This window comes from Pseudomonas sp. St290, from assembly GCF_018325805.1.
GTDB lineage: Bacteria > Pseudomonadota > Gammaproteobacteria > Pseudomonadales > Pseudomonadaceae > Aquipseudomonas > Aquipseudomonas bijieensis.
In genome coordinates, this window is record NZ_AP014703.1 from 4,421,545 (window position 1) to 4,536,887 (window position 115,343).

Annotated in this window: 87 protein-coding genes, 1 tRNA gene and 6 pseudogenes (1 of these 94 running past the window's edge); 34 read left to right on the forward strand and 60 right to left on the reverse strand. The window is 58.3% G+C overall.

What is annotated here, in order from left to right; genetic code table 11:
* The 5 genes from PBDP_RS19185 (at position 1) to PBDP_RS19205 (ending at position 5,994) form a co-directional block, all read left to right on the forward strand.
* Positions 1-822 (forward strand): IclR family transcriptional regulator, encoded by an 822-nt coding sequence (locus tag PBDP_RS19185; RefSeq protein ID WP_116832892.1) that lies wholly within the window; start codon positions 1-3, stop codon positions 820-822.
* A gap of 21 nt (positions 823-843) precedes the next feature.
* Positions 844-2,490, forward strand: coding sequence for a bifunctional 3-(3-hydroxy-phenyl)propionate/3-hydroxycinnamic acid hydroxylase (locus PBDP_RS19190; RefSeq protein WP_163857871.1), 1,647 nt, complete (start codon positions 844-846; stop codon positions 2,488-2,490).
* A 22-nt stretch (positions 2,491-2,512) separates the two neighbouring features.
* On the forward strand, positions 2,513-3,361 hold the full coding sequence (locus tag PBDP_RS19195) for a VOC family protein (RefSeq protein ID WP_212801166.1): 849 nt from the start codon (positions 2,513-2,515) through the stop codon (positions 3,359-3,361).
* Between the two features lie 68 nt (positions 3,362-3,429).
* Positions 3,430-4,908, forward strand: coding sequence for an aldehyde dehydrogenase family protein (locus PBDP_RS19200; protein WP_116832894.1), 1,479 nt, complete (start codon positions 3,430-3,432; stop codon positions 4,906-4,908).
* A gap of 87 nt (positions 4,909-4,995) precedes the next feature.
* A complete protein-coding gene (locus PBDP_RS19205) occupies positions 4,996-5,994 on the forward strand; it encodes a helix-turn-helix domain-containing protein (protein WP_109755626.1) in 999 nt (332 codons plus the stop codon).
* A gap of 277 nt (positions 5,995-6,271) precedes the next feature.
* On the opposite strand, the gene PBDP_RS19210 is transcribed toward PBDP_RS19205, so the two are convergent.
* The 3 genes from PBDP_RS19210 to PBDP_RS19220 are packed head-to-tail and all read right to left on the reverse strand — an operon-like array spanning position 6,272 to position 12,008.
* Positions 6,272-7,675, reverse strand: coding sequence for an efflux transporter outer membrane subunit (locus PBDP_RS19210; RefSeq protein ID WP_109755628.1), 1,404 nt, complete (start codon positions 7,673-7,675; stop codon positions 6,272-6,274).
* On the reverse strand, positions 7,672-10,812 hold the full coding sequence (locus PBDP_RS19215) for an efflux RND transporter permease subunit (RefSeq protein ID WP_212801167.1): 3,141 nt from the start codon (positions 10,810-10,812) through the stop codon (positions 7,672-7,674). The genes PBDP_RS19210 and PBDP_RS19215 overlap by 4 nt, the downstream gene beginning before the upstream one ends.
* Positions 10,813-10,814: 2 nt before the next feature.
* A complete protein-coding gene (locus PBDP_RS19220) occupies positions 10,815-12,008 on the reverse strand; it encodes an efflux RND transporter periplasmic adaptor subunit (RefSeq protein ID WP_109755630.1) in 1,194 nt (397 codons plus the stop codon).
* Between the two features lie 112 nt (positions 12,009-12,120).
* Between PBDP_RS19220 and baeS the strand changes: the two genes are divergently transcribed.
* Together baeS and PBDP_RS19230 are read left to right on the forward strand one after the other, a co-directional pair.
* Positions 12,121-13,539, forward strand: coding sequence for a sensor histidine kinase efflux regulator BaeS (gene baeS / locus PBDP_RS19225; protein ID WP_109755631.1), 1,419 nt, complete (start codon positions 12,121-12,123; stop codon positions 13,537-13,539).
* 3 nt (positions 13,540-13,542) lie between these two features.
* Positions 13,543-14,226 carry a response regulator gene (locus tag PBDP_RS19230; RefSeq protein ID WP_116832898.1) on the forward strand — a complete coding sequence of 228 codons (684 nt, stop codon included), beginning with the start codon at positions 13,543-13,545 and terminating at the stop codon, positions 14,224-14,226.
* 131 nt (positions 14,227-14,357) lie between these two features.
* Here the strand turns inward: PBDP_RS19230 and PBDP_RS19235 are convergent, their stop codons facing one another.
* From PBDP_RS19235 to PBDP_RS19245, 3 genes are all read right to left on the reverse strand, one after another.
* Entirely contained in the window at positions 14,358-14,807 is a 450-nt protein-coding gene (locus PBDP_RS19235) for a hypothetical protein (RefSeq protein WP_109755633.1), read from the reverse strand.
* Positions 14,808-14,914: 107 nt separating this feature from the next.
* The gene (locus PBDP_RS19240) at positions 14,915-16,177 is read right to left on the reverse strand and encodes a HAMP domain-containing sensor histidine kinase (RefSeq protein ID WP_109755634.1); all 1,263 of its coding nucleotides are present in this window, start codon (positions 16,175-16,177) and stop codon (positions 14,915-14,917) included.
* Complete coding sequence (locus PBDP_RS19245; protein WP_109755635.1) at positions 16,174-16,857, reverse strand: response regulator transcription factor; 684 nt, start codon at positions 16,855-16,857, stop codon at positions 16,174-16,176. Before PBDP_RS19245 ends, PBDP_RS19240 begins: the two co-directional genes overlap by 4 nt.
* Positions 16,858-17,082: 225 nt before the next feature.
* Here PBDP_RS19245 and bamA point away from each other — a divergent pair, with 225 nt between their 5' ends.
* The 3 genes from bamA to PBDP_RS19260 all read left to right on the forward strand — a co-directional run bounded on the left by bamA (position 17,083) and on the right by PBDP_RS19260 (position 21,366).
* Positions 17,083-19,449 (forward strand): outer membrane protein assembly factor BamA, encoded by a 2,367-nt coding sequence (gene bamA / locus PBDP_RS19250; protein ID WP_163857865.1) that lies wholly within the window; start codon positions 17,083-17,085, stop codon positions 19,447-19,449.
* A 116-nt stretch (positions 19,450-19,565) separates the two neighbouring features.
* On the forward strand, positions 19,566-20,498 hold the full coding sequence (locus PBDP_RS19255; protein WP_249411869.1) for a glycosyltransferase family 2 protein: 933 nt from the start codon (positions 19,566-19,568) through the stop codon (positions 20,496-20,498).
* 139 nt (positions 20,499-20,637) lie between these two features.
* Positions 20,638-21,366: an NAD-dependent epimerase/dehydratase family protein gene (locus tag PBDP_RS19260; protein WP_212801168.1), complete on the forward strand. Its 729-nt coding sequence runs from the start codon at positions 20,638-20,640 to the stop codon at positions 21,364-21,366.
* A 161-nt stretch (positions 21,367-21,527) separates the two neighbouring features.
* Here the strand turns inward: PBDP_RS19260 and PBDP_RS19265 are convergent, their stop codons facing one another.
* The 4 genes and pseudogenes from PBDP_RS19265 to PBDP_RS29980 all read right to left on the reverse strand — a co-directional run.
* Positions 21,528-23,693, reverse strand: a complete 2,166-nt coding sequence (locus PBDP_RS19265; RefSeq protein ID WP_212801169.1) for a glycosyltransferase — start codon at positions 23,691-23,693, stop codon at positions 21,528-21,530.
* A complete protein-coding gene (locus PBDP_RS19270; RefSeq protein WP_212801170.1) occupies positions 23,686-24,372 on the reverse strand; it encodes a 2OG-Fe(II) oxygenase in 687 nt (228 codons plus the stop codon). Before PBDP_RS19270 ends, PBDP_RS19265 begins: the two co-directional genes overlap by 8 nt.
* A complete protein-coding gene (locus PBDP_RS29975; protein ID WP_249411870.1) occupies positions 24,366-25,886 on the reverse strand; it encodes a polysaccharide pyruvyl transferase family protein in 1,521 nt (506 codons plus the stop codon). The genes PBDP_RS19270 and PBDP_RS29975 overlap by 7 nt, the downstream gene beginning before the upstream one ends.
* A pseudogene (locus PBDP_RS29980) lies at positions 25,866-27,089 on the reverse strand (ABC transporter ATP-binding protein); the annotation flags it as partial. The pseudogene PBDP_RS29980 and the gene PBDP_RS29975, both read right to left, overlap by 21 nt.
* 183 nt (positions 27,090-27,272) lie before the next feature.
* Here PBDP_RS29980 and PBDP_RS19280 point away from each other — a divergent pair.
* From PBDP_RS19280 to PBDP_RS30395, 12 genes are all read left to right on the forward strand, one after another.
* Complete coding sequence (locus tag PBDP_RS19280; RefSeq protein WP_212801172.1) at positions 27,273-28,091, forward strand: ABC transporter permease; 819 nt, start codon at positions 27,273-27,275, stop codon at positions 28,089-28,091.
* 142 nt (positions 28,092-28,233) lie between these two features.
* Positions 28,234-30,684 (forward strand): glycosyltransferase, encoded by a 2,451-nt coding sequence (locus PBDP_RS19285; protein WP_212801173.1) that lies wholly within the window; start codon positions 28,234-28,236, stop codon positions 30,682-30,684.
* A gap of 48 nt (positions 30,685-30,732) precedes the next feature.
* Positions 30,733-33,141 (forward strand): phospholipid carrier-dependent glycosyltransferase, encoded by a 2,409-nt coding sequence (locus PBDP_RS19290; RefSeq protein ID WP_249411808.1) that lies wholly within the window; start codon positions 30,733-30,735, stop codon positions 33,139-33,141.
* Positions 33,142-33,153: 12 nt separating this feature from the next.
* Complete coding sequence (locus PBDP_RS19295; protein ID WP_116832909.1) at positions 33,154-34,176, forward strand: glycosyltransferase family 2 protein; 1,023 nt, start codon at positions 33,154-33,156, stop codon at positions 34,174-34,176.
* 92 nt (positions 34,177-34,268) lie between these two features.
* Complete coding sequence (locus PBDP_RS19300; protein WP_249411809.1) at positions 34,269-34,955, forward strand: class I SAM-dependent methyltransferase; 687 nt, start codon at positions 34,269-34,271, stop codon at positions 34,953-34,955.
* Positions 34,952-35,359 carry a GtrA family protein gene (locus PBDP_RS19305; RefSeq protein WP_109754721.1) on the forward strand — a complete coding sequence of 136 codons (408 nt, stop codon included), beginning with the start codon at positions 34,952-34,954 and terminating at the stop codon, positions 35,357-35,359. Before PBDP_RS19300 ends, PBDP_RS19305 begins: the two co-directional genes overlap by 4 nt.
* Positions 35,360-35,361: 2 nt before the next feature.
* Positions 35,362-36,645 (forward strand): NAD-dependent epimerase/dehydratase family protein, encoded by a 1,284-nt coding sequence (locus PBDP_RS19310; RefSeq protein WP_212801176.1) that lies wholly within the window; start codon positions 35,362-35,364, stop codon positions 36,643-36,645.
* Positions 36,635-38,221, forward strand: a complete 1,587-nt coding sequence (locus tag PBDP_RS19315) for an FAD-dependent oxidoreductase (protein WP_212801177.1) — start codon at positions 36,635-36,637, stop codon at positions 38,219-38,221. Before PBDP_RS19310 ends, PBDP_RS19315 begins: the two co-directional genes overlap by 11 nt.
* Positions 38,218-39,327, forward strand: a complete 1,110-nt coding sequence (gene wecB, locus PBDP_RS19320) for a non-hydrolyzing UDP-N-acetylglucosamine 2-epimerase (RefSeq protein ID WP_212801178.1) — start codon at positions 38,218-38,220, stop codon at positions 39,325-39,327. Before PBDP_RS19315 ends, wecB begins: the two co-directional genes overlap by 4 nt.
* The gene (locus PBDP_RS19325) at positions 39,318-40,424 is read left to right on the forward strand and encodes a glycosyltransferase family protein (protein ID WP_212801179.1); all 1,107 of its coding nucleotides are present in this window, start codon (positions 39,318-39,320) and stop codon (positions 40,422-40,424) included. Before wecB ends, PBDP_RS19325 begins: the two co-directional genes overlap by 10 nt.
* 60 nt (positions 40,425-40,484) lie before the next feature.
* Entirely contained in the window at positions 40,485-40,748 is a 264-nt protein-coding gene (locus PBDP_RS19330; protein ID WP_134925000.1) for a hypothetical protein, read from the forward strand.
* An 81-nt stretch (positions 40,749-40,829) separates the two neighbouring features.
* Entirely contained in the window at positions 40,830-40,916 is an 87-nt protein-coding gene (locus PBDP_RS30395) for a small membrane protein YohP (RefSeq protein WP_442087941.1), read from the forward strand.
* A 106-nt stretch (positions 40,917-41,022) separates the two neighbouring features.
* Here the strand turns inward: PBDP_RS30395 and PBDP_RS19335 are convergent, their stop codons facing one another.
* Positions 41,023-41,340 carry a type II toxin-antitoxin system RelE/ParE family toxin gene (locus PBDP_RS19335; protein ID WP_212801180.1) on the reverse strand — a complete coding sequence of 106 codons (318 nt, stop codon included), beginning with the start codon at positions 41,338-41,340 and terminating at the stop codon, positions 41,023-41,025.
* A gap of 2 nt (positions 41,341-41,342) precedes the next feature.
* Positions 41,343-41,573, reverse strand: a complete 231-nt coding sequence (locus tag PBDP_RS19340; protein ID WP_212801181.1) for a type II toxin-antitoxin system ParD family antitoxin — start codon at positions 41,571-41,573, stop codon at positions 41,343-41,345.
* A gap of 125 nt (positions 41,574-41,698) precedes the next feature.
* Here PBDP_RS19340 and PBDP_RS19345 point away from each other — a divergent pair, with 125 nt between their 5' ends.
* Positions 41,699-43,717: a DKNYY domain-containing protein gene (locus PBDP_RS19345; RefSeq protein ID WP_212801182.1), complete on the forward strand. Its 2,019-nt coding sequence runs from the start codon at positions 41,699-41,701 to the stop codon at positions 43,715-43,717.
* A gap of 32 nt (positions 43,718-43,749) precedes the next feature.
* Here PBDP_RS19345 and PBDP_RS19350 read toward each other — a convergent pair whose 3' ends face one another.
* The 10 genes from PBDP_RS19350 to proA form a co-directional block, all read right to left on the reverse strand.
* A complete protein-coding gene (locus tag PBDP_RS19350) occupies positions 43,750-43,989 on the reverse strand; it encodes a YceK/YidQ family lipoprotein (protein WP_109754712.1) in 240 nt (79 codons plus the stop codon).
* A gap of 569 nt (positions 43,990-44,558) precedes the next feature.
* Positions 44,559-46,139, reverse strand: coding sequence for an ATP-binding protein (locus tag PBDP_RS19355; RefSeq protein WP_249411810.1), 1,581 nt, complete (start codon positions 46,137-46,139; stop codon positions 44,559-44,561).
* Positions 46,136-46,507: a hypothetical protein gene (locus PBDP_RS29985; RefSeq protein ID WP_249411811.1), complete on the reverse strand. Its 372-nt coding sequence runs from the start codon at positions 46,505-46,507 to the stop codon at positions 46,136-46,138. The genes PBDP_RS19355 and PBDP_RS29985 overlap by 4 nt, the downstream gene beginning before the upstream one ends.
* A 506-nt stretch (positions 46,508-47,013) precedes the next feature.
* On the reverse strand, positions 47,014-48,063 hold the full coding sequence (locus PBDP_RS19360; RefSeq protein ID WP_212801183.1) for an AAA family ATPase: 1,050 nt from the start codon (positions 48,061-48,063) through the stop codon (positions 47,014-47,016).
* On the reverse strand, positions 48,063-49,595 hold the full coding sequence (locus tag PBDP_RS19365; RefSeq protein ID WP_212801184.1) for a coiled-coil domain-containing protein: 1,533 nt from the start codon (positions 49,593-49,595) through the stop codon (positions 48,063-48,065). Before PBDP_RS19365 ends, PBDP_RS19360 begins: the two co-directional genes overlap by 1 nt.
* On the reverse strand, positions 49,596-50,408 hold the full coding sequence (locus PBDP_RS19370) for a hypothetical protein (RefSeq protein ID WP_212801185.1): 813 nt from the start codon (positions 50,406-50,408) through the stop codon (positions 49,596-49,598). It abuts the gene before it with no gap.
* Between the two features lie 9 nt (positions 50,409-50,417).
* Complete coding sequence (locus tag PBDP_RS19375; protein WP_212801186.1) at positions 50,418-51,857, reverse strand: hypothetical protein; 1,440 nt, start codon at positions 51,855-51,857, stop codon at positions 50,418-50,420.
* Between the two features lie 761 nt (positions 51,858-52,618).
* Entirely contained in the window at positions 52,619-53,008 is a 390-nt protein-coding gene (locus PBDP_RS19380) for a hypothetical protein (protein ID WP_212801187.1), read from the reverse strand.
* 29 nt (positions 53,009-53,037) lie between these two features.
* Complete coding sequence (locus PBDP_RS19385) at positions 53,038-53,931, reverse strand: hypothetical protein (protein WP_249411812.1); 894 nt, start codon at positions 53,929-53,931, stop codon at positions 53,038-53,040.
* A 314-nt stretch (positions 53,932-54,245) separates the two neighbouring features.
* Positions 54,246-60,875, reverse strand: a complete 6,630-nt coding sequence (gene proA, locus PBDP_RS19390; RefSeq protein WP_212801189.1) for an anti-phage protein ProA — start codon at positions 60,873-60,875, stop codon at positions 54,246-54,248.
* Positions 60,876-61,407: 532 nt separating this feature from the next.
* Here proA and PBDP_RS19395 point away from each other — a divergent pair.
* Positions 61,408-62,539 (forward strand): annotated as a pseudogene (locus PBDP_RS19395) (site-specific integrase).
* A gap of 78 nt (positions 62,540-62,617) precedes the next feature.
* Here PBDP_RS19395 and PBDP_RS19400 read toward each other — a convergent pair.
* The 6 genes and pseudogenes from PBDP_RS19400 to PBDP_RS19425 all read right to left on the reverse strand — a co-directional run.
* A pseudogene (locus PBDP_RS19400) lies at positions 62,618-62,890 on the reverse strand (LexA family protein); the annotation flags it as partial.
* A 448-nt stretch (positions 62,891-63,338) separates the two neighbouring features.
* Complete coding sequence (locus PBDP_RS19405) at positions 63,339-69,920, reverse strand: calcium-binding protein (RefSeq protein WP_212801191.1); 6,582 nt, start codon at positions 69,918-69,920, stop codon at positions 63,339-63,341.
* Between the two features lie 133 nt (positions 69,921-70,053).
* The gene (locus PBDP_RS19410; RefSeq protein WP_212801192.1) at positions 70,054-70,278 is read right to left on the reverse strand and encodes a hypothetical protein; all 225 of its coding nucleotides are present in this window, start codon (positions 70,276-70,278) and stop codon (positions 70,054-70,056) included.
* Between the two features lie 197 nt (positions 70,279-70,475).
* On the reverse strand, positions 70,476-71,897 hold the full coding sequence (locus PBDP_RS19415) for an HlyD family type I secretion periplasmic adaptor subunit (protein WP_212801193.1): 1,422 nt from the start codon (positions 71,895-71,897) through the stop codon (positions 70,476-70,478).
* Entirely contained in the window at positions 71,890-74,052 is a 2,163-nt protein-coding gene (locus PBDP_RS19420; RefSeq protein WP_212801194.1) for a type I secretion system permease/ATPase, read from the reverse strand. The genes PBDP_RS19415 and PBDP_RS19420 overlap by 8 nt, the downstream gene beginning before the upstream one ends.
* 130 nt (positions 74,053-74,182) lie before the next feature.
* A complete protein-coding gene (locus PBDP_RS19425) occupies positions 74,183-75,553 on the reverse strand; it encodes a TolC family outer membrane protein (RefSeq protein ID WP_212802524.1) in 1,371 nt (456 codons plus the stop codon).
* Positions 75,554-76,419: 866 nt separating this feature from the next.
* Here PBDP_RS19425 and PBDP_RS29990 point away from each other — a divergent pair.
* Positions 76,420-76,512: pseudogene (locus PBDP_RS29990) on the forward strand (hypothetical protein); the annotation flags it as partial.
* Here the strand turns inward: PBDP_RS29990 and istA are convergent.
* The 11 genes and pseudogenes from istA to thrS form a co-directional block, all read right to left on the reverse strand.
* Positions 76,507-77,413: pseudogene (istA, locus tag PBDP_RS19430) on the reverse strand (IS21 family transposase); the annotation flags it as partial. The pseudogenes PBDP_RS29990 and istA overlap by 6 nt on opposite strands.
* Before the next feature lie 181 nt (positions 77,414-77,594).
* Positions 77,595-78,120 (reverse strand): annotated as a pseudogene (locus PBDP_RS19435) (IS21 family transposase); the annotation flags it as partial.
* 342 nt (positions 78,121-78,462) lie between these two features.
* Positions 78,463-78,539 (reverse strand) — tRNA-Pro (locus PBDP_RS19440).
* Positions 78,540-78,628: 89 nt separating this feature from the next.
* The gene (locus tag PBDP_RS19445) at positions 78,629-78,985 is read right to left on the reverse strand and encodes a MerR family transcriptional regulator (protein WP_003179985.1); all 357 of its coding nucleotides are present in this window, start codon (positions 78,983-78,985) and stop codon (positions 78,629-78,631) included.
* On the reverse strand, positions 78,966-79,268 hold the full coding sequence (gene ihfA, locus PBDP_RS19450) for an integration host factor subunit alpha (RefSeq protein ID WP_002553164.1): 303 nt from the start codon (positions 79,266-79,268) through the stop codon (positions 78,966-78,968). Before ihfA ends, PBDP_RS19445 begins: the two co-directional genes overlap by 20 nt.
* Before the next feature lie 3 nt (positions 79,269-79,271).
* Positions 79,272-81,650 (reverse strand): phenylalanine--tRNA ligase subunit beta, encoded by a 2,379-nt coding sequence (pheT, locus tag PBDP_RS19455; RefSeq protein WP_212801195.1) that lies wholly within the window; start codon positions 81,648-81,650, stop codon positions 79,272-79,274.
* Between the two features lie 35 nt (positions 81,651-81,685).
* Positions 81,686-82,702, reverse strand: coding sequence for a phenylalanine--tRNA ligase subunit alpha (pheS, locus tag PBDP_RS19460; RefSeq protein WP_025212923.1), 1,017 nt, complete (start codon positions 82,700-82,702; stop codon positions 81,686-81,688).
* 109 nt (positions 82,703-82,811) lie between these two features.
* The gene (gene rplT / locus PBDP_RS19465) at positions 82,812-83,168 is read right to left on the reverse strand and encodes a 50S ribosomal protein L20 (RefSeq protein WP_002553161.1); all 357 of its coding nucleotides are present in this window, start codon (positions 83,166-83,168) and stop codon (positions 82,812-82,814) included.
* A 30-nt stretch (positions 83,169-83,198) separates the two neighbouring features.
* Positions 83,199-83,393, reverse strand: a complete 195-nt coding sequence (gene rpmI, locus PBDP_RS19470; RefSeq protein ID WP_002553160.1) for a 50S ribosomal protein L35 — start codon at positions 83,391-83,393, stop codon at positions 83,199-83,201.
* A 60-nt stretch (positions 83,394-83,453) separates the two neighbouring features.
* Positions 83,454-84,005: a translation initiation factor IF-3 gene (infC, locus tag PBDP_RS19475; RefSeq protein ID WP_169432615.1), complete on the reverse strand. Its 552-nt coding sequence runs from the start codon at positions 84,003-84,005 to the stop codon at positions 83,454-83,456.
* On the reverse strand, positions 84,005-85,927 hold the full coding sequence (gene thrS / locus PBDP_RS19480) for a threonine--tRNA ligase (protein WP_109754696.1): 1,923 nt from the start codon (positions 85,925-85,927) through the stop codon (positions 84,005-84,007). Before thrS ends, infC begins: the two co-directional genes overlap by 1 nt.
* Before the next feature lie 367 nt (positions 85,928-86,294).
* Between thrS and PBDP_RS19485 the strand changes: the two genes are divergently transcribed.
* Together PBDP_RS19485 and PBDP_RS19490 are read left to right on the forward strand one after the other, a co-directional pair.
* Positions 86,295-86,597 (forward strand): hypothetical protein, encoded by a 303-nt coding sequence (locus tag PBDP_RS19485; protein WP_109754695.1) that lies wholly within the window; start codon positions 86,295-86,297, stop codon positions 86,595-86,597.
* Between the two features lie 289 nt (positions 86,598-86,886).
* Positions 86,887-87,099 carry a cold-shock protein gene (locus tag PBDP_RS19490; RefSeq protein WP_003179963.1) on the forward strand — a complete coding sequence of 71 codons (213 nt, stop codon included), beginning with the start codon at positions 86,887-86,889 and terminating at the stop codon, positions 87,097-87,099.
* 68 nt (positions 87,100-87,167) lie between these two features.
* Here PBDP_RS19490 and PBDP_RS19495 read toward each other — a convergent pair whose 3' ends face one another.
* Complete coding sequence (locus PBDP_RS19495; protein WP_176689429.1) at positions 87,168-87,482, reverse strand: I78 family peptidase inhibitor; 315 nt, start codon at positions 87,480-87,482, stop codon at positions 87,168-87,170.
* Positions 87,483-87,645: 163 nt separating this feature from the next.
* Positions 87,646-87,951: a hypothetical protein gene (locus tag PBDP_RS19500; protein ID WP_109754693.1), complete on the reverse strand. Its 306-nt coding sequence runs from the start codon at positions 87,949-87,951 to the stop codon at positions 87,646-87,648.
* A gap of 129 nt (positions 87,952-88,080) precedes the next feature.
* On the opposite strand from PBDP_RS19500, the gene PBDP_RS19505 reads away from it, so the two are divergent.
* Positions 88,081-88,278, forward strand: a complete 198-nt coding sequence (locus PBDP_RS19505) for a hypothetical protein (protein ID WP_109754692.1) — start codon at positions 88,081-88,083, stop codon at positions 88,276-88,278.
* Between the two features lie 48 nt (positions 88,279-88,326).
* Here the strand turns inward: PBDP_RS19505 and PBDP_RS19510 are convergent, their stop codons facing one another.
* From PBDP_RS19510 to PBDP_RS19545, 8 genes are all read right to left on the reverse strand, one after another.
* Entirely contained in the window at positions 88,327-89,355 is a 1,029-nt protein-coding gene (locus PBDP_RS19510; RefSeq protein WP_116832926.1) for a nucleoside hydrolase, read from the reverse strand.
* A gap of 28 nt (positions 89,356-89,383) precedes the next feature.
* Positions 89,384-89,788: a D-ribose pyranase gene (gene rbsD, locus PBDP_RS19515; protein ID WP_116832927.1), complete on the reverse strand. Its 405-nt coding sequence runs from the start codon at positions 89,786-89,788 to the stop codon at positions 89,384-89,386.
* Positions 89,785-90,699, reverse strand: a complete 915-nt coding sequence (rbsK, locus tag PBDP_RS19520) for a ribokinase (protein WP_163857832.1) — start codon at positions 90,697-90,699, stop codon at positions 89,785-89,787. The genes rbsD and rbsK overlap by 4 nt, the downstream gene beginning before the upstream one ends.
* A 23-nt stretch (positions 90,700-90,722) precedes the next feature.
* Positions 90,723-91,742 (reverse strand): LacI family DNA-binding transcriptional regulator, encoded by a 1,020-nt coding sequence (locus tag PBDP_RS19525; RefSeq protein ID WP_109754688.1) that lies wholly within the window; start codon positions 91,740-91,742, stop codon positions 90,723-90,725.
* 3 nt (positions 91,743-91,745) lie between these two features.
* A complete protein-coding gene (locus tag PBDP_RS19530; RefSeq protein ID WP_013693780.1) occupies positions 91,746-92,723 on the reverse strand; it encodes an ABC transporter permease in 978 nt (325 codons plus the stop codon).
* On the reverse strand, positions 92,720-94,273 hold the full coding sequence (locus PBDP_RS19535; protein ID WP_116832929.1) for a sugar ABC transporter ATP-binding protein: 1,554 nt from the start codon (positions 94,271-94,273) through the stop codon (positions 92,720-92,722). Before PBDP_RS19535 ends, PBDP_RS19530 begins: the two co-directional genes overlap by 4 nt.
* Before the next feature lie 58 nt (positions 94,274-94,331).
* Positions 94,332-95,288, reverse strand: coding sequence for a sugar ABC transporter substrate-binding protein (locus PBDP_RS19540; RefSeq protein ID WP_116832930.1), 957 nt, complete (start codon positions 95,286-95,288; stop codon positions 94,332-94,334).
* 134 nt (positions 95,289-95,422) lie between these two features.
* Complete coding sequence (locus PBDP_RS19545) at positions 95,423-95,875, reverse strand: hypothetical protein (RefSeq protein WP_109754685.1); 453 nt, start codon at positions 95,873-95,875, stop codon at positions 95,423-95,425.
* A gap of 198 nt (positions 95,876-96,073) precedes the next feature.
* Between PBDP_RS19545 and PBDP_RS19550 the strand changes: the two genes are divergently transcribed.
* Together PBDP_RS19550 and PBDP_RS19555 are read left to right on the forward strand one after the other, a co-directional pair.
* Complete coding sequence (locus tag PBDP_RS19550) at positions 96,074-96,373, forward strand: DUF1654 domain-containing protein (protein ID WP_176689649.1); 300 nt, start codon at positions 96,074-96,076, stop codon at positions 96,371-96,373.
* A gap of 5 nt (positions 96,374-96,378) precedes the next feature.
* Positions 96,379-97,068: an endonuclease gene (locus PBDP_RS19555; RefSeq protein ID WP_109754683.1), complete on the forward strand. Its 690-nt coding sequence runs from the start codon at positions 96,379-96,381 to the stop codon at positions 97,066-97,068.
* A 135-nt stretch (positions 97,069-97,203) separates the two neighbouring features.
* Here the strand turns inward: PBDP_RS19555 and PBDP_RS19560 are convergent, their stop codons facing one another.
* A complete protein-coding gene (locus PBDP_RS19560) occupies positions 97,204-97,569 on the reverse strand; it encodes an SPOR domain-containing protein (RefSeq protein ID WP_212801196.1) in 366 nt (121 codons plus the stop codon).
* A gap of 247 nt (positions 97,570-97,816) precedes the next feature.
* Here PBDP_RS19560 and csrA point away from each other — a divergent pair, with 247 nt between their 5' ends.
* Entirely contained in the window at positions 97,817-98,011 is a 195-nt protein-coding gene (gene csrA, locus PBDP_RS19565; RefSeq protein ID WP_003179932.1) for a carbon storage regulator CsrA, read from the forward strand.
* A 191-nt stretch (positions 98,012-98,202) separates the two neighbouring features.
* Here the strand turns inward: csrA and PBDP_RS19570 are convergent, their stop codons facing one another.
* The 3 genes from PBDP_RS19570 to PBDP_RS19580 all read right to left on the reverse strand — a co-directional run bounded on the left by PBDP_RS19570 (position 98,203) and on the right by PBDP_RS19580 (position 102,088).
* Positions 98,203-98,658, reverse strand: coding sequence for a DUF2214 family protein (locus PBDP_RS19570; RefSeq protein WP_212801197.1), 456 nt, complete (start codon positions 98,656-98,658; stop codon positions 98,203-98,205).
* Positions 98,659-98,986: 328 nt separating this feature from the next.
* Positions 98,987-100,369, reverse strand: a complete 1,383-nt coding sequence (cysS, locus tag PBDP_RS19575) for a cysteine--tRNA ligase (RefSeq protein ID WP_109754679.1) — start codon at positions 100,367-100,369, stop codon at positions 98,987-98,989.
* Between the two features lie 21 nt (positions 100,370-100,390).
* Positions 100,391-102,088, reverse strand: coding sequence for a glutamine--tRNA ligase/YqeY domain fusion protein (locus PBDP_RS19580; protein ID WP_134925033.1), 1,698 nt, complete (start codon positions 102,086-102,088; stop codon positions 100,391-100,393).
* A 249-nt stretch (positions 102,089-102,337) separates the two neighbouring features.
* Between PBDP_RS19580 and PBDP_RS19585 the strand changes: the two genes are divergently transcribed.
* Together PBDP_RS19585 and PBDP_RS19590 are read left to right on the forward strand one after the other, a co-directional pair.
* Positions 102,338-102,841 (forward strand): peptidylprolyl isomerase, encoded by a 504-nt coding sequence (locus tag PBDP_RS19585; RefSeq protein ID WP_212801198.1) that lies wholly within the window; start codon positions 102,338-102,340, stop codon positions 102,839-102,841.
* Positions 102,838-103,587, forward strand: coding sequence for a UDP-2,3-diacylglucosamine diphosphatase (locus PBDP_RS19590; RefSeq protein WP_176689423.1), 750 nt, complete (start codon positions 102,838-102,840; stop codon positions 103,585-103,587). Before PBDP_RS19585 ends, PBDP_RS19590 begins: the two co-directional genes overlap by 4 nt.
* Positions 103,588-103,745: 158 nt before the next feature.
* Here PBDP_RS19590 and PBDP_RS19595 read toward each other — a convergent pair whose 3' ends face one another.
* The 7 genes from PBDP_RS19595 to PBDP_RS19625 form a co-directional block, all read right to left on the reverse strand.
* Positions 103,746-105,275, reverse strand: a complete 1,530-nt coding sequence (locus tag PBDP_RS19595; RefSeq protein WP_116832940.1) for a DHA2 family efflux MFS transporter permease subunit — start codon at positions 105,273-105,275, stop codon at positions 103,746-103,748.
* Between the two features lie 192 nt (positions 105,276-105,467).
* Positions 105,468-106,664, reverse strand: coding sequence for an HlyD family secretion protein (locus tag PBDP_RS19600; protein ID WP_109754673.1), 1,197 nt, complete (start codon positions 106,662-106,664; stop codon positions 105,468-105,470).
* A gap of 15 nt (positions 106,665-106,679) precedes the next feature.
* Complete coding sequence (locus PBDP_RS19605; RefSeq protein WP_176689422.1) at positions 106,680-108,149, reverse strand: efflux transporter outer membrane subunit; 1,470 nt, start codon at positions 108,147-108,149, stop codon at positions 106,680-106,682.
* Complete coding sequence (locus PBDP_RS19610) at positions 108,146-108,619, reverse strand: MarR family winged helix-turn-helix transcriptional regulator (RefSeq protein ID WP_109754671.1); 474 nt, start codon at positions 108,617-108,619, stop codon at positions 108,146-108,148. The genes PBDP_RS19605 and PBDP_RS19610 overlap by 4 nt, the downstream gene beginning before the upstream one ends.
* Before the next feature lie 233 nt (positions 108,620-108,852).
* Positions 108,853-112,527, reverse strand: a complete 3,675-nt coding sequence (locus PBDP_RS19615; protein WP_212801199.1) for a translocation/assembly module TamB domain-containing protein — start codon at positions 112,525-112,527, stop codon at positions 108,853-108,855.
* The gene (locus PBDP_RS19620; RefSeq protein WP_205419926.1) at positions 112,524-114,251 is read right to left on the reverse strand and encodes an autotransporter assembly complex protein TamA; all 1,728 of its coding nucleotides are present in this window, start codon (positions 114,249-114,251) and stop codon (positions 112,524-112,526) included. The genes PBDP_RS19615 and PBDP_RS19620 overlap by 4 nt, the downstream gene beginning before the upstream one ends.
* A gap of 65 nt (positions 114,252-114,316) precedes the next feature.
* On the reverse strand, positions 114,317-114,961 hold the full coding sequence (locus PBDP_RS19625) for a GNAT family N-acetyltransferase (RefSeq protein WP_109754668.1): 645 nt from the start codon (positions 114,959-114,961) through the stop codon (positions 114,317-114,319).
* A 177-nt stretch (positions 114,962-115,138) separates the two neighbouring features.
* On the opposite strand from PBDP_RS19625, the gene xthA reads away from it, so the two are divergent.
* A protein-coding gene (gene xthA / locus PBDP_RS19630) for an exodeoxyribonuclease III (protein ID WP_109754667.1) crosses the window boundary here: on the forward strand, positions 115,139-115,343 show its 5' end (the start). Its footprint extends 608 nt past the window's final position; the window shows 205 of its 813 coding nt (coding positions 1-205); the start codon lies at positions 115,139-115,141; the stop codon falls past the right edge of the window.

Genomic DNA, 115,343 nt, shown 5'->3' on the forward strand with positions numbered 1-115,343 from the left:
ATGGAAAACCTACACACTCCTGAACACCTGCCCGAGCAGGATGGCGACAGCAAAGGCTCGAGCCTGGAGCGCATGTTGCGGGTACTCGACCTGTTCACCGAACAGCACCCGATCTGGGCAGTGGATGACATGGGCGGCGCCTTGAGCTTCACCCGCTCGACGATCTACCGCTACGTGCGCGAATTGGCCGAGGCCAACCTGTTGTTCCAGGTCGAAGCCGGCCGTTATGCGCTGGGCGCACGAATCATTACCTGGGACCGCCAGTTGCGCCTGAGCGACCCTCTCGTGCGCGCCGCCCAATCGCTTGAGCCCAGCTTCCCGCAGTGGAGCGAACAACAGGTCTGGCTGATCTGCCGACTGTTCAAGGATCAGGTCGTGTGCATTCACCAGCACGGCAACCTGTTCAGTGAGGTCAGCTACTCCCGCGGTTCGCCCAGGCCCCTGTTCCTGGGAGCGACGTCCAAGGCGATCCTCGCCAACATGACCTCGCGCCAACACAGCCAGCTGTTTCTCGACCATCCCGATGAGGTTCGCGCCAGCCAACTTGGCCAGACCTGGGAGGCGTTTCGTCGCGCACTGCAGCAACTGCGTCGCCAGGGCTATGTAGCCAGCGCAGGCGAAGTCGACGCGGGCGTCTATGGCCTGGCCGCGCCGATCTTCGACGGCGATGGCAAAGTCGTCGGCAGCATCAGTTGCGTGCGCCCGGTGCAAGAACGCGACAGTGCCCAGGAAGAGACGCAAGGGCAACAGATCCTTGCCCTGGCGCAGGAACTGTCGCAACGCATGGCTGCGCTCGCCAATCGCCCCAAGCCACTGGGCTGAGCCATTCGCAAGGGAATAACAATGACAACCCTGAAACGCATCAACACTCAGGTCCTGGTCATCGGCGCCGGTCCTACCGGACTGACCCTGGCCAACCTGCTCGGCCAAGCTGACGTGGACACCCTGATCATCGATCGCAAGCCGGGCACCGTGACCGAACCACGGGCGGTTTCAATCGACGACGAATCCTTGCGCACCATGCAGGCCATCGGGCTGGATGCCGCCGTGCTGCGTGATGTCGTGCCTGGCTACGGCGTGCATTACTACACCCGGCCCGGAGGGCGCTGCTTCGGCAAGGTCGAACCGACCGGCAAGCTGTATGGGTTCCCCAAGCGCAACGCGTTTCGCCAACCGCTGTTTGAAAACACCCTGAGGATGGGCCTCGAACGGTTTGCCAGCCTGACGGCACGGTTCAGCCACGAGCTGGTGGAGTTCAGTCAGGACCAACACGGCGTGTGTGCGCGGATTCGTGACGCCGAGGGGCAGATGATCGAAGTCCACGCGGCTTACCTGGTGGCCTGCGACGGCGGTCGTAGCCCGGTGCGCAAGCAGCTCGGGATCGAAATGGTCGGCTCGAGCTTCTCCTCACGCTGGCTGGTGGTCGATACCGACCAGGACGACGACCCATTCTGGCAGACCCGCGTATATTGCGATGCCAGGCGTCCGGTGGTCGAAGTGCCCGGACCCCACCGTACACGCCGATTCGAGTTCCTGCTCAAGCCCGATGAAACGGACGAACAGGCGCTCGACGAAACCCACCTGCAAACCTTGCTGCGCCCCTTCAAGGGTGACGCGCCGGTTTCCCTCGTGCGCAAGACGGTCTACACCTTCCACGCCCGGGTCGCCGAGAAGTGGCAGGTGCAGCGGGTGTTCCTCGCCGGCGACGCCGCACACCTGACCCCGCCCTATGCCGGGCAAGGCATGAACAGCGGCGTTCGCGATGCCCACAACCTGGGCTGGAAACTGATCGGCGTGCTGAAGGGCAAAATGGCGCAAAGCGCACTGCTGTCCTACGAAAGCGAACGTCGCGATCATGCGTGGGCCTTGATCAAGTTGGCCTTGAACCTCGGCGTGGTCATGGCGCCGGCCACCGTCCTGCGCGCTCGCCTGATCAGTGGGGCATTCGCCTTGATCGGCCTGTTGCCGCCGCTGCGCGATTACTTCCTGCAAATGCGCTTCAAGCCCAAACCTCGTTTCACCCGAGGCCTGGTGCTGGCCGAGGGGCAGGCAGGCACATTGTCCTGCGGACAGATGTTCCCGCAACCGATGCTCACCGATGCCCACGGCCACGAACACCTGCTCGATGACGCCATCGGTGCCGGCTTCGCCTTGATTCAATACGGCGACCCGACCCGCCAGCGTGTCGATGAGCTCAAGCATGGCCTCTGGAGCCACCTTGAAGCCAGACGCATCCTGATCCTGCCCGAGTCTGTCCAGGCCATGCCGGCGATCCCAGGCTGCACGGTGCTCCAGGACCGTGAAGGCCTGCTCAAGCCCTTGCTGGGCGAGTCCCACCCGTTTGTGCTGCTGCGCCCGGATCGCTACATCGCGGCGATTTTCGACAAAGCCACTGAAACCCAGGCCGCCGAATCGTTGCAGTCGCTGTTCGGCATCGCCCTGGCCCACAGCAGCGAAATCGAGCCAAGCGTCGCGCCCGTCTTTCATTGAACCTTCACGCACAGAGGTGGTTATGCAAACACTCCAGACTTCCACACCTGCACGCCTGTGCTACCTGCACCTGGCGAGCAAGGACGCGCAGCGACAAATCGACTTCTATCGGCGGATGCTGGACATGGATAGCCAGGCGCAAGCCGATGGCAGTTGGGTGCTCAGCGGTCCGCAACGCGCCATGCTCTTGTCGCCCGCCGACCACAGCGGCCTGCTCGCGGCGGCGTTCGACCTGGGCAATCAGCCTCGCCTGCAAGCACTGCGGGTTCGCCTGCTCGGCAATGGCGGCATCATCGAAGAGGTCGACTCGCCGCTGCTCGAGCCGGGAGCCTTCCTGATCCGTGATCCCCAGGGCCGGCAAACGATATTCGGCGTCGCCCGCCCCGCTCGCCAGACCTCTCGCCCAGGCATGCCGGGGCGCTTGCAGCACGTGGTATTCCAGACCACAGAGCTGGAAGCCATGATCGATTTCTACGTCAACACGGTGGGCTTCACTGTTTCGGACAACGTCGTGGATGAGCAGACCGGCCAACTCATGACGTGCTTCCTGCGCTCGGACGACGAGCACCACACCTTGGCGTTTTTCCGCGGTTCGAAAAACGAATGGGACCACCACTGTTACGAAACCAACGAATGGAATGACATCCGCGACTGGGGGGATCGCTTCGCCAAGGAGCGCATCACCATTTTCTTCGGCCCCGGCCGACATGGGCCGGGCAACAATCTGTTCTTCATGGTGGTCGATGCCGATCGCAACCGCCTGGAGTTCTCGGCCGAACTCGAAGTCACCGGTGCCAGCCGTCAGCCCGGTGTCTGGGCACAGGAGGAATACACACTCAACTCCTGGGGCCGCGCCTGGATCAGAAGCTGAGCAGTTTTCATCGACGCCTGCACCTTTGTCTGAACGACGCGACCACCTGCCTCCAAGGGTAAAAGATTATGACGACTCAACCGCTCGCCCCCTACGCCATCAACGGCGACCAATACATCAACGGCACTTGGCGTACCGGGCGCTCCACGCGCCGCCTGGACGACCGCAACCCCTTCAATGGCGAACCGCTGCTGGAGATGCCCCTGGCCTCGGTTGCCGATCTCGACGACGCCTATCAGGCCGCGCACCAGGCGCAGGCGGCTTGGGCACAACTGCACCCCACCCAGCGCGGTGCACAACTTGAAAAGCTCGCCCAGGTCATCCAGAACCGCCGCGAAGAAATCATCGACTGGCTGATCCGCGAGTCCGGCAGTACCCGGATCAAGGCAAGCATGGAATGGCAATTCACACTGAACCTGGTGCGTGAATGCACGACGATGCCGATGCAGGTCGAAGGTCGGATCCTGACCAGCTACAAGCCCGGCGAACAGAGTTTTGTCTTTCGCGAGCCCTTGGGTGTGGTGGGCGTGATCAGCCCATGGAATTTCCCGCTGTACCTGAGCATGCGCTCGGTGGTGCCGGCACTCGCCCTGGGCAACACGATTGTGCTCAAGCCCGCCAGCGACACCGCGGTGACCGGCGGATTGCTGATTGCCCATCTGTTTGAAGAAGCAGGCTTTGCGCAGGGGACGCTCAACGTCGTGGTCGGCGCGGGCTCGGAAATCGGCGATGCCTTCGTCGAGCACCCGGTGCCGAGCCTGATTTCCTTCACCGGCTCGACGGATGTGGGGCGCAATGTCGGCCGGATTGCCACTGGCGGCAAACACATCAAGCGCGTGGCCCTGGAGCTGGGTGGCAACGCGCCGCTGGTGGTCCTGGATGACGCCGACATTGAAGTTGCCGCGCACGCCGCGGTGGTCGGGCGTTTCCTGCACCAGGGCCAGATCTGCATGAGCGTCAACCGGGTGATCGTCGACCGCTCGCTGTATGCCGACTTCGCGGCGCTGGTGGTCGAGCGCGTGCGCAATCTCAAGACCGGCGATCCCGCCCTGGCGGATACGGTGATCGGGCCGGTGGTCAATCAGAACCAGCTCGACGGCCTGCTGCATAAAATCGACAGGGCCCGCAGCGCCGGCCTCAAGCGCCTTTGTGGCGGCCCGGCATCCGGGCTGGTGTTGCCCGCCCATGTCTTCGGTGAAGTAGACGCCGATCAGGAACTGGCCCGCGATGAAACCTTCGGCCCCCTGCTGCCGTTGCTGGTCGCCGAAAACGAACCCCATGCATTGGCATTGGCCAACGCCAGCGAGTATGGACTGTCCAGCGCCGTGTTCACCCGGGACATGGCCCGTGGCTTGAACTTCGCCCGTGGCATCGTGGCGGGCATGACCCACATCAACGACATCACCGTCGATGACCAACCCAATGCCCCGTTCGGTGGCGAAAAGAACTCCGGCCTCGGTCGCTTCAACGGTCACTATGCCCTGGATGAGTTTACCCGTGCCCATTGGGTAACCTGGCAGCCCGGAGGCCATCACTACCCGTTCTGAGCCTGTGGCACCCTTGGTCAGACCCGGATCGGGCCAATCGACCCTTGGCCCGGTCCGCCAGAAAACAATAAAAAACAGAGGCGAAAAATGAACCATCTAGCCTGCGTGTCCACCGATCAGGTTGTTCGCTCCGACCGCCTGATGAAGTGGAAAGAGTTCATGAGCGATCACCTGGGGCGCACGCCGGACTATATAAAACGGCTGGAATCGACCTTCATTGATCCGTTGCATGACAGCAACTTCCAGGGACGGCTGGAGTACGGAGACCTGGGCCAATTGCGCTTCTGTCGAATGACTGCCAGCGCCCATCGCTATTCACGCCACCTGAGCAAAGCGGTCGACGCCCTCGACACGCCGCGCATGTTGATCATGCAGGTGGCTGGCGTCAGTCATTTCGATCAGGGCCAACAAAGCAGCGTGCTGGCCCCTGACGAAATGCTCCTGGTCGACTGCGGCAAACCTTTCAACGTGACCAGCACGCAAGGCTGCGAACATTTCATCCTGCTGTTCCAAGGCGCACCCGGGCAACTCGCGCAAACCGGCGACATGCACCTTAACGGTCGCAATGGACTGGGGCGGATGCTGATGCACCTGATCAGCGATGCCTACAACCAATACCCCTTGCTGAACAACCATTCGGCCGGGCTGATCGGCGACAGCATCACCGGGCTGCTGGATAACGCGCTGAAGAACAAACAGGAAGAAAAGCAACTCGAACACGACTTTCGCTTCTTCAAGCAGAACCGTCTCAAGGCGTACATCGAGCGCCACCTGGCTGACCGCGACCTGACCATCGAACGCATCGCCAACGCCGAACAGTGTTCGGTACGCAGCCTGCACCGCGCCTTCCAGGATGAACTGGGGTGCAGTGTCAGCGAATACATCTGGCAGCGGCGCCTGTCGCGTTGTGCCGAAGACCTGCGCAACCGGGAACATGCCCATCGTTCGCTCACCGATATCGCCTACGCCTGGGGCTATGGCAGCAGCTCCCACTTCAGCCGGCATTTCAAATCGACCTTCGGCATGTCCCCTCGACTGTTTCGCGACACCGCGAGCGACAGCCGGGAGAAATCGACAGCGGCTTGAGGCTGTTGCCCATTCAGCCCTGTGGGAACCGAGCCTGCTCGCGATGGCGGTGGGTCAGCTTGCAATGCGGTTGAATGGGCCGGCGCTATCGCGAGCAGGCTCGCTCCCACAATTTTTTCCGCGTGGTTCTCAGGTACAGCATCCACCCAAAATCCCCTGTGGGAGCAAGCTTGCTCGCGATGGCAGTGGATCAGCTTGCAATGCTGTTGAATGGGTCGGCGCTATCGCGAGCAGGCTCGCTCCCACAGGTCCGGGTCATTGGCTTTACGCCCCCGCCCTACCCTTGATTCCAGCCTCCGCCCATCACCTTGTACAACGTCACGCGGTTGCTCTGCTCGGTCAGGCGCAAGGTGATCAGGTCCTGTTGCGCACTGTACAGGGAGCGCTGGGCATCCAGCGCTTCGAGATAGCTTTGCGAACCGCCGCGGTATAAAGCGTCGGAGAGCTCGAAGCTCTTGCGGCTGGCGTCGGTCAATGCCTGCTGGGCCTCGATGCGACGATCCAACGTGCTGCGCTCCGCCAGGGCATCGGCCACTTCCTTGAAGGCGTTCTGCAGTGTTTGCTGGTAGGTCTGCACCTGGATCTCGCGCTCGGTCTTGGCCGAGTCCAGTGTCGCGCGGTTACTGCCGGCATCGAAGATCGGCAGGCTGATGCTTGGGGCAAACGTCCAGGCACCACTGCCGGACTTGAACAGACCGGACAAGGCCGAGCTTGAGGAACCGGCATTGGCCGTCAGGCTGATGCTGGGGAAGAACGCCGCACGGGCCGCGCCGATGTCGATATTGGCGGATTTGAGCGAGTGCTCGGCGGCCAGCACATCCGGGCGGCGTTGCAACAGACTGGAGGGCAGTTCTGCCGGCACCTGCACCAGCGCCGCGGCCGACTCCAGGTTCGCGCCCGGCAGCAGCTCTTCGGGAATGTCGCTGCCTACCAGCAGGCGCAGGGCGTTGCGATCCTGCAGGATCTGGCTTTCATACGCCGCCGCGTCGACCCGGGCCGACTCCACGGTGGTTTGCGCCTGGGCCACGGACAGACCGGAGGAGCCGCCCAGGGCGTGGCTGCGCTGGGTCAGTTCGTAGGTCGCCTGCTGACTGCGCAAGGTCTCCTGGGCCAGGTGCAGACGCTCGTTGTCGGCCGCCAGGGTCAGCCAGGCGGTCGCCACCTCGGCCACCAGGCTGATCTGCGTGCTGCGCCGGGTTTCGGTCAAGGCCAGGTAGTCTTCCAGCGCTTCGTCCTGAAGGTTCTGCACCCGGCCGAACAGGTCGACTTCATAACTGCTCAACCCCAGTTGCGCACTGTAGTCATGGGTGGTGGCCGCCGAGCCCGTGTTGGACAACGAACCGGGCGTGCGACTGTGGGTACCACTGACGCTGGCATCGATCGAAGGCAGCGACTCGGCTCGCTGGATGCGGTATTGCGCCTGGGCCTTTTCAACGTTCAGGACGGCCAGGCGCAGGTCGCGGTTATTGCTCAGCGCCAGGGCCTGCAAGCGCGCCAGGCGACTGTCGGTGAAGAAGTGCTGCCACTCGATGTCGGCACTCACCTCCCCCTTGGGCGTACTGGTGGTTGGCAACCACTGCTCGGAGACCGGTGCCTCTGGGCGTTCATACTGCGGCGCCAGGTTCATGCAGCCACCGAGCAGCGTGAGAATGGCCAGCAAGGGCCAGCGGAACTTGATCATGCGTCACCTGATTGAGCGGATGGAACAGAGGTCGAAACCGGGGAAACGCGCTCGAAACGCCGACGGATCTGCACGAAGAACAGAGGTACGAAAAAGATCCCCAGCACCGTGGCGCAAAACATCCCTCCCAGCACACCGGTCCCAATGGCCTGGCGTCCGGCGGAACCTGCACCGGTACTCAGGGCCAGGGGCAAGACGCCGAACATGAACGCCAGGGACGTCATGAGAATGGGCCGCAAGCGTTGCCGCGCGGCAATCAGCGTCGCCTCGCGCAAGCTGTTGCCCTGTTCTTGCAGGTGCTTGGCGAATTCCACGATCAGAATCGCGTTCTTGGCCGCCAACCCCACGGTGGTCAACAGCCCGACCTGAAAGTACACGTCGTTGCTCAAGCCACTGAAACGGGTCGCCAGCACCGCCCCCACCACTCCCAGCGGTACCACCAGCAACACCGAGAAAGGCACCGACCAACTCTCGTAGAGCGCGGCCAGGCAGAGGAATACGAACAGCACCGAGATCCCGTACAGCAACGGCGCTTGCGAACCGGATAGACGCAATTGATAGGACTGCCCAGTCCATTCGTAACCGATGCCTTCGGGCAACTGTTTGAAGATGGCTTCCACCGCATCCATGGCGTCCCCGGAACTGACCCCGGGCGCCGGGTCGCCAACCACCTCCAGCGAAGCGTTGCCGTTATAGCGCTCCAGCAACGGCGAGCCATAGCTCCACGAACTGCTGGCAAACGAGGAAAACGGCACCATCTCGTCATTGCTGTTGCGCACGAACCAGTGCTCCAGGTCGGCCGCCTGCATCCGCGACGAGGCCTCACCCTGGACGTAGACTTTCTTCACCCGGCCCTGGTTGAGGAAGTCATTGACGTAGGTGCCGCCCAGCGCCGTGGACAAAGTGGTGTTGATGTCGCTGGTGCTCAGGCCCAAGGCGCCGGCCTTGCGATCATCGATACTGACCTTGAGCTGCGGTGCGTCGTCCAGGCCATTGCTGCGTACCCCCAGCAGGCGCGGGTCTTTGTTGGCCAGATCGATGAGTTTCTCCCGCGCCGCCACCAGCGCATCATGTCCCAGGCCACCGAGGTCCTTGAGTTGCAGATCGAAGCCGGACGTCTGCCCCAGGCCCCGTATCGCCGGTGGCTGCATGACGAACACATTGGCATCGGCGATGCTCGACAGTGCCAGGGTCGCCCGTTGGGCGATGGCGGCCGCATCCTGCCCCGCCCCCGTGCGTTCACTCCAGTCCTTGAGCCGGATAAAGGCGCGGGCCGCGTTCTGGCTGTTGCCGTTCATGCCCAGACCGGAAATGCTGATCAGCGCCTCGACTTCCGGTTGCTCGAGAAGGTAGCTTTCGAACTGCTCGACGACCGCCTGGGTGCGACTGTCCGTAGCCCCCACCGGTAACTGCACCTGGGCCATGAGGATGCCCTGGTCTTCATCGGGCAGAAACGAGGTCGGCAGGCTGGCATACCCCAGCGCCATTGCCAGCACCAACAGTCCATACACCAGCCAACTGCGGCGCCCACGTTGCAAAATAGCGCCTACCTGGCCTTTATAGGCCTCGGCACCACGTTCGAAGGTACGGTTGAACCAGCCGAAGAAACCGCCCTGGGCACCATGACCGTCGGACGGCTTGAGCAGCGTCGCGCACAAGGCCGGCGTCAGCGTCATGGCCACCAACACCGAAAGCACCATGGCCGAGACGATCGTGACCGAAAACTGCCGGTAGATGATGCCCGTGGAACCGCCGAAAAACGCCATGGGAATAAACACCGCACTCAGGACCAAGGCGATGCCCACCAGGGCGCTGGTGATTTCATCCATCGACTGGCGCGTGGCGTCCAGGGCCGACAACCGTCGCTCGCCCATTACCCGCTCGACGTTTTCCACCACCACGATCGCATCGTCCACCAGCAGGCCGATGGCCAGGACCATGGCGAACATGGTCAGGGTATTGATCGAATAGCCGAACAGCGCCAGTACGCCGAACGTGCCCAGCAGCACCACCGGTACGGTGATCGCCGGGATCAGCGTGGCCCGCAGGTTCTGCAGGAAAAGGAACATGATCAGCACCACCAGGACAATGGCCTCGCCCAGTGACTTGACCACTTCTTCGATGGACAGGCTGACAAAGGGCGTGGTGTCGTAGGCAATCACGTTCTTGAGTTGCATCTGCGCCGGATAGAACGGCTCCAGTTCCTTGAGCTTGGCCTTCACCGCTTCCCCCACGCTCAGGGCGTTGGCCCCGGCGGCGAGCTGGACGCCCATGGCGGCAGCAGGCTTGCCGTTGAGGGCAGAGCTGACGTCGTAGCTTTCACTGCCCAACTCGACCCGCGCCACATCCCCAAGCAGCACCACGGCCCCGTCGCTGGAGGACTTGACCACCACATTGCGAAACTCTTCGACGGTTTGCAGCTTGCTGCGGGCGCTGATCGTGGCATTCAACTGCTGCCCCTTCACCGCCGGCATGGCCCCCAGTTGACCGGCGGAAACCTCGGTGTTCTGCGCCTCCAGGGCACTGCTGATATCCGAGGGCATCAGCGCATATTTTTCCAGCAAGGCCGGGTCCAGCCAGATACGCATGGCATAGCCGGAGCCCAATGTCTGCACATCGCCGACACCGTCGAGGCGGCTGATGGAATCGAGCAAGGTGCTGGAGATGTAATCGCCGATCTGGGTACCGGTGACGCTCGGGTTGTCGGACACCAGGGCGGCAATCATCAGGAAATCCGAGCCGCCCTTGGTCACGGTCAGGCCCTCGCTTTGCACCGACTGCGGCAGTCTCGACTCGGCCTGTTGCAGCTTGTTCTGCACTTGCATCTGGGCCACGTCCGGGTTGGTGCCGGCGGTGAAGGTCAGGCTGATACTGGCACTGCCGTCCGAACTGCTGGAGGCCGACATGTAGGTCAGGTTATCCAGGCCCTTCATTTGCTGCTCGATGACCTGGGTCACCGAGTCTTCCACGGTCTTGGCCGAGGCGCCGGTGTAGGTCGCGGAAATGCGCACCGTCGGCGGCGCGATGTCCGGGTACTGTTCCAGGGGCAACTGGCTGATCGACAGCGCGCCGGCAAGCATGATGACGATGGCGATGACCCAGGCGAAAATCGGCCGGTCGATGAAGAAACGTGCCATGTTCAGCCCTCCTGCGCGATGGCGACAGGGGTCGCTTTCTGCGTACGGCTGCGGGTGCCGGCGTTCTGCGCCACCACGGCGTCACCGACCCGGACTTTTTGCCCGCCCTCGACAATCACCTGGTCTCCCGCGTTAAGCCCAGCCGTGACCCACCACTGGTTATCCACGGCGCGATCGATACTCAGCACGCGCTGCTCGACCTTGCCATTGACCACCACCAGTACCGAAGTCGCGCCGCTGGCGCTGCGGGTCACCGCCTTCTGTGGGATCAGGATGGCCTTGTCATCCCGCGCCTGCTCCAGCACCGCCCGCACATACATGCCCGGCAGCAACAGCCGGTCCGGGTTGGCGATTTGCGCGCGCAAGGTCACTGTGCCGGTGCCCTCGTTGACGCTGACCCCACTGAACTTCAAGCGCCCTTCATGGGCGTAGAGACTGCCGTCATCGAGCTTGAGGCTGATCCGCGCCTCGCCTTCACCGTTGCTTTGCAGCACGCCGCTGGCCAAGTCGCGCTTGAGGCGCAGCAGCTCGGTGGTCGACTGGGTGACGTCTACATACATCGGGTCCAACTGCTGCACCGTGGTCAGTGCGCTGTCCTGGTTGGCGACTACCAGTGCCCCCGGAGTGACCGTCGAGGTTTCGATGCGCCCGCTGACAGGCGAACTGATGCGGGTATACGCCAGGTTGATGCGTGCGGTGTCGACATCGGCCTGGGCCACTTGCAGCTCCGCTTCGGCGGTCAGCAGGCTGGCCTGGGCATCCTCGTTGTCCTGCTGGCTGATGGCATCGATTTTCGCCAATTGCGCGTCACGCCTGGCCGTGGCCTGGGCCGACTTCAGAGTGGCGCGGGCCTTGGCCAGGCTCGCCTGGGCTTGCGCCAAGGCGGCTTTGTAGGACGCCGCGTCCAATTGATACAGCGCCTGCCCGGCCTTGACCTCTGCCCCTTCGACAAACAGCCGCTGCTGGACAATACCGCCGACCTGCGGGCGTATCTCGGCGACCATGAACGCCTGGGTACGTCCGGCCAACTCAGTGGTCAGCGCCTGGCTTTGCGGTTGCACGGTGATCACCGAGACCTTGGGCGGTTCGGGTGTAGGCGCGGATTCGCCGGAGCAACCGCCCAACATGAACAACACGATCAAGCACACCAGGAAGGCGGCGGTCACCAGGGATTTGGCGAATAATTTGGTCGACATAAATGCCTCTGCAAGACGGATGGTTCAAGCCAGGCGCCATACTGCGAGGCAAATGTGCAGGAAAATTGAAGATTGCCCGCCGCCCTTGAATCTTCGTGGCGCCAGGGCCTAAATGGACGGGCCACTCACCGACCTGCCCGAGCCCATGAAACTGAGCATCTCCACCAAGCTGTTTATTGCCGTACTGGCCAGCGTGCTGTTCGTCATCCTGAGCATGGGCGTGGCCAACGGCTGGAGCTTTGGCAAAGGCTTTCTCGACTACCTCAACGAACAAGCCCTGTTGCGCATGACGCCGGTATTGCCGCGCCTGGCCAGCGCCTATGAGCGCGAAGGCAACTGGGAATTCCTGCGCAACCAGCCCGATCGCTGGTTCGAACTGCTGCGTCCGGAGCCGGGCGAAAACACCACCCACCCAGAACGGCCGCCCATGCCGATGTCCGATCTGACCGGCGCGGTGTTTCGTATCGCCCTGCTGGATCAGCAGAAACAGTTGGTAATGGGCTACTCGGCGATTGCCAACGACGCCTTGATGCGCCCGGTGCAAGTCGCAGGGAAGACCGTCGGCTGGCTGGCGGTGACGCCGTTCCAGAACGTGACCGAAGCTGGCGGCGAACGCTTTCGTCAGTACCTGGTGCGCACCAGCCTGGCGGTGGGCGTACTCTCGTTACTGTTGGCAATGCTGATTGCCTGGTGGATCGCCCGCACCCTGCTTGACCCGGTCAAGCGCGTGGCCGCCGCCACCCACCGGTTGGCCGCCGGTGAATACAGTAACCGAGTGTCGGTGGCGTCCAATGACGAAGTCGGTCAGTTGGCCCGGGATTTCAACCAGTTGGCGTATACGCTGGAACGCAACGAAAAAATGCGTCGGGAATTCATGGCCGATGTGTCCCACGAACTGCGCACCCCGTTGTCGGTGCTGCGCGGTGAACTGGAAGCCATCGAAGACGGCGTACGCACCCTCGACCCGTCCTCGATGAAGTCACTGCAAGGCGAAGTCAGCATGCTCAGCAAACTGGTGGATGATCTCTACGAACTGTCCCTGGCCGATGTCGGCGCGCTGACCTACCGCAAGAGCGAATGCGATCTCAACGAGCTGTTGGAAAGTTGCGTGGCGATGTTCCAGGAGCGTTGCAATGCCCGACACCTGAGCCTGGAGCTGGAACTGCCAGCCCCGTCGCTACGCTTGGAGGCCGACCCCAAGCGCTTGCAGCAGCTGTTCAGTAACCTGTTGGAAAATGCCGTGCGTTATACCGACGAGGGCGGTGTGCTGCGTATTCGAGCCGCCGACGAGGGCGACACCGTGCGCGTCGACTTCCTGGACTCCGGTCCCGGGGTCGATGCCACCCAGTTATCACGGTTGTTCGAGCGTTTTTACCGCGGCGAAACCTCACGCAATCGCGCCAGTGGTGGCGCTGGCCTGGGGCTGGCCATCTGTCACAGCATCGCCCTGGCCCATGGCGGCAGCCTCAGCGCCGATCACTCGCCGCTGGGCGGCCTTTGGCTGACCCTGCGCCTGCCACGGAGCGCCTGAAGCATGGTCAATGACAGCCCGATCCTCATCGTCGAAGACGAACCCAAGCTGGCCGCACTGATGCGTGATTACCTGGTCGCCGCCGACTATGCGGTTCAATGCCTGGACAACGGGCTACAGGTGGTGCCGGCAGTCCGGGCCCACGAACCGCGGCTGATTCTGCTCGACCTGATGCTGCCAGGGCGCGACGGCCTGCAAGTGTGCCAGGAGCTACGCAGCTTCAGTGCCGTGCCGATCATCATGATCACCGCCCGCGTGGAGGAAGTGGATCGCCTGCTCGGGCTGGACCTGGGGGCCGACGACTACATCTGCAAACCCTTCAGCCCTCGGGAAGTGGTGGCCAGGGTCAAGGCGATCCTGCGCCGCAGCCCGCAACTGGTGGCCAACCAACCCGCGCGCCTGCTGATTGACGAAGACCGCTACCAAGCGTCACTCGATGGCATCGCCCTGGACCTGACGCCCTTGGAACTGCGCCTGCTCAGCACGCTGGCACAGTCCCCGGGGCGGGTGTTTTCCCGGGATCAGTTGCTCGACAGGATCTATTCCGATCACCGGGTGGTCACTGATCGCACCGTCGACAGCCATATCCGCAATCTGCGGCGCAAGCTCGAACAGGCCTGCCCGGCGGAAAACCCCATCGAATCGTTGTATGGCGTGGGTTATCGGTTTCAGCTTGCCGACGTCTGAAGCCTGCCAAAGCAGGCTGCCTTGACGAGCGCCCTTTCGTCGTGTGCGGATGCTGTGAACACCCACAATCCTCTGTGGGAGCGAGCCTGCTCGCGATAGCGGAGGGTCAGCGACACAGATGCTGAGGGTCTCTATTGATCCGCCGAATAGATAATGGTTTGCGCACTGCCCCCCGCAGCAGGCCGACGAGTGAAGTAGGTGTCGCCTTCGTCTGTCTGAATCTCGTAGTCGGCCTTGCTGGTCACACGACTCGATGCATCGGTGTGCTTGATGATTTTCAGCACCCGTTGGAACTTCACGCCTTGAGTACCGTTCTGGGCGGGGCCGGTGAGCACATTGACCTTCTGGAACCAGCCTTGCTGCTTTTTGTTCGACACCAGCGTGCCGGTCAACGCTTCAAAACGTTCAAGACGGGTAAACCCCCAGAGTGTCTGTTCCTCGACCACTTTGCCCGGCGTGGCGGAGCCAGTGAAGACAAACAGGTTGAGGCCCGGATTGTCTTCGCAGAAGAAGTCGTAGGGCACCAGACCGTCGACCATTTTCTTGCCGGGGACGAAGCCCTTCTTATGAACCAGAAACATGACCACCTCCACGCTGAAACGTCAGCAAACGCTGCTTGAGTTTGAACGCAAAGTCTACTGAGGCGGGGCGTACAGAGCCGTCAAGCCAATGTAATATCGTGTAAAGATCATGCCCAACGGGGCAAGCTGATTTCCACGGTCAACCCGCCGGACGGCTCATTGCGCGCGTGGATGGTGCCGCCGTGTATCTCCACGGCCCGCGAGGCAATGGCCAGGCCCAGGCCAAAGCCGGCACTGGCTTCGTTCAAGCCACGCTCGAACGGATTGAAGATGCTCTGTAGCCGCGAGTGTTCAACCCCCGGGCCCTGATCGCTGATCTGCACCGTCAGGCCGTCTACGCCGCCATTGACCTGGGCCACGACCATCACCGTGGTGTTTGGCCGGGTATGGCGCACCGCGTTTCGAATGACGTTCTCGAAACACCGATACAACAGCTCGCCGCTGACCCGACTGACAAACCCCGGGCACGCCTGCAGACTGACCTGGCACCCTTTCATCTGCGCTTCGAATCGAGCGTCCTCGACGATTAGCGACAGCAACTCAACGATATCGACTGGCTCGCGCTCGATACTCTCTGGTCGGCCCTGCAGACGCGCCAGGGTCAACAAGGCCTCGATCAGCGTGTCCATGCGCACCGACTCACGGTCGATGCGCTCCACCATTTCCTGGCGAGCCGGATCTTGCCGCAGCAGCCCGATGGCCGCCTGCATGCGGGTCAACGGTGAGCGCAGTTCGTGGGAAATGTCGTGCAACAAGTGTTGTTGGGCTTCTACCAACAGCTTCAACTGGTTGGCCATTCGGTCGCAGTCTTCGGCCAAATCGACGATTTCATCACGTCGCGCGCCCATGATCGGCTTGACCCGGGTTTCGAAGCGTCCTTGGGCCACGTCACTCATGGCGCGCCGAAGATAGGCCAGCGGCCATGCCAGGTAGAACGCCATGAAACCGCTGAACAGCGCGCTCATGACCGTGCCGATGATCAACGGCGTCCAGGGGCTTGGCCCTTTGTCGCGCTCTTGAGCCAGGGGATGGGTCGACTTGAGCAACAGTGCGGCGCCGTCCTTGCCGATGACCGATCGCGTGTAAGCCGGTTGCGCAACCGGTGCCCCGGCCAGCAATTGACCGGTACTGTCATACACGCCAACGGCCTGGTCAGCAGGGTGCTCCCAAACCGCCAGCAGTTGCCGGCCCGACTCCACGCCAAACTGGCGCAGGAGCTGTCCTTCAGCGGCCAGGATGGTTTCCAGATGAGGATCCCCTGGCCTGGAACTGCCCATCATCAGCAGGCCCAACCCGACCAGGAAGGTCAGGCTGGTGGCGAGCCAGAACGCCAGGAACAGTTTCCAGAACAGTCGGCTGGGCTTCATCATTCGGCAATCAACAGGTAACCGAGGCCACGCACGCTCTGGATCCAGGCCTTGGCGTCGGGACGCGGCCCCAACTTGTGGCGAATGCTGCTGATGTGCACATCGATGCGTCGGTCATAACGCGTCAAGGGACAGCCCAAGGCATTGAGCGACAGATTCTGTTTACTCACCACTTGCCCGGCACAGCGGGCCAGCTCCTCGAGCAAACTGAACTCGGTACTGGTCACCCCCAGCTCGCGCCCTTGCCAGAGCGCCTGGCGCTTGCCGGGCCACAGGACCAACGGCCCGGTCCTGATCACTTCGCTGGTTGACCGATCCGCCGGCTGCACCCGACGCATGATCGCCCGCAAACGCGCCACCAATTCCCCCGGTGAGCTGGGCTTGGGTACATAGTCATCGGCCCCCAGTTCCAAGCCGGTGATCTTGTCGATGTTGTCGCCACGGGCCGTCAGCAACACCACCGGCACCTGGCTCACGGCCCGAATGCGCCTGAGCACCTCGATACCCGACAGCCGCGGCAGCATCACGTCCAGCACCACGATGCTGTAGCGACCGGACAGCGCTTGAACCTCGCCCTCTTCCCCCGTATGCACCGCAGTCGCCTCGAAGCCTTCGCGCTCCAGGTATTGGCTGAGCATTCCCGTCAGTTCCTGGTCATCGTCGACTAGCAATACAGAGATCATGGGCCGCTCTTGAGTAGGTGTCGGCCCATTATCGCCCGTGTGCCACGCATCGTCATCGCCGCGGGCCAACCTTTACCTAACTTGACATTGGGTTAACCGCACCAAACGCGGCGAACTTTTATGCTTGCTCGCCACCAGCCCGCTCGCTCCCGCGGTGACTCGTCTTGCGGTGAGATATCCGCCTCCACCTACACCACTTGTCGATGTGTCCTGGATAAGATCTTGATGAATTTTTCGCGCCTGCTCTGCTCGGCTGCACTGCTGCTCAATGTCACACTGGCTCACGCCCAAGGGTTCAAGATTTCCGATATTCGCATCAACGGCCTCCAGCGCGTTTCCGCAGGCAGTGTGTTCGGGGCCTTGCCGTTGAACGTCGGTGATAACGCCGATGAGCGGCGCCTGGTGGAGTCCACGCGCGCGCTGTTCAAGACCGGCTTTTTCCAGGATATCCAACTGGGACACGACGGTGACGTATTGATCATCACCGTTGTCGAGCGACCGTCCATTGCCAGTATCGAGATCGAAGGCAACAAGGCGATCTCCACTGAAGACCTGATGAAGGGCCTCAAGCAGTCCGGCCTGGCCGAAGGCGAGATCTTCCAGCGCGCCACCCTCGAAGGTGTGCGTAACGAGCTGCAACGCCAGTACGTTGCCCAGGGCCGCTACTCGGCCACTGTCGACACCGAAGTGGTGCCGCAGCCGCGCAACCGCGTCGGCCTGAAGGTCAACATCAACGAAGGCACCGTGGCGGCTATCCAGCACATCAACGTGGTGGGCAACACGGTTTTCCCGGATGAAGACCTGATCGACCTGTTCGAACTCAAGACCACCAACTGGCTGTCGTTCTTCAAGAACGACGACAAGTACGCCCGTGAAAAACTCTCCGGTGACTTGGAGCGCCTGCGTTCCTACTACCTGGACCGTGGCTACATCAACATGGACATCGCTTCGACCCAGGTGTCCATCACCCCGGACAAGAAGCACGTCTACATCACCGTCAACGTCAACGAAGGCGAGAAATACACCGTTCGTGACGTCAAACTCAGCGGTGACCTGAAGGTCCCCGAAGACCAGGTCAAGTCGCTGTTGCTGGTGCAGAAGGGCCAGGTGTTCTCGCGCAAGCTGATGACCACCACGTCCGAGCTGATCACCCGCCGCCTGGGCAACGAGGGCTACACCTTCGCCAACGTCAACGGCGTGCCACAGCCCCACGATGAAGACCATACCGTCGACATCACCTTCGCCGTGGACCCGGGCAAGCGTGCCTACGTCAACCGCATCAACTTCCGTGGCAACACCAAGTCCGAGGACGAAGTGCTGCGCCGTGAAATGCGCCAGATGGAAGGTGGCTGGGCTTCGACCTACCTGATCGACCAGTCCAAGACCCGCCTCGAGCGCCTGGGCTTCTTCAAGGAAGTCAACGTCGAGACCCCGGCCGTACCGGGCGTCGATGACCAGGTCGATGTGAACTACAGCGTCGAAGAGCAGGCTTCCGGCTCGATCAGCGCCAGTGTCGGCTTCTCGCAAAGTGCCGGCCTGATCCTCGGTGGCTCGATCACCCAGAACAATTTTCTCGGCACCGGCAACTACGCCAGCCTGGGCTTGACCCGCTCCTCCTACCAAAGCAAGTACAACATCGGTTTTACCGACCCCTACTTCACGCCGGACGGAGTGAGCCTGGGCTACAACGTGTTCTACAACGCCACCGACTACAACGAATACTACGATGACGACTATTCGTACTATTCCATCAATAGCTACGGCGCCGGCACCACCCTCGGCTATCCGATCAATGAAACCTCACGGCTGAATTTCGGCTTGACGGTGCAACATGACAGCATCGAACCAGGCACCTACAGCGCCGATGAGATCTACGACTTCATCGAGCGTGAAGGCAAGGACTTCACCAACTTCAAGGCCAACCTCGGCTGGTCGGAGTCGACACTGAACAAAGGCGTGCTGGCCACCCGCGGACATTCGCAAAACCTGAACCTGATGGTGACCGTGCCCGGCAGCGACCTGAGCTTCTACAAGATCGACTACACCGGGCAGGCCTTCCTGCCGGTCAGCGACGCTACTTCGCTGCGCTTGCACACCAAACTCGGCTACGGCAACAGCTACGGCTCGACAGACGGCCTGCCGTTCTATGAAAACTACACCGCCGGTGGCGAAGGCTCGGTGCGCGGCTTTGAGAGCGGCACCCTCGGCCCGCGCAACACTCCGGCCACCGGCACCTATGCCAGCGCCGGCCAAGCGTACTACTCCGACCGGGACACCGAGTCGCTGGGCGGCAACATACTCATCACCGGCGGCGTGGAATACCTGTTCCCGCTGCCTTTTATCAAAGACAACAAATCCCTGCGCACCTCAGTGTTCTGGGACGTCGGCAGCGTCTACTCCGACAAGTGCTACCTGAGCACCACCCAGGGATGCGACGGGCTCGACCTCAGCCAGATGGCCAGTTCGGTAGGCGTCGGGGTGACCTGGTATAGCCCGCTGGGTCCATTGAGTGCCAACGTGGCCTTTCCGGTCCGAACCCCGGATAACGCCGATACGCAGGTGTTTCAATTTTCCTTGGGGCAGACATTCTGACCATGCTGGTCGGAACTGGTCGAAGGCCGTGGACCTGCTATCTTGAATACCAACCTGAGTAGTTGCGATCCCATGCGTATCCAGGTTTGAGCAATGGAGTGATTAAGTTGGAAGCAATGGAACTGCCCGCTATTGATGAATGGAGCACATCATCTCTACGTGGCGAGTGTGATGTGATCATTGTCAATTACAACGCTGGTGAGCTTTTGGTGGCGTGTGTAGGGTCGGTGTTTACCGCCGGCGCTTCCCGGGTGATCGTGGTGGATAACGACTCTCACGACGATAGCCTGATGCTGTTGGAACGAACCCACGCTGCCGGCGACTCGCTTCAAATCGTACGCAACACCGCCAACCTCGGCTTCGCCGTGGCGTGCAACCAAGGTGCCCGCCTGTCCACGGCCGCCAATTTATTTTTCTTGAACCCGGACAGCGTGCTGGCCGTCGATGCCATGGACCGCTTGCTGCTGGCGCTACGCAGTTCACCAGAGATCGGCATGGTCGGAGGGTTCCTGTGCAATCCGGACGGTAGCGAGCAAGCCGGGGGACGCCGGGTGTTTCCGACGCCCAGACGCGCCTTCATGCGGGCTTTCGGACTTTCACGGCTCTCAGTATTTTTTCCATCGGTGTTTTCCGACTTTTTACTGCACAAGGAACCGCTCCCCAGCGCCCCCATTGTCGTTGAAGCCATCTCCGGGGCTTGCACGCTGGTCAAGCGCGAAGCGATCGAGAGCGTCGGGTTGTGGGACGAAGACTATTTCCTTCATTGCGAGGACCTGGACTGGTGCATGCGCTTCCATCAGGCCGGCTGGAGCGTTCTGTTCGTGCCGGATGCCCAGGTGACGCATGTATTCGGTGGCTGCAGCCGTCATCGTCCCTATTTCGTCGAATGGCACAAACACTTGGGGATCCTGCGTTTCTATCGCAAGTTTTTCCGCCGCAAATACCCTGCGGCCCTATGGGTCAGCGTGGTGATCGCGGTCTGGTTTCGGTTCAGTCTGATGATCCTTCGCCACGCGACTACCCGGCTTAAAAATGCATGGAACCCCTGATAAGAGGCCTCAGTTGCGAATAGGAATATTGGGCGGCTCCAGCCTCCTGGGCGAGCGCGCCCTGCCATTGCTGGCACAAACCGGTCACCCAACGAGTGCTTTCACTCGAAGTCTGCCGCCCAAGGTGTCCTGCCCCGATGTGACGTGGAGAAACGCTGACAACTGGCACGGACTGACGCTGGATACCTTCCTGTCATTTGCCCCCATCTGGGTATTACCCGATTATCTGGAGCGCCTTGCCAGCGCCCACGTCAAACGCGTTGTCGCGCTGTCCTCCACAAGCCGCTTTGCCAAACAAGCATCGCCCGACGCTCGGGAAAGGGCGTTGGCGCAACGCTTGGTACGCGCAGAAGAACAGCTCGAGCAGTGGGCGATCGAACGGCAAATCGAATGGGTGATCCTGCGACCGACCATGATCTATGGCTTTGGCCGCGACAAGAACATCTCGCAAATTGCCCGTTTCATCCAACGCTTCGGTTTTTTTCCGCTCATCGACGGCGCAACCGGACTGCGCCAGCCGGTGCATGCTGACGACGTGATCCAGGCGTGCCTGTCGGCCCTGAGTACTCCTGGCCTGCCCAGTGGCGGCTATAACCTCTCGGGAGGGGAAGTGTTGCCTTATCACACCATGGTGAGACGAATATTCCAGGCCCTGGGATGCCCCGAACGAACACTGCCCCTCCCCGCCAAGGCGTTAACCCAGGTCGTTTCGATCATGCGCTGCCTGCCACGCTACCGACATCTTTCTGGCGCGTTGGTGGCGCGCATGAACCAGGACCTGGTATTCGACCATTCCGACGCCAGTGACCGGCTTGGCTTTGCGCCCAGGGCGTTTCACCTGATGGGCGAAGACTTGCCCGGGCGCTGAAATAGCCTCAGGCGAATTTTGGGTCTACTGAAGATTGAGTGTGGGAGCTTGCTCGCGATAGCGGTGGTTCAGTTTGCGGTGATGTTGCCTGTGCCGACGTCATCGCGAGCAAGCTCGCTCCCACTCATGTCGACTGTAAACAGCCTCACGACCAACGCGACCTAGCCCTTCTCCTGCGTCTCGATACCAGGCTCGGCGCGATGAACATGGGCTTGCCAAGCCCCCCATTTGCTTTCGAAGTACGCCTGGTTCTTGTCCCAGAGGGCCTGGTACTCACCGCTGGCGATCAGCTTCCTGAACGATGCCTGCCCGTAGTGATGGATAAACGCATCTTCGGCACAGACCGTCCGGTAACCGGCCGCCTGCACGCGACGGCTGTAGTCGTCGTCTTCGAACATCCCGATACCGAATGCTTCATCCAGATACCCCACCTCTTCGAGGATCCCACGGCGGAAGGCGATGCAAAACATGGCGAGCATCGAGATATCGAACGACCGTCCCTTGTGGGCTTCGGTGTAACGGTCTGCAAAATCTTGTATCTGTTGAATGTCGGTGTAGGAAACTTCGACTTTCGCTTCGTTTCCTACCGCATTCGTGACCGGTCCGACCAGGCCGACACTCGGGTCCCTCAAATGCCTGACCAGCGGTTCCAGCCAGCCGTCAGGCACTACCGTGTCGTTATTGAGCAACAGCAGGATGTCACCGTCGGCTTCTCGCAAGCCCTGATTATTGGCCGCAGCGAAGCCTCGGTTGTCCGGGTTGAGAATGACCTTCGCGGTCGGTACCTCTTGGCGCAGGCGCTCAAGATAATCACCCGTACCATCCTGCGAACCATTGTCGACGACAATGAGCTGGTAATTGGGCCAGGCGGTATTGCGCAGAATGCTGTTTACACATTGAACGGTCAGATTGAGATTGTTGTACGTCACAAGCACGATGGAGACTTTTTCGTACAGCCCGACGATCGCCAGTTGCATGCTATTGAATCGATCTTTCCAGTCATTGGCCCGGGCCAGTTCTACGCGTCGTTTGTACAGGGCCAGGTCGCTCTCGGCCAAGGCACGCTCGATCTGCTCGATGAACTCATCGACCCCGGTTGCGAAGTACAGCAAGTCTTTATAGATGCTCATCTCCGTCAGTGGGGTGGAGATCACCGGCTTGCCTGCACTGATGTACTCGTAGAACTTCACCGGATCGACCGCATGAGTCACGTTGTAGAGCCTGAAGGGAATCAGGCAGGCATCGAAATGCTCCAGGTAAAGCGGCATTTGCGAATAAGGCTTCCTGCCCAGCAACTGCACATTGGGCTTGTGCTCAAGGCCCGCCAGATCGTCGACGAAAATATCCCCCACCAGGATGAAGTTCCACTCTGGCCGCCTGTCCGCCAGCGCTGCCAGTAACGGATAGTCGAGCCATTGCGCCAGGGCACCGTAGTAACCAATCACCGGGCCGACAAGCCCGCTGAGCACATCATTGGTGAAACAGTGCTGCCGGAAAAAGGCGAAATCCACTGCGTTTCGGACCAGTACACAGCACGGGTTGTGGGCGCTCCACTTCTGGTAAAGCAACGCGGCGGAAACGGTTACCAGATCCGCCTGGGCAATCAGGCTCTGTTCCTCGCTCAGCAGTTGCTCACCGATGTTCGGAAAACCATCCCAGTCATCCATGCAGTCATACTGAATGCGCCAGCCATGCATGGCTCGCAGGCTGCGGGCCACGGGGCTCCAATAGGCGATATGTACCACCGAGAGGGCGGTTCTTATCTGCATATCGGCGACCAGCGCAGTCATGGCGAGCAGCAAAGCCTGATGGTTCTCAGGCGTCACTGTTTTTTCGTAATACGCCTCTTGCACATCACGTTGCAGCGCCACTTCAAAAATGTTGGGCGCCACCGACGTCAATCGATAGGGCTGTCCCTGCTCCGGCACACTGGAGGGGACGATGTAAAACACCCGATAACCATTGCTCGCGAACTGGCTCATCAACTGCTGCGGTCGCTGGAATCGTGCAGCCCACTCAATGTTGGCAAAGCAGAGGATATCCAGGTGCCCTTTGGTGGTGAAGTCCGGTTCCACCTCAGGGTTCGGCAACGGCTCCGGTGCGGTCGGGTAGACGATCGCAGCGGCTGTCTCGGGAAATTCCTGCGTTGCGCTAAAACCATAACGCATCCACCGAAAAAGCGAGCGCAAGGGTCGGGTAAAACGCCACGAACGGGTATTTTGCAGGAAGTCGACTTTTGCCAAGGCGATATCGCGCTCATGGATGGCTGCGTCTCTTTGAGCCAGGGCGGCGTCGCGGTCGATCAAGGTGCTGTCGAGCTTAAGCACGTGGGTATCCATGCAGTGGGGTGCGGTCGCCCGGCGGCCACATGGAACTCTGGGAGCCCGGTCGGTAGAACGTTGCCGTCAGGCTGCGGCGGGAAGAATGGCAGCCACTCACCACCGGGGTGACGGCATGCCAGGAATGATCCGAGCGCACCAGGATCGCCGAGTTGCCCACCAGGGGCTCGATCTCGGCCGCCACGGCCTTGGGGTCATTGCTGTGCAGGATATTCAGGCACCCGCCGTCATTGCGGTCCCAGGACTCATTGAAATACAGGATATGGGTGACCAGTTTATCGGGCAGGTCCGGATGGGCCCCCAGGCTGGCGCCGGGACCGTAATGAAAGACGTTGACCTCCATCGGTACGGCACGCAGGTCGATCCCGGTCAGCTCCGACATGGCCTCTCGATAGCCCGCCGAGCCAAGATCCCGGGCCAGCCTCAACCACGCCTCGCTCAGTTCTTCAGGGAAAGCGATGGTGTTGGAGCCCATGCCCACCAGGGCACGGGCCTCATAGTCATAGTTCTTCTCACCGCCATAACCACTCACCGTCTTGAAGTGGTCATGAGGAAAGGAGGCCGCCAACGCGGCGGCGTCCTCGACCGAATACAGGCTGCCGATTTCAGCCCATGAGAACGGGTGAGCCCTTAGAGCCGCTGGCGTAAGACGAGAGAGATCTAGCATTGTCTGTTCTTGTTCGCTGTCAGGTTTCTGATACCACGGGCAATGGAGCGCAGTGGTGCGGTCATTCGGAAGGAATTGGAGTTCTGCAACTCAAGCATCTTGGCGTCACTGAGCGCCAGTTGCTGACTGAGCTGAACGATCTGTTGCTGCTGGGCAAGCGCTTGTACTGCCGGGTCGTGCAGCGGCTCGATGAGCTCAGGCTCGGGCACGACAGGGCTTGCCGGACATTCAGCCGGCAAGGGGGCGCGGCCCTCGGCGGCGGCTTCGAGCAGGTTGGGCAGATGCTGTAGAAAGGCCCCCAACACCGGCTGGGCAGACGTTTTACCCTGGCGAATAATCGCCGCGACCCGATCCCAATGCTCGACCAACCGATCCGCCGCCGCACGCGCCGCGGGCGATGGGTGGGTCTTGCCGACACGGGCGATAAACCATTGCGGATCGACCGTGGCCACGTCCGGCAACGCGTGGAGTGAGTCGAACTTCGCCAGTGCCGTGTACTTGCCCGTCGTCAGATCCGCCGAGCAAAACACCGGGACACCAAACGCCAGGGCGGTGATTGCCAGGTGGTAGCTGTGGCCGATCACCGCTTGGGCCTGGCTGATAATTTCCGCCATCAGCAACGGTTCCGGCCAGAACGACAAGGTGATGGCCTGGGGCAGGCGCGCCGCAATGGCCGACGGATCGTCCCCCAGGACGGGGCCAATCGGCACCACCAAAAACTGATAGCCCTGGAACGCCTCGGCGTGGTCTTCGAACAGTTTTACAAAGGACTCCACCACGTGAATGGCATGGATCACGATGTAGGGCCCGATCAACCCGGCGCGCTCGCGCAGGCGAATGAACTCGGCGCAGGGCTGCTGCTCGTCGATCAGGTGGGGCAAGCCAAATGCGGTATCGGGCAACACTTCGATCTCGGCCTGTTGGGTGAGCGCGCCGAGAGTATCGCGTGACAGTGCATCGCGTACTCCCACGTACTGGCTTTGCTCAAGAGCCATCGTCAATAACGGCCTGGCCCAGTCGGGGATACTGTTGCAATGCATCCCGGGGGCATTCCACATGACCGGGACCCCGTGCTGCTGCGCGATGAGCGCAGGGGTCAGCCAATAACCGGTAGGGTGATGGATACTGGCGGTCGTCGGACCATAGCCGTGGGCAACGACTTTATCGAAGCGGATCAGGAAGCCACCGCCGATCAAAACACCATCCAGGCTGGACGCCACATGAGGCAGCTCGGTCAGCGACGTCACCGCATAGGGCCATTGCGGTGTTTTTTTGGCGTGATAGGAAAATCGATGCAGGTTGACTGAACCCAAGCGCCGGGCCAACTCCGCCTCGGCAATGAGCGGAAACAGCAGATCGCCGTAGTTTTCTACGTCAAAGGTACCGAATATAGCGACCTGCCAAGTGCGCTCGTCCAAGTGTTCCGTCAAAACCTTCTCTCCTTGGGTCCCACAGGCCTTGGCAAGCGACTCGGCTGGACGAGGGTCGATCCTCTGCAACCCCAGGTCGACCATGCCCAGGAAACGCTTGTGGTTCGGCAGCATGTCGAACGCCAATGGCGCGACCTGCTTCTCGATCAGTTGTGAGGTGTCTTCCGTCGCACCGTGCAACAGTTTGAGCGTGACATGATAGCGGCCCTCGGCGAGGTTGGCCGGGAAGCGCACTGTAATCGCCGTACGCCGCCAACCGTTTTCGACGGGCCCCGGTTGCAGTGCGAAGTTACCGCCACCAATCACCAGCAGCCTGGCTTCCTGAATGGTGAAGCTGATGTTGGGTTGAGTGATCGACTCATGCAGCATGGCCTCGACGCGAATCTCGATGTCGTCGCCATACAGGTAACTGGAGCAAAGCTGCTGGGTGTTGGTAAAGCAGGCGGCACTGATATGCCCCTCTTCGGTCCCAAAGGCCATCCCCTCCTGCTCGCCCATGAATGGCTTGCGCGTTACCGGCATGACCCCGCCACTGGCCCAGCGACGTTGCTCGTCACGCATGTCGAGCAAGTGCAGTTCGGCCATTTCGTCGGGTGAGCCACTGGCAACGACCCGGCCCGCGCGCAAGTAGATGACCCGGTGGCAAAAGCGCTTGACCATGCTCATGTCATGGGAGACGAACAGCAGCGTCGTGCCCTTGGCCGCCAGTTCCTCCAGCCGATTCAGGCATTTGAACTGAAAGGATGCATCGCCGACGGAGAGGGCCTCGTCGACGATCAGGATCTCGGGCTCGACACAGACCGAAACGGCGAAGGCCAGCCGTACCAGCATGCCGCTGGAATAGATTTTGGTGGGCTGATCGATAAAATCGCCGATATTGGCAAAGGCGACGATGTCATCGAAGCGAGCGTCGATTTCCAAGCGACTCAAGCCCAGCACCGCCGCATTCACATAGACGTTTTCCCGGCCGGTGAATTCCGGATTGAAACCTGACCCCAGCTCCAGCAACGCTGCAATCCGGCCATGCCCCTGGACGCTGCCCCGGGTCGGCATCAACGTTCCGCAGATCAGCTGCAACAGGGTGGATTTGCCACTGCCATTACGGCCGATGATACCGACGGTCTCCCCCCTTGCGATGGTCAGGGAAACATCGTCCAGGGCCCAGAACTCGCGATAGAAACGCTTCCTGCCGCGCACCAGCATCTGCAACAGGCGGTCCTTGGGCGCATCATAAATCTGATAACACTTGCTCAGGTTTTCGGCGCTGATGGCCACTTCAAACGACATCGGTAAAACCCTTCCATGAATCGCGGCCATTATTGCGGCGTTACTGGATCAGTCCTTCGTTGGGCACTGCGGATGAGTTAAGCACAGATGGGATAAAAAACTGCGAATGAATCTACACTTGGCCTACCCTCATGAGGATGCCACTCAAGAAGCATCCGATATTGTCTTAAGGATCAAGCACCGATGCAGTCGTTCAGCATGTCCCCTGTCGCCATGATCAAGAGTGTCCTGGTCAATCGAATCTTGATCTACGTGTTGATCCGCAGGGAAGTCATCGGTCGCTATAAAGGCTCCATGCTCGGCATTTTATGGTCGTTCTTCACCCCGGCCCTCATGCTGGTGGTCTACACGTTCGTGTTCAGTGTCGTCTTCAAGGCCCGCTGGTCTGGCGGCGGTGAGTCCAAGAGCGAATTCGCCCTGGTGCTGTTCGCTGGCCTGCTGGTATTCAACCTGTTTTCCGAATGCATCAACCGTGCGCCTGGCCTGGTGCTGGCTAACACCAACTACGTCAAGAAGATTGTATTCCCATTGGAAACCCTGCCCCTGGTGTCCCTCGGCGCAGCGCTGTTCCACATGGCTGTCAGCCTCCTGGCCTGGCTGGTCTTCTACATCGTCCTGTTCGGTACCCCACCGGTCACCGCTCTTCTGCTGCCACTGGTGCTGTTACCGTTGGTGTTGCTGACGCTGGGTATTTCCTGGTTTCTCGCCTCGATAAGTGTGTACCTGCGCGATATCGGCCAGTTCATCGGCATTATCATCACCGCGATGCTGTTCCTTTCTCCGATTTTCTATCCCCTCTCGACGCTTCCACAGAGCTATCAGGCCGTCTTGCAGGCAAACCCGCTGACGCTGCCGGTGGAAATGGTTCGCGATGTAATGTTCTGGGGCAGGCCGCCGCAATGGGAGCACCTGGCGGTTTACTCGGCAATCGCCGTGCTGATTGCCTGTTGCGGGTTTGCCTGGTTCCAGAGGACACGCAAGGGCTTCGCCGACGTCATATGACGTTTGTCGCGTGGCACCCCGTCCAGCAACCGCTATGCTGATTCATTGCACGGCTGGAGGCCTGGCTGGTGATTGAAGCCAGTCATCGATCCTGAAAGACCGAGTGTGCGTTGCCGTATTGACCAAAGGACCAGAAAACCGCATGGACCAGATCAACCGTCTTGTTGATTGCATTGACCAACTGAATCGCTCAACACAATCCAGATCCATTGAGGCCTTACAGCTGGTCAAGGAAATCGAGAATCGAGATCGGCTTATCAAACAATTGAACCTGGGTTCACAAGCGCTTCGCACTCGCCTGTCACTTCAAGAAGGCAAGGCCGGGCGGCTGCGCGAGCAACTGCGGTTGGCCGAACAGCGCCTGAAAGACGCCGAGACATTGCTCCAGACAAAAGAAAGCGAGGCGGTCGCGCTTTCCGATTGGGCGGTGGATTTGCGCGCCCAACTGGCGGCGAAGCAGGCTGAGCTGTTCAAGCTTTCGGACTGGGGCAACGCCATTGAACGCGCACCGCTGCGTTATTCGATACGCAAGCAGCTGTATAAGTTGTCGCGCCGGGTCTACGCCTGGCTGCCCCTCTCCGCACACCGTAAAAGCAAACTGGCGAGTCGGCTTCGAAGCTGGTTGAAATCCGGCAAGGCAACGCCAGGCGAATCAGCGGCACCCGCTGGCCTCATCCCGCTGCAACCTCTGCCACCGCCCGTAAACCTTGCCGTGCCGTCTAGTCACGGGCGGCCCATGATCCTGATGTTCGGCGTGATTGACTGGCACTTCCGCATCCAGCGCCCACAGAACCTGGCCAAGGAGTTGGCCCGGGCCGGACAAACGACCTTTTATGTCTCGAACCACTTTATCGACGATGATGCCCCCGGTTTCGAAGCAGAGCTTTTGGAAGGCTCCAAACGGCTGTTTCAGATCCGTTTCAAGGTACGTGGCGCACCGGCCATTTATCATGCCCCGCCGTCAGCGGCCGCGATCCGCCAGTTATGCCAAGGGCTGGCCATGCTCCTGCAATCGGCGAACGTCGGTGCCGTGGATTGCATCGTCCAGCACGCCTATTGGTTCCCGTTGGCGAGGCGTGTCCCCAACGCCACGCTAGTCTATGACTGCATGGACCATCACGAAGGCTTCGGCAACGTTGCCCAGGAAATGCTCGACCTTGAGATCGCCCTGATGCGCAGGGCGGATCTGTTGGTGGCCACCTCCGACTGGATCGAACGGCACGGCAAGCGGGAAAACCGCAACGTAGAGGTGATCCGCAACGCCTGCGAGTTCAGTTTCTTTAGCCAACGTCCCGACAAGGTCTACCGGGATCCTTCCAACAGAAAGATCATCGGCTACTACGGCGTCATTGCCGAATGGTTCGATCTGGACCTGGTCAAGCGTGTCGCCCAGTCCTTCCCGCAGCACCTGATCCTGTTGATCGGCAGCGATACCGTCCAGGCAAAAAAATACTTCAAGGCCTGCCCGAATGTGGTCCTGGAAGGCGAAGTCCCCTATGCCTCCCTGCCCTACTACCTCCACGCCATGGACGTTTGCCTCCTTCCGTTCAAGGTCATGCCGCTGACCCTCGCCACCAATCCGGTCAAAGTCTATGAATACCTGAGCGCGGGAAAACCGGTGGTGTCGGTGAAACTGCCGGAATTGAGCCAGTTCGGCGAACTGGTCTGGGCGATTGAACAGCCGACTGAGTTCATCTCGACCCTGCGCGATGTATTGGAGGCACTCCCAGAGACCAGCGCCACGCTAAAGGCGCGGCAATCGTTCGCCCGGAGCCAGACCTGGCGGCATCGGGCCGCCAGCCTGCGCGAGGCCATCGCGACGTTACCCCTGCCTAAAGTCAGCGTCGTGGTGTTGACCTATAACAACCTCGAACTGACCAAGGCCTGCCTCGATAGCCTGTTGACCCAAAGCCAATACCCGAACCTTGAAATCATCGTCGTCGATAACCATTCCAGCGACCAGACCCCGGCCTACCTCACCGCCTGGGCCAAGGGACATCCAGACCGGATCGTCATCCTCAACCCGGACAACAAGGGCTTCGCCGCCGGCAACAACCTGGGCCTCGCAGCGGCCAGTGGCGACTATCTGGTTATCCTGAACAACGACACGGTCGTCACCGCCGGCTGGATCAAAGGCCTGATCCGCCACCTGCAGGACAACACGGAAATCGGCATCATCGGTCCGATCACCAACAACATCGGCAATGAGGCCAAAGTCAGCACCCGCTATGACCGGCTAGAAGACATGCCCGCCGAAGCCGCACAAATGACCCGCGCCCGCATGGGCGAGTGGTTCGAAATCAACACCCTGGCGTTTTTCTGCGTGATGTTGCCGCGCTCGACCTACGAGCAAGTCGGTGGCCTGTGCGAAGAGTACGGCCTGGGGTTCTTCGAGGACGACGATTACTGCCGCCGCGTGCAGCGTCGTGGCATGCGCGCAGCCTGCGCCGAAGATGTTTTCGTCCACCACCATCTGTCCGCCTCGTTCAATACTTTGGGTGCCAGGAAAAAACAGGCACTTTTCGAAAAGAACCGGGCGATCTACGAGAGCAAATGGGGTTCCTGGGTCCCGCACACGTACCGAGACGTATAAGCACCCCCTTTGCATGGCACTGAGGTGCTGAACAGCCGAGACGATATTTTGCCCAGATACAGCCTGAAATACGCAGTGGTGTTGGTGGTTTTACTGGCGAGTGCGGTGGTCGGCGTGTACGGTTTTTCGACGCTCGAACTGGCGTCCATGAACAGCGCCACCCGGACGATACTGCTGTCAGTGGCAGGCATGGCCGCCCTCACCGTCTTCACTGGTAAACCACCGATCATCCTTTGCCTGGGTTTACTGGCATGCCTGTCCGTTGCCTGCGCCCAGATCTGGCCGGTCATTGTCGTCGCGCTGTTCGCGCTGTCTTGCATCGTGCTCGGCAGGTGGATGCTCAGGCAAGAAGCCTCGATCGACTGGAGCGTCCACCTGCTGGTGGGAGCGGGCACGTTCGGCACGCTGACAGGCCTGGCGGCCTACTTGCCGATCAACTACCCCTGGCTGTATGGCGCGCTGCTGTTAACGCCGCTCATATTGGGCCACCGGCATGTCACGTCGATAGGGGGTGAACTGCTGAGGCAGATCCAGGCCAGTCGTTCAGTGCAAACACCCCTCCAGACGGGTCTCGACGTACTGATCTGCAGCTTCGCCTGCCTTTACGTGCTGGTCGCCTTCATGCCGGAGGTCGGGCATGACGCGTTGGCCATGCACCTTTTCGTCCCGTCACACCTGGCTCAGCGGCATCAATGGTCGTTCGACGCAGGCACTTATGTATGGGCGGTCATGCCCATGCTGGCCGACTGGATCTATAGCATTGTCTATATGCTGGCCGGCGAAACGGCCTCGCGCCTGAGCAACAGCGCATTCACTTTGCTGCTGGCTTGGCAAATCCGCAACATGACCCTCTGGGCCGGCGGCTCTGCCACCAGCGCCCGCTGGGCAAGCCTGATCTTTCTGTCGACACCCCTCGCCTTCGCTGAGAGCAGCAGCCTGCATATAGAGTCGGCCTGGACCGCCTTCATGATGGCCGGGACGCTCGCGATCCTGAAAGTCTCAAGCTTCACGCCCGATCCCAGGGAGCGCTTGTCGCAACTGCTCCTGGCCGGCCTCCTGCTGGGTTTCGCCCTGGCGACCAAAGCCGTGACCCTGAGCGTCCTGCCGGTCCTGCTGGTGATCCTCTTGCTGCACTGCAAGGCCTGGGCCGTCCAAGGGATCGTCAAGACGCTCCTGCTGGGCAGTGTCGGCCTGATACTGGCGGGCGCGCCCCCTTACCTCTCAGCCGGGTACTTGACCGGCAACCCCGTGTTCCCGTTTTTCAATGCCATTTTCCATTCGCCGCTCTGGCCGAACATCAACTTCGAACCACCGGCCACTTTCGGTACCGGGGTGACCTGGGACACCCTCTATCGGATGGTCTTCAAGTCGCCTCAGTTCATCGAGGGGCGAGTTGGCGCGGCCGGCTTTCAATGGCTGCTGCTACCCACCGCTGCCGTCGCCGTGCTGTTGAGCGGCAACAAAAAAGCCTTGTGCATTCTCCTGGTCGGCGCCGGCGCGATGTTCATGACGTTCCAGTCAACCGCCTACCTGCGTTATGTATTCCCCTCCTTCGCGCTGTTCTCAGTCATCCTGGCCCTGCCCTTTTCCGACGCGAAGATTTTCCCGCGCAGCCTCGCCATCCTGGCCGGTGCCATGTTGATCCTGACCAATACCCGCTTCATCCAGGCCGCGACTTATTATGGCGAAATCAACCCCTCCGCACTGTTGAGCAAGACCGGTCGGGATGCCTATCTATTGGAACGGCTGCCCATCCGAAACATGGTCGACACTGTCAACGCCTTGAATACCGGGCATCAGCCCGTGGCGGTCTTTGCGTCACCCTTGATGGCGGGTTTGCATGGCGATGCCCTTTACGCGTCGTGGTACAACCTGAAGTGGAAAAACGAATTCGATGCGGCGGCCTCGCCATCGGAGCTTGCCCAGCGCTTGCGCCAGCGCCAGGTGAACTGGCTGGTGATCGACCTCAAGTCTCTTCCCCAGGCGCGCCTGGACCTGCTGCTCAATGTGTCCACGTCGTATGCCAGGCTGGGTGACGTGGAACTGCGCAAGCTCAATGACACACACTACGAACACCTGCTCAATCCAGAGCTGTCCAGCCTCGAGGGCTGGAGCCTGACATCACCCTCGACCTATGACCCGTCGCGCAAGATCCTGACCGTCAACGTCCAGACACCGGCGATACAGCGTGTCGAAGTGACGCCAGGGCTGACGTACATCAACAGCGTGTCCGCCCGCTGCGCAACGACAGCCACTGCCGGAAGAATCCAGGCCAATTGGATGGATGAGCAAGGCAACTTCATTACCACCAGCATCGAGACGTTTGACTGCACCACGCAATGGGAGACCCATGAAATGAACGTGGTTGCCCCTGCGAACGCGACGTCCGTGATCATTTATGCGTCCGGCCATACCGACACTCCCCTGGAGTTCAAGTCCCTTTCATTCAGGCAATAGTGGGCGATATCGATGAACTCAAAAACAGCGCTTTTCACGGACGAACAACGCGTCGCCGTCGTCATCCCCAGCTATCGGGTCACCGCTCATATAGTGGACGTCATAGAGGCCATAGGGCCGGAGGTCTGGCGCATCTATGTCATTGACGACGCCTGTCCGGACGGCTCGGGCGGGCATGTCCTGGCGTCCTGTAACGACCCCCGGGTCAAAGTATTGCCCCATGACGTCAACAAAGGCGTCGGCGGCGCGGTCATGACCGGCTATCGAGCAGCCCTCGCCGAGGGGGCGAGCATCATCGTCAAAGTCGACGGGGACGGTCAGATGGACCCAACCCTGATCCCGCTGTTCATCGAACCGATCCTGGCGGGAGAAGCCGACTACACCAAGGGCAATCGGTTTTTCGATCTGGAGGAAGTCCAATCGATGCCGCGTATTCGCCTGTTCGGCAACGCTGTGCTGTCGCTGATGGCCAAATTGTCGACGGGTTACTGGGACCTGTTCGACCCCACCAACGGCTACACGGCGATTCACCGTGACGTCGCCCGGCTGCTGCCCCTGGACAAAGTCAGCCAACGCTACTTTTTCGAGACCGACATTCTGTTTCGCCTGAACACCGTGCGTGCCGTGGTGGTGGATATTCCGATGGAAGCCCGATACGGCGACGAAGTCAGTCATCTCAAGATCTCGAAAATCGTGGGTGAATTCCTGTTCAAACACTTGCGAAACTTCACCAAGCGCGTGCTCTACAACTATTATCTGCGCGACATGTCCCTGGCTTCGATCGAACTGCCGATCGGGATTCTCATGTTCTTGTTCGGCATCCTCTTCGGCAGTTACCACTGGTTCGAATCGGCGCAAAATGGCATCGCGACACCAGCCGGAACCGTGATGCTCAGCGCGCTGCCCATGCTCATGGGCTTGCAGTTGATCATGGCGTTCCTCGGTTATGACATCGCCTCCGTACCCAGCCGACCACGGCAATCCAGGCGTGGTAAAGCAACGTCATTGCGGGAAGAAAACTCATTAAAGCGCTGAGAGATTTTTTATCGGACCCCTCGCTCAAGACGTTGGACGTCGATGGCAGCGAACGCCTCGAGCTTCACGGCAAAGTGCTTGAGCGCAAGCGAATGCTTCGAGAAGTCTTCGTGGAGTTCCACCACACGTTTCATCGCCTGGCAGACCGCTACTTCAAGGTCGAGGGTCTTGAGGTGGAGTTGGGGGCGGGCATCGCGCCCATGCGTAATTCGTACCCTGAAGTACTGGCTACGGACATTGTCGCTACCGAGCGACTGGACATGGCGCTCAATGCCGAGGCAATGAGCCTGGACGATCACTCGGTCCGGGCCTTTTATGGCCAGAACTGTTTTCACCACTTTCCTCATCCCGATCGGTTCTTCACAGAGCTGGAAAGAACACTCAAGACCGGCGGCGGCGCCATTCTGATCGAGCCCTTCCACGGCCCTTTTGCCGCCTTTCTCTATAAGCGCCTGTTCAAGTCCGAAGGCTTCGACATGCACTTCCCGTCTTGGGAAACCCCGTCGACCGGGCCCATGAACGGTGCCAACCAGGCCCTCAGCTACATCATCTTCGTTCGCGACAGGCAGGCGTTCGAGCGCAAGCACCCAGGCTTGGAAATCGTTCACCAGGAGATCTGCAGCAATTATCTGCGCTACCTGATTTCCGGCGGCTTGAACTTTCGCCAGTTGTTGCCTGACGCGCTGATTCCTGTGCTCAAGGTCGTTGAAAAGCTGCTGTATCCGTTGAAACGAGTCTTGGCGCTGCATCACATCGTGGTCATCAGGAGGAAGCCTTGACCTTTATCAGGTACGGCGCCATCCAGCTCATGGCCTATGGGTTGGACATGGGGACTTTTTTGCTGTTGATGGCGCTGTTCAAGGATCAACCCGTCCTGGCCAACATCGCCGGCAAAGGCGTCGCGGGTGTGTTCGCGTTCTTCTTGCATCGGCACTTCACATTTCAATCGAGCCACGCCAGCAGCAAGGCTCAAGCGGTGCGCTACTTCTCATTGCTTGCAATCAATATTCCTCTCGCTTCGGCGCTGTTCAGCGTGGGGCTGTATTTCGTCAACAGCCCTGCCGCGGTGAAGTTTGTCTGCGATGTGGCCTGCGTGGTGCTGACTTACTGGATCAGCAAACTGTTCGTGTTTCATGCCGATACGCGCCCGCCTGTTTCCGCTGACCGCACCGAAGGCGCATGACGATGAAGCTACTGATTACCGGGGCGACAGGCTATATCGGACAACGTTTGTCAGCCCTCGCGGCGGCAAGCGGACACGAGGTCATTTGCGCCACGCGCCAACCGTGCCCGGCCCCCTATACCTGGCTTCCTTACGACCTGCGAGGCCCGGCCCCCGAGTGCCCGGCCGGCACTCAGGCGCTGATCCATCTGGCTGCCGATACCTCGACAGGTGTTCACTCCGACGCAGACGGCGAAGTCCAGGCGGCCCAGGCGCTGATCCGTTGCGCCAAACAAGGCTCGGCCAGGTTTGTCTTCATCTCCAGCCAAACCGCCGAAGCCACGGCCCCTGGCGTTTACGGCCGGACAAAATGGCGTATCGAGCAAGAAGTACTGGCCGCCGGGGGCATCGTGATCCGTCCCGGCCAAGTGTATGGCGGCCCCGAACGCGGGCTCTTTGGTGTGCTATCAGGGCTGGTTCGCCGAAGCCCGTTTGTGCCGATCCTCATGCCGGCGCCTTGCGTACAACCCATTCATGTCGACGACCTCGCGGCTTCGATACTAGCGGTCCTGGCGCGCGACGACATCCGCGCCGAGATCCTCAACCTGGGCGCCGTGCAGCCGATTGCCTTTGATCGCTTCCTGATGTCGATTGCGACGCACCGGGTGCGTGCCGCTCGCCTGCCAGTCCCTCTGCCGGTGGCCTTGCTCAGGCTACTGCGCCTGTCACTCGGGCAATCCTTGGGCGCGAAACTGGGGCTGGAACGGATTTTTTCCCTCATCCACCTGCCGCCCATGGACAGCGAGCGTTCCCTGCGAAAACTCGGCATCCAATTGCGCCCCCTTGCCCAGGGCATGCATCGCTCCGGCCATGGGCAACGCCGAAAACTTCTGCAAGAAGCCGCGGTCCTCTTGAACTACCTGCTCAAACACCCGCCGCAAAGAAGCCTGGTCAGTCGCTACACCCGGGCATTGGAGCGTGCGGGTAAAACCCATCCCATCCTCCATTCACGCTTGATGATGCGCTGGCCGATACTCCTGACACTCCTGGACGATGCGGGTGTCCTGCTCCAGCCCGAGGGCCGGGAACTGTCCTGGCGCCTTCATGTTGCACTCGGTATCGCCGAAGCCAGCACCCAGGGCGCGCAGGTATTTCTCGGTGCCCAGCAACCGCGCAGCCTTGTCGCCACGCTGGTTGCGCTGGGACTCACCTCGGTCAAGGCGCTGGCGGGGAAGACAGCGGCGCTGTTAGGCCGCCCCTTTGCCCGCCGGCTGTTGCTTGGAAGTGAAGCCCACCGTGAAACCTGAATTTGATGTGATCATTGTCGGCAGTGGCCCGGCCGGGACTTCGGCGGCCTATCCGCTGGTCAAGGCGGGCCTGAAAGTCCTCATGGTCGATGCCCAGGCCAATACAGGCTCGGCGACGCCGCCGACGCGTCCATTTCTCAGCGCCAGGGCAAACGACGAGCACCAGTGGAAATGGATGATCGGTGAAAACTTCCACGCCCTGAACCAACTGGACGCGGTATCGCCCAAGTTGAAGACGCCGACCCATGCCCATGTCTTCGAGGGGTTCAGCGCCCGCAATCGCATCGAGACCGACAACTTTATCGGCATAGGCTCTCTGGCAACCGGCGGCCTCTCCAATGCCTGGGGTTGCGGCGTGGCGACGCTGGGCGCCAGTGACTTTGCCGGGCTGCCCATCGATTATTCCGAAATGCTGGCGTCCTACGAAACGGTCGCTCGCCGGATCGGTATCAGTGGCGGGATCGACGACGACCTTTCCAGCTACTTCGGCCTCGACGAATGGTCGCAACCGCCCTTGCCACTGGACACGCTGCATCAGCGCCTGCTCGATCAGTACACCCGGCGCCGCCCGGGGTTTCCCGACCTGGGGTTTCGCCTTGGCCGCTCCAGGGTCGCCGTCTTGAGCCAGCCCCTGGACGAGCGCAAGGCCTGCGATCTGTCCGGGAACTGCTTGTGGGGCTGTCAGAACCAGGCGTTGTATAGCGCGTCGCAAGAGCTGCAGAAACTCAAGCAATACCCAGGGTTCCAGCACGTCCAGGACTTTTTGGTGGACGATCTGCAGCAACAGGACGGTGCCTGGGCGATTACCGATCATCGCTGCGCCCGACGCTTGCGTGCCACGCGCCTGCTGCTGGCGGCGGGCACCCTGGCCTCCACCAGGCTCGCCCTCAACTGCCTGAACCACCGGGCCCCGGTGCCACTGCTGTCATCGCCGACGGCAGCCTTCCTGTTATGGCTGCCGAAAATGCTCGGGACTCCAAGGGTGCCGACATTTGGCCTTGGCCAGCTATCGTTCGCCCTGGCGTTGTCGTCCAACGCAACGGCTTTCGGTTCGACGTTCAGCACCACAGGCTTGCCGATGACCGAGTTCGTCAGCCGGATCCCCATGGGCAAACGCTACAGCATCGAACTGCTGAAAAACCTGCTCAGCGCTTGTCTCGTGGGAAATATCTTCCTTCCCGGGCACCTGTCCAACAACACAGCGGTCTTGCGCCCCGACGGATCGTTGCGCATCAGCGGCCACGTGCATCCCGAGCTTCCCGAGCTCATGAAGGCTGCCGAGGCAAAGCTGCGCCGGATCTATTGGAAAATGGGCGCACTGCTGATGCCCATGAGCTTCACCGTCGGCAGGCCGGGGGCGGATATCCATTACGCGGCCACCCTGCCCATGCACTCGACGCCCAGGATCGGCCAGACCGACCGCCTTGGCGAAGTCGCCGGCCTTTGCGGCGTGCATATTGTCGACGGTGCCTGCCTGCCCAGCCTTACCGAAAAATCCCATACGCTGACCCTCATGGCCAACGCGGACCGGATAGCACGCTCACTCGTCACAATGATAGGAAATCACAAGGCATGACCCGCAAGGTACTCTGCATCGTCGGTACGCGTCCGGAGGCCATCAAGATGGCGCCCGTGATCAAGGCACTCCAGGCCGAGGAACATATCGTTTGTCGGGTGCTCGCCACCGCCCAGCACCGAGGCCTGCTGGACCAGGTGCTTGAGGGTTTCGCAATCACCGCCGACCTGGACCTGGACATCATGCGCCCCCACCAGTCCTTGACGGCGCTGACCTCACGCTTGCTGGTTGAACTCGAGGGTGTGCTGCAAGCCGAGCAACCGGATGTCGTACTGGCTCAAGGCGACACGACCACGGTCATGAGTGCTGCTCTGGCGTGTTTCTACCTGCAGATTCCCTTTGGCCATGTCGAAGCGGGCCTGCGTACCGGGGACCTCTGCAATCCGTTCCCCGAAGAAGCCAACCGGGTGATCGCCGGCAAACTGACCCGCTGGCATTTCGCGCCCACCCAGCACGCCGTGGACAACCTGCTGCGCGAAGGTGTCGCCGCCAGCGATATCACCCTGACCGGCAATACCGTGATCGATGCCTTGCTGATGACTGCCGCACAAGATTCTGCCTTGGGCATCCAGCTGGACCCTGGCAAACGCCTGGTGCTGGTGACCTCCCATCGCCGGGAAAACTTCGGCGAACCGTTCCAGCATATCTGCCAGGCACTCAAGCGCCTGGCCGAGTGCAACCCGGACATCCAGATCCTCTATCCTGTCCATCCCAATCCGAACGTCAAGGATGTCGCGTACCAGTTGCTCGGCCTGACCCCGAACATCATCCTTTGCGCGCCGCTGGATTACGCACCGTTCATTACGGCAATGAAGCGCTCGTACCTGATCATCAGTGACTCCGGGGGCATACAGGAAGAAGCCCCGGCCCTGGGCAAACCGGTGCTGGTACTGCGGGAGGAAACCGAACGCCCGGAGGCGGTCGACCTCGGCGTGGTCAAGCTGGTCGGCGCCAACCCAGACACCATTGTCGAACAGGCACAGCGTCTGCTCGATGACCCGCAGGCTTATCAGGGCATGGCACGTGGGGTTTCCCCCTATGGCGACGGCAAGGCGGCAGCGCGCATCGTCGACGTTTTACGGCAGTACTTCCAGCCATGCGCATGATCTACCTGTCCCCGGTGCCATGGGCCAGCTTCAGCCAGCGTCCTCATCACTTCGTCAGCTGGTATCACAACCAGACCGGGGCGCCGGTACTCTGGATCGATCCGTACCCGACGCGCTTACCGACGCTGAACGATTTCAGGCGCAATCCGCCTGTGGCCGACCCGCAAAGCGTCAGCGTTCCCCCCTGGTTGCAGGTCTGTAAACCCAGGAGCCTACCCATCGAGCCCATTCCAGGCTCGGCAATGCTCCTCAAGCGGCTGTGGCACAACCTGTTCAAAGAAGCCGTGGCATTTTCCGCCGACGGCCCGTGCATGATGTGCATCGGCAAACCTTCCGAACTGGCCTTGCAGTTGCTGGCGCTGGTCCCGGCAAGCCATGCCGTCTACGATGCCATGGACGATTTCCCGGCGTTTTATCAGGGCCTGTCACGCGCCTCCATGGAACGTCGACAGGCGCAGCTCATTCGCCGGGTCTCCTCAGTACTGGCGTCCTCCAGCGCCCTTCGCGACAGACTGCTGGGCATGACCGACCAGGTAGAACTGGCCCTCAATGCCTGTGACATGCACGGACTGGCGCCGATCGAGAACCTGGACCTGGGTGCCAAACAACAGGTGCTGGGTTATGTCGGCACGCTGGGACGTTGGTTCGATTGGGACCTGGTCGTCGCACTGGCGCAGGCCAATCCCGGAAACCGGATCCGGCTGATCGGCCCCCTCTTCACACCGCCGCCTTGCGTATTGCCTGCCAACATCGAGCTGCTCCCCGAGTGTCCCCACGCCAGTGCAGTCGAGGCCATGGCAACGTTTTCGGTGGGTTTGATCCCGTTCAAGCTCAACCGCCTGACCGCCTCGGTGGACCCGATCAAGTACTACGAGTACCGCGCCTTAGGCCTTCCCCTGATTTCCACCCGCTTCGGTGAAATGGCCCTGCGCGACCAGGAACCGGGCGTCTGGATCGTGGATGAAGGCGCCGATTTGCGCAAAACCGCCGTTCAAGCGCTCGCCAGTCGAAGTGATTGCGCGACTGTGCATCGATTTCGGGAGACGCACCTTTGGGCGCAGCGTTTTTCTGCGTTAAATCTCAAAAACATCAAGTAACGGCCGATACCCAGGATAAGACCCCGCGACTGGGGCGCAGGACAGAACGGTAGGTCAGTCATGACAGAGATTTATTTGCTGATAGCGCACGGCACGGACCAGGGCGAAGCTTACGTTCTGGGTTGGTTCGATGACCGGAGCAAAGCCAGGGAAGTGGCCGAGCAAAAAGAATGGGAGGCGTACCGCGCCAGCCTGAAGGCGAAGCACCCATGGTCGGGCCACAAACCGCTGGCACCGGACCAGACGGACTATCGCCGCTACTGGATCAAGACCATTTCAAAATTCGAGCATGTGCCGGTGCCAAGGTCCTTTGCGGTTCATTGATCACCACGAATGAATATTCGACGAAACGAGCGTTATCGGTAGCGGTCTAGACGATTAAGCCCATCCGATGAGAGCGTTCTTATGTTGAAATTCCTTGGCGGTACCGTAGGTATCATTTTCCTGATTGGCCTGATCGTGGTGATCGCGCTGTTCAAGTTCATTTTCTGAGCGCGGCAGCGGCGATCGTTGGCTTGGTGATCCATATTTTCAGGCGTGAAAAAGCCCAATCTTTGCAGATTGGGCTACGTCGTTGTAGCCAACTGGTTTGCTTGATTCATGATGACATCCATTCAGGGATGTCCCGCATGGCGTGTAAAACGCGCCATACGTCAATGTGTTCATTGCACCCTACGTAGAACACCAAATAGGGATAACGTTTCAGCGGCCAGCAGAGTAATCCGGGGAGATCCAGCTCATGGGCGTACCTGGACATACCCGATGCCGGATGGCGGCTGATATGCGTATAGGCGTTTTCCAAGGCGTCGATGAAATTGAGTGCCGCCTGCTCGGCCTGCTCACCTAGGTAATAGTTGATGGCGTCCTCTACATCCTGGCTGGCAAGAGCTCGCGGAATGACGGGTTTCGCCTTCATCCTCACCCCTTGCGCACCTTGGCCTTTAGGGATTCGAAGTAGTCGCCATTCACAGGAACAGTGGGAGCAGACTCCGCCCCGGCCAGTACCAGGCTACGCAGCTGCTGCCGATCCTGATCCTTGCGAATCAGCTCCCGCACATATTCGCTACTGGTGCTGTAGCCTCTCTGGCTAACCTGATCATCTATGAAAGATTTGAGAGCGTCCGGCAGGGAGATGTTCATGGTACTCATGACTTTGCCTGTTTTTTGACAAAATTTGCCAAAGTATACACCCTTGGGCCAGCCTCGCCAGGGGTCGAAGTCGTGGTAAAACGTGTAGTCCTTGGCCAACCATCAAACGTTCAGGTCGCAATGACATGACAGACATAGACACGGCTATTGCTGACTGGGAACCACTGCAGCTTGAATGGCATCAAGGCTTCGCGTTCATGGAAGGTATTCTGCTGGGCGACGGGCAAGTGCCTGATGTGTACATCATGCTCAACCCCGAAGGCGTACGACCCGGCGAGTTAGCTCAAGCTGCCAGCGCTGGGCATTATCCTCCCTCGCCCTTGCTGGCCGGCCAGCCGGTGTGGCGGCATCGACGCAATCCGTGGATCTTGCGCGATGCGCTGCGCGACTACTACCTGCTTCCGGCCTACCGGGAGCGCCACGGCTACTACGCGCTTCAGGCCCTGCCGTTTCGATTCGACAAAGGCCTGGAAAGCCTCGGCCACCAGTATTGGCGCGACGCAATCGGCGCCTATTGGTTCGGCGAGTACGCGATCACCCAAATTTCCGAAGCACGACCTGACAGCCTGGCCCTGTTGGCAGCGTCGCCAACCTCGGTGACTTCAGCCTCCGCCCTGTTCTGTGATGGGGTGAATATCTTTTTGCAGGGGCAATTGCTCGCCAGCGCCACGGCGCGGGTGCGCTATTGCAACCACCCGGCCTATCGAGTGATCGACGATCAGGTCTATAAGGGCTTCAGGCCCCTGCACCAGAAGGACGGCACGCCGCTGCCGGTCGCAAACCCGGACGACTTCCAGATGCTCGCCCAACGCTGGGGAACCGATGGGCAGTCGATCATCGTGCAAGCGCAGCAAGGCTCGAGCATTTCCTACGAGTACTTCTACTGCATCGACAATGCCGACCTGGCAACCTTCACCGTGCTGAACGAACGCTACGCCAAGGACAAGCAACGGGCCTATTACCTGACTGGCAAGACCATCCGCTACGTGGGCGATTTCCAGCTACTCAAGTGCTGGCAGCCAGCGTTCGACGCGTGCGGTCGCGTGGTCAGTGGCAGCGAGTATGAGGATGATTATTTTGCCGTGGACGACACGTCCGTCTATGTCGCTGGAACCCGTTTGCGTGACGCCCATGGCCCGAGTTTTCGTCACTTGGGTTTTGACTATTACCGTGATCACCGGCACGTCTACAGGCGCCAGAAACGCCTCGATGTCGAGGTGGAAAGCTTCGTCGTGATCCAACTCTGTCGCAATGACAAGGATTACGCGCCCGTGCTGGCAGGCGACAAGCACGGCCCACTGGGCTCTGGCGGTATCATCGATGCGGCCATGCAAGAGGCGTGGGCTCCTTACTTCGAAGCCCATCCGCAGTTGGAAGGTTATTGGTGGCACCGTTTTCAGGCACAGCCTGAAGTCACGCAAACGCACTCGGAAACGCAGCCGCTACAGGCCATCGGTCTCGGTTTCGAACTAGGCGACCAAGTGTATTTCCATGGACGCGTGGTCCATGGACTGGACGCAGCAAGTTTCAAATTGCTCGACACGCACCTGTGCGGCGATGCCCAAGGCTTGTATCTGATCCCGTTTCATAACGCGCAAACACAAGTGCCCGAACGGTTTTCCCTGGAACCCGCAGAGCACTTCCGCTCACTCGGTTCTCCCTACCTGACGGACGGTAAAACGGTGTTCTGTCACCGGGTTTTCTATCATCCCCCCGAACCGATTCGTAAGGCACACGCGGCTACTTTTGAGTCCTGTGGGCATGGTTGGGCCAAGGACCGGGACGCGGTGTTTTACTACGGCGCAGCGAAAAAACGGCTACACCCTTCCGATACTCGCATTCTCGGCACCTATGCCGTCAGCCCCACCTTGATCCTCTCGGAAGGCAAGCCGCTGGACGTGGCATTCGATCCTGATGAAGTCCGCGTGCCGCATCCCGATTTCCTGCAACTGGGCACGCGCAAGTTGTTCTGCCACCGACGGCCATTGAGCGCCAAGCGGATCGATCTGAGCACGTTGGAATTCCTGACGGACCGCTATGCCCGAGACAAGCATCGAATCTACCACTTCGACGGTTATGCGAGCCTGACCGAAGTCGATGAAGCGCATTATCGGGAATCGCTTGAAACCGCGTCACAGCCATAATCCCCCGCCGTGTCCTGTATGAATCGCTGTCCTTAGAAGTTGCAGCTGTATTGATACTCGAAGGGGAAGAACACTGTATCGACCACCAATGAGAACGGTGCGTCGATAAGCAAAAAAGGGATCAGCTTTCCTTTGGACGTGCCCACCAGCCACCAGTCAAAGCGCAGGCCGATGTAGGGGCATCGGTGCTTGTCGTAATCCATCCGCATGGCGGTGGCCATGCAGCCGCTTAAGCTGGTGATCAAAATCAGCAGAATCAGTTTTTGTAGCACGTAATGTCCTTATTACTTCTTTGCGAAGAGCGGCCCGGAGCATGACGGGCAGCGGATCAGCAATCTGGCAATGTCACCGCAGATCAACTGGAATGCCAGTGAGCCCTTTCAGCGGACAAACAGTCCTTTCCCGCAAGCGCTGGTTTGGCTTGCGAATGATGGCGTTCAAAGACAGGGTAGTTTTGCGCAGGCACAAAAAAGCCGATCTATCTGATCGGCTTAACTGCCTGATTTTACTCAGTGAATATGGTCGGGTGATTCGAACACTCGACCCCTAGCACCCCATCTCCCTTTTTCATACTTCTTGAAAGATTCCAAAGTTTTACTCTGGATTTTTCCAAGCCAGTATTTACTTGAGCTCCAGCGGTGTTCTGCTCTACGAGAGTCCAGTAACATCCATCGAGAGCCGACGGTTTTGTTGGGGGAAAAGTAGGGGGTAACTCATTTCCGACCAAAATCGCCATTAAAGAAGTCGAGTCACTGACGCTCAACGATGCCGGCCGCTCCCTCCGGGAGGATGGCAATCTGGCCGTCGAATCTCAGTCCGTAAGGACGATGTGTCACTCAGACTAATTCGTTGGCAGCCCAAGCTTCTCGAAAAACGCCTTATTGCGCTCCGTCGCAGACTTAATGACACCGTCAAACGACATGACCTCAACATAAGCGTTGAAACTACTCTTGTACCCAAAATACCCCAATCCGTCCGCGGCACGAGTCAAGTCATGCATCTTGCATCGCCTCTCCATCGAAGGCGTGAGATCGCAGATCACGTAGCAGAAGCCGGGGATCTCATTTCCTTTGGGAATAGGTCGCCCTGCGGCGGTTTGAGCGTTACCATCACGAATACGCTGCAGATAGCCAAGCGCCTGCTCAATCGGGTCTTTCTCCTCTCCCTCGCCAGCGTCATTTCGCATCGGACGTTTGATCTCTACAATCGTCAGAGCCGCCGGTGGCATCCTCTTGTTATCGGAAACCAATAATGGCTCATCAAAAACATTCAAAACACAAATATCAGGTTCTTTTGTGTCCGTTGAATGAGTAATCGGAAAGGACCGAAGTGACTTATCCGAGGCTAGAAAGTCGTGGAACGCCAAACGCTCATCGACTAACCAGAGATTGCAGCTATCCAGAAAAACATCATCCGACGTTTTGCGCATTGGCATGATGAGCTCATGGATCAACTCCTCCTTGGCGTACTTGCCGTCTTCCCCACGCTCAAGCGCTTTCGCCAAAATGTCCAAAGTCACCTTGCGATGGAATACATAATTGGCTAAGTCCGACTTCTTGATGTCATCCGCTTTCTCAAGATAGCTTACGAGCCTTTCCTGGTACTGAGCAGTGGTTTCACCACTCCCGAAACTCATCACATCATGCCCCTCTGACAGTAAAGCATTCTCAATCTCGGAGAGCTGTTTGTGGAGCAGAAGGTCCAAATCTTTATCTGAAATGTCCGGGTCGACGCTGAGCTTCTCTTCATCAATTCGACGGAGAATTGGTCGATACCGTGGCGCACGTACAGACACAAACTTTTCGACTCGCTCGCGCCCAGTTTTACGGATCTCTTGCAGATAGCCTTCGAGGTAGCCGCTAGACGAGGCAATGACTGCCCTGCGGATGTCGCTCAAGCTGACTTCCGTTTCCGAAAAGAGATCGTCGCTCAACTCTTCGATATCAAAACCGATACGTTCGGGACGTACATTTTGATCAAGAAAGGGAGACGTTACATAACAGGCGTAGACAAAATCACCGTCGTCATCACGAATTTTCCCGTGCAAGCCAGGAACCTTACCGGAGAGCGTTTCCTCTTCAACCACGCGACTGGCAGCACACCAGGCAATGAACGGCTGTTTCGCCGAACTGGCCTTGAGCTTCAGATGGGTAAGCTCAAATGTCTGCCCCTTGATTTCAATCTGTTCCTTTTTCGATGAGGTGAACAGGTATTGATCGAGCACCTCATCAAGGTCAATTTCTTCCTCACCATCCTTGATGTGGATTTTCGGCGCACCAGAATCACGAACGAAGTACCAAAGGCAATGTTCGAAAAGACTTGTGGCTATCTTCCTAGCTGTCTTGGCGGAATTTTCTCTATACGGTTTATTGAAACCTGAGAGATGGACGCAGGTCTGCAATGCAAAATCGGCTGGCTTCATGGTCGAAGGGAGGCTAGATACCCCTTGCGCCGCCGTGAACGCGAATGAACGGTGCTTGATAGCACCTCACTGCTGATGTTGACCGCCTCGAACGCTTTCAACCAGAGCAGACGCCCTACACCCCGACAGCCTTGCTGAGCTTTGTATTCACTATCGAGTGTCTCAAACGAGGCCATGTTCTTGTCGTGAAAGCCCGCTCCGTTATCGGTGATCTTGAACCCCATGATAGGTTCTTGGGAAGGCGCACCCCGTTTCGCCTTACTTACGTCCAAGGCCAAAGTGGATTGAGGCACACGCACAATCTCGATCGTGATCCGTCCATACTCGGGATCGCTGCTGGTTTCGGCAATCGAGTGAATGGAATTCACGACAGCCTCGAACAACGGCATCAATCCATGACTGCGGGGTAGCGGCGTGTTACGTAGCCGCCCCGGCAAATATGTGTTTAGGCTCACCTGATCCCTTCCTCCCGATCCTTTGTCATTATCATGGCCCTGTTCATTCTGGTCATGTACGCCCTCGAGGAAATTAACGCATTCGCTCTGCGGTATGCCATTGCCGCTAAAGAAGAAAGCCCCTCAATTCGAACACCTTGATCCTATCGCATCATCGGGATATCTGCCTGGCTGAGAACTAGGTGTTGGCGCTGGTGCGATATTGACCCAGGCTACCGGAATTCATTGCCTCACCGACTGCTCAAAAATAATGAAACTCGCGGGTGATCTCGGAGATAGCATGTGGTCAGTCAAAATCAGCAGCCTTATTCAAAATCGCACCAGCGCCAACGAAGTACTCTTTCAGTCCCCTTCCCGTCATTTCATCGCTTGAATAACGAGCTGCACAACACGCAAGCGGCCCGCAAGAGCCAGACCGTTTACCATCGCCTCACTTCAATTTTGTAGAAATTGCTTTCTACTTGAATCCGGCGCTTGTCAGAAGTCGGAGCGTCCTGAATCTGACTCGCAAGACGGACGTAGTACTTACACCCGTTCGCGTTGCCAAACGCATTAATCGCTTGGGTGGCGCGCAAAAAATCCTCATAGCCTCTATCTTTATTAGCCATGAGCGCATCGAAACCTGGCAGCGCTTGTGCATCCGCAAGTCGTGAAACTGGCCAGGCTGGCTCGAACGTCAGATTATTTTCCTTGAGGTAGACCGTGAGGAACATCTCAGGCTTGCCGGTATCGGGGTTAGCCCAGCACGGAGGGAGATCTCCTCCCTTACCCCGGTTAATTTTGTTCTGTAGAAATTGCACCTGCCCTTTCAGATCACTGTTCGTCTTCTGCAGTACAGTCGGATTCAGCCCCGCTTTCTCCGCTTCCGCGTATGCCTGCGAATCCTGAAGCAGTTTATGAACCTGATCAGTCTTCGGATCGCCCTCGGTTTTCAGAGTATCCTTAATCATCTGCTCCGTAGCCTTCATGTCGGCGATACGCTTCACGATTTCGGTAGGCTTAACGTCTGCGTTTGGATCTGCGACCAGCTGCTTCAACTGGTCATAGGTCATGAGCGTTTCAAGTATCAAGCGTTTGGCTTCTTTGCCTTTGTCTTTACTCGCTGACTGCTCCAACGCTTTGTCGATCGCAGCAAGCGCCGACAACTCTTCGTTTTTCTGAGTGAGCAGTACCTTCAGGCGCTCTGACTCGTCCCGTGCTTTGGAAGCATCTGTCAGTTTTCGGATAAGCTCATCAGGGTTTTTCAAACCCATTTTTGAGAGCTTAGTCTTGAGCGCTGCGGTCGCTTCATTGATCGCCCTCTCACGCTCATCCAGGCTTTGGTAGTCAGCGACTTTTTGCTCCAACGATTTATTGGCATTGGTGAGCTTCCACACTTGCCAACCGCTCAGAAGTAGCAAAATGAAAGCCAGCACCATCCAAATTTCAGTAATCGACAGGTTGAAGACCTGGTCGTTCTTCTGACTCATCAGGCAGGTCTCACATCTGAGGACATCCGATCAGATGGGAGCAAGGCCACAGAACTGGCCTCGGATGCGATGAGAGGTTCATTAACCGCGGGCTGGCGAATCTCGATTTGATTCACGTGATCGATCTTGCGAACGAGCTCATCAAGGTGCGCATGGGCGGTGTCTATCGCACTATTCCCCTGAATGACCTGACTGGCCAAATCTTTGTGCGTTTCGTTGCTTTCGTTGATGGCCTGAATGAGAGGCATCAGGGTCGACTTGATCGACTCAGAAAGGGCTTCGTTGGCCCGGAAACTCGCCTCGCCTGCAGCTCTGAACGCTTCGCCCATTTCCTGGCTTAGGACTGCGACAGAATCGTCCCGCTCAAGTCTTGTGTGAAGCCCGTCAAGCTTCTCGACGACCTGTGCAATGACTGCGCGGTTTTCTTTAAGCTCTTGCTCGAAGTCATTTTGATAGTCGTCTAGGGTGTCCAAAAACTCTTTCTGAACCCGCTCGATTCCGCCCACCAGGCTAGCGCCCTGGCTGTTCATAGCGTCCATGAGACGCTGCTGACTTTCAACAATAGAACCCACAGCCGTGAGTGTTTCTTCAAGAGTCTGGGTTTTGGTGTTCAAACCACGAATCGCAGTGCCCACAGCCTTAGCCGCAGATTTAATGTCTTCTGCCAGGGTCGTGATACCCGTGTTGACCCCATCTGTTGTCTCAGCCAAAACGGCAATGGAAGGATTGAGCTTGTTGGCGAACAGATTCTCTGGGAACAGCGTCTGATCCAGGCGTGCCTCTGCTTTCTTCCCGAAATCCAATGCATGCGCTTCCATACGCTCGAGGGTTTTTTCGCTCTTCTCGGAAAGACCATTGATGGTCGACAGCAAGTCGTCGCTGGCGGCCCTGGCGTCCTTGAGCATGGCATCGAATGCTTCATTACTTCGCTGAGTGGCATTGGCGAAGTACGCATCCATGGCACCCATGCTGTGCTTGGAAAGAGCCTCAATCTGATCCTTGGCACCGGTGACGGTTTCTTTGGTCGTGGCAACCACTTCATCTCGGAACACCGTCAGCTTCTGGAAGGTGTCATCAAACATCAGGGTGAGATTTTCAGCCGCTGTGATCGCGCGCTCTTCGACGCTTGAGATGGCGTCCTCCTGGTCGTGCTTAAAACCGACGTGAAGGGTGCGGGCGACCATGCCAATCGCAGTGCTCACCATCGCAGCAGCGAAGCGCATCGCCATGTTGCTGAGATCTTCACCGATACTCTGGATGTCGAACAGACAGATGATGATACTGCCCACGGTGAACAGAAAGCCGAGGTAATAAACAGAGTCAGCAAACTTGGCCAAGGTAAGCTTCACGTCATACAGTTTTCGCACGCGATAACCCACCAGCCAATAAGCCAGCATGATGGTCAACGGAACCCAGAAGCCAAACCACTTAGGGTCGTTAATGTAGAGGCTGATCCCGGCGCAAAAAATCTTCAGAATGAGCGCGAAAACAAACCAGTATTGTACTCGGTGCAGTGGCTTTACAGCGCTCATTTACAGCCCCTCCATGGGGTTTACTCGGTCCAGTGACGCACCATTGGCAGAAAAGTACTGCGCCCAAAATTCCGCGCGCTTGTTGTAGGGGGTAACCGAAGACTCCGCGGCCAACATATTGATGGTGACAGAGACATCCATCAGCGCAGGCGCTACCGCCTCTTGGCCATAGGCGCTTTTTGCAAAATCTTTGTAGGAGAGCTGAGCATTTTTGTACATGCTGAACCGAGGCATGTTCGCGGCCATGTCCGAATAGATGATCAGATGCTTCTCACCCTGGGCATTCAGATGGTTGAATCCGTGGAGGCTGGCTAGCTGAAGCATCTCGAAAATGGGAGAGATTTTCGCTCGCACATCCAAAGGAATCTTGCGTACGACCGCATCGAGAGGCTTGGCAAATTTCTCGTTGAAATCCTTGTCCACGAATTTCTGGGTATTCGTGAACTTGTTTTTGTCCCCCCACTGCCCTGGGTTACACATCACGAATACAGGATCGCTGTTGTGCTGGTAATCCTCCCCCAACAGGAACACCGTCACCAGGGCACCTTCCGGAACCTCTTTCAGAATCATGTTTTGAAGCCGCTTGGCCAAAGCCGCTTTCTGCGTAAAGGGAAAGGGAGACGTATTGTCGATCAACACGACGTATTCACCCTTCGCACCACTGCTTGGGCAAAGCGTTACCTTGTCAATTTTATCTTGGTTGAAAGACCAGTAGATTCCGTAGACAACACCAACCACCAGGGCAAGCGTCAGCAAAATCCAGAGAATGGCTACCATAGCCGATTTTTGTTTTCGTTTTTTGTACAGCGACATAGGACGCCCTTAAATCTGGCTTTCAATGGGTTTGAGCTGGTCAAATTTCTGCGTGAACGACGACTGAACCTTTGCCCGAGTTGGCTGCTCAATGGCGAGCATTTCGCTCAACATCTGCTCCTGAACCCTCAAGCGGTCCTCGTCACGCTCTGTGCTAAAATCTGGAAAACCCTGTTCTTCCAGCACGACGTCATCGTTGAAATAGTCAGGACGAGGTTTATCAGCCGGTCGAACCATTTGGTTCTCATACCGATATGCCTGCGTCAGGGCCAATATGGTGTTGTCAGCCAATACGAGGTGCTCCGTCACCTTTTTCTCGGCGACAGACTTCTCATTCATGTTGGATTTGAAGCGTTTGATGGCCTGCTTGGCTTTTTTAACGTTCTCGTCGATTTGCGCGAGCGTCGTCTGTTTTTCCAGTTCTAGCTCCTCACGCAGGCGGTCGATAACCTCGACCATGCTCTGATAAGAATCAACGTACGCCCCATAGACCTTCGAATACCCCGGGTAGCGATCTTGCCAGGCGTATCCATGGTGCAATGCGAGCAAGCCAAAAATGACAGTCACAACAAACAGACCAATGCTTTCAAAGTCGCTGAAAGGCGACACTAACGAACTGGCGCTTTCCCAAACCAGTTGCAGCTGATTGGCAGTTTCGTCATCAATCTGAGGCATCACATGGCGGCAGTAAGCCACGAAGCAACCAACCAAAAGTGTCCAAGTAACACCGAGTAATCCGCAAACCCATCCGAGGGTTTTGCGACCGCTGTTCACATGGTTTTTGTTAGTAAAGAGACGACCAACGAAAAAACATCCAACGATGTTAGCGACCGCTAACAGCCCTGCCAGCATCAGACCGGCTAGCAGTCCGCCCTGCATTCCTCCTGCGAAGAAGGTCGAGTTCGCGAATGCTTCCAGCGCGCAACACAACACGAGCACGCCAACCTTTGTCGCATGATCGGTCCAGTCTGCCAGCTTCGCAGGTGTGTCAGGCAGCTTGTTCTCAGACCTGAAGCGATCGAGGATTTCCTTTTGGGCCCGAGTCGTGCGCGCTTCATCCTGAAGTTCAGCGTCTGCCTGGGAGAGAATAGAGTCGGCTTTTCGTACGAACTCCTCACCGAGTTGCACGGTATGGTTCGTCTCTTGAGTCAGGTCGATGCTGTCCAGACGGGCTTGGATTTGCTTGAGCCAACGCTCGCCGCTTTTGAAAGTGGCTGCGCGAAGCTTCCCCACGGTACCCATAATCTGGAGTTCAGTTTCCGTCAGACGAGTATCTCTAGCATCAGGGATACCCGACGCACCATGAGCACGAGCGTTTTCCAGGACTCTGAGGTCAGCTTTGATCTTTTCAGGGTCAATTTTAGGAAAGCTTCCTTCTTCGTCGGTCTCGACCCTTTCCCCAAACAAAAATGCCTTAAGCGCCGCCAACAGCTTCCTTAGAAACGACATCACTAACATCCATAAGTCTTTGTTTTAAATGGCTCACTAACTCGAAACGCAACAGCTTCCTGCTTCACGGAGCCAAAAACTGGAGTGATGGAATTATCTGTATAGCCGACTTGGTTGACGGGCGACACGCGACTATGGGCGAATGGCCATCAAATGTAACGGGATGATGACGCTCGTCAGGATTCTTAGCAAGATGTGCATTGCGTAGTTCGACAGTAGGAGTGGTGAACTGCAATTCAGAGACTGGATGCTGGAGATGGAGCTCCTTCACCTGTTGGTGCTGACACGTTTTCCACCCTGGCTACCGAAATTCATTGACCACCCCTCCACCCAAAAAGTGATGACATTGCGGGCGATTTTGGAGACAGCATGCGGACCACTCAAAATAAGGAGCCCGGGTCAAAATCGCAGCAGCGTCAGCAAGCAGTCATTGACCAACGTAAAATACGCGCTATATTGTGCCCACAACAAAAACAAACCACTACATGATGTGTTTTTTTGTAGAAGTCGACTTAACGATTATATGTAAAAAACCCGCACTCGTAGGAGATTTACGATGACCGATCGACGCCCTATCAACAAAGATGTAAACGTTCCGAAGCCCGGCGGCGGCCAACAGCCTCGCTCTCGAAATCAAGACGGTCAAATTCGAGACAAACGGAGTGATGCCGGTAAACCTCGGAGCAAATAGACCCATGCTGAACTGCGTCGCCCGGTATCCATGAAGTTATCTGGCGATGCAATACCATGAAACTGCGTCGTCAATGTGACTTGGATTGAACCTTTCCATTCACCAAAGTCACCACCATATATACGTACACCTCCGTCCCCCATGTATAGATCTGCACGTTGCCGCCGCTGGTGGCCTCCTTACCGGGAATCTTGACGATATCCAGCACCTGTTCATATGTCATGCCGGGCTTAATTGCAGCGTATTGTTGATCACTGATATTAGGACGCTGGGCTCTTATCGTTTCAAGATCGGGAAAACCGGATTGATAGCTGACGTTGTTACCGTTGCCAGAAATGACCGGACTGTTATTACCACTAGAGTTGTGCGATACCGCCTGCGTCGGCAGGACGAGCGCCGCCACTGATGCCAAGGCTCCCAATATCCCTGCGTACAAACCAATTTGCTTCATGTTTGCCATTTCACTCTCTGGGCTCTGAGATGATTCAGTTATACGGTTACGGCGAAGCGCTGAGCATCAAGGGCGGCAACGGCAGAGAATCCGGCGCCCTTCTTGAAGTTCATGTTATGAACGAAATTCTTCATCGCATCAGACGGATCTATCGTTTCTAGGTTAAGTCCGTCAACGGTTGACCGAGAGAACGCAACACTCAGAATTGGTTCCTCCTCCATATGACCTGTCGAGCTATTGAGCACATTGTCCAGAGCGGTGACGATGACTAGGTCATCCGGCAGGATTGCCAACAACTCTCGACCTACTCGCAGGGTGCAGCTGCACACATAGTCCTGGTGCAGCTCGTTGAACCGTCCGGCAGGCATGGCTTTGGTCGACAATTTGCCACTTTTGAGAAGAGATTTGATTTCGGTCGGAATCACGTCTAAGCCATGGATAGCGACCCGGGCTTCAAGAACACCACCTTCATGAACAAGCACCTGAATGGCTGAGCCGAGGTGTGAGATTTCTGTAAACGACTCGAAAGCTTCGATGGCATCTAGCTTGGCCTGACGGTCACCATCAAGGATACGGATCGCAATGTCCCTCTCCTCTGCCCACTCGGTATGGGCAGTTTTCCATTCATCAAGCTGAGCCTGATATTGCCTTTCGTCTTCCGCCTGCGCGGCGCCAATCTTGCCTACCAGGGCTACGCGCTGACGAGCCTCTAGCTTGAAGAGCCGAGCCCAGAAATTGGGGTGATATGTAGCGGCCGCATGCGTAGCTTCTTGCTCAAGAGTACCGCTCTTGAGTGGCTGTCTAGGTTCAGGATTGGAGAGAAGTCGCTTCCATTTCACAGGCTCGGCACACTCCTTGTGCATCGAAAGGAGGATATCTACGTGATTTTCGTACACCTCAACTTCATACGCTGCTTGTTCCAGCGCTTCCATCTTTGCGTACTCTTTCTGTCGCTTTTCAAGCTCACGCTGACGGCGATGAGCGTTGCGCTCTGATCGCCGCGCAGACGCTTGCAGCGAACGTACAGTCCCTTTCCAACCCATCACGACTCTCCATACCGTTCACATGATGGCACATTAACATAACTCGTGGCGTTGCCTGAATCACCTGAGCATTTGGAACCGAAATGTCAGTTAACCCAGAAAGAGCGCATTTGTACTCCACGCTTCTCAGAGCAAAGACACGGCCAGTTATCCAGAAGTAAGGGGACCTTCATGGCAACCTTCACAGCCCCCTTGTTTCTCGTTTACTCCGTCGTTTGACGTATGGCCTTCTCAATTCGCTGACGTCCCGCATGAGCAAGCTTGCTTACTCCAGCTTCCTTCGCGACCGCGTATATCAAGGATTCCCCTTCGTGTCCCCGCTGCACCATCTCATCAACCAAAGCACGTAGTTCTGGCAGGCAGATTTCAGATAGTCCTCTCGTGGTGTCTTCGTCGCCGGGCTTACGGAAGACGACACTGGCGTCCGACTCGATATGAGTAGGCCAGAAAAAGACTCCTGTATGCTCCTCTTCATGTGAGCGGAATCGAGCACGGGCAATTTGGTCAACGCGATCACGTATCCGTGAGCCGGTTCGTACCCAGCCATGAGCACGGGCAATGCGCCTTGCGAGCGCTGTGTCCAGAACCGGCCCCTCTTCCGCTACGACATGAGCAATCATCTGCTCCAACGTTTCCGTGTAACTCGCCTCAAAGAACTGATCTGGATCGACCAACCCGACCGCCTGACGAGGGTCGGCTTCTTTATAAATCAAATATTCAAGGGGACGAGTAATAGCCAGGACATCCTCTACTGGCGTGATAGATGCCGCCTTGGCGTACTTCAACCCAGGCAACGCACCTGAGGGATCATTGGATTCGGCCACACTATCCGCTGTGGCGACCACAGTAACCTGACTTACTACCTCAATGACCTCAGCCATAGCTGTGTCGATTTTCAGTCGCTCCGCCTCTTGAGTTGCATCGATGACAGCTTGCTTGGCTCGGGACTCCGCAAGAATCTCGTTCAGCCGTTGGTGTACCTTTTCGGTAGTTCCAATTGCATCTACCCACCAGTCCGTCGACCATATCCTAACGATCTCCCAGCCAAGTCCACGCAGTACAAATTCTCGGAGCTTGTCACGATCGCGAGCGGTCGCACTGCGGTGATAGGTAGCACCGTCGCATTCAATCCCGGCAAGGTACCGTCCAGGAGCATCAGGGTGAACAACCCCAAGGTCTATTCGAAAGGAGGAAACGCCAATCTGGGTAAATATCTGCCATCCCTTTTTAGCCAACGCCGCTGCAACCGCCTCTTCGAATGGGCTGTCGAAACTACCCACGCTACCAAAGTCAGCCTCTGCGAGAGCCCGTGGGCCACGCTCTGCAAACTCCAAGAAGTGCTTAAGATCTCGCACCCCAATCGCTTGCGTACGAGCTAAATCAATATGCTCTGGGCGCAAGGTCGAGAACACCACAAGTTCCTGGCGAGCACGGGTTATTGCCACGTTCAGTCGACGCTCACCACCAGGGCGGTTCATCGGACCGAAGTTCATGGATAGCACACCGGCAGCGTCTTTTCCGTAGGTGGTCGAGAAATAGATGATGTCTCGCTCATCGCCTTGAACACTCTCAAGGTTCTTGACGAACACAGGCTCCAGCTCGGACTCAGCGAAATACGAATCGAGTGATGGGTCTTTCCGGCAAGCCTCATCCAGCATGTCCATGATGAGCTTCTGTTGCTCGCCGTTAAAGGTTACGACCCCCACGGTCCGCCTGCTTTCGCGGAAGGCCGGAGACTGGAGGCGAGCAACCAAATCAGCAACTAAATATCTTGCTTCAATTAAGTTTGTTCGCGACCCGCCCTTGTCATATATACCCGGGACAGGGCATAACCGTACTGCTTTGTCGGCCGTAAACGGTGATGGGAAGGTCACCAGCTTCGACTGGTAGTATCGCTGGTTCGAGAAAGCGATCAGACTCTCGTGGCGGCTACGGTAGTGCCAGTTCAGGTTACGCATCGGCAGGTTGGCACTGATGCACTCGTCCAGAATACTCTCGAGATCAGCCTCTACATCCTCATCTTCAGCGGTCGACTCAGCTCGGTTAAAAAACGAAGTTGGAGGGAGCTGTTTGGGGTCGCCCACCATCACCACCTGCTTCCCTCGAGCCATGGCGCCGATGGCATCCCAGACAGGTATTTGAGATGCCTCATCGAAGATAACGAGATCGAACGGTGTTGAAGCAGGCGGCAGATACTGAGCAATGGAGAGAGGGCTCATGAGCAAGCATGGAGTCAGCTTGGTTAGCGCTTCTGGCGCACGACTCATCAACTCCCGCAATGGAATGTGCTTGGTCTTCTTGCCCATCTCATGGCGCAGGACGCCCCATTCCGAAGAGCGACTTACGCTATCCTGGCTTGGTAGGTCGGAACACAGCCGAGCTCGGAGCCAGTCTTTGGTCAACTCGGTGAACTTGTCATCCAAAGCTCGGAAATCACGAATGCGCTGTTCATGCTCCACGCTGACGAACGTCCGGATCACCTCTTCGTTGTCGACCGTCGTATTCAGCCACCAGCGGGCATAATTTACTTCCAATACACGCCGGACTTTTCCAGAGGTGATGGCTCCTGCTTCCATCGCTTGAACAATTGGCGCCAGACCGACAGCGTAGGCTTCATCGCGAACCTTCCGCCAAGCGCACCATGCCTTAAGGCGCGATTCAGACGAGACGACAGTTTCGCAGTTTGTCTTGATATCACTTAGCGCCAGGTGAGCAGTTTCGGTGACGCCCATTTCGGTGAAATGACCGACAGCCGTCAGGTGCGCCGCTCGCGCCTGTAGCAACTCAAGCTTTTCTCGAAGAGCAACACCGGCATTGGCTATAGCAGCCTCCGGTTCAAGCAGTGCGTTACCATCCCCCAGCAAAGTTTGAAGCGGTGTTTTGTAGGCCGCGACTTGCTCAGGATTGAGTGCTAGCTTCGCCACCGCGGCAGTCATTTCCCCCTGAAACGCTACCGCCCTACGCACGACGTCAACCTTCGTTTTCAAGTCATTCCAGACGGGAACGATTTCTCGTAGATCGGCCAGATCCACCAACTCTCGCTCAACTGCTGCTCTTTTCTTGAGCAACTCAAAATCAGCTTTTAACGACAAGCCACAACGCCCCTCCTCTACATGAGGATAGTCGTCGACAAGCCGACCGCGTTCTTCTATGCCTCGTCGTTCCGCCTGGAAGCGCAGAGCTGAAGTCAGCACGTCAATATCCGTGGTCAAACCGCTCCAGAGAGAGCTAGTTGCTGAGCTGAGATCAACCAGCTCATCTAACCCAGCATCGAGACGAGTCAGCGCACGCAGCCGGCGGAGTTCCTCCTTAAGCTCATCACCTAGCAGCCCCTGCTCAACCAACTGCAAGCCGTCATCGATCCAGGCAGAATTACTTTTCTGAAGCCGCATAGCCTCTTGCAGCTTGATCGCTGTCGCGAGATGCGTTGCTTCGGATTTAGCGCCTTGCCAAACAGCAACACACTCATGACCTGGCTCCAGCTCATCGATTGCTCGACGCACCGACCGAATCTCTACCCAAGTAGCGAGATCCTTGCCATTGTCGACTTCACCTGTTGACGTCTGCGTCGGAGCCAATAGCCCAGCGATTCGGCGTTTTCCAAACCAAGACTTAGGCCAGAAAGACTCCTCCGCGTCTTTCCACTCGCGCAGCAGGAGCTCGATATCAAGTCCTTCAATCGCGTCACCGTAGGACGCTGTTAGCTGGTTCTTGAGGTCGTCTATCTGACACAGCAATGTGACAGCTTGCCCGATAACGTCAGTGACACTTTCTGGCCAAGCAGGGCCTAGATCAACGAAAATAGCGCGGCGTTGCTGCAGCAGATCAATGCCTTGTTTAGCTTCAGCAATTATACGAGAGGGCCAGAGAGCTGAGAGCCCGGAGTTAGTGTCCCGGTGCTCTTCGACCCAAGTACAACCCTCACTCAGACGCTGAGAAATCGAGCGTGCATCGGGTCGCAGTGCGAAACACCAATCCTGCCCAGCGGCAGCAGGAAGTGCTCGAGAAAGGATCGATAGCCCCTCAAGCGCTGTTGGGGTGTACTCCGTAACAGGAAGCCCGGACAGCTCAACAAAGCGATCAGCAGCTCGCTGAACCTCAAGCACAGCGGGAAGCACGTCACGAGCAGCCTGCACGAATTGTTGCTGCCAATGAGGCGACCACTCTGCTTGGCCTACTGCGGACAAAGCGTTGCTTGCCAACTGACTGTAACCCACAGCCTGGGCGTTCACTTCAAGGCGATCGCCCAACTCTCGAAGCTCAAGCATGGCCTTCTGATCATGCGTGCCCGGAGATGGCCAACCAAGTGGAGCTACTGTCTCATCAACACCTGATGTCACCGTCCCGATGGCATCGTAGATGGTGTAGCCGTTGCGGTGCCGGCGATGCAAACGCTCGACATAAATATTGAGGCTGTCACGCAGGGAAGCGAGCCGCTGCGCTTCCACCTCCCATGCGGCAGCGTCTACCTGCCCTTTCGCTTCCCAAGCCGACTGCAACTGAGCAAGGACATCCGTTTTTCGAGCTTTGCTGGAGTGAAGCTCAAGGCAGAACTCGCCCAGACCGATTTCACGCAAGCGCCGGTACACGACATCCAGGGCAGCAATTTTCTCAGACACGAACAGCACCCGGCGTCCTTGAGCGATCGACTGGGCGATCATGTTGGAAATCGTTTGGCTTTTACCCGTGCCCGGTGGGCCGATGAGAACGAAGTCTTTGCCCTTGGCTGCTGCCATCACAGCCGCAAGCTGAGATGAATCAGATGGCAGTGGACAGAACACATCAGTCGGGCCGTAATCACGGTCCAGCGAGTCGGCCTCCGGAAACGGGGTATCTGAGATGAACGAATCGCGTGGTGTGTCCAGAAGGTGCTGCACTACAGGACTCTGTCGAAGATGCTCTGCATTCTCGGCAAGATCCTTCCACATGAGATACTTAGCAAACGAGAACATCGAGAGCACAACGTCCTCGTTCAGTTCCCAACCAGCAATGTCCTTGATCGCATGACCGACCTTGTTCCAAATGCCTGCGATATCCAGTCCTGCGTCGTCTCGAGGCAATTCCTGCTCCAGCGAACCCAAGCCCAGTTCAAAGTCTTGACGCAGCATCTCGATCAGAGTCGGGTTAAAACGAGGCTCATCATCGTGTAGCACCATGGTAAATCCGGAGCGTGCGCTCTTACGTTCCAAAGTGACAGGTACCAAGACCAGTGGTGCTTTGTACTTCTGCCCAGCCCTATCCTCACGCGTCCAGCTAAGGAAACCGATGGCCAGGAACAGCGTGTTGGAGCCACCTTCCTGCAGAGCAGTACGAGCGCTTCGATACAACTCAGTTAGCCGAACATCCATTTCAGCGGACGTCAGCGCAACAAATACTTCCCTACGCTTGAGAGCATCTTCAGCATGACGACGACGAACATCTTCTCGCTCACGCTGCTCATGGAGTGCGCGCTCACGCGGATCTGTTCCATCCATCAGGTCAGGTCTGGTAAGCAGCTTCAGCGCCTGTCCACTTGCAATAATGTCCTCAAGCGCACCTGGATCAGGTGACTCAAGCTTCAGCGCTCGCTTACCCATTTTGAAATTGAGTAAGTTATTTCGAAGCGACAGATCTAGAAGCTTACGCTGCCAACGGCCGAGGCGATCGGCTGGGTCGAGTTTGGACAGATCCTCAACTTGCACCTCAATGTTGTCATCGGCGATGCCGATCCCTTCCTCCACCAGAAACGATGGGGCTTCAGCAGATTCAGCAACGGCAACACGCGCGATCTGAGCCTCTGAGCTGGCGAGCGGCTTGATACGTTGCAGACGGGCGCGACGGATATCCAGCAGCATTTCGAAAACACTTTCGGCTTCTTCAGCTACCTGTTTAGTGCCCATCTCTACCGCATAAGAGAATGGCGGTATTGAGTTGTGGGTAATGAGGGTAGTCTCGAACAGCACGAGTTCCTGAAGCTTCACCCGCTTACGTACTGCTGTGACATCATCCACCAGGGCAGTCGTAAACTCTTCGGGCTTAAGCCACAAACCAGCAAAAGCATGACCGTAGGTGAATACGATCACAGGGTTAAGCCCCATCTGCTCCAATGCTGCGCAGAAAAGCAGAGTTAGGTCGAGACATGTAGCCAACCCGGAGTCAGCAATCTGACTGGGGCTACGAATCTTCTGTCCTGATTGTTCAAAGCTAGCCGGCGGCAACGCATAGTCGAGCTTCATGCGCGCCACCGCGCCCCAGACTGCCGACGCCAACTGCCAAGCTCTTTTTGGGCCACCCTCATATCCATCAAGTGCGGACGGTTTATCGCTAAGACGAAGCAACTCGGCCGCCTGTTTGAGCAACCGCTCAACCGCTGCATCATTCGGCTGAACAAAAGCCGCAGTCATATCTGGTATATGCCGCAATCCGCCCCACTGGTTTCTGGGCAAAAGGTCTACGACCTGTTCAAGCCGAGCAACTTCCTTGCGACCGCTCTCCGCCTCCTTGTCATCAGCTTCAAGAACGAAGGTAAAGGTCGACATCTCCGCTTCTGTCAGGCGATTCAACAACGGGCCATCCAGGACAAGATCGAGCCCAGGTATGACCCGGAAGCTATCTGCAGCGATCTCGTCAATCCGCCAGATCTTGGATTTAAATACCTCGGGCGCCGAGCTAAGGGTAAGAGTCGCATTGATGAAACGATCACCCGTCTCGTTCGAGATACGAAGCTCGCGTATCACAGGAATGGCGTTCTGGAAATCTGCAAGGTTCAGCTTCGCCACCAAGGTGGCAAGGATATTTACTTCTTTAGGCTGGACTTCTTCTTGGGGCGTAAGGGGCTGAACGATGTCGTCCATGCGCAACCATCCTTGTCGTTATGCCCAAGGGAGTGCCGGAATTGGCCGGCCAGAGGGCCCCTCTTGAGCTGATGGCGGGATGATAGCTCTTCTAGTGAAAGCCGTAATGTGCCTTTGGTCGTTACTGATTTCTCATCCCATCATCGAATGACCGCTAGGTAGACCGAAGCAATCCGCCTGTCAAAAACCCCTAGGACAAAATCCGATTATTGGTAATACATCCGAAAAATCCACTCAGAGCCAGCCGTTTGTGGGGGAAAAAACGCGGACAAATAAAAAGGGGTCACGAGATAAAATCTCGCAACCCCTTGAATTATATGGTCGGGACGGAGTGATTCGAACACTCGCCCCCTAGCACCCCATCTTCTTTTTCATACTTCTCGAAAGCTTCCAAAATTTCACTTTGGATTTTTCCAAGCCAGTATTTACTTGAGCTACAGCGGTGTTCTGCTCTACGAGAGTCCAGGAACGTCCATCAAGAGCCGACGTTTTTGTGGGGGTAAAAGTAGGGGAAATCTATTTTATGGCTTAAATCACCATCAAAGAGCTCGAGTCGCTGACCGCTGAGGATGCCGGCCGCATCCTCAGGGAGGATGGCAATCTCGCCGGTCGAATTTCCGTGCGTAAGGACGGTGTGTCGGTCAGCTTTATCTATCGGTATCGGTGGGGCGACCAGAACAAAGAGTACGCCTGCGGAACCTGGCCGCGCAAATCCCTGACAGATATCCGCAAGGCCCGCAACCAGGCACATGCGCTCATCGATGAGCCCCCAGATGTTCAACTGGTCCAGAAAGCGCCAACATTGGCGGGCGTTACTGGCTGAAGGGAATCCGACTGAACTGGTCGACATCTCCCCTTTGATCCCTGCCGACTATGAAGCGGAAAGAAGCCGCATCCTTTCCCCGGCTGAGCTGTTGGAACTGCGCAACCGCTTTCAGCAAATAACAGCCGATTACGACACCCTGCCCGCGGGGCAAAAATACGACGGCATTCGGCCGCTAAAGAAGGAAACTCAGCTCGCGCTCTGGATCAGCCTGGGCACGCTGTGCCGGATTAGCGAGTTGCTGCAGGCCTAATGGAAAAATGTCGATCTGGACCTGCAGACCTGGTTCCTCCCCAGCGAAAACGTCAAAGGCACCCGTGGCAAGAAACAAGACCACCTTGTCTTCCTCTCGCCCTTCGCGCTGCATTTCTTTCAGGAACTCAAAACCTTGACGGGAGACTCACAATGGTGCTTTCCGAACAAGCAGGATGATGGGCATGTGGACATGAAAGTGGTGAGCAAACAGGTCGGCGATCGCCAGGCCCGGTTCAAAAACCGCAAAGCCCTCTCCAGACGGTGCCATGACGATACCTTGGTCCTTGCCGACGGCCAAAAGGACGACTGGACTCCGCATGACCTGCGCCGTTCGGGGGTAACCATGATGCAGGCTTTGGGGGTCAGCCTGGACGTCATCGATCGCTGCCAAAACCATGTGCTGGCCGGTTCTAGGGTGAGACGCCACTACCTGCATCACGACTATGCCGAAGAGAAGAAACGTGCCTGGAATCTGCTGGGCGATCGACTCAGTGCTGTGTTGTCCTCCACCTGAGAGCACCCACCGGCCGAGTCGATGATTTCTTTCCCAGCCTATACCGAGAATGGATTGCTACCGACTTCATAAGTCGGCATCTTCAGTACTGAGTAATCATAGTTTCGTATGACATCGCCGAGCGCGCTATTTGGCTCGATTTCTGCTCATCATGACCGACAAAACAATGTGACCGTGAACCGGTTCCAGTGCTCGATCCACCACTGCCAAATCCCCTTCGAATATTCCAGCGCCCTGCATGCTCTCCCCGGTAATTGAAACCAGGTAGACATGCGGAGCACGGATGCTCAGAACCTCATCCAATGAGATGTGCGCCTCGATGTGGTCCGCTGCCTGGGATGGGAACCCTGAAGGCACACGAAACGAACACAAAGGTGGCTTCAGGCCAGCCTCGGCAACAGGACCCAAGATTGAATAGCTCATGACGCACGAGACCAAAAACTTGTACGAATATACAGTTAACGTTGTACAAGTTTTACGGTCAATTTGTATAGGAATAATCTGACAGGCGGAGAGCTGCGAACCTGCTCCTTCAGCTAGCGGACTGGCGTCATGCACGGTGTCAGTGGCTAAACGATCGCTGAAGAGCGCCAGCAGACTTCAACTGCTGAGAGAATGATGATGAGATTCACACAGCCAGCCGACCTCTGCGCACATAAAAAACCCGGCGCAGGGACCGGGTTTTCTCAAAGTTTACGTAGGTTAAGGGGATGGAAAGCTAACCAAGAGTGCGGCTGCGATCACTTCTAGCGGCAATTACGAACCAACTCCAGACGGCTAGCTACCGTCAAGGGAAGCGACTCCTCGCACAAGTGACTGCGCGGGAGTCAGCGTCAGCTCAATAACCGACGCCTACACATTTGGCAAAGCCCTATTTCCAGTTCGCGGCCAGTACCGCATCAAGTTGAGCCCGTTGATCATTAGTTAGACTTGTTTCAGCCCCTGGCGCCACGCCGAACGAAGCCATGGTGTCGACTAAATTCTGAACTTGAGTGTCCATCAGTACCTTGCCATCAGTGGTCTTGAGAGCCTCAACGTGGTAATTACTGGATTGATACCAGTTGCTGATCGTCAATTTCTCATTCGACCCTATAACGGTGATTTCCAAATTGGAACCGGTATGCCGGAGCCACAAATCTTGCGGACTGATATCAGCTCCGAACGCAACGGTATCGGTCCCAACGTAGCCACCGTCATAGTCCGTGATGGTGTCTTGACCGTCACCCCGGTTGAACTGGTAGGTATCTGAAAAATTGCCCCCGGTGATGTCGTCATTACCCGTCCCTCCGGCCAGCGTGTTGCCTCTCGAAGCAGCTGCCACAACGAGGACATCATCCCCAGCATCGCCGTACAGCTGATTCGCTCCGGCTCCTCCTGAAAGGGTGTCGTTGCCATCCCCACCATGAATGACGTCATTGCCGGACCAGCCAATCAAAGTGTCAGCATCGGTCGTACCAACTTGATTCAACCCTGCCGCAGAGATATCCGCCCAGTTCCAGGATGTGCCATCGGCAAATTCAACGCGCTCAATGATGTTGTAAGGAGTCACGCCTGCACTTGCCGCAGCACTGTCGAACCAACCCTTGAACGTCAACTGATCCGTGCCGTTGCGGTGCATGAACACCAGATCAGAATCCACCCGGCGGGTATTGATGTCACTGGCGAGGATTCCGGCCCCAAAGCGCAAGGTATCGGTGGCCAGGTTGCCCCCGTCATAGTCCGTAATGGTGTCCTGACCGTCCCCCAGGTTGAACAGGTAGGTATCTGCGAAATAACCTCCTGTAAGGGTGTCGTTGCCCGTCCCACCGGCCAGCAGGTTGTCCTTCGAACCAGTCGCCACGATGAGGGTGTCGTCCCCAGCGTCGCCGTACAGTTGGTTGGCACCGGCCCCTCCCAGCAAGGTGTCGTTCCCACCACCGCCATGAATGATGTCGTTCCCAGACCAGCCGGTCAGCGTCTCGGCCCCTTCCGAACCAACCTGTTTCAGGCCCGTTGCGACAATATCCGCCCAGGTCCAGAACGTACCATCGGCAAATTCAACACGCTCAATGACGTTGTAGGAAACCACACCGGCACTGGAGGCTGCGCTGTCAAACCAGCCCTTGAACGTCAGTTGATCCGTGCCGTTGTTGTGCATGAACACCAGATCAGAATTCACCCGGCGGGCAGTGATGTCACTGGCGAGGATCCCAACTCCAAAGCGCAAGGTATCGGTGGCCAGGTTGCCCCCGTCGTAGTCCGTAATGACGTCCTGACCGTCTCCCAAGTTGAACAGGTAGGTATCTGCAAAATAGCCACCCGTCAGGGTGTCGTTGCCCGATCCGCCTGCCAGCAGGTTGTCCTTCGAACCAGTCGCCACGATGAGAGTGTCGTCCCCAGCATCGCCGTACAGTTGGTTGGCACCGGATCCTCCTGAAAGGGTGTCGTTGCCGTCCCCACCATGAATGACGTCATTGCCGGACCAGCCAATCAAAGTGTCAGCATCGGTCGTACCAACTTGATTCAACCCTGCCGCAGAGATATCCGCCCAGCTCCAGGATGTGCCATCGGCAAACTCAACGCGCTCAAGAATGTTATTAATCAAAACCCCAGCACTCGATGCCGCACTGTCAAACCAACCCTTGACTCGGATCTGATCCGTGCCGTTGCGATGCATGAAAACCACATCAGCACCGGACTTTTGCACCTGGATGTCACTGGCAAGAATCCCTGCACCAAAGCGCAAGGTATCGGTCACCGCATAGCCAGCGTCATAGTCCGTAATGGTGTCCTGACCATCACCCAGATTGAACAAATAGGCGTCTGCAAAATAGCCACCCGTCAAGGTGTCGTTGCCCGATCCACCCGCCAGCAGGTTGTCCTTCGAGCCAGACGCCACGATGAGGGTGTCGTCCCCAGCGTCGCCGTACAGTTGGTTGGCACCGGCCCCTCCCAACAAGGTATCGTTCCCACCACCGCCATGAATGATGTCGTTCCCAGACCAGCCGGTCAGCGTCTCGGCCCCTTCCGAACCAACCTGTTTCAGCCCCGTCGCGACAATATCCGCCCAGGTCCAGAACGTACCATCGGCAAATTCAACGCGCTCAATGATGTTGTAAGGAGTCACGCCTGTACTTGCCGCAGCACTGTCGAACCAACCCTTGAACGTCAACTGATCCGTGCCGTTGCGGTGCATGAACACCAGATCAGAATCCACCCGGCGGGTATTGATGTCACTGGCGAGGATTCCGGCCCCAAAGCGCAAGGTATCGGTGGCCAGGTTGCCCCCGTCATAGTCCGTAATGGTGTCCTGACCGTCCCCCAGGTTGAACAGGTAGGTATCTGCGAAATAACCTCCTGTAAGGGTGTCGTTGCCCGTCCCACCGGCCAGCAGGTTGTCCTTCGAACCAGTCGCCACGATGAGGGTGTCGTCCCCAGCGTCGCCGTACAGTTGGTTGGCACCGGCCCCTCCCAGCAAGGTGTCGTTCCCACCACCGCCATGAATGATGTCGTTCCCAGACCAGCCGGTCAGCGTCTCGGCCCCTTCCGAACCAACCTGTTTCAGGCCCGTTGCGACAATATCCGCCCAGGTCCAGAACGTACCATCGGCAAATTCAACACGCTCAATGACGTTGTAGGAAACCACACCGGCACTGGAGGCTGCGCTGTCAAACCAGCCCTTGAACGTCAGTTGATCCGTGCCGTTGTTGTGCATGAACACCAGATCAGAATTCACCCGGCGGGCAGTGATGTCACTGGCGAGGATCCCAACTCCAAAGCGCAAGGTATCGGTGGCCAGGTTGCCCCCGTCGTAGTCCGTAATGACGTCCTGACCGTCTCCCAAGTTGAACAGGTAGGTATCTGCAAAATAGCCACCCGTCAGGGTGTCGTTGCCCGATCCGCCTGCCAGCAGGTTGTCCTTCGAACCAGTCGCCACGATGAGAGTGTCGTCCCCAGCATCGCCGTACAGTTGGTTGGCACCGGATCCTCCTGAAAGGGTGTCGTTGCCGTCCCCACCATGAATGACGTCATTGCCGGACCAGCCAATCAAAGTGTCAGCATCGGTCGTACCAACTTGATTCAACCCTGCCGCAGAGATATCCGCCCAGCTCCAGGATGTGCCATCGGCAAACTCAACGCGCTCAAGAATGTTATTAATCAAAACCCCAGCACTCGATGCCGCACTGTCAAACCAACCCTTGACTCGGATCTGATCCGTGCCGTTGCGATGCATGAAAACCACATCAGCACCGGACTTTTGCACCTGGATGTCACTGGCAAGAATCCCTGCACCAAAGCGCAAGGTATCGGTCACCGCATAGCCAGCGTCATAGTCCGTAATGGTGTCCTGACCATCACCCAGATTGAACAAATAGGCGTCTGCAAAATAGCCACCCGTCAAGGTGTCGTTGCCCGATCCACCCGCCAGCAGGTTGTCCTTCGAGCCAGACGCCACGATGAGGGTGTCGTCCCCAGCGTCGCCGTACAGTTGGTTGGCACCGGCCCCTCCCAACAAGGTATCGTTCCCACCACCGCCATGAATGATGTCGTTCCCAGACCAGCCGGTCAGCGTCTCGGCCCCTTCCGAACCAACCTGTTTCAGCCCCGTCGCGACAATATCCGCCCAGGTCCAGAACGTACCATCGGCAAATTCAACGCGCTCAATGATGTTGTAAGGAGTCACGCCTGCACTTGCCGCAGCACTGTCGAACCAACCCTTGAACGTCAACTGATCCGTGCCGTTGCGGTGCATGAACACCAGATCAGAATCCACCCGGCGGGTATTGATATCGCTGGCGAGGATGCCTGGACCAAAACGCAGCGTGTCAGTTGCTACATTGCCCGCATCGTAATCCATAACGACGTCTTTACCGTCTCCCAGATTGAACACGTAGATGTCGGCGAAATAGCCACCGGTCAAGGTGTCATTACCGGTACCTCCGACTAAAGTGTTTCCCTTTGAGGCGGTGGCGACCACGATCGTGTCATCGCCGGCATCACCGTAGAGTTGGTTGGCACCCGCACCGCCTGAAAGGGTATCGTTGCCGTCTCCACCATGAATGACGTCGTTACCGGACCAGCCAATCAGAGTGTCCGCAGTTGCAGTACCAACTTGATTCAACCCTGCCGCAGCAATATCTGCCCACGTCCAGGACGTGCCATCCGCAAACTGGACACGCTCAATGATGTTGTAAATTACCGCATCTGCGCTGGATGCTGTACTGCCAAACCAACCCTTAACTCGGATTTGATCCGTACCGTTGCGATGCATGAAAACCACATCAGTACCGGACTTGAGAACCTGTATATCGCTAGCGAGAATGCCCGCACCAAAGCGCAGCGTATCGGTTGAAGCATAGCCAGCATCGTAATCCGTAATGACGTCGTTACCGTCTCCCAAATTGAACACGTATGTATCGGTGAAGTAGCCACCAGTCAGGGAGTCATTACCGGTGCCGCCGATTAAAGTGTTTTCCTTCGAGCCGGTAGCGACCGTGATCGTGTCATCTCCATCACCGCCGTAAACCCTAGCGCTATCAGCTGTGGACGTAATCGTGTCATTTTCAGCACCTCCAAGCACCAAATGCCTTCCAGCCACCGTATGCTCAGATATGTAAGTTGCATCTTCAGTCGATAAATGGCTAGCCCAGATCGAAAGCTTACTCTCTCGAACGTGGTCTGGAATGTAATTTTCCAGATCTAACAGATCCATAAAAGTATCCCTGGGGTTACTGCCAAAGAATCTGTCCAGCGATTCTAAAACATTAGAATAGCTCACATGCACGCCATCAGAATCAGATGTAACCGCAACCAAATTAATGTAGGGCCTGAGACGTGACTGTAAAATTATTCCTTTATAAACAGACTCCTCCAAGCTGGCGTAAGCGTGCTCAATAAACTGGATCTGACCGCTATTTAGCTGAAAATCTGACTCGCTGAGTCTGATTCCGCTTTCATAAGCGGAGGCACTGAAGTTCTTAGTAATAGCCAAGCTACCAATTTTGATATTTAGCCGCACCGAACCATCAGCATTGTAGCTGACTGAAGTTTTAAAATAATCTTGACCATTGAAAACCTCAAGAATTTCAACTTTCTCAAAAAGCGATTTCAAGCTCTTCTGAGAATCACTTAGAGTATTTAAATTGGCACCCCCCTCTCCCCATGAGAAACCAAAAGAAACATGCTCATGTAAAGAAGTGGTTTCGTTAATTCGAAGGCCTATGCTCTGATGACCTGACGTCTCAGACCATGCACTAATAACCTGACTAATGGACTGGTCTAAGGTGGTACGACTGGATGAGTCAGAGATTGCTCTTAAGAGGCTCTCTAGCATTTCACTTTGGGCTGCGGCCTCCCTAAGATCCCTGACGAGTCCAGAACCATGCATATCGGGCAAAGACTCCAAATCAGCATCAACCAGGACGCTGTCTGAAAAGTCTCGATAAAATGGATTTGAAGCCAAATCAAGGTTTGCAACAGTGCTTTGATTAGCATTTAGCTCAGATGAGTGACCATCTTCATAGGTAAACTTCCCGACGCCTGTTATTACGTTATCACCTCCGCCAATATTCGCGCTACTTGAAGAAAGATCAATCGCAGCGACACCAAGCTGCTTTAGAGTATAAAGCTCAGAAGCGCTCGATACCCCGTCTTGGTTTTTGTCGCTCCAAACTTTAACCTGAGAAAATGCTGTATCTCGATTATCGAAGACCCCATCGTTATTGCTATCTAAATCTTTTAATGCGTCAAACCCATTTGCGGCTTTTGTGCCGTTGTTCTTAGTAGTATCAACACCAAATAGTTCGGTGCCATTGTCAATAGTACCATTAGCATTTCTATCCAACACGAGAAAGCCGTCATCCGAGCTAACCCATCCCGTCCCAGTCCTTACTCCGTCACCATCGAAATCGAAGACAATACCGCTGGTTGAGGAAACCGTTTCTACGCCGTCGCCGTCTAAATCCAACACAAGCGGATCAACACGAGGAACAAAATTTAACGCGGAACGATAGCTAGTATTTGTATCTGAAGAGATACCAGTGATTGGAAGTAATAAGCCTTCCACTCCGGTCTCAATGGGCACAGGCGTGCCGAAACCACTCTCTATTTTTCGTTGAAGTTCCTGCTCTGTATAAAACTCATAAAATTCTGGGAAATTCTCTAATACTAATGCGGCTATCCCTACTGCTCCTACCACTGTCAATAAAGCAGTCGAACCGGTCGTAAGAGCGACAAGACCTCCCACGACCGCTCCTAAGTCAACAGCAACGTTAGCCACGTCATAAATCGTGGCCTCCCCCTTTTCCATTTTGTCAGCCAAATCGGACAGGCTACCTACCACTCCAAGCTGCCCTGTTAACAACGCAGCATAACCCTGCCCGAAAACTCCACCTACTCCTGTACGCTTGACAATCTGAGTTACAATAGTCTGGACTGCGTTGGTAGCTTTTTCGATATTCGACGCGGAGCTCATGATATCATCTCTTGATAAGTAATTTTTTAGAAACCAGCACTAATAACGATTATAATTTTTTATACAACTGAGCTCGCCCATCTCATTTCAAGCGATGGCAACTTAAATATATAAGCTCGCCCCACTTAAACCACTATGCAAACCATTCGAAAAACTTCCCAATCCGCTTCGCAGTTTCGAACCCTGCATGACTACAAAAAATGGCCACGAGAACAAATGCAAGTCCCGGCAAGAGAAACGCCAAACTAATTAATTTCCCTCCCGCCAAAAAAAACAAAGCACCGACAACAATAGTGCCACTTCCTGCAAGCAGTGTGTGCCGGCGCTCTTTAGCCTGATCAGGGTATTTTTCAAACATCAATCTTCTCCGTTGGACGCTCAGCAACTCGTGCAATTAATGCAGCCTAACCCTGTCGTAATCACAACACTTCTCGTTAACGTCCATCGCAACCGCTAACGAGCTACTCTCGAATGGCATCACGGCTATAGCTCCTCCTAGAAAAACCAACAGAATATTTCTATTTACATAGCGCTTCGCCTCCATACTTCTCCCCCTCACCGCTCTCGCAAGCTTTCAGTCACTGCGACTTGTAATGGGCTTAAAAAATACTCAATGACTCTGCGTCGATCTGTTTTTACTTCTGCAGTCACCGCCATGCCAGGCAGCAACTTAATATCCTGACCTTTCACACTTAGATGATCGGACTCCAAGCGAATCTTGCCGTTGTATATCAAGCCGCGTTTTTCGTCCTCTACGGCATCATCCGAAATACTTAATACTTCACCAGCAACCGAGCCGTATTTAGTAAACGTAAATGTCTCTACTTTCACCGTTACGGCTTGCCCAGGATGAACAAACCCAACATCCTTATTCTCAAAAACTGCCTCGACCTCAACCGGCTGACCTGTAGGCACGATCGTCAAAAGTGGCTGCGCCGGCGTCACGACTCCGCCAACCGTATGCACATTTAACTGCTGCACCGTTCCATCCACTGGCGCTTCCAGTGTGGTTAGCCCGTCTTGATACTCAGCCTTGGCAAAATCCTGCTTCAAAGACGCCACCTTCTGATCCGCTTGCTGTAATAAATCCAGCATAGACCGTCGGGTTTGCGCGACCACGCCAGCCCTCCTGCGCTCAGCCTCCTGCCGCGCCGCTGAAGACTGCAATAAACCGGCTTGTTGGACGCTCAACTGCCGCTCAATGTCCAGCCGCGCCTGCTCCTTTTCCAGGTAGGCATGTCGGGCGATGTACTGTTTCTCCAGCAAGTGCTGATAGTCATCCGCCAGCTTGGCGACGATAGGCAGGGTCTTCTGCAGGCTGGCAACCTGACCCCGTGCTGACTGTATGTCGGCTTGGCGTTGGGCTATTTCGGCTTCAACAGTTTCCAGGCTGCTGCGGTACTCCTGGTATTGGCCTTGCAGCCAGCGCTCCGCAGCCAACACGTGCTCAGGATCCGCGCCTGGAATCGAACCATTCAAAGCCCGTGGCGCTCGCTGTTGATCGATGGCATCGAGCATCGCGCTTGCCCGAGCACTGTCGATGCGGGCAGCCAACAGATCGCTTTGCACCCGCCCCACATCAGCCTCAGCGGCAGTAGAGTCCAGTTCCAACAGCAACTGCCCGGCTTTCACCGTCTGGCCGTCGTGCACATGGATAGCCTTGACTACTGCCGTTTCGCTGGACTGGATGACCTTACTTTTGCCGCTGGGAATGATCTTGCCAGTGGCGGTCGCCACGACATCGATCTTGCCAACACAGGCCCAGACCAGCGCAAGTGCAGCAAACACCATGATCGACCACATGAACACCCGAGGCGCCGGATGAGTTGGGCGCTCCTGTAACTCAAGAGAGGCCGGCAAAAACTGTATTTCATGGGCCAGGCGCTTCGGGGCATCCATACTCCGGCGGGCCTTCCAAGACTCACGCAAGACATGCCGATACCGTCGCAACAAACCTGCCGACTCAGCGTTAGACATTGCTGGCTCCTTGCTGCAAACGATACAGACGTGAGTAATGTCCAGCCTGCTGAGTTAGGAGTTCGGCATGACTGCCCTGCTCGACAATCTGACCGCGATCAACCACGACAATGCGATTGGCGTCCCGTACGGCTGAAAGCCGGTGGGCAATGATGATGACCGTGCGGCCCTTGCAGATATCCTTCATGTTTTGCTGCACAACCCGCTCCGATTCATAGTCGAGCGCACTGGTCGCTTCATCGAAGATCAAAATCCTGGGGTTGCCCATCAAAGCGCGAGCAATGGCAACCCGTTGCCGCTGACCTCCGGACAACGATGCACCGTGTTCACCCACCACGGTGTCATAGCCTTCGGTAAGCTCCAAGATGAACTCGTGGGCACCTGCGAGCTTGGCTACTTGGATCACCTTTTCAAGTGGCACACCGGGATCGGCCAGGGCAATGTTTTCGCGGATGCTGCGAGCGAACAGCATGTTGTCCTGCAGCACCACGCCGATTTGCCGGCGCAAAGAGGAAACGTCTGCCAACGCCAGGTCCATGCCATCCACCAATACACGTCCACGCTCCGGGACATGCAGCCTTTGAAGCAGACGGGTCAACGTACTTTTGCCCGAACCCGAACGTCCGACGACACCGATCACTTGCCCCGCCTCAATGCGAAGGCTCACGCCGCGCAGAATCTCTGCCCCATCAGGACGGTAGCGAAAATGCACTTGGTCGAATTCAATGTGACCGCGAATCGGCGGCATCGAACTGCGCGTCGCTTGAGCCATCTCGGTGCGAGTGTTGAGAATGTCGCCCAGGCGCTGCACGGAAACACCAGTCTGCTGGAAGTTGGTCCACAACTGCGCCAGACGCATGATCGGCTGCGCCACCCGGCCAGCCAACATGTTGAAGGCGATGAGTTGGCCTACCGACAACTGACCGTCGATGACCAACCGAGCACCTACCCACAAGGTTGCCACAGTGACCAACTTGCCAATCAGTGACACGCTTTCGTTCGCGATGGTGGACAGCGTCTGGGTTCTGAAACCGGCCGCCACGTAACCGGCCAGCTGGTTGTCCCATTTGCGGATGGCCTGAGGTTCGACAGCCATGGATTTGAGGGTGTCGATACCGTTGACGGTCTCGACTAGAAAGGCTTGGTTCTCTGCGCCCCTAGCGAAGCTGTCGTTCAGCCGTGAACGTAGTATCGGGGTGATCAGCACCGACACCAGAATATAGAGCGGCAATGACGCCAGAACGATGAGGGTCAGCCAACCGCTGTAATAGAACATCACCGCCAGGAACACGACGGAAAACAATACGTCGAGAATCAGGGTGATCGCGTTGCCGGTGAGGAAGCTGCGAATGTTCTCCAGCTCCCGGACCCGGGCTACCGAGTCCCCCACTCGCCGCGCTTGGAAGTAGGCGAGCGGCAGCGTGATCAAGTGTCGGAATAACTTGGAGCCCAACTCCACATCGATACGGCTGGCCGTGTGAGCAAAGACGTAGCTGCGCAACCCCGTCAGCCCCGACTCGAACAGCATGACCACAGCCAGGCCCACCGCAATCACGTCCAGCGTGGTCAAACCGTGGTGCACCAGGACCTTGTCCATCACCACTTGAAAGAAGAGCGGCGTCACCAGCGAGAATATCTGCAGCACAAACGAAACCAGCATGATCTCGCCAAGCAGCTTTCGGTATTTGACAATGGCAGGAATGAACCAGGTGAAGTCAAACCGAGAGGACTCACCAGGCGTATTCGCCTCTGAGCGAATCAGCATCAACTGACCCGTCCAGCGTGATTGAAGCGCTTCAAGGGTGATCACTTCGGGCCGCTGCACGGCCGGGTTGTGAATCAGAACGTTGCCTTGATCCAGGCGCGCAATGATGAAAAATCCCCCATTCACATCGCTGGCGATGGCCGGCAGCGGCGTGCGATGAAGGCGATTGGCCGAGGTATTCGCCATCTTGGCTTTGAGGCCGAGCTTACGTGCCGCCAACAGCATGTCCGCATGACCAAACGGATGATCGATACTCCCGAACTCATGGGCGAGTTGCTCGGCGGAAGCCGCGACTTGATGAAACCGAGCCAGCATTACGAGAGCCGCCAAGCCGGTGTCAAATGGGGGCGCATTTTCAGGCGTTGCGTCGCCCGCTTCGGTTTCAATCATTACAGTTACAGAATTCCTTGTGCAGGTTACAGCCCGCACTTCAGACATGGCGGAAGACCATGATTAATAAAAGCATGTTCTGAATATTGAACATGTCTGCCTTGAGTTTTGGAGATTAAGCCAAACCCATTCAAACCCCCGGAGGGAGAAAATCTCGCTCCGGCACATAATCTTGTTTTAAATAGATGGATAAGGACTTGAGATCGTCGACGCTTAAGGTTCCGGCGGCCTGCTTCAGTTTAAGATTGTCGATGATGTAGTCGTAACGTGCGTTGTTATAGTCGCGCACCACTGCATAAAGCTGCCTTTGCGCAGTGAGCACGTCCGCGATATTACGTGAGCCAATATCGAGACCCACTTGATTGGCCTCGACTGATTTTCGAGCAGAGACGATGCCTTGGCGGCGCGAAGCAATTTGCGCGATATCTGTATTGACACCTCTGAATGCATTACGGGTGTTCAATACGATCTCTCGACGCCGATCTTCCTTCTCATCCTGACTCTGCAGAAGCCGCTCGACAGACTCCTTCACTTTGGAGTTGGTCATTCCGCCAGAATAGATTGGTATGTTCAGCTCAATACCGATTGAGCCTTGCGCAACATTGTCGCGATAGCCATTACGGCCGAAATCGGTAGGGTTGCTATAACCGAAACTGTCGTTGTCGCCCTTACGGTACGAGGCCACTGCATCGATTGTTGGTAAGTGGCCTGCTTTCTGCTGCTTAAGGGTCTGGTCTGCTGCTTGCTCAGCCTGCTCACTGGCTTGCAGTTGCAGATTCTGCCGAACCGCTGTGTCGACCCACGACTGCGCCTCATTGGGGATGGGGGATTCAACGGGCAGTTGATGGCCCATTCCCGAAATGGTTCTGTAGGATTGATTGGTCAACCGACCCAAAGCTTCATACGCATCATCGACCTTTCGCTGCACGATTTGTCGATTCGCCTGCACGTTGTCGTAGGCAGCTTGTGCGTCGTACACGTCGGTGATGCTTGATGCGCCATCTTCCAGCCGACCCTGCGCCTGGTCACGCTGATGGAGCAAAGCGGCTTCTTCAGCCTGGACAGCAGCCAAAGCATCAAGCTGACGCAGTGTCTCGAAGTAGGCTTCAGCGGCGGTCAACGCCAATGTCTGGACCTTAACCGAAAGCTCCAACTCCGCTTGGGCAACGCTGGACTCTGCCGCCTTTAACTGGAACCAGCGATCGACCCGAAAAAGCGGCTGACTTAGGTTGGCGCGAAAGGTGGTCCCGCTACGCTCGCGACTGAGAGAGGGATCGTCGCGCTCCAGGCGCACGGTTTCTGAGGTTGCACCGGCCGTGAGATTAGGCAGCAGGCCAGAACGAGCTTGAGGGACTGCTTCGCGCTGAGCCAAGTAGGCATGGCGTGCAGCAGCCAGTTGTGTGTCATTTTTAAATGCAGACTGATAAACACCAAGCAGATCTGCATGCTCCAAAGAAGAACTGTCAAAAGCAAACGCTAAAGGGCTCGATACACAACCCATAAGTAATACACATTGGTGTACTGTGTTAATGAGATTCATTGCTCATCCAAGAAATGATCGACTTAAACCATCAATCCATTAGCTCGGCTTGATAAACGGAAACTTTATTCCTTGTTTCCTTAGGCAAGACCAAACATATTTAGCTCAAGGGCGAAGCGTAAGTCACGCAACCAATTTTTCCAACCATGCCAATACGTTACGAAAACTTCGTGACCATTATTCATGGCAGAACAATTTGTTATATACCAAATAGTGACGCGTTATAACGCGCAACGATACGGTTCGCCTATACGAGATTTCTGAAATGCAACAGCCATCCATCGGAGCGTTTAAATTATCTTCAGACCCTCATAAGCATCGCTTTCAAAACGCGCTGTAGTGCGTGGTCACAGTCATTTCGCGGGAGAAGCTAACTTTCGAAAAATAATAAGTTTTAATCGCAGATGAGATGTATATCATCACTGCATTATCACGGTTTCCCGGAGCTCGACAGGGTCATGCAAACCTCGTAGTGAGGTTGCAATTGAATAATATCAAATAGCCATCAATCGAGCTATGCACCTTTCTCGATCTACGAACAAGCCAATAAGGTCCTGGTTTGTTATCCAAATTGCCGCCGCTACCTTCTTGCGTCTTAAGTCGTTGATTATAGATATATTTTTATCGACTCTTGTTGTAAAAAATCATGACGTCCGTTGCAAAACAAGCCGTACCACCCGAATCGATTTCGACCAACGGTCGCATAAGCGGTATGAACGGCGATGATGAAATTCGTTTTTTCTACACGAGATTAATGGTCAACGCTCATAGCTTCTCGCCAGTTGGGTGGCGTTTCCTGAATTGAAATCCCACGTGCTGGACCAGGCGCCCTCGCCCGCCGCGAAGCCGTGCCTGAAGGCTTGGCCAGCCTCGGCTACGAAGTACGCGAAGGCATGACGACCGCTTGGGCAGAAAAAGGTTGAGCGGCGCGAGCCGGGCAGTTTCTTGAAGGGCTTCTGATTGAGCCGTTCCATCAGCAGTCCGATGGCCGTGTTGAGCTCGCAGAGCGAGAAAAACTGGCGGTTGCGTAGCGCCGCCAGGATCCAGCGCTCGACCACTTGCACGCCGACTTCGATCTTGGCTTTGTCCCGAGGCTTACGGGATCTGGCAGGCAGCACGGCCACGCCGTAATGCTCAGCCAAATCGCGGTAACTGGGGTTGATGTCGGGCTCGTAGCGATGCGCCTTGGTGACGCCGCTGCGCAGATTGTCGGGCACCAGAATCTGCGCCGTTCCGCCAAAAAAAGCAAAGCAGCGGGCGTGTGAGCCCAGCCAGTCAGGCAGCTTTTGCGACCAGGTGGCTTCGGCGAAGGGGTAGCTGGATGCGCCCAGCACAGCGACGAATATCTGAGCCTGACGGATCTCGCCGGTGCTCCTGTCGATGATCGGAGCAGTCTGGCCGGCGTAATCGACGAACAGCTTTTCGCCGGCACGATGTTCCTGACGCATGACCACGTCGACCTTGGCGGCCCAGAGGCGGTAGTGCTCGTAGAACCAGTTGTACTGGAAGCCTTGTGGGTGGCCGAGTCGATATTCCTGCCATAGCAGAGCCAAGGTGACGCCGGGACGGCGCAAACTCGGCATGTACCCATGCCCAGTCAGGTATCGGACGTTGATCACTGGGAACGGCGGGCGGCGGCGGAAAAAAATGCCGTTGCAACTCGGCGTCAGTCAGCGCAGAGGGCCAGGTCAGGCCGCTGGCAGCAAAGCGATTGAGGTACTCACCGACGCTGGCTCGACCCACTTGCAAGCTGACAGCGACCTGGCGGGCAGATAGGCCGACCTCGAATTTGAGACGTAGCACTTCTCGAATCTTACGCATGGATAACCGCTCCACGACGACCTCTCTGCTTCGATAAAAGAGGTCGATGGTAGTGAATTAATCCTGCGTTGCTGCCTGCCTTAAGGGTGGCTGGATGAGCGTGGAACGGGTGGCCGGATCACCGTGGAATCAGTGGCCGGATGTTCATGGAATAGGTGGCCGGATGGCCGTGGAATCCGCAGGCATCGAACAGCATCTCGTGACCTTGGCTAGGGTACGCAACCAACCAGAATGCGCGACTGGCGCAAAGCTTCATGTGGGAGACTGGATGCGTCGAAACAGGCCACCGATGAGCAGCCCTTCTTCGCTCCCCAGTCAAATTGAAAGGCTTCACCGAGCGCAAACGTCAGCGGTACAAAAGCGCGTAAGGACTTGCCTTGCTCAGCTCGCCACGAGCGTACAAACGCCGTGAGCTGGCTGTAGCCGCCGTCATAACCCTCGGCCTTGATCTGCTCGAAAAGTGCTTTGGCGCTTCTGTGATTGTGCTTTGCCCGGAACAAATCGGCTTTCAGCACCTGTTCCAGCGTATCGTGGAATGGGCTGAGTTTGTTGAAGGTCGCGCACCGCTGGTACGCCGGCTGATTGGCTTCGGGCGCTCTGACCCATTTTCGGATGGTGTTTCTCGACAGCCCGGTACGCTTGGCTATCTGGTGCAGCGAGAGCTTGTCGCGGAAGTACATCCGCCGGATTTTTCCCAACATTTCCATGCTGATCACCCTGTGTTCTCCTGCTCGAAAAGTGAGCAGAAGCAGTTGAACACCTGGGTCAGTTTTCAGTCGGCAGAACAGCCTCTACTGGGTCAGTTTTCGGTCAGCGGCAACAGTAGTTCTCAATAAGCAAGAAAATAGTCTTAAACACTCAAAAACATCAGGACCTGAAGATAAAGACCAAACCACATTGGTAAAGAGACCACGCGTGAGCGCCAAAGCCTGCGCCCGCCGACGCGTAAGCCGTGAGGATTCCACCCAGAGCCGGTGGTTTTGTGGGGGTAAAAACGACCAAAAATAAAAAAGGGTCGCGAGATAAATCTCGCAACCCTTTGAAAAATATGGTCGGGACGGAGTGATTCGAACACTCGACCCCTAGCACCCCATGCTAGTGCGCTACCGGACTGCGCTACGCCCCGACTAGGCGTGAATCTTGTCCCACTTCTCAACGGAACGCTCAGGAATATATCGCAAGCTTTTGAAAACTGGAAGATTTAAAAGCAGAAATTTATTTCTTGAGCACCACCAGCACATCTTCAAGCTCAGCGATCATCTGGCGGATCATTTGTTTGTACTGGGTTGTATCGTCTTTGGCTTCATCACCAGAGAGGCGCAGGCGTGCGCCGCCGATGGTGAACCCCTGGTCATAGAGCAGCGCGCGGATCTGCCGGATCATCAGCACGTCTTGTCGCTGATAATACCGGCGGTTTCCGCGGCGCTTGACCGGGTTGAGTTGAGGAAACTCCTGCTCCCAATAGCGCAGCACGTGCGGTTTTACCGCACACAGCTCGCTGACTTCACCAATGGTGAAGTAGCGTTTGCCCGGGATGACGGGTAGTTCGTCGTTATGACTTGGTTCCAGCATAAGCCTCAACTCGGGCCTTCAACTTCTGCCCTGGACGAAAGGTGACCACACGGCGAGCCGTGATCGGGATTTCTTCTCCCGTTTTCGGATTGCGGCCAGGCCGCTGGCGTTTGTCCCGAAGGTCGAAATTGCCGAAACCGGACAATTTGACCTGCTCGTTGTCTTCCAGAGCGTGCCTGATTTCTTCGAAAAACAGTTCGACCAATTCTTTGGCCTCCCGTTTATTCAGGCCCAACTCCTCATACAGACGTTCCGCCATCTCAGCTTTCGTCAGAGCCCCCATACGTCACTTCCTTAACGTGGCGTTCAACCTGGTTTCGAGCGAGGTGAGGATGTTCTGCGTTGCGGTATTCACCTCATCGTCATTAAGAGTGCGCGATGGATGCTGCCAGGTCAAGCCGACTGCAAGGCTTTTTCTATGCGGATCAATACCTTTACCCTGATACACGTCAAATAGCCTGAGGTCCGTGAGCCATTCGCCTGCATTTTCACGGATTACGTCCAGTACGGCGCTGGAGGCAACGTCGCGATCAGCCAGCAACGCCAGGTCACGCCGCACTTCAGGAAAGCGCGATAACTCCTGGAATTTCGGCATTTTCCCCTGTGCCACTTCGGCCAGGACCAGCTCGAAGACAAACACTGGACGATCAAGCCCCAGGGTTTTCGACAGTTCAGGGTGAATTGCCCCCACATAACCGACTTCACGCCCTTCGCGCTCGATGCGCGCGGTCTGCCCCGGGTGCAACGCCGGGTGCTTGCCAGGCACGAACGTGAACGCGTCGAGCGCACCGGCAAAACCCAGCACCGCTTCGACATCAGCCTTGACGTCGAAGAAATCGACGACATCACGGCCTTGCGCCCAGCCTTCCGGCAAGCGGCTGCCGCAGACAACACCGGCCAGCATCGGCTCTTGCTTCAAGCCTTCCAGTTGACCGACAAAACGCAGGCCGCTTTCGAACAGACGCACGCGATCCTGCTGGCGGTTCAGGTTATGCTGGAGCGACTTGACCAGGCCCGGCCACAGGGACGAGCGCATGGCGGCCATGTCGTTGGAGATCGGGTTGGCCAGCAACAGCGGCTCGACACCCGGGTTGAACAGTTCGAACTGGCGTGGATCGATGAAGCTGTAGGTGATCGCTTCCTGATATCCACGGGCCACCAGCAAACGGCGCAGCTCCGGCAGGTTGCTACGGGCCTCAGCCTTGGCCTGTGGGGCCAGGCGCGCTTGCGGGTAGCGAACCGGCAGGCGGTTGTAGCCGTACAGGCGAGCCAGTTCTTCGATCAGGTCGACTTCCAGGCTGATATCGAAGCGATGGCTTGGCACTTCGACGCGCCACTGCCCTGCCCCATCAGCGCTGATGTTCAGGCCCAGGGCACTGAGCAGGCGCTCGACTTCAGCCAGGTCCATCTCCATGCCCAGCATTTGGGTGATGCGTTGGGCACGCAGGGTGACCGGTGCAATCTTGGGCAGGTGCTGTTCGCTGACAGTCTCGATGATCGGGCCGGCTTCGCCACCGGTGATCTCCAGCAGCAGGCCAGTGGCACGCTCCATGGCTTCACGGGCCAGTTGCCAGTCCACGCCCCGCTCGTAACGGTGCGAGGCGTCGGTGTGCAGGCCATAGGAGCGAGCCTTGCCAGCGACAGCAATCTGGTCGAAGAACGCGCTTTCCAGGAATACGTCGCGGGTCGTGGCGGACACACCACTGTGCTCGCCGCCCATCACGCCGGCAATCGCCAGGGCGCGGGAATGATCGGCAATCACCAGGGTGTCGCTGCGCAGGGTCACTTCCTGGCCATCGAGCAGCACCAGCTTCTCACCCTCTTCGGCCATGCGTACGCGGATGCCACCGTTGATTTCGGCGAGGTCGAACGCATGCAGCGGTTGACCCAGTTCCAGCATCACATAGTTGGTGATGTCGACGGCAGCGTCGATGCTGCGCACATCGGCGCGACGCAGGCGCTCGACCATCCACAGCGGCGTCGGCTTGGACAGGTCGACATTACGGATCACACGGCCCAGGTAACGCGGGCACGCCGCTGGCGCCAGCACTTCAACCGAACGCACTTCATCGTGCACAGCCGGCACGCTCGCCACCACAGGGCGCGTCACCGGAGCGGCATACAGCGCGCCAACTTCACGGGCCAGGCCGGCCAGGGACAGGCAATCGCCGCGGTTCGGGGTCAGGTCGACCTCGATGCTCGCATCGTCCAGGCCCAGGTATTCACGGATGTCCTGACCCACCGGCGCATCAGCCGGAAGCTCCATGAGGCCATCGTTGCCTTCGCCAATCTGCAGCTCGGCCTGGGAGCACAACATGCCATTGGACTCGACGCCACGCAGCTTGGCTTTCTTGATCTTGAAGTCGCCCGGCAGTTCGGCGCCGATCATGGCGAATGGGATCTTCAGGCCCGGGCGCACATTGGGCGCACCGCAGACGACCTGGAAGGTTTCCGCGCCATTGCTGACCTGGCAAACCCGCAGTTTGTCAGCGTCCGGGTGCTGCTCGGTGCCCAGCACCTCGCCCACGACCACACCGCTGAACTCACCGGCGGCGGGGGTCACGCTATCGACCTCGAGGCCGGCCATCGACAGGCGAGCAACCAGCTCGTCCCGGCTTACCTGCGGGCTTACCCAGCCGCGCAGCCATTGTTCACTGAATTTCATCCTGCTCTCCTAATAGATTCGTTACGGGTTGCGACCTAGCGAAATTGCGCAAGGAACCGCAAGTCGTTGTCGAAGAACAGGCGCAAATCATTCACACCGTAACGCAGCATGGCCAGGCGCTCGACGCCCATGCCGAAAGCAAAGCCAGAGAATTCTTCCGGATCGATCCCGGACATACGCAGCACGTTCGGGTGAACCATGCCGCAGCCCATGACTTCCAGCCAGCCCGTCTGTTTGCAGACGCGGCAGCCTTTACCGCTGCACATCACGCATTCCATGTCGACTTCAGCCGATGGCTCGGTGAACGGGAAGTACGAAGGGCGGAACCGCACCGCCAGTTCTTTTTCGAAGAACACCCGCAGGAACTCTTCGATAGTGCCTTTCAGGTCGGCGAAATTGATGTCGCGATCAACCAGCAGGCCTTCGACCTGGTGGAACATCGGCGAGTGGGTGATATCGGAGTCGCTGCGATACACACGGCCTGGGCAGACGATGCGGATCGGCGGCTGCTGCGATTCCATGGTGCGGACCTGTACCGGCGAGGTATGGGTGCGCAACAGCATGTTCGCATTGAAATAGAAGGTGTCATGCATCGACCGGGCCGGGTGATGGCCTGGGATGTTGAGCGCTTCGAAGTTGTGGTAGTCGTCTTCGACCTCAGGGCCTTCGGCAATGCCGTAGCCGATGTGGGTGAAGAACTGCTCGATGCGTTCCAGGGTCCGGGTCACCGGATGCAAGCCACCGGAAGTCTGGCCACGGCCAGGCAGGGTCACGTCGATGGACTCGGCGGCGAGCTTGGCAGCCAGGTCCGCCTCCTCGAACAACGCCTTGCGCGCATTGAGGACCTCTGTGACACGCTCCTTGGCAACGTTGATCAGCGCACCGACCTGCGGACGCTCTTCGGCCGGCAGGTTCCCCAGGGTCTTCATCACCTGGGTCAACTCGCCCTTCTTGCCAAGGTACAGAACCCGGATTTGCTCCAGGGCATTGATATCTTCAGCGCTTTGCACAGCCTCTAGTGCTTGAGCGACCAGCGCGTCCAGGTTTTCCATGTACAGACTCCAGATACGAAATAGGGGAAGAGCTTTAAGGCTCTTCCCCTATTTATGACGTTTGACACCAAGGCCCACAGATGCGGACCCCGGTGACTGCCGGGGGTACTTAAGCCAAGGTGGCTTTAGCTTTCTCGACAATCGCAGCAAACGCCGCTTTTTCGTTCACTGCCAGATCAGCCAGAACCTTACGGTCGATCTCGATGGACGCTTTTTTCAGGCCAGCGATGAAACGGCTGTAGGACAGACCGTTAACACGAGCACCAGCATTGATACGAGCGATCCACAGAGCGCGGAACTGACGTTTTTTCTGACGACGGTCACGGTAGGCGTATTGGCCTGCCTTGATTACCGCTTGCTTGGCAACACGGAATACGCGGGAACGCGCGCCGTAGTAGCCTTTAGCAAGTTTCAGAATTTTTTTGTGACGCTTACGGGCAATGACGCCACGCTTTACACGAGCCATGAGTTACTTCCTCTATTCTTGATCCAAAAATTAACGAAGGCGCAGCATGCGCTCGACTTTTGCCACGTCAGACGGATGCAGCAAGCTGCTACCGCGCAGTTGACGCTTACGCTTGGTCGACATTTTGGTCAGGATGTGGCTCTTGAAAGCGTGCTTGTGCTTGATACCGTTAGCAGTTTTCAGAAACCGCTTAGCAGCACCACTTTTGGTCTTCATCTTTGGCATGTTCGGATACTCCGCATTCAGTTGATAAACATAATCGCAAGGCCTGCCGTGCCCTGGTGATTACTTCTTCTTTTTCGGGGCGATGACCATGATCAGCTGGCGTCCTTCCATCTTAGGATGCTGTTCGACCGAACCGTACTCGAGCAGGTCTTGTTCAACCCGCTTGAGGAGTTCCATCCCCAGCTCCTGGTGGGCCATCTCACGGCCGCGGAATCGCAAGGATACCTTGGCCCTGTCCCCGTCACTCAGGAAACGTACCAGGTTGCGCAGTTTTACCTGGTAATCCCCTTCCTCCGTCCCTGGACGAAACTTGATTTCTTTTACCTGAATCTGCTTCTGGTTTTTCTTCGCCGCGGCAATCTGCTTCTTCTTTTCGAAGATAGACTTGCCGTAGTCCATCACCCGGCAAACCGGCGGGACTGCGTCTGCGGAAATTTCTACCAGATCAAGCTTGGCTTCTTCAGCAATACGAAGCGCTTCATCAATCGAGACGATGCCAATCTGCTCGCCGTCAGCGCCAATTAACCGAACCTCGCGTGCCGAGATATTCTCGTTGATCGGGGCTTTCGGTGCAGCTCGTTTATCTTGTCTCATTTCACGCTTAATAATAATTACTCCAAATCTGGGCGACCACGCCGGGAAACCGCTTGCGCGAGAAACTCAGCGAATTCGGCGACGGGCATCGAGCCCAGGTCAGCACCTTCACGAGTACGCACAGCGACAGTCTGCATCTCGACCTCCCGATCTCCAATAACCAAGAGAAAGGGAACCTTGAGCAAAGTATGCTCGCGGATTTTAAAGCCGATCTTTTCATTTCTCAAGTCGGACTTGGCACGAAATCCGCTTTGGTTGAGAGTTTTTTCGACCTCGGCGGCAAAATCTGCCTGTTTATCAGTGATATTCATGATCACTGCCTGGGTCGGCGCCAACCACGCGGGGAACGCGCCCTCGTAGTGTTCGATCAGAATCCCGACGAAGCGCTCGAACGAACCGAGGATCGCGCGGTGAAGCATGACCGGGTGCTTGCGGCTGTTGTCTTCGGACACGTATTCGGCGCCCAGACGGATCGGCAGGTTAAAATCGAGCTGCAGGGTACCACACTGCCACACGCGACCAAGGCAATCTTTCAGCGAGAACTCGATCTTGGGGCCGTAGAAAGCCCCCTCACCCGGTTGCAGGTCATACGCAAGGCCCGCGCTATCGAGGGCGGCGGCCAGGGCCGCTTCGGCGCGATCCCACAATTCGTCGGAGCCAACGCGTTTTTCCGGACGAGTGGACAGCTTCATCTCGACTTCGGTGAAGCCGAAGTCCCGGTAGACGTCCATGGTCAGCTTGATGAAGGCGGCGGATTCGGCCTGCATCTGCTCTTCAGTACAGAAGATGTGCGCATCGTCCTGGGTGAACGCACGCACGCGCATGATGCCGTGCAGCGCACCGGACGGCTCGTTACGGTGGCAGGCACCGAACTCGGCCAGGCGCATCGGCAGCTCGCGGTAGCTCTTCAAGCCCTGGTTGAACACCTGCACGTGGCATGGGCAGTTCATCGGCTTGATGGCGTAGTCGCGGTTTTCCGACTGGGTGGTGAACATGTTGTCGGCGTAGTTGGCCCAATGCCCGGATTTCTCCCACAGGCTACGGTCAACCACTTGCGGCGTCTTGATCTCCAGGTAGCCGTTTTCACGCTGGACCTGGCGCATGTACTGCTCGAGCACCTGGTACATCGTCCAGCCGTTCGGGTGCCAGAACACCATGCCCGGGGACTCTTCCTGGGTATGGAACAGGCCCAGGCGCTTGCCGATCTTGCGGTGATCGCGCTTCTCGGCTTCTTCAATACGCTGGATGTAAGCCGCCAGTTGCTTCTTGTCCGCCCAGGCGGTGCCATAGACGCGCTGCAACTGTTCGTTCTTCGCATCGCCACGCCAGTAGGCGCCGGACAGCTTGGTCAGCTTGAAGGATTTCAGGAAACGCGTGTTCGGCACGTGCGGACCACGGCACATGTCGACGTATTCTTCGTGGTAGTACAGGCCCATGGCCTGTTCGTCCGGCATGTCTTCCACCAGACGCAGCTTGTAATCCTCGCCACGGGCCTTGAACACTTCGATGACTTCGGCGCGCGGGGTGACTTTCTTGATGACGTCGTAATCTTTCTCGATCAGCTGCTGCATGCGCTGTTCGATGGCGGCCATGTCGTCCGGCGTGAAAGGCCGCTCGAAGGCGATGTCGTAATAGAAGCCTTCATCGATGACTGGCCCGATGACCATCTTCGCGCTCGGGTACAGCTGCTTGACCGCATGGCCGACCAGGTGCGCACAAGAGTGGCGAATGATCTCCAGCCCCTCTTCATCCTTTGGCGTGATGATTTGCAGCGTGGCGTCGCTGTCGATGACGTCACTGGCGTCGACCAGCTTGCCGTTGACCTTGCCGGCCAGGGTGGCCTTGGCCAGGCCCGCGCCGATGGATGCGGCGACCTCGGCTACGGAAACCGGGTGGTCGAATGAACGTTGACTGCCGTCGGGAAGAGTAATAGTTGGCATGGCGCCTCCTCTCCTAGTGGTGACCCCTACCAAAGGTCACGTGGGTTGGGATGAGCCAGTACAAGATCCAGTCCAGGCCATTCAATGACGAACGCCTGCCTTACAGCGGCAGGAGCCTTGCGGCCAACCGGGAAAACCGAACCAGAGTGACTGGGATTCAAATCAGGGTTATTTCGAACATTTGCCACTGGGACGAGCCGTCCACAGCCTGGAAATACCCGAGCCCGGCATGCTAGCACAGATGAACGGTCATCGCCGTGCAGGAATTGAAACAGGCGTAAATCCGGGTTTTTATGCCAGAGTGCTGAACTGAACCGAGCGCAACGCCTCAGATATCAAGACATCGACCCGAAAGGAGCATCTTCGCATGCGTCTCAATACGTTGTTTGCAGTAGTCGCCCCCCTTGCCCTGCTGCTTCCACTGACCGCCCATGCCGACTGGCCCAAAGGCGAGCGCGAGAAATACATGGCCCAATGCACGGAGGCCGCAACACCCCAGATCGGCGCGGCTGCAGCCAAGGCTCATTGCGCCTGTGGCGCCGACGCGATCAAGTCCTACCCGGCCTCGGACATCCAGGCCTTGATGGATAACAAGGCCGCACCGGAACTGCAGCAAAAAGCCCTGGGGCAGATCGCAAAATGCAAGGCCGATAACAAGGCGAAAAAATGAGGAAGCAGCCTTCCTGAACAGGCCCGGCAGGGTTGAAAAACCCTGATTCAAGGCTTTTTCGAACGATTTATTCAGGTTTTACAGCTTTTTTTATCGTCTTTACTTTCGGCTGAAAGCCTTTAAAACCGGGCCTTTCAGCGGGCATAGGCAGTAAAGTAAACACGACTGATTGGCAAACAGCGCGTCCGGGGGGCTCCCAAATCGAACATTTCGACTATGATACCCGGGTGTGCCCAGTTGGCCTGAGCAGCACAGTACACTGAAAATATATGTTTCTTGGAGATACACCATGTCTAATCGCCAAACCGGCACCGTTAAATGGTTCAACGATGAAAAAGGCTTCGGCTTCATCACTCCTCAAGGTGGCGGTGACGACCTGTTCGTACACTTCAAAGCTATCGAAAGCGACGGTTTCAAAAGCCTGAAAGAAGGCCAGACCGTTTCCTTCGTGGCTGAGAAAGGCCAAAAGGGTATGCAAGCTGCACAGGTTCGCCCAGAGTAATTTCTCGGCGCACTAAAAAAACCCCGTCCATGTGACGGGGTTTTTTATGGGCGATTGAAAGCCGCCAATCAGCCGCAGTTCACCCGGTTGACCACCAGGTTGGCGTCGGTATTGAGGTTCAGGCGATCGGAGCGGTACTCAAGCGTGACCATGTCGTTGGGCTTGAGAATACGCGCGTTCTGCGCGCCGGCGCGGGCACGGGCTTGCTCCAGCAATTGCGGCGAGGCCTGCTTGCCAATGGCGAACTCGGCAGCCTTTGCTTCGCAGCGGCTGTGACCGGTCTCGGCCGCCACGGGATCGGGGGTCGACTCAGAGGTGCTGCTGCAACCACTCAAAACCACGGCGGCCAGCAAAGTACTCAATGACGCGAGCTTCCAAGGCATGAAGCCTCCTTTTTCAATAAATAAACAGAGAGCGTGCGACAGCCCAAACGGTACTTGGTTTCAAGACCATGGCCATCAGCCTCCCCTCATCCGGAAAACCGGCAGTTTGCCTGACCCCAGTCGCCCTGGTCAGACATGAATCGTGACTGAATATGAACAACGTTCAGTAAACGTCAATGTAATCGAAGGGTGGGTTTGGCCAGTTGTCTTTCAGTGCGTTGTAGATCTGCATGACCCAGACCTCGTCGCTGGCAGCGACCCGTCCGACATAGCCTGAACCTTTGGCCCACGTCTCAAGCCGAAACAGCAAGCCATCGATGTCGACGCCCCCCACAACGCCCGAAGACAGATAAGCGATTCCCCCCTTGGTCACGCGCAATTGGGTGTGCTCGTCATCACTGGCAGAAGCCAGCAACTGACGAACCGACTCAAGGGTCAACCCGTCAGGCGCGTTCAAATCGATCTGCACGGCAGGGCTCCTTCAGAAGTCAAAAAACAAGTGTCGCACAGCCCTCACCCGATGCCTAAGTCGCAGTGCCAAACCCGCTGCAAAAATGGTTAACTCAGCCTACAGACCTCCCAACTCGCGAGCCCCACCATGAGCACCGTCAGCATCGAAGTCACCATCAATGCCAAATGGTCAGAGGGACACAGCTCCTACAGCCCCAGTACCGCGGAAGAGCTGGCAATTATTGGTATCGACCTGTTGGTCAAGGAGCTGGGAACGGCGGCCGCGCAGAAATTCATCCAGCAGGCGTTCGAGCGATACCCGAACATCACCGAAACGGTTGAGTGAAGCTCGGGCACCCGCAGGCCATGGCCTGCGGGCCCGCCGCGAGACAGGTTACTTGAGGCGCGCCAGGCGCTCGGTCAGCAGATCGAAGAAGCCCTGGGCATCACCGTTCTCCACCCAGAAGGCATTCTTGGGCGCCTTCAAGCCGTCGTACCAGTCGACGATGGTCTGCCCGAAAGTCGGGCCTTCACGACTGTCCACCACGAGGTTGACCGAACGGCCGGTAAACAATTGCGGCTTGAGCAGGTAGGCAATCACCGTCGCGTCGTGCACCGGCCCACCGGTCATGCCGTAGTGCTCCATGTCGCCCTTGACGTACTCGTTAAGGATATCGCCCACCAGTTTGCTGGCGTTGTTGTTCACTGCGGCGATCTGCTTCAGGCGCGCTTCGCTGGTGAGAATCTTGTGGGTCACGTCCAACGGCAGATACGTCAGCTTCAGGCCGCTTTTTGCGACGATCTCGGCCGCCTGTGGGTCGGCGAACAGATTGAATTCAGCCACCGGCGTGATATTGCCGCCGTTGAAGTGCGCGCCGCCCATGATCACCACTTCCTTGATGCCCTGGACAATGTCCGGCTCCTGGACCAGCGCCAAGGCCAGGTTGGTCTGCGGGCCGAGCATGGCAATGGTGATGCTGTGGGGCTTGGCGGCCTTGAGCGTGTCGATCAGGTAATTGACGGCATTGCCCTCGGCCAGGCCTTTCTTCGGCTCGTGGACGGTGACACCCGACAGGCCTTCCTTGCCATGGATGTTTTCCGCGTAGATCGGCGTGCGCATCAGCGGTTTCGGCGCCCCGGCATACACCGGCACGTCTTCGCGCCCCGCCCACTCTCGCGCCAGGCGAGCATTGCGGGAGGTCTTGTCCAGGCGAACATTGCCGGCGACGGTGGTCAGCGCGCGGATATGGAGCTCTTCAGGGGACGCCAGGGCGAACAGCAGCGCTACCACGTCATCGGCCCCCGGGTCGGTGTCGATGATCAGGTCGATCTTTTCCGCCGCCTGGGCGCTTGTAGCGGTGATCAATGACAAAAGCAGCAGACTCCGGAACAGTTGATGCATTTTCTGAGCATAGCGGTGCATGGCGCACTCCTTGTGCAGGGTTGACAGGTTAGAACGTGACTCCAGCGATCAGCACGATGTTGCAGTATGGAGAACACTCGCCTGTGCGAATGATCGCCCGAGCTTGTCGGCTGATGACCTTGAACTGTTCATGACTGACCAGTTCCCGCTCGCCCAACGCGCCTTCGGCATGCAGCGCTTCCAGGGTCGTCAAGGCCGACGGTTGCTTATCGAGGATTTCCTCGGCCAGGACATGGCTTTCTACCTGCATTTCGCTGAGCACCACTTTCAAGGTGCTGACAAAATCCGGGATGCCATGGGTCAGGGCCAGGTCGATCAATTCGACCTGGGGCGGTACCGGTAGCCCGGCATCACCGATGACCACTTTGTCGCCATGGCCGAGGGAAGCGATCAGTCGCGACAGTGCCACATTCAACAACGGCGTCTTTTTCATGATTTGAAGGCCTGTACTTCCAGCAACGTGGGGATTGAAGGCTGCGCGCCAGCGCGGGTGACCGACAGCGCCGCGGCGACCTGGCCGAAACGAATCGCATCGACCTCGCTTTTGCCACTGGCCAAGGCTGCCGCGAAGCCGCCGACAAAAGTGTCGCCGGCCGCCGTGGTGTCCACCGCCTTGACCCGCGGGGCCGGGAAGTGTTCGAAACTTGTGCCGTTGGCGAACATCAGACCCTGGGCGCCCAGCGTCACGATCACCTTGCCAGCCCCGGCGGCGATCAGATGCGCTGCGGCGGCTTCGGCGGTTTCCAGGGAATCCACCGAAAGTCCGCTCAAGACTGCGGCTTCGCTTTCATTGGGAATCAGGTAATCGACGCAGGCGTACCAATCGACCGGCAATGTGTGGGAGGCCGGCGCCGGGTTGAGGATGACGATCTTGCCCAGCTCACGACCGCGCTTGAGGGCATGGCCAACGGTGGCATCCGGCACTTCGAGCTGGCAGATGATGACATCGGCGCTTTGCAGTACTTCATCGACACCGCCCAGGACTTCAGGGGTGAGCGCACCGTTGGCACCGGCGACGATAACGATCGCGTTCTGGCTGTTGTCGTCGACGATGATCAGCGCCACGCCGCTGGCACCCTCCTCCACACTGACCGCCTGGCAGTCGATACCCTCGGCCAACAGCCCGCCACGCAATTGCTCGCCGTAGGCATCGCTGCCCACACAACCGACCATCGACACCTTCGCGCCCAAGCGCGCGGCGGCCACCGCCTGGTTGGCGCCCTTGCCGCCCGGGATGGTGGAGAACGACTCGCCAATCAGTGTTTCACCACCACGCGGCAGACGCGGCGCCCGGGTCACCAGGTCCATGTTCAGGCTGCCTATTACCACTACTTTTGCTGGCATACATCACTACTCATCAATTCGGTTCAGCGGTATTGGGCGAATGTGCCGGACAGCGGCGCAGTCGACTCTCGCAAGACAATACTCGGCGTCACGATCCGCTGGTCGGTGGCAAGGCCTGGCGTCGCAATTCGTCGCAGCAGCACTTCGGCCGCCATCTCGCCAAGTTGCAGGATCGACTGCCCTACCGTGGTCAACGCCGGGTAGACATATCGGCTCATCTGAATGTCATCGAAACCGATGACCGACAGCTCGCTGGGCACGCGCACGTTGCGTTCAGCGGCGGCGCGCAGCACACCGATGCCGATCATGTCGTTGGCCGCAAAAATCGCGCTCGGCGGCTGCTGCTCCAGCAGTTGCGCGGCGGCTCGGTAGCCGCCGGTACTGGTGAAATCGCTCTCGAGCATACGCTCGACGGGCAGTTCGATTCCGGCCTCTTTCAGCGCCCGGCAGTAACCGGCCAGGCGCATTTGCGCCACGCTGGTATCGGCCGGGCCACCGATGAAGGCGATGTCGCGGTGCCCCAGCTCCAACAGGTGCCGGGTCGCCAGGTAAGCGCCGTATTCATGGTCGATGCGCACCAGGTCGGCGTCGACGCCATCGAGCCCGCGGTCGACAATCACCATGGGCGTGCGCACGTTGGCCAGGCCCTCGGCCAGGCCAACATCGCCGCCGGCGGACGCGAAGATCAACCCGTCGATGCGCTTTTCCAGCAGCACCCGCAGGTAGCTGCGTTGCTTGTCCGCGTTATCGTCGGAGTTACACAGGATCACGCAATAGCCGTTGCGCTCACAGTAATCCTCGATACCCCGGGCCAACTCGGCAAAGTATGGGTTGAGGGCGTTGGGCACCAACAGGCCGATGGTCGCCGTGGTCTTGGCCTTGAGCGACCGGGCCACGGCGCTGGGCACGTAGTCCAGGCGCTCGATGGCCGCCTCGACCTTGAGCCGCACCTCTTCGCTGACCGGCCGCGTCTTGTTCACCACGTGGGACACGGTGGTGTAGGAAATCCCCGCGAGCGCTGCTACATCCTTGATCGTCGCCATGGTTCAGCCCCGTCGACTGGCGCGCTGGCTGCGATAGGTATCGAGCACGACCGCCACCACGATCACCGCGCCGGTAATGATGCGCTTGGTCGGTTCAGTGGCGCCGATCTGCGCCAGGCCCGCCGCCAGCACCGAGATGATCAGCACGCCAAAGAAGGTGCTGATGACCGAACCACGCCCACCCATCAGGCTGGTGCCGCCAATGACCACCGCAGCGATGACCTGCAGTTCCAGACCTGAGCCAGCGTTCGGATCCGCCGCCTCCAGGCGCGAAATCTGGAACAACGCGGCCACGCCGGCCAGCAAGCCCATCAGGCTGAACACCAGGATCTTGTAGGGCTTTGGATTGATACCGGCCAGGCGCACGGCCTCTTCATTGGTGCCGATGCCGATCAGGTAGCGACCGAACACCGTACGGGTCAGCACCGCCTGGGCAATGAAGATCACCAGCAAGGCGATGATGAACGAAGGTGAAATGCCAAAGGCGATGGGGTTGGACAACCAGGCGAACGAGTCGCCGATGTAGGCGGTACGCGAGCCAGTCATCTGGTACGCCAGGCCCCGGGCCATCTCCAGCACGCCGAGGGAGACGATGAACGATGGAATCCGCCACGCCACGGTAATCGAACCGGTGACTGTCCCTGCCAGTGCCGCCACGGCCATGCCGAGCAACGCCGATGGCCAGACGCTCCAGCCCCAGCCGAGCACGGCCACGCTGACCGTCGATGCCGCCAGCGCCAGCACCGAGCCCACCGACAGATCGATGCCGCCGATGATCAGGATGAAGGTCATGCCGACCGCCAACACCATCAGATCCGGAATCTGGTTGGCCAAGGTGCTGAAGGTGTCATAGGACAAAAAATGGCTGCTCAGGGCCGAGAACAGCGCGACCATGGCCAGCAGCGCGCCAGCCAGACCCAGGTACGTCCCCAGGCCATAGAAATTGCCACTCGATTTGCCGACGGCAGATGCGGTTTTCATGAAAGATCCCTAGGCGCTGCTTCGTTGAGCAACGCATCACGTTTCTGGTAGCCGGCGAATGCGGCGGCAAGCAAGTCATCCTGGGTCCAGCTGTCGCGCTCGAAGGTGTCGATCAGGCGCCCGGCGGACAACACGCCGATCCGGTCACAGATCAACATCAGCTCGCGCAGGTCGCTGGACACCACGACCAACGCCTTGCCCTGGCGAGTCAACTCGCCGAGCAACGCATAAATGTCGAATTTGGCGCCGACGTCGATGCCCCGGGTCGGCTCGTCGAACAGCATGACCGCGCAGTCGCGCTCGAGCCAGCGACCGATCACGACTTTCTGCTGGTTGCCGCCCGACAGCTCGGACACCAACTGGGTCGGGCTGGAACTGCGGATGCGCATGGCATTGACCTGCCGCAGCGCCAAGGCCAGTTCGGCGCTGCCATTGACCAGGCCAGCGCTGGAAATCTCCGGCATGTTGCCCAGGGCAATGTTGGCGGCGATGGATTGGGTCAACAGCAGGCCTTCCCCCTTGCGGTCTTCGGTGATCAGCGCAATGCCATGGGCCACCGCATCGGACGGGGAGCGAATGCTCACCACCTGGGCCGGCGAGCCCAGCGCCACCGTGCCGCTGTCGGCGGTATCGGCACCGAAGATCAGCCGCAACAGTTCGGTCCGCCCTGCCCCGATCAGGCCGGAGATGCCGAAGATCTCGCCACTGCGCACTTCGAAGGACACGTCGCGGACCTTGTCGGCACGGGTCAGGCCTTTGACGGTCAGCGCTGGCGCGCCGATCTGGCGCGGGCCAAGGTCAATATGCTCACCCAGCTCCCGGCCAACCATCAGGGTCACCAGTTGCTCGCTGTCGTAGTTGGCCATCGGCTCGACGCAGACCAGGTTGCCATCACGCAATACAGCAATGCGCTGGGCGACCCGCGCCAGTTCTTCGAGGCGATGGGAAATGTAGATGATCGACACGCCGCGAGCCTGCAAGCGAGTGATCTGTTCGAAGAGCATCTCGACTTCCCGGGCCGTCAACATGGCGGTCGGCTCATCGAGAATCAGCACATGGCAATCGCCGATCAGATTGCGAGCGATCTCGACCATCTGCTGATGACCGATCCCCAGCTCGCCGACCAACGTGTCGGGATCGATTGCATCGAGCCCGACCTGGGCCATGGCCTCGATGGCCGCCTTGCGCAATTGCTTGCGGCTGATCCAGCCACCGACGCTGGGCAAGTTGTCGAGAAACAGGTTCTCGGCCACGGAAAGGGTCGGCAACAGGTTGAGTTCCTGCATCACCATGCGCACGCCCAGCTCTTCAGCCTGGGTACGGCTGCCGGGACGATAATCCTGACCTTGAAATTGCATGTGTCCGGTCGTCGGCGTCACCAGCCCGCCGATGATCTTGGACAAGGTGCTTTTACCGGCACCATTTTCGCCGGTCAGTGCCAGCACTTCACCACGCATCAACGTCAGGTCGATGCCAGTCAGTACCGGTTGGGCATAGGTCTTGCCGATGCCGCTGACAGAAAGGACAGCGTTCGGGTCGCAAACGGACATAACAAAACTCTCCATGCGCTCGCCCGGATGGGCGAGCACCGTTGTGTCGCCAGGATAACTACTTGGTCACCAGCTCGACCGGAGTTTCGATAACGCCGTTGGTACCGCTGTCGACTTTTTCACCCTTGAGGATCTTCAGCGCCGTCTCGATACCGAACACAGCCTGCTTGGCGGCGAACTGGTCGGCAGTCGCCAGGACACGACCGTCCTTGAGCATTGGCTTGATGGCATTGATGTTGTCGTAACCGACCACTTGCACCTTGCCCGCCTTGCCCGCCGCGCGCACGGCCGATACCGCGCCGACCGCCATGCTGTCGTTACCAGCCAGCAGTGCCTTGATGTTCGGGTATTCGCTGAGCATCGACGCGGCAACCTGGTTGCCTTTGTTGATTTCCCAGTCGCCGGATTGCAGGGAGACGACCTTGATCTGCGCCGCCTCCATCGCATCTTTGAAGCCCGCGGTACGCGCCTGGGCGTTGGTAGTGGTGGACACACCTTCGATGATGCCGACCTCGTCACCGGCCTTGAGCTGCTTGGCCAGGTACTCACCGACCAGACGTGCGCCCTTGCGGTTGTCCGGGCCTACGAACGGCACGTTGATGTTCTTGCTCTTGACCACGGTCGGATCGAGCTGGTTATCGATGTTGATCACCGTGATGCCTGCGTCGACGGCTTTCTTGATCACCGGCACCATGGCCTTGGAGTCCGCAGGCGCGATGATCAGGGCATCGACCTTGGACACGATCATTTGCTCGACGATACGGATCTGGTTGGCGGTGTCGGTTTCGTCCTTGATCCCGTTGGAGATCAGGTCGAAATCGGCGGAGTGTTCCTTCTGATAAGCCTTGGCGCCGTCTTCCATGGTCAGGAAGAATTCGTTGGCCAGGGACTTCATGACCAGGGCGACCTTGGGTTTTTCAGCGGTTTGGGCGAATGCCGAGGAGAGAGGCAGAGCAGCGGATGCGGCCGCGAGCATGGCAACAGCGAGAAGGCGTCCAGCGAATGGCAACTTCATGGGTTCACTCCGATCTTATGATTATTGTGAGCAAATCAATGCACGGAACGCCGCGCAAACGTTTGCGTGAAGTGAACTATGGTAAGGCTTCGTGGATTTGTCAACGCTGCGGTTGCATCCGCAATGGCGAAGCGTCAGGCCGTCGTATTGACCATTGCTCCCGAACTGCCGCCTTTCGCCAGCTCCGTGACCAGGCGACCGGTGACCTCCAACAATGCGCCACTGGTGTCGGCAATCTGCCCTTGAACCGCCATGACCGCCGCGGTCTTGTCTTCCGGTTTCGGATAATTCCGTGTCTGCGCAGCGGCCAATTGCTGTTGCTGCTCCCTGAGCTGCTCCTGAAGCTCTTGCATCCGCTTGAGCAATATCTGAACGGCAATGCTCTGGGTACTGCCGCTCTCCTGCGTCTGATCGGTTGCCTCAGCGCCCGCCCCCATGTCCACGCGGACCTTGCCCGACGCGCGCGTTGTACCAAGGGCCTCATCGGCAGCCTCGGTCTCGGCCTCGCTCAGGGCCTTCAGGGTAGCAGCGGATTGGCCACCGATAGTCACGGCCGCCGCATTGGGAAAGCCGACAGAAAACGCCATATCAAAACTCCATAAGATGAGATTCCTACGAAAGACATCGCCCGCCAAAGCACTTTCTTTAGCGCCCACGCAAATCTGTCACAAGCCAGAGCGTTTGGCCCAGCCGTTTACGCCAGCCAATAAAAAATTTCCTCCTCTTACACCAAAACGAAAAAAGCGCTGTCAGACGATCTTCTTGAATTTTAAGCAGTTGCGTAAATACCTACAGTTAAATACTGTATGCACGTACAGCTTAATAAGGATAATCCTGTGGCCACGCCCTCCGCTGCAACTACCCCCTTAGATTCCTATACGCGACTCGGCCTGCGGGTCTCGAAAATCATCAATTCCCCCACCGCGCAAAAAGCCAAGGCCGCGCTGATCTTCCGGCTTCCCGACGAGCCGGTGGATGAATGGGAGCGCCTCCTGGAAGAAATCGACGAGAACGACAACGTGACCCTCGCCTATCGCGACGACGGTGGCGTGCAGGTTTTCTGGGTCGTGCCGAAGGAAGATTGAGCCTGATGAGTGTTCGCTGTTTAGCTTTTTTGCTTGTGTTCATCACCATGGGCGCCCAGGCCGGTGCGCCGCGCACCTTCAACGAAGCCAAGAAAGTCGCCTGGAAACTCTACGCGCCGCAATCCACCGAGTTCTACTGTGGCTGCAAATACACCGGCAATCGCGTGAACCTGGCCGCCTGCGGTTACGTGCCGCGCAAGAACGCCAGCCGCGCCGCCCGCATCGAGTGGGAACATATTGTCCCGGCGTGGCAGATCGGCCATCAGCGCCAATGCTGGCAACAAGGCGGGCGTAAAAACTGCACCCGTTACGACCCGGTCTATCAACGGGCCGAGGCCGACCTGCACAACCTGGTGCCGAGCATCGGGGAAGTGAATGGCGATCGCAGCAATTTCAGTTTCGGCTGGTTGCCGGTGCAGAAGGGGCAATACGGTTCATGCCTGACCCAGGTGGATTTCAAGGCCAAGAAGGTCATGCCCCGCCCTTCTATCCGGGGAATGATCGCCCGGACCTATTTCTACATGAGCAAGCAATATGGCCTGCGCCTCTCGAAACAGGATCGGCGCCTGTACGAAGCCTGGGACAAGACCTACCCGGTCGAAAGCTGGGAGCGTCAGCGCAACCAGAGCGTGGCGTGCGTCATGGGCCGTGGAAACGAATTCGTGGGACCAGTGGACATGAAGGCCTGCGGTTGACCTCGCATTCGTGAACAGCACAAACCGACTGTGGGAGCGAGCTTGCTCGCGATAGCGGAGTGACAGACAACAGTTTGTCGACTGATACACCGCTATCGCGAGCAGGCTCGCTCCCACAGGTTTTGTTCTGTCCGGTTATTGAGTGGCCGGATAATCCACTACCAACGTCTCGATGTTGCGCTTTTTCGCCCGGACCAGGGCGGCAGTCACTTGCTCCTGCTTGGCTTCGGCCTCGGCCTTGGAGCTGAAAGGACCGACCAGGACCCGCTCCTTGCCGCCCTCGCGCACTACGTTCGACATGAAGCTGTGTTCGATGAGCCAACCGGTCAGGTCGCTGACTGCCTGAGGCGTCTCGCCACGAACCTCGACGGCCCACTGCGGCGCGGCAGCGGCGGCTGGTGCAGAGGTCGCGGCGGGTTTCGGCTTCGCTGCTTCGATGTCACGCCCTTCACCGCACCCTGCCAGCACCAACACCGCGATTACCCAAGCCAATTTGCGCACAACGTTTCCCCCGGAAGACATGAGGCACGGATTTTAGCACCCGTGCCCATCAAGATCGCCGCAAACAGTGCTCAAAACACGAGAATCCTGCCCGGCGTCTCTGTATAGTCGCACCCTGGGAATTAATGCTGCATCTGCACGTCAGAAAGAGGCACCCACATTGTGACACTTAGCACTAATCTATAAGCAGTACCGACATCTGCACTGTCTGAATCAGGTGCCCTATAAAGCAATCAAGGAGAACACCATGCTGATACTCACCCGCAAAGTCGGTGAAAGCATAAACATTGGTGACGACATCACGATCACCATTCTGGGCGTTAGTGGCCAACAAGTCCGGATCGGCATCAACGCCCCGAAAAACGTTGCGGTGCATCGCGAAGAAATCTATCAGCGTATTCAGGCCGGCCTCACCGCCCCCGACAAGCCGCAAACCCCCTGAACATTGCAGCAGTCCGCAGCCAGCCCGTTTGCATCGCCGCAATGGCTGGCTAAAGATTCCGATCGACCGCGCCTTACCCTGCCCCCTCGCCTTCTTTCGTCCCACTCGTGAATCGATACTAATGGCATGGCTCTTGGCATGGCTGTCAGACGTTTCGTTTTAATGATGACGAAGCGGGCGTTCGCGGCCCGTCAGCCCAGGCTCACGCCGCGCGCCATTCCAGTGGCGGCAACCACCATCAAGATCAGCAGCAAGGCTTCGATATGGCTGATCCGTGCCAACCGACCGGCTTTCGAAGAGTCAATCGCCGCCCCTTTGCCCCGTGCCATCCGCCATTTGATCAGGGCGATCATCGGCGCGATCTCAAGCAACAGGATCAGCAGGAGCAAGGTCATCTTCAGGTGGAACAGCGGCTGGTGCAGGTAATAATCCGTACCTTTTTCGTACCCACCGAACGCCCGCATCCCACCGGTCACCAACAACACCAGCGCCGACACACCCCATACGTTATCCGCAATCAACACATTGCGAACCGCATCCACACCGCCCGCCAGGCGTCGCAGCGCCGTGCCGCGCGTCAGCACTGCCCAGAGCCCGAGGGCGAACGCCAGAAGATGAATGGCCGCCAAAGACCAATGAGTCAACATGGAAGAGCCCTGTCAGAGAACGTCGAATCGACCTGACAGTACTAGCTCATAAAACCATGATTGCCAGGGTAGGCATGCAAAAAACTGTGGGAGCGAGCCTGCTCGCGATAGCGGTGTATCCGTTTGCAATGATGCTGAATGTACTGCCGTCATCGCGAGCAAGCTCGGCTCCCACAGGGATTGGCGGCGGGCAAAAAATTGGAAACTGCAACAGCTCCAATGTGGGAGCGAGCTTGCTCGCGATGGCGGTGTATCAGTCGACAAAAATGTTGCCTGACACTCCGCTATCGCGAGCAGGCTCGCTCCCACAGTGGTATTGCGTAAGACTTCAGTCCGCCAATCGCCAGGTCGTCCCGCCCTTGCCATCTTCCAGCACCACGCCCATGGCGGTGAGCTGGTCGCGGATGCGGTCGGATTCGGCCCAGTCCTTGTTGGCCCGGGCGGTCAGGCGCGCCTGGATCAATGCCTCGACCTCGACGGCGTCCACGCGACCTTCGGCACCAGCCTGCAGGAAATCATCGGCTTCGAGTTGCAACACACCCAGCACGCTGGCCAGTTCTTTCAGGCGTGCCGCCAGACCGGCCGCTGCATTGAGATCGCTCTCACGCAGGCGGTTGATCTCACGCACCATCTCGAACAGCACCGCGCAGGCTTCCGGCGTGCCGAAGTCGTCGTTCATCACCTCGGTAAAGCGTGCAACGAACGCTTCGCCGCCGGCCGCCGGCACATTCGGCATGCCCTTCAACGCGTGGTAGAAACGCTCCAGGGCGCCCTTGGCGTCCTTGAGGTTGTCTTCCGAGTAGTTGATGGCGCTGCGATAGTGGCTCGACACCAGCAGGTAACGAATGACTTCCGGGTGGTACTTTTCCAGCACGTCACGGATGGTGAAGAAGTTGTTCAAGGACTTGGACATCTTCTCGCCGTTGATCCGGATCATGCCGCAATGCATCCACGCGTTGGCGTAGGTCTTGCCGGTGGCCGCCTCGCTCTGGGCAATTTCGTTTTCGTGGTGCGGGAACTCCAGGTCGCTGCCGCCACCATGAATATCGAAGGTCTCGCCCAGGCAGCAGGTGGACATCACCGAGCATTCGATGTGCCAGCCTGGACGCCCGGCGCCCCACGGCGACTCCCAGCTCGGCTCACCCGGCTTGGCAGCCTTCCACAGCACGAAGTCCAGCGGATCCTGTTTCGACTCGTCGACTTCGATACGCGCACCGATGCGCAGGTCTTCGATCTTCTTGCGCGACAGCTTGCCGTAGCCCATGAACTTGGCGACGCGGTAGTACACGTCGCCATTGCCCGGTGCGTAGGCATAGCCCTTGTCGATCAAGGTCTGGATCATGCTCAGCATGCCAGGAATGTGATCAGTTGCCCGTGGTTCCAGATCCGGCTTGAGGATATTGAGGCGCGCCTCATCCTCGTGCATGGCCTTGATCATGCGCTCGGTCAACGCATCGTAAGGCTCGCCGTTTTCCCGGGCACGGTTGATGATCTTGTCTTCGATGTCGGTGATGTTGCGCACGTAGGTCAGGTCATAACCGCTGAAACGCAACCAGCGGGTCACCAGGTCGAAGGCGACCATGCTGCGACCATGGCCAATATGGCAATAGTCGTACACGGTCATGCCGCAGACGTACATGCGGACCTTGTTGCCATCCAGCGGCTTGAAGACTTCTTTGCTCTTGGTGAGCGTGTTGTAGATCGTAAGCACAGGGTTTCCCTTAAGACTTGATCACTGACCCCAGGAATCGCGCAAGGTCACGGTACGGTTGAATACCGGAGCACCGGGTTTCGAGTCCTTGATATCCGCGCAGAAGTAGCCTTCGCGCTCGAACTGGAAACGGTCTTCCGGCAGTGCGTTGCCCAACGAAGGCTCGGCACGACAACCAGTGAGTACTTGCAGGGAGTCAGGGTTGATGTTGTCCAGGAAGCTGGCGCTGTCTTCGGCCTTCTCCGGGTTCGGCGAACGGAACAGGCGATCGTACAGGCGCACTTCGCACTCGACGCTGGCGGCGGCCGGCACCCAGTGGATCACGCCCTTGACCTTGCGACCTTCCGGGTTCTTGCCCAGGGTGTCGGGGTCGTACGAGCAACGCAGCTCGACGATGTTACCCTCGGCATCCTTGATCGCTTCGTCGGCGCGGATCACATAGCTGCCGCGCAGGCGCACTTCGCCGGCAGGCTCCAGGCGCTTGTAGCCTTTTGGCGGCTCTTCCATGAAGTCTTCACGGTCGATGTAGATCTCCCGGGCGAACGGCAGGACGCGCACGCCCATGTCTTCTTTCGGGTGACGTGCCAGCTCGAGGTTCTCGACCTGGCCTTCCGGGTAATTGGTGATCACGACTTTCAGCGGACGCAGCACGCACATGGCGCGCGGGGCACTGTGATCCAGATCGTCACGGATGCTGAATTCCAGCATGCCGAAATCCACCACGCCGTCGGAGCGGTTGGTGCCGACCATCTCGCAGAAGTTGCGGATCGATTTTGGCGTGTAGCCGCGACGACGGAAGCCCGACAGCGTCGACATGCGCGGGTCGTCCCAGCCGTTGACGTGCTTCTCGTCCACCAGTTGCTTGAGCTTGCGCTTGCTGGTGATGGTGTAGTTCAGGTTCAGGCGGCTGAACTCGTACTGGCGCGGCTTGGCCGGCACCGGCAGGTGCTCGAGGAACCATTCGTACAACGGCCGGTGGCTTTCGAACTCCAGGGTGCAGATCGAGTGGGTGATGCCTTCGATGGCATCCGACTGACCATGGGTAAAATCATAGTTGGGGTAGATGCACCATTTGTCGCCGGTCTGGTGGTGATGGGCGTGACGGATGCGGTACATGATCGGGTCGCGCAGGTTCATGTTCGGCGAGGCCATGTCGATCTTGGCGCGCAGCACCCGTGCGCCGTCCGGGAACTCACCGGCGCGCATGCGAGCGAACAGGTCCAGGTTCTCCTCCACGCTGCGATCACGGAACGGGCTGTTCTTGCCCGGCTCGGTCAGGCTGCCGCGGTATTCCTTGGCCTGCTCGGGGGTCAGGTCGCACACGTAGGCGTTGCCGGCCTTGATCAGCTCCACCGCCCAATCGTGCAGTTGGTCGAAATATTGCGAGGCATAGCGCACCTCACCGGACCATTCGAAACCCAGCCACTTGACGTCGCTTTCGATCGCGTCGATGTATTCCTGGTCTTCCTTGGCCGGGTTGGTGTCGTCGAAACGCAAGTGCGTGACGCCGCCGAACTCCTGGGCCAGGCCGAAATTCACGCAAATCGACTTGGCGTGGCCGATGTGCAGGTAGCCGTTGGGCTCCGGAGGGAAGCGAGTGACGATCTGTGTGTGCTTACCCGAGTCCAGGTCCGCCTGGATGATCGGGCGCAGGAAGTTGACCGGCACGGCCGGGCCGGTCTTGGAATTCGAGGTAGGGTCGACAGTGGGCTTGCTCATAGGATCCTTGAACGTACAAGTGCGCGGCCGGGTGCGGCCTGATAAATCAAAGCCCGTATCATAGCCGATGCTGTCAAGCACCTGACAGGCCAGGTCGGTAAACGATTGAATTTAATCGACGACCAGATGAAAAACAGCCTCGAAATTCGTGCCTGGCACGCTAAACTGCCCAACCTGGCCGATTGCAGCCAGACCGGTTGCGGGCAGTGAAGCCCCGAAACCCACGAATTCCTTGAAAGAGTAGCGATCATGACCCAAGTCAAACTGACCACCAACCACGGCGACATCGTCCTGCAACTGAACGCCGAAAAGGCACCGCTGACCGTTGCCAACTTCGTTGAGTACGTCAAGGCCGGCCACTACGAAAACACCGTTTTCCACCGTGTCATCGGCAACTTCATGATCCAGGGCGGCGGTTTCGAACCTGGCATGAAGGAAAAGAAAGACAAGCGCCCAAGCATTCAGAACGAAGCCGACAACGGCCTGCCGAACAAAAAGTACAGCGTTGCCATGGCCCGTACCATGGAGCCGCATTCGGCCACCGCGCAGTTCTTCATCAACGTGGCCGACAACAGCTTCCTGAACCACAGCGCCAAGACCGTACAGGGTTGGGGCTATGCGGTGTTCGGTGAAGTGATCGAAGGCACCGACGTGGTCGACAAGATCAAGGGCGTCGCCACCACTTCCAAGGCCGGCCACCAGGACGTCCCGGCAGAAGACGTGATCATCGAGAAAGCCGAGATCATTGAGTGATACTGCTGATTTCAGACTTGCATCTGGAAGAGGAGCGCCCGGACATTACCCGGGCGTTTCTGGATTTACTCGCCACACGCGCCCGCTCGGCGCAAGCGTTGTACATCCTGGGCGATTTTTTCGAAGCCTGGATCGGCGACGATGCCATGACGCCGTTCCAGCGTTCCATCTGCCAGGCCCTGCGCGAATTGAGCGACAGCGGCACGGCCATCTTCCTGATGCACGGCAATCGCGACTTCATGCTGGGGCAGGCCTTCTGCAAAGCGGCCGGCTGTACCCTGCTCAAGGACCCGAGTGTCGTGCAGTTCAACGGCGAGCCGGTGCTGCTGATGCACGGCGACAGCCTCTGCACCCGCGACGAAGGCTATATGAAGCTGCGGCGCTGGCTGCGCAACCCGGTCACGCTGTTCATCCTGCGTCACCTGCCGCTGGGCAGTCGCCAGAAACTGGCGCGCAAACTGCGCAGCGAAAGCCGCACGCAGACACGCATGAAAGCTAATGACATCGTCGACGTCACGCCCGAAGAGATCCCGCGGATCATGCAGGAGTACGGCGTGAAGACCCTGATCCACGGCCACACCCACCGCCCCGCCATCCACAAGCTGCAACTGGGCGAACACGCAGCGAGACGCATCGTGCTGGGAGATTGGGACAAGCAAGGCTGGGCGTTGCAGGTGGATGAACAAGGGTTTGCGTTGGCGCCGTTTGGTTTTGGTAATGCGCAGTTGGCGTTGCCAGGCAACTGAAGCGCGCAGATGTCCCCTGTGGGAGTAGGCCTGTGGGAGCAAAGCTTGCTCGCGATGAACGATGACACGGTCTTGCAGTTGAACCGTGTCGCCCGCATCGCGGGCAAGCCTTGCTCCCACAGCCCCGCTCCCACATTGGATTGCATTTCACTTCTGAATCAATGCCCCGCCGACGCAGGCCCCGCCTTCGCCGCGAACGGCGGCTTCGCCAGCCACACCAGCAAGATCAACCCCATGAACCCCCATCCCAGCAACGTGAAGTAATCCACGGTGGAGAGCATGTACGCCTGGCTGGTGAGGATCTGGTCGAGCTGGGCATAGGCCGGGGCACTCGCGCCGCCGAGCTGGTTGAGTGCTTCACGGGTGGCCGGCTCGTAGGTGCTGATGTGTTCGCTCAGGTAGGCATGGTGCTGGTCGGCCCGGCGGATCCAGATCCAGGTGGTCAGGGACGCGGCGAAGCTGCCGCCCAGGGTCCGCAGGAACGTCGCCAGCCCGGCGCCGTCGGCAATCTGGTGCGGTGGCAGGTCCGACATCAGGATGCTCAGGGTCGGCATGAAGAACAGCGCCACACCGATGCCCATGAACAACTGCACCATCGCGATGTGCTGAAAATCCACTTCATTGGTAAACCCGGCGCGCATGAAGCAGCTCAGGCCGATGGCCAGGAACGCCAGCCCGGCCAACACACGCAGGTCGAACCGGTGGGCGTACTTGCCGACGAAGGGCGACATCAGCACCGGCAGGATACCGATGGGCGCCACTGCCAGCCCGGCCCAGGTCGCGGTGTAGCCCATCTGGGTCTGCAACCACTGCGGCAGGATCAGGTTGATGCCGAAGAACCCGGCGTAGCCCCCCACCAGCACAATGGTGCCGATGCGAAAGTTGCGGTAGGCGAACAGCCGCAGATTGACCACCGGATGGCGGTCAGTCATTTCCCAGATCACGAACACCGCCAGGGCAATGAGCGAAATCAGTGCTCCGATGATGATGAAGTTCGATTCGAACCAGTCCAGGTCGTTGCCTTTGTCGAGGATCACCTGGAGCGCGCCGACCCCGATGATCAGCGTGATCAGCCCTACGTAGTCCATCGGTTGATGGCTGGTGACCACCGGCCGCGCCTTGAGCTGTTGTTGCACCACCATCGCCGCGAAGACCCCGATGGGCACGTTGATGAAAAAGATCCACGGCCAGCTGTAGCTGTCGGTGATCCAACCACCGAGGATCGGCCCGGCAATCGGCGCCACCACGGTGACCATCGCCAGCAAGGCCAGGGCCATGCCGCGCCTGGCCGGCGGGTACACCGCGATCAGCAAGGTCTGGGTCATCGGGTACAACGGCCCGGCGACCAGCCCCTGGAGTACGCGAAAACCAATCAGTTCTGGCATCGAAGTGGAAATGCCACACAAGAACGAAGCGAGCACGAACAGCATCGTCGCCCACAAAAACAGCTTCACCTCGCCAAACCGTCGGCTCAACCAGCCAGTGAGCGGCAAGGCGATGGCGTTGCTCACCGCGAACGAGGTAATGACCCAGGTGCCCTGCTCCGAACTGACGCCCAGGTTGCCGGAAATGGTCGGCAAGGCGACGTTGGCAATGGTGGTGTCGAGCACTTGCATGAACGTCGCCAGCGACAGCCCGATGGTGCTGAGCAACAGGCTGGGCGGCGTGAAAGACGCGTTATTGCTCATTGCGAAATCCTATGAAGCGACGGTGGTGAATCGCGGGCAAGCCTTGCTCCCACAGGTTCCAGGACTACCTGAACCATTGAACAAAACACAAAACCTGTGGGAGCCGAGCTTGCTCGCGATGGGGCCCTTACAGCCAATATCTTTGTTGCCTGCCATGCCGCTATCGCGAGCAAGCTCGGCTCCCACAGGTGATCAGCGCTGGGCAGTCTTGCTCGCAACCGCGCTGTTTTCGTGAATCAGCCGCGAGATCATCGCGTCGGCATCGGCCAGTTGCCGGTCATAGACCTGGGTGCTGAACGAGGCTTTCTGCGGTGGCTGCTGGGCCAGTACCGGGCCGCTCTGGTCGCGCAGATTGACGCTGACCAGGGTCGACAGGCCGATCCGCAGCGGATGCTCGGCCAGCTCCTGGGCATTGACATGAATGCGCACCGGCACCCGCTGGACGATCTTGATCCAGTTACCCGTGGCGTTCTGTGCCGGCAGCAAGGCAAACGCGCTGCCGGTGCCGGCGCCGAGGCTATCGATGGTGCCGCTGTACTTCACATCGCTGCCGTACAGGTCGGCCTCGATGTCCACCGGCTGGCCGATGCGCATGTCGCGCAGTTGGGTTTCCTTGAAGTTGGCATCGATCCACAGTTGATCCAGCGGGATCACCGCCATCAACGCCGTGCCTGGCTGCACCCGTTGGCCCAGTTGCACGGTGCGTTTGGCGACATAACCGGTGACCGGTGCAATCAAGGTGCTGCGGGCGTTGGCCAGGAAGGCCTGGCGCAATTGCGCGGCGGCGGACTGCACGTCGGGATGGGACGACACCACGGTATCGTCCACCAGGGCGCTGGTGGTCTTGAGTTGTTGCCGGGCATTGGCCAAGGCGTTCTGCGCCGAGGTCAGGTCGTCCCGGGCGTGAGACAGTTCTTCCTGGGAAATCGCCCCGCCAGCCGCCAGGTTCTTGCGTCGACTGTAGTTTTCCTGGGCCTTCTGCACTTCGGCCTCTTGGGCATTGACTTGCGCCCGCATGCCATCGACGTTGCTGTACAAGCCACGCACCTGGCGCACGGTCCGGGCCAGGTTGGCCTGGGCACTTTGCAGCCCGACTTCGGCATCGTTCGGGTCGAACTGCACCAGCACCTGGCCTTCACGCACCAGATCGCCGTCGTCGGCACCGATGCTCACCACGGTGCCGGTGACTTGCGGTGTGATTTCCACCACGTTGCCGTTCACATAGGCATCGTCGGTGCTTTCGCTCCAGCGACCATACAGTTCGTGCCAGGCCCAGACACCCAGGCCCGAGAGAATGACCAGCAGCGTCAGCGTCACCAGCATGACCTTGCGCTTGCGTGGGTTGCTGTCTTGCGCATGTTCGGATTGAGTCGTTTCGGCAGTAGCCATGACAAGTACCTCGAATCAGTTATTCGGCGTGGCAGAGACCGGAGTGGCCGCCGCCAGGGTCTGGGCCTCGAAACCACCGCCCAGGGCCTGCATCAGTTGAATCGACAAATCGATCTGCTCGGCATTCAGGTTCGCCAGTTGGCGCTGGGCCTGGAGCAATTGCTGCTCGATGCTCAGCACGTCCAGGTAATTACCGATACCCGAGCCGTAGCGCTGGACCACCGTGTCGTAGGAACTCTGGGCGATATCGGTGGCATGCTGCTGGGCACCGATTTGCCGGGCGATATCGCGCAACTGGTTGATGGTGTCGCTGACATCGCCAAGGGCCGTGACCAGGCTTTTGTTGTATTGCGCCACCGCCAGGTCGTAATCGGCGTCCCGGGCATCCAGGTCGGCCCGCAAGCGGCCGCCATCGAAGATCGGCAACGACACCGTCGGCGCCACATTGAAGAAGCGGCTGGCCGAGCCGAACATCGCATCACCCAGCAGCGAGCGTGTCCCGGCCGCCGCACTCAGGTTGAGATTGGGATAGAAGTTGGTCTTGCCGGCCTCGATGTCCTTGCTCGCCGCCTCGACCCGCCAACGCGCCGCGACCAAGTCCGGACGCCGCCCCAGCAACTCGGCGGGCAGATTCGACGGCAAGGCGACCGCGCTGGCTTGCAGCACATTGGGCCGGGCGATTTCATTGCCACGGTCCGGGCCCTTGCCGAGCAAGACCGCCAGGGCGATCTTGGCGCTTTGCAGGCGTTTCTCCGCATCGATCCGGGAGGCATCGGCGCTGGCTTCCAGGCTTTCGGTCTGCTGGAACTGATATTCGCTGTCGATCCCGGCAGTGAGGCGACGCTTGCTCAGGTCGAGCATCTGTCGGGTGCGCTTGAGGTCCTCGGTGGCCAGGTCATAAATGATGTGGGCCTGGCCCAGGTCGCTGTAGGCCCGGGCCACGTCGGCGGCCAAGGTCAGTTGCGCGGCCTGGCGATCGATCTCGGCGGCGCGGGCCTGGCCCAGGGCGGCTTCCCAGGCAGCACGCTGGCCGCCCCAGAGGTCGAAGGTGTAATTGAAATCCACACCCAGCGTGCGCAGGGTGCTATACGCCTCACCCAGCCCTTGCGGGTCCTGGTCACGGGACAGGCGCGAACGGCTGACGCCGCCGCTGGCATCCAGGGTCGGCATGCGCGCCGCGTTGGCGGCATAGGCGGCAGCACTGGCCTGATGCACCCGGGCGCTGGCGATCTGCATGTCCGGGCTATCGCGCAAGGCTTCCCGGATCAGGCCATCGAGTTGCGGGTCGCCAAGGCTTTTCCACCAATCGCTTTTCGGCCACGCGGCCGGTGACAGCGTGACACCGTTCAGGGATTGCCCGGCCTTGAGGCTCTGGGCCTCGAGGCTGACGCCTTCGGTCTTCAAGCCGCTGTAGCTGGCACAACCGGCCAGGCTCATGGCCAAGACCACCAGGCTTAATCGGGTACGCAAGGTTTTACGCTTCATTTTTCCCCCAGTCGCGACACGGTAATGGGGTCACCGGCGGCGAGCAGAATTTTCTTGAGGATCTGTTCGAGGGTTTGCAACTCCTCGGGGCTGATGGCGCTGGCCAACTGGTTCATGGCCTCGGCACCGATAAACGGCAGGCGATCGGCGAGGGCCTGGCCGGCTTCAGTCAGCACCAGGCGCACTTGCCGGCGATCCTGGGCGGAACGTTCGCGGGCCAGGAAACCTTTCTGCTCCAGGCGATCGAGCATCCGCGTCATCGAGCCGCTGTCCAGGGACAGGTAGCGACACAGCTCGGCCGGTGTCTCGATGCCGTACTGGGCCATGATGATCAATACCTTGAACTGCGCGGCGGTGATGCCGACAGGTTCCATGTGGGTATCGATGATTCGGTCCTTGAGCAACGCGGTGCGGCCGAGCAGCATGCCGAGATGGCAATTGTGGAAGTTGTCTGGGGTGAAGTGCTTCATCTGACCACCGTTTGCTGCCTAGGCAGTGAATGTATGTCGAGATATTACTGCTTAGGCAGCGAATGTCAATCAAATAGTTAGGTTGCTATGCACTAACAGACAAACGCAGATAAAAATGTGGGAGCGAGCCTGCTCGCGAATAGCGGTGTGTCAGTCAACGAAGATGCTGAATGTCACTGCGCTATCGCGAGCAGGCTCGCTCCCACATTGGACATGGAGGATTCAGGGAGGGTTTAGAAATCGCGCTTGTAGAAGATGTCCAGCGAGCTGGCCACGCCGCTGGCGGCTTCGAGGTAGACCTTCTTGCTGAGCTTGTAGCGCAGGGCGATGGTATTGGCCGGTTCGAACACGCCGACGCCGTAGCGCAGGCTGAGCTTTTCCGACAGGTTGCCGCTGGCGACCACGCTGGTGGCATTGCCGCTGCCCTGGGTGTCGAGCTGAAAATCCTCGATCCCCAGGTTGTTGGCCAGGCTGCTGGTCACCCCCGAACTGCCCATCAAGCCCAGGCCCAGCGCCGCTTGGGCGAGCATGTTGTTGTCCTCGCCGGTGGTGCTCAGCGGTCGGCCCAGCACCAGGTAGGACAACGCCTGCTCCTGACTCATGGCCGGCTCCGAGAAGATTTGCGTGGTCGGTTGCTCGGCGCTGCCGCTCAAGCGGATGCCGGCGATCACGTCGTCGGTCTGGCGGATCGCTTCGATGTCCAGGTAGGGCTGGTCGATGGGGCCGGCGAACAGCAGCCGCGCCCGGCGCACTGTCAGCCGTTGCCCGTAGGCGCGATAGCGACCGTCGTTGAGCCAGAGCTCGCCGCGGGTATCCATGTTGTCGCCGATGTGAACCTGGCCTTGCACATTGGCCGTCAGGCCGAACCCCGAGAACGCGAGTTTGTCCTGGCCGACGATCACATCAATGTCCATCGCCATGGCCAGCGGCGCCTTGCCCTCCTCGGTCTGGTGGCCGACGATCACGGTGTCATCGGAAACCTTGACGGTGGACGGCGGCAGTTCACGGATGGTGATCTCACCTTTGGGCACCAGCACCTTGCCGGCAATGGAAAGCTGATCGCCGTGCATCGTGATATTGAGGTCCGGCGCCACGTCGAGCACCGCATAGGGCTCGACGGTGACCGGCAGTTGCGAGCCCTTGAGGGCCAGGTTCATGGTCAGGGCGTCGCCCCAACCGACAGTGCCACTCAAGCGGCCCTGCCCGCTCTTGCCACTTTTCCAGTCTCCGTCGAGCCGTATCGTTTCGCCGGCAATCATCGCCCGCACCTGCAAGGCCTCAAGGCTGACCGGCAGTTCCGGGCCGGACACTTCGCCGTCGCTGAGCAGCAGGTTGCCGTTGACCTGGGGCGCGAGCAAACCACCGGCCAGGGTCCCGCTGCCGCTCAGATGCCCGGTGAGGGTTTCCACCATCGGCACGAACGGCCGAGCCACCGACAGGTCCAGGCCGCTCAGGCGGAACGAACCGCTCAGGGGCTTGCTGGCCGGTAGCGGGTTGATCTGCGCCTGGAGCATCAGTTCGCCGAGCCTGGTGCCGACAAAATTCAGGTCGGTGTCGATGCGCCTGGGGGTCAGGCGACTGTTGAGCGTCAGGGTCTGGTATGGAAAGTCCAGCCATTGCTCCTTGTCGCGGATCCTTAAAGTACCGCCGCTGGCGTCCACCAGGATCCGGCCATTCGGGCCGCTGGCCGGCAAGTCCAGTTGCAGGTCCGCGTTGAGCCGGCCCTGCCAGGCAAAATCCTTGGGCATCCACTGGGCCAGGCTTTCGATGGGGAATTGCTTGAGGTGATAACGCAGCTTCGGTTCCGGCATCAGCCGCTGATCTTCACCGCACAGGCTGGCCTCGCCAGAACGCCAGCAATGAGCACCGACGTTGAGGGTGCCATCGGCCAGGCGCTCCAGTTTCGCCGGGGCTTGCAGGCGCCAGGCTTGACCGCCAGCCTCCACGTCGCCGCTGGCCAGGCGTCCGCGCCAATTGCCCTGGTCGAGCGTGCCATCGAGCGCCAGGGTGGTGTCGAGCTGTGGCCCTTGCAGGTCCAGGTTGAGCTTTTGTTGCTTGATGTCGCCCTGCCCGCTGACGGTCAGCACGCCCAGCGAAGTCTCGCCGACGCGGATGCCGCTGGCCTTGAGATCGAGCTTGCCGCGCTGGGCGCTGTCGAGCGTGGCATCGAGGTTCAGGCTTTGCAGGCGATTGTCCTGCAACGCCAGTTGCGTGCCTTGCAGGCCGAGCTTGCCTTGGGGCGCCTTGAGCGTGCCGGCCACATCGACACGGCCGACGACTTGGCCACGCAATTGCGGCCACAGTTGGGCCAGGCGCGAGAGCTTGATATCGATCTGGCCAGTGAGTTTTTCTTGCAGGCTGCCGGTGCCGTTGATGCGGTTGTCCCCCAGGCGGATGTCCAGGGCGCTGAGGTTCCACCGCTCGCCGGCGCCGCTGGCCTTGGCCTGGAACAGCGCCGGTTGGCCACGCAACTTGCCCTTGAGATCCAGGTCCGCGTCAACTTCGAGATGGTCGTTCTTCATCGCCCCTTTGCTGCGCAACGGCCCGGCCAGGGTCCCAGGCAATTCGCCCAGCCAGTACGCCGGGTTGATGGCCGACAGTTGCAGCGCCGTGTCCCAGGCAATGCCATCGGCAAATTGCAGGCTCAGGTGCCCTTCGGCCTTGCCCTGCCCCGCCGCGAGCTTGAGTTGCGGCAAATGGATTTGCCTCAGGTCGCCGCTGAACGGGCTGTCCAGGCTGAAGGCCCCGGCGGGGCCGTCCAGTGCGGCCTGAAAGTTGCCCAGGTATTTGCCATCGGTGTAGGAGACTTCGCCGTCGAAGCTGCGCAATGTCACCTGCGGCTCGTCGATCAGCGGATAGAGGCGATGCCAGGGGAAATCCAGCCAGGCGACTTTCGCCTCGGCGCGCAGGCCTTCGCGCCAGTCCAATTGCCCGCTGAGTTTCAGGCTTCGCTGATCGCCGGCATCAAGATCCAGGCCGGCGATCTGTGCGCCATTGGCGTCCACGCTGCCTTGCAGCAACAACGCCACCGGCCCTTTCTCGGCGGGCAATGTCGCCTTGCCGAGCAGTCGATAGCCATTTTTCAGGTCGCCTTCGCCGGTCAATTCCAGTTGGTTGAGCAACAAAGTGTCTGGCAGATCGGCACTCGCCCTGAAGCCGTCGGCGGTGATACGCACCTTGGCCGGCAGGTTGTCCGCCAACGGTTGCAGTTCACCGGTCAACTGGCCTTGCAGGTAACCGCTGCTGCCGGCCTTGAGGTTGAGGGTCTTGAGCAGGTTGCCGTCGACTTTCAGGTCCAGGGCCCAGGGCGTGGCGCCCGGCGCTGGCAAGGTCAACCGGCCCTCGGCGTTCAACGGCCAGTCGCCGCCCGGCTTCAGCAAGCCGGACAGTTTCAGGCTCAACTCGTCGCGCTGCAATTGCACCGAATCGATCTGCAGGCCCTCGGCGGTCCAATGGGCAACCAATTGCAGGCCCTTGAGCTGCTCGCTGCCGTTGAACGACAGGCTGCCGACCTGCACATCGCCCAGTTCGATAGCGAACGGCAAGTCCAGGTCCGGCAAGCTGATCGGGCCGCTGCTCGGTTCATCGGCAGAGGCTGGCAATTGCAAGGCGACCTGGTCAGCCTTGAGCTGTTCGATGCAGAGGGTCATGCGTGCCAGGCACAGCGGCGACCAGGCGAATATCAGCCGATCCACCTCCACGCGACTGGCGTCCTGCTGCCACAACAGGTGATCGGCGCTCCACTGCCCGCCCAGGCGGCCCTGGAAATTCTCCACGCTCAGCCCCGGCACGAGGCCGAGGGCCCAACGGCTGCCGAATGCCGTGCCCAACACAACGCTCAAGGCCAGCACCAGTGCCAGCAACACCCCGGCAACCGCCAGCAGCGTTATTTTCACACCACGCTTCACAGCTCAGGCCCCATGGAAAAGTGCAATCGGATACCGCCGTCGTCGTCCATCGCATGGGCCAGGTCGAGGCGGATCGGGCCCACCGGCGATACCCAGCGCACGCCAACACCCACGCCGGTCTTGAGGCTCGGCAGTTCAAGGCTGTTAAACGAGTTGCCCTGGTCGACGAACGTCGCCAGCCGCCATTTTTCCGCGATTGAATACTGATATTCGAGGCTACCAGCGACCATGTAGCGACCGCCAATACGGTCGCCCTCGGAGTTTTCCGGCGACAGGCTCTGGTAGTCATAACCGCGCACGCTCTGGTCGCCACCGGCGAAAAAGCGCAGGGACGGCGGGATGGATTTGTAGCCATTGGTGGCGCTGCCGCCGATCTGCGCCCGAGCCAGCAGCCGATGCTTGTCGAACACTGTGGTCAGGCCCTTGACCATGGCGGTGCCATATAAAAGGTTGTTGTCCGAACCAAGGCCCTCCTTGGCGACCTTGGTGTCGAACTGCAAGCGGTAGCCGTTGTGCGGATCGATGCGGTTGTCGCTGCGCAGGTAGGAATAGCTCACGCCCGGCATCAACAGCGTGCTCAGGCCCGCATCGTCACCGAGGCGGTACTCCTCGCGCTGCCATTTGAGCGACACCACCCGCTGCCAGCCACTGGGCAACTTGCTGTGCCATTCCGGGCCCACGGTCAGCAGTTTGCTGAGGCTGTCGGTGCCGGCCAGTTCTTCATATTGATAACCGCCGGCGTAGCGCATCTTGTCGGTCAGCGGCGGGTCCAGCGGCACGTCGTACCACAGGCCGACGTTCTGCCGGGGCGCCGAAACTTCCGCTTCCCAGCCATAGCTATGGCCCTGGGGGTTGACCCAGTGGCGCGTCCAGTTGGCTTTCGCCCGCGGGCCGACGTCGGTGGAAAAACCCAGGCCCAGGCCCATGGTCCGCGGCTTGCGCGTGTCGAGCTTGACCGCCACCGGGATCACGTTATCGGTGGCGGCGGTGGGCGCGGCATCCACGCGCACGCCTTCGAAATAGCCGCTCGATTGCAGGGCCTGGTTGAGCTCTGCGATGAGTTCGGAGTCGTACGCCGTGCCGGCCTTGAACGGCACCATGCGCTGTAGCAGCTCTTCGTCGAACGGCGTGTCGCCCTCGAAGCGCACCGGGCCCAAGGCATAGCGCGGGCCGCTGTCGTAGATCAGTTCAATGTCGGCGATGCCTGCCTGGGGGTCCACCAAGAGTTTCTGCCGGGTAAAGCGTCCGCTGAAAAAACCATAGCGCGAGGCCTGGTTCTGGATCACTCGCTTGGCATCTTCATAGCGACCATGGTTGAGCACCGCGCCAGGCTTGAGGGCGGCGTTGCTGGGCACGCGAAAGGCTTTGAGCGACGCCGCCGGGCCATCGATGCGCACGGTGACATTGCGCAAGTGCACAGGCTCGCCCGGGTCGATGGTCAGCACCAGGCGTGGGTCCTTGCCGCCCTTGACCTCACTGTCGATCTGCGGCTGGTAGTAGCCCAGCGCCTGGGCGGCCTTGCGCGCCTGCTCCTCGGCGCCGCGACTGAAGCGCAGCAAGGCCTCCTCGTCACGATCCCCCAAGCCACCGATGTAACCTTCTACGTTGGCCTTGAGTTCATCGTTGGACGGCTGGACTCGTACTTCCAACTCACTGTTTGCCAGTGCCGCGCAGCTGAGGGACAGCAAAAGCGCGCCACCGGTCATTCTTCCTGGGAGGTTCATGGCGCGGATGCTATCACGAGCGTAGGTGCCTGATAGAGCCGGACATTTCGCAAAAGTTCGGCCGACTATGCCGTTGCGCTTTGCAGAACCTGCGGGTTGGCGTGGAAGAACACATGCTCGCGGATCGGTCCTACAGCAACTTCACCAATTTCCTCGTAACCCTGGCGCTTATAGAACTCAAGGTAACGCGGGTTGCCGGTGTCCAGCACCACGCCTTGGGAATGCTCGTCCACCGCACACCAGTTATGGACCGCCTCAAGCAACTGTTCACCGAAATGTTTGCCCTGGAACTGTGGGTGCACCCCCAGTAGCGGCAGTACATGCACTGCATCCGAAGGCAGGCAGGCCAACACCGCCGCGTGGTATTCCAAGTAGCGTCGGGTGCAGCGAAAACCGGTGCTCAAGACCATGCGCAGACGCCAGGCCCAACTTTCGGTGATACCCAGGCGTCGCTGCGGCGGGGCGATCAGGGCGATGCCGATCAGGCGGTCGTTGACCAGCAGGCCAATGGCCGGCAGGTCCTGGAGAAAATGCTGCTTGACCAACTCACGCACCGTGGCCCGGACCCGCTGTTCATAACCTGGACGCTCGGATTCGAACAGGTAGCTGAAGGTCGGCTCATGGCGATAGGCCTGGTACAACAACGAACGGGCTTCACGGGAATAACCACTGTCGAGCATATGGACGTCGGCGATGGCGGTTTCAGGCATGGCGTTGGATCTCCTGGGGCGAGGCTCGGTGAGGCCCAGCTCTTATTGAGTACGAACCCGATTGGGTTGCGATCGTTCCTACACCCACAGGACATTAGCAGCGCATTTGTCCTACTGCCACGCTGGCTCCCTTCCCACATGTCAGCTAGCATCGCAGTTTTGCCAGGACAGCCGACCATGAAGATCGTCTCCTTCAACATCAACGGGCTGCGCGCCCGTCCCCATCAGCTGGCGGCGCTGATCGAGAAGCACCAGCCGGATGTGATCGGGCTGCAGGAAACCAAGGTCCACGACGAACAGTTCCCCCTGGCCGAAATCCAGGCCCTGGGTTACCACGTGCATTACCACGGACAAAAAGGCCACTACGGCGTCGCCCTGCTCT

What these genes read in the sequence shown, in the direction of transcription:
- PBDP_RS19490 (WP_003179963.1), top strand. Translation starts at nt 86,887, where the DNA reads ATGTCTAATCGCCAAACCGGCACCGTTAAATGGTTCAACGATGAAAAA.
- rplT (WP_002553161.1), bottom strand. Translation starts at nt 83,168, where the DNA reads ATGGCTCGTGTAAAGCGTGGCGTCATTGCCCGTAAGCGTCACAAAAAA.
- PBDP_RS19235 (WP_109755633.1), bottom strand. Translation starts at nt 14,807, where the DNA reads ATGTTTCTGGTTCATAAGAAGGGCTTCGTCCCCGGCAAGAAAATGGTC.
- rbsK (WP_163857832.1), bottom strand. Translation starts at nt 90,699, where the DNA reads ATGCCAGCAAAAGTAGTGGTAATAGGCAGCCTGAACATGGACCTGGTG.
- PBDP_RS19340 (WP_212801181.1), bottom strand. Translation starts at nt 41,573, where the DNA reads ATGAGTACCATGAACATCTCCCTGCCGGACGCTCTCAAATCTTTCATA.
- PBDP_RS19535 (WP_116832929.1), bottom strand. Translation starts at nt 94,273, where the DNA reads ATGTCCGTTTGCGACCCGAACGCTGTCCTTTCTGTCAGCGGCATCGGC.
- rpmI (WP_002553160.1), bottom strand. Translation starts at nt 83,393, where the DNA reads ATGCCAAAGATGAAGACCAAAAGTGGTGCTGCTAAGCGGTTTCTGAAA.
- PBDP_RS19620 (WP_205419926.1), bottom strand. Translation starts at nt 114,251, where the DNA reads ATGAACCTCCCAGGAAGAATGACCGGTGGCGCGCTTTTGCTGTCCCTC.
- PBDP_RS19570 (WP_212801197.1), bottom strand. Translation starts at nt 98,658, where the DNA reads ATGTTGACTCATTGGTCTTTGGCGGCCATTCATCTTCTGGCGTTCGCC.
- pheT (WP_212801195.1), bottom strand. Translation starts at nt 81,650, where the DNA reads ATGAAATTCAGTGAACAATGGCTGCGCGGCTGGGTAAGCCCGCAGGTA.
- PBDP_RS19220 (WP_109755630.1), bottom strand. Translation starts at nt 12,008, where the DNA reads ATGTCGACCAAATTATTCGCCAAATCCCTGGTGACCGCCGCCTTCCTG.
- PBDP_RS19610 (WP_109754671.1), bottom strand. Translation starts at nt 108,619, where the DNA reads ATGAAGCACTTCACCCCAGACAACTTCCACAATTGCCATCTCGGCATG.
- PBDP_RS19345 (WP_212801182.1), top strand. Translation starts at nt 41,699, where the DNA reads ATGACAGACATAGACACGGCTATTGCTGACTGGGAACCACTGCAGCTT.
- PBDP_RS19240 (WP_109755634.1), bottom strand. Translation starts at nt 16,177, where the DNA reads ATGATGAAGCCCAGCCGACTGTTCTGGAAACTGTTCCTGGCGTTCTGG.
- PBDP_RS19270 (WP_212801170.1), bottom strand. Translation starts at nt 24,372, where the DNA reads ATGCTAGATCTCTCTCGTCTTACGCCAGCGGCTCTAAGGGCTCACCCG.
- PBDP_RS19525 (WP_109754688.1), bottom strand. Translation starts at nt 91,742, where the DNA reads ATGGCGACGATCAAGGATGTAGCAGCGCTCGCGGGGATTTCCTACACC.
- PBDP_RS19185 (WP_116832892.1), top strand. Translation starts at nt 1, where the DNA reads ATGGAAAACCTACACACTCCTGAACACCTGCCCGAGCAGGATGGCGAC.
- PBDP_RS19325 (WP_212801179.1), top strand. Translation starts at nt 39,318, where the DNA reads ATGCGCATGATCTACCTGTCCCCGGTGCCATGGGCCAGCTTCAGCCAG.
- PBDP_RS19405 (WP_212801191.1), bottom strand. Translation starts at nt 69,920, where the DNA reads ATGAGCTCCGCGTCGAATATCGAAAAAGCTACCAACGCAGTCCAGACT.
- PBDP_RS19330 (WP_134925000.1), top strand. Translation starts at nt 40,485, where the DNA reads ATGACAGAGATTTATTTGCTGATAGCGCACGGCACGGACCAGGGCGAA.
- PBDP_RS19205 (WP_109755626.1), top strand. Translation starts at nt 4,996, where the DNA reads ATGAACCATCTAGCCTGCGTGTCCACCGATCAGGTTGTTCGCTCCGAC.
- PBDP_RS19510 (WP_116832926.1), bottom strand. Translation starts at nt 89,355, where the DNA reads ATGCACCGCTATGCTCAGAAAATGCATCAACTGTTCCGGAGTCTGCTG.
- PBDP_RS19190 (WP_163857871.1), top strand. Translation starts at nt 844, where the DNA reads ATGACAACCCTGAAACGCATCAACACTCAGGTCCTGGTCATCGGCGCC.
- PBDP_RS19285 (WP_212801173.1), top strand. Translation starts at nt 28,234, where the DNA reads ATGGACCAGATCAACCGTCTTGTTGATTGCATTGACCAACTGAATCGC.
- PBDP_RS19195 (WP_212801166.1), top strand. Translation starts at nt 2,513, where the DNA reads ATGCAAACACTCCAGACTTCCACACCTGCACGCCTGTGCTACCTGCAC.
- pheS (WP_025212923.1), bottom strand. Translation starts at nt 82,702, where the DNA reads ATGGAAAACCTGGACGCGCTGGTCGCTCAAGCACTAGAGGCTGTGCAA.
- wecB (WP_212801178.1), top strand. Translation starts at nt 38,218, where the DNA reads ATGACCCGCAAGGTACTCTGCATCGTCGGTACGCGTCCGGAGGCCATC.
- PBDP_RS19445 (WP_003179985.1), bottom strand. Translation starts at nt 78,985, where the DNA reads ATGCTGGAACCAAGTCATAACGACGAACTACCCGTCATCCCGGGCAAA.
- PBDP_RS19580 (WP_134925033.1), bottom strand. Translation starts at nt 102,088, where the DNA reads ATGAGCAAGCCCACTGTCGACCCTACCTCGAATTCCAAGACCGGCCCG.
- proA (WP_212801189.1), bottom strand. Translation starts at nt 60,875, where the DNA reads ATGGACGACATCGTTCAGCCCCTTACGCCCCAAGAAGAAGTCCAGCCT.
- PBDP_RS19425 (WP_212802524.1), bottom strand. Translation starts at nt 75,553, where the DNA reads ATGGGTTGTGTATCGAGCCCTTTAGCGTTTGCTTTTGACAGTTCTTCT.
- PBDP_RS30395 (WP_442087941.1), top strand. Translation starts at nt 40,830, where the DNA reads ATGTTGAAATTCCTTGGCGGTACCGTAGGTATCATTTTCCTGATTGGC.
- PBDP_RS19415 (WP_212801193.1), bottom strand. Translation starts at nt 71,897, where the DNA reads ATGTCTAACGCTGAGTCGGCAGGTTTGTTGCGACGGTATCGGCATGTC.
- thrS (WP_109754696.1), bottom strand. Translation starts at nt 85,927, where the DNA reads ATGCCAACTATTACTCTTCCCGACGGCAGTCAACGTTCATTCGACCAC.
- PBDP_RS19540 (WP_116832930.1), bottom strand. Translation starts at nt 95,288, where the DNA reads ATGAAGTTGCCATTCGCTGGACGCCTTCTCGCTGTTGCCATGCTCGCG.
- PBDP_RS19310 (WP_212801176.1), top strand. Translation starts at nt 35,362, where the DNA reads ATGAAGCTACTGATTACCGGGGCGACAGGCTATATCGGACAACGTTTG.
- PBDP_RS19595 (WP_116832940.1), bottom strand. Translation starts at nt 105,275, where the DNA reads ATGAGCAATAACGCGTCTTTCACGCCGCCCAGCCTGTTGCTCAGCACC.
- rbsD (WP_116832927.1), bottom strand. Translation starts at nt 89,788, where the DNA reads ATGAAAAAGACGCCGTTGTTGAATGTGGCACTGTCGCGACTGATCGCT.
- PBDP_RS19365 (WP_212801184.1), bottom strand. Translation starts at nt 49,595, where the DNA reads ATGAGCGCTGTAAAGCCACTGCACCGAGTACAATACTGGTTTGTTTTC.
- PBDP_RS19210 (WP_109755628.1), bottom strand. Translation starts at nt 7,675, where the DNA reads ATGATCAAGTTCCGCTGGCCCTTGCTGGCCATTCTCACGCTGCTCGGT.
- csrA (WP_003179932.1), top strand. Translation starts at nt 97,817, where the DNA reads ATGCTGATACTCACCCGCAAAGTCGGTGAAAGCATAAACATTGGTGAC.
- PBDP_RS19335 (WP_212801180.1), bottom strand. Translation starts at nt 41,340, where the DNA reads ATGAAGGCGAAACCCGTCATTCCGCGAGCTCTTGCCAGCCAGGATGTA.
- PBDP_RS19200 (WP_116832894.1), top strand. Translation starts at nt 3,430, where the DNA reads ATGACGACTCAACCGCTCGCCCCCTACGCCATCAACGGCGACCAATAC.
- PBDP_RS19215 (WP_212801167.1), bottom strand. Translation starts at nt 10,812, where the DNA reads ATGGCACGTTTCTTCATCGACCGGCCGATTTTCGCCTGGGTCATCGCC.
- PBDP_RS19360 (WP_212801183.1), bottom strand. Translation starts at nt 48,063, where the DNA reads ATGAGTCAGAAGAACGACCAGGTCTTCAACCTGTCGATTACTGAAATT.
- baeS (WP_109755631.1), top strand. Translation starts at nt 12,121, where the DNA reads ATGGACGGGCCACTCACCGACCTGCCCGAGCCCATGAAACTGAGCATC.
- PBDP_RS19245 (WP_109755635.1), bottom strand. Translation starts at nt 16,857, where the DNA reads ATGATCTCTGTATTGCTAGTCGACGATGACCAGGAACTGACGGGAATG.
- PBDP_RS19355 (WP_249411810.1), bottom strand. Translation starts at nt 46,139, where the DNA reads ATGAAGCCAGCCGATTTTGCATTGCAGACCTGCGTCCATCTCTCAGGT.
- PBDP_RS19230 (WP_116832898.1), top strand. Translation starts at nt 13,543, where the DNA reads ATGGTCAATGACAGCCCGATCCTCATCGTCGAAGACGAACCCAAGCTG.
- PBDP_RS19370 (WP_212801185.1), bottom strand. Translation starts at nt 50,408, where the DNA reads ATGTCGCTGTACAAAAAACGAAAACAAAAATCGGCTATGGTAGCCATT.
- PBDP_RS19300 (WP_249411809.1), top strand. Translation starts at nt 34,269, where the DNA reads ATGCTTCGAGAAGTCTTCGTGGAGTTCCACCACACGTTTCATCGCCTG.
- PBDP_RS29975 (WP_249411870.1), bottom strand. Translation starts at nt 25,886, where the DNA reads ATGGTCGACCTGGGGTTGCAGAGGATCGACCCTCGTCCAGCCGAGTCG.
- PBDP_RS19295 (WP_116832909.1), top strand. Translation starts at nt 33,154, where the DNA reads ATGAACTCAAAAACAGCGCTTTTCACGGACGAACAACGCGTCGCCGTC.
- PBDP_RS19530 (WP_013693780.1), bottom strand. Translation starts at nt 92,723, where the DNA reads ATGAAAACCGCATCTGCCGTCGGCAAATCGAGTGGCAATTTCTATGGC.
- PBDP_RS19385 (WP_249411812.1), bottom strand. Translation starts at nt 53,931, where the DNA reads ATGGAAGCGCTGGAACAAGCAGCGTATGAAGTTGAGGTGTACGAAAAT.
- PBDP_RS19585 (WP_212801198.1), top strand. Translation starts at nt 102,338, where the DNA reads ATGACCCAAGTCAAACTGACCACCAACCACGGCGACATCGTCCTGCAA.
- PBDP_RS19625 (WP_109754668.1), bottom strand. Translation starts at nt 114,961, where the DNA reads ATGCCTGAAACCGCCATCGCCGACGTCCATATGCTCGACAGTGGTTAT.
- PBDP_RS19255 (WP_249411869.1), top strand. Translation starts at nt 19,566, where the DNA reads ATGGAACTGCCCGCTATTGATGAATGGAGCACATCATCTCTACGTGGC.
- PBDP_RS19280 (WP_212801172.1), top strand. Translation starts at nt 27,273, where the DNA reads ATGCAGTCGTTCAGCATGTCCCCTGTCGCCATGATCAAGAGTGTCCTG.
- PBDP_RS19485 (WP_109754695.1), top strand. Translation starts at nt 86,295, where the DNA reads ATGCGTCTCAATACGTTGTTTGCAGTAGTCGCCCCCCTTGCCCTGCTG.
- PBDP_RS19375 (WP_212801186.1), bottom strand. Translation starts at nt 51,857, where the DNA reads ATGTCGTTTCTAAGGAAGCTGTTGGCGGCGCTTAAGGCATTTTTGTTT.
- PBDP_RS19495 (WP_176689429.1), bottom strand. Translation starts at nt 87,482, where the DNA reads ATGCCTTGGAAGCTCGCGTCATTGAGTACTTTGCTGGCCGCCGTGGTT.
- PBDP_RS19420 (WP_212801194.1), bottom strand. Translation starts at nt 74,052, where the DNA reads ATGATTGAAACCGAAGCGGGCGACGCAACGCCTGAAAATGCGCCCCCA.
- PBDP_RS19605 (WP_176689422.1), bottom strand. Translation starts at nt 108,149, where the DNA reads ATGAAGCGTAAAACCTTGCGTACCCGATTAAGCCTGGTGGTCTTGGCC.
- bamA (WP_163857865.1), top strand. Translation starts at nt 17,083, where the DNA reads ATGAATTTTTCGCGCCTGCTCTGCTCGGCTGCACTGCTGCTCAATGTC.
- PBDP_RS19600 (WP_109754673.1), bottom strand. Translation starts at nt 106,664, where the DNA reads ATGGCTACTGCCGAAACGACTCAATCCGAACATGCGCAAGACAGCAAC.
- PBDP_RS19505 (WP_109754692.1), top strand. Translation starts at nt 88,081, where the DNA reads ATGAGCACCGTCAGCATCGAAGTCACCATCAATGCCAAATGGTCAGAG.
- PBDP_RS19545 (WP_109754685.1), bottom strand. Translation starts at nt 95,875, where the DNA reads ATGGCGTTTTCTGTCGGCTTTCCCAATGCGGCGGCCGTGACTATCGGT.
- ihfA (WP_002553164.1), bottom strand. Translation starts at nt 79,268, where the DNA reads ATGGGGGCTCTGACGAAAGCTGAGATGGCGGAACGTCTGTATGAGGAG.
- PBDP_RS19380 (WP_212801187.1), bottom strand. Translation starts at nt 53,008, where the DNA reads ATGGCAAACATGAAGCAAATTGGTTTGTACGCAGGGATATTGGGAGCC.
- PBDP_RS19555 (WP_109754683.1), top strand. Translation starts at nt 96,379, where the DNA reads ATGAGTGTTCGCTGTTTAGCTTTTTTGCTTGTGTTCATCACCATGGGC.
- PBDP_RS19410 (WP_212801192.1), bottom strand. Translation starts at nt 70,278, where the DNA reads ATGTTTGAAAAATACCCTGATCAGGCTAAAGAGCGCCGGCACACACTG.